Here is a 115343-nt window from a genome sequence, read left to right on the forward strand (position 1 = left end):
CCGCGCTCGGCATCTACCCTGCGGTCGAGACATGCCTCGTCCAGGCAGCGCTGCTCGGGCTCGCGCTCGCCGGCGCGGCCCGCGGCCGCCGCGCCGAAGGGGCGTGTTGACTCGTGCTCATGACGAGCCACGCCACCGTGAAGGCGGCCGTCGACGCCGTGAATCGCGGAGCCGCGGATTGCCTCTCGAAGCCGTTCGATCACGCCGAGCTCGTCGCCCTCGTCGAGCGCCACCTCGCCAATGCGCGGTCGGGGAAGGGCGCTCCCGCAGCGCCGTGACACGGTCGACGCCACAGGGCTGTCGCCACGGAGCTCGCCAGAGCTGCCGAGTCGCCAACAGGCGATGGCGGAGGCTTCCTCACGCCGACATATCATGTCATGTAGGGAACGGTCGCTCCGCGCACGCGCAGTCGAGCTGCCTTGATTCGACAGGCTGAGCAGCGCTGGCCGGCGAGGGGCCGCCAACCGTTGTCTCGAGCCCGCGCCGCGGCGGCTCGCGTCGCGACCGACGCGCTTCCATTCCGGCACGCAGCGTCCTATCGTGATTGGCTGAAGCTTCTCGGAGATCCCTTCCATGACCATGAACAGCAAGCTGGCTTTTGCGCGGTGGACCAGCGGGTGCCTCATTGCGGTGCTCGGGGTTGGATGTGCCCAGATCTTCGGCTTCGATAAGTTGTACGAGGTCGCGCACGGCAACACCGGAGGCGGTGGCGCTGGCGGCGAAGGCGGCGAAGGCGGGAACGCGGGAGGCGGCGGCGCTGGCGGCGAGGGCAGCACGACCAGCAGCACCAGCGGCACGAACGCGGGAGGCGGCGGCGCTGGCGGCGAAGGCGGCGCCGGCGGGAACGCGGGAGGCGGCGGAGAGGGGGCAGGATGCCCGGAGCCGCCGATGGGCGACCCCACCCTGGAACTGTCGATGATCGACGACATGGAAGATGACAACGACACCATCATCAAAGTGGTGGATGACATGAACCCCCGGCAAGGGGCCTGGTACGTGGCGAACGATGGCGAGGGGACGCAAACGCCCGGAGTGGGCGAGCCGTTCACGATGAGCATCCTCGAGCCGCCGCGCGGCGACAGCACATTGGCAGTGCACGTCGTGGGCGACGACCTGTTTGAGAAGTGGGGTGCCCTGTTCGGCTTCCAGTTGAACAGCGCTTCGGCGTCCAATCAGGGCCTCTACGACGCCTCCGCGTTCAGCGGCATCACCTTCTTTGCCTATGCGGATGGAGCCGCCTCGACGAAGGTGACCGTTGACGTCGCCGACGTGCAGACCTGGAGCAAGGGCGGCATCTGCACCACCGAAGGGGGCGGGTGCGACGATCACTTCACCAGGGTCGTCACGCTGAAGAATTGCTGGACTCAGTTCAAGGTGCCCTTCTCCTCCCTCGCGCAGTCCAGCTGGGGCCAGCAGTTCGAGGCGGTCGACCTGACGAAGATCTGGGCCATCCAGTTTCGCTTCTCGGCGAGCCGTGCATTCAGCGTGTGGATCGACGACGTGGCGTTCTACAAGGAGCCGGCGCCGGAGACGGAACCCGAAGCCACGACCCCGTGAGCGCCGGAGCCGCGCGCGAGCTCGCAACGAGGGTCGAGCCCGCTCAGCGTCGAGACGCAGGTGCCGACGAGGTGCAGCCCGAGCACGGCGCCGATCCCCTCGCCCGCCCATAGGCCCAGGTCGAAGAGCGGATCGAGACCGAGCTCGGTGAGCGCGAGGGCCGCCGCCGGCTCGGCCGAGCGGTGCGCGGCGAGGAGCCATGGCCGGAGCGCTGGGGCCATCCTGACGGCGCAGAGGGCCGCGGTGCACGCCGTCAGCCCGTCGACGACGACGCCCATGCGCAGCCGCGCGGCCTCCAGCGCGAAGCCGGCCATCGCGGCGATCTCCAGCCCACCGACCTTCGCCAGCACATCGAGGGGGTCCGTGGGATCGGGCACGTGAAGCGCGAGCGCGTCGGCGACGACGCCGGCCTTGCGCGCGACGCCCTCCGCATCGAGGCCGGCGCCCTGTGCCGCGAGGCTCGCCGGCTGCGCGCCCGTGAGGGCGCACAGGACGGCTGTCGCCGCGGTCGTGTTGCCGACGCCGATGTCGCCGGCGCCCGCGAGCGTGACGCCCTCCGCGGCGAGCGCGCGGGCGGTCTCGGCGCCCGCCTCCATCGCGCATGCCGCCTCGCCGCGCGTCATCGCCGGCTCGCGCCGCAGGTTGCCGGTGCCACGCCGCACCACCCGCGGCGCCAGCGGGACGACAGGCGCGCACGGCAGCGCCGAGAGATCGCCCGCCAGGCCGACGTCGACCGCGACGAGCCGCACGCCGTGGCGCGCCGCCAGCGCCGAGACCGCCGCGCCCCCGGCCATCACGTTCGCGAGCCTCGCCGCCGTCGCCGGCGAGGGGTGAGCGCTCACGCCCTCGGCGACGACGCCGTGGTCCGCGCAGAACACGGCCAGCCCCGGCGCGGGCAGCGGGAGCGGCAGCTCGCCACGCACGCCGGCCCACCACGCCGCGAGCTGCCCGAGCCGCCCCAGGCTGCCCGCCGGCAGGCCGAGCGTGGCCTGGTGCGCACGGGTGGCCTCCATGGCGGCGGCGTCGAGCGGTGAGATCGCCGTCGTGCGGAGCCATGAGCGCGGCGGCTCGCTCGCGCAGCCCGCCGCGGACGTGCTGGCGTCGTCGCGGTCTTGCCAGATGCCATGTTCGTGGACGACCTCATCGACCGCGCGCCGCTCTCGCCAGCCGCTCTCTTCCAGCATCGGTCGCCGCCGGAACGCGACGGGGTGGCCCAGGCAGAGATACGCAATCGGCTCCACGCCCGGCGGGAGGCGCAGCTCGGCGCGGAGGACGGCGGGCTCCACGATGCTGACCCAGCCGACGCCGACGCCCTCGGCGCGCGCGGCGAGCCAGAGGTTCTGCACCGCGCAGCACGCGCTCGCGCGCACCGCCTCCGGCTGGACGATGGTGCCCAGGATCGCCTCCCCGCGCGGCCTCAGGTCGACCGCGACGCACACGTTGAGCGACGCCTCGAGGATCCCCTCGAGGCGATAGGAGAGGTACTGCTCGCGTCGGCCCTCCGGAAAACGGGCAGCCTCCTCCTGACGGCAGCGAAGGAAGCTCTCGCGGATCCGCGCGCGCTGCGCCTCGTCACGCACCACGACGAAGCCCCAGGGCTGGGAGAATCCCACGCTGGGCGCCAGGTGGGCGGCCTCGAGGATTCGCCGCAGGACATCCCGGTCGAGCGCGCGCCCCGGCTCGAAATGCCGCACGTCCCGCCGCAGGGCAATGACGTCGTAGACCGCCTGCCGCGCTCCCTCGTCGAAGGCGACGACGGCCTCCGGTACCAGGTACGACGGTTCGTGTATGGCGTTCACCGCGGTCAGCTACCACAGTTGGCAGGCGATGGGCAGCCGACGGCCGCGCGCTGCAGATGGCCCCCCTCGCGCGTCTTCCTTCGAGCCAGCGAGCCGCGCCGAGGGGGCTCTGGGCGAGCGGGGACCGCCGTGCTCGGCCTCCGCGCCGATCGCGCCCATCACGAGGGCCACCCCGGTTGGACGCAGCTACCCTGCCCTCGACAGGGAAAACCCCTCGTATCCCCGAGCCGCGACCGCCTCGCACCGCTTTCTGTAGGCGCCGACGCCCCCGGCATAGGGCATGAGGACGCGCGGCTTGCCAGGGATGTTCGCCCCGACGTACCAGGAGCTGGCCAGCGGATACAGCGTGCCGCCGGCCACCTCGTTGGCGTGCGCGACCCACCCCTCCTCCGCCTCGGCGGTGGCCTCGATGCACGCGAAGCCTCGCTCTCGCAGGTACGCGATGCAGTCCGCGATCCATTCCACGTGCTGCTCGATGGAGACGATCGCATTGCTGAACACGGACGGGCTCCCAGGCCCGGTGATCGTGAACAGGTTCGGGAAACCGGCGATGGCGACGCCGAGGTACGTGCGCGGGCCGTCGGCCCACCTCGCCTTGAGCGGCTCGCCGCCCCTCCCGCGCAGCTCGATCCTGGTCAATGCGCCCGTCATGGCATCGAAGCCCGTGGCGAGCACGAGGCTGTCGAGCGCGTACTCCGCGCTCCGCGTCCGGAGCCCCGTCTTCGTGATCTCCTCGATGGGCGACGCCTTGACGTCGACCAGCGTGACGTTCTCCCGGTTGAAGGTCTCGTAATAGCCGGTGTCGACGCAGAGCCGCCGGGTGCCGAGCGGATACCCCCTCGGCGACAGCGCCTCGGCGACGGCAGGGTCGCGGACCGTCGCGCGGATCCGGGATCGGACGAACTCGGCGGCGGTCTCGTTGGCTTCCCGGGACCGCATCACGTCCGAGAACGTGGCGAGGAAGCCGGTGCCGCCCTGCTCCCAGCGAGCCTGATACGCGCGCTCCCGCTCCTCGGGCGGCACCTCCAGCGCGGACCGCGGGTCGACGTCCATGATGACCCCGGCGCGCGTCTCGCGAGCCCTCTGCCGGTGCTCCGCGTAGTTCGCCTTCATCCACGATGCGTAGGCCGCCTCCAGGGGCGCGTTGCGCGCTGGCACGCTGAAGCACGGGGTCCGCTGGAAGACGAAGAGGCGCGCCGCCTGCTCGGCAATGGCGGGGATGACCTGGACGCCGGACGAGCCCGTGCCGATGACGCCGACGCGCTTGCCGGTGAAGTCGACGCCGCCGTGCGGCCAGTGGCTTGTGTGGTATCGCTCGCCCCGGAATGCCTCGAGCCCCTCGATGTCGGGCACCTTCGCGGCGGACAGGCAGCCTGTCGCCATGATCAAGAACCCGGCGGACACGCCGGCGCCGTCGTCGGTCCGGATCACCCACCGCTCCGTCGCCTCGTCGAAGGCGGCCGCGGTCACCCGCGTCCGGAGCCGGATGTGCGCGCGGAGCTCGAACCTGTCCGCGACGTGCTCGAGATAACGCAGGATCTCCGGCTGCGTGGCGTATCGCTCGGTCCACGTCCATTCCTGCTGGAGCTCGGGAGAGAACGAATAGGAGTAGTCCATGCTCGCAATGTCGCAGCGCGCGCCGGGGTAGCGGTTCCAGTACCAGGTGCCGCCCACCCCGTCGCCCGCCTCGTAGACGCGGACCGAGAGGCCGAGCCGGCGCAGGCGGTAGAGCATGTACAGACCCGCGAACCCGGCGCCGACGACGACGGCGTCGACGCGGCCCAGAGGCGCGGGGCTGTCTCCTGAACGATTCGACTGCACGTCAGACATGATGTTCGCCTCCCTCTCCGGACATGGGTGCGCGGGAGGCCGCTCGAGGCCCCGCGCGAACGCTTCAGAGACGCGCGCCGCCCTGCGCCGGCGCCGGGCGTGGGGCGCGGTGGACGCGAAGGGCGAGCGCCATCAAGCTCAGGACCAGCACCACCCCGAGGTGCACGAGGCCGCCCCACCCCAGCGCCGACAGGAGCGCACCGGACGCGAGCGACGCCGCGCCGCTGGCGGCGAACACGCACAGATCATTGACGCCCTGCGCCCGGAAACGCTCGGGGCCGGACCGGCTGCGCGCGACCAGGGTCGTCGCGGTCACGAACACATAACACCACCCGACCCCGACCAGCGAGAGCCCGACCAGGTGCCCTTCGAGCCCTGGAGCCAGGCTGATCACGAACCCCGCCAGCAGGAAAAGCAGCCCGAGCCCCTGGAGCGCCGCGATCGACATCCGCTTCAGGAGGGCGCCGACCGAGAGCGAAGGCAGGTACATGCTCAGGAGGTGCACCTCGATCACCCAGCCCGCCTGCCGGATCGATCTCTGCTCGACGCCGCACATCTGGAGCGGCGTCGGCACCATGATCAGGCTCATCACGAGGAATGCGCCGGCGCCCATCGCCACCATGGGCCAGTACAGCGCGCGAGCCCCCGCGTCGGGCGCGGCGGAGGCCTCCGCGACCCGCGCTTCCTGCGGCCGGTACGACGCGAACGCGAGCGCCGCGACGACCTGGAGCGCCGAAAGGACGAGCAGGGCAGAGGGCAGCTCGCTGGACGTCCGTCCTTCCAGCAGGCCGAAGAGCGAGATGCCAGGGACGATGCCGAGCGCGCTGGCGAGCTGGATCATGGTCAAGAGGCGCGGCGCCCGATGGCTCTCCTGCCCTTCGAGGATCGCGAAGCGGTACTGCTGCACGAAGGCGCCGTGCAGGCCGACGCCGGAGACCGCCGCGCAGAACAGCGGGAGATCGGAGCGGTCCACCGCGCGCGCCGCGAGCGCGAGGCAGCCGGCGGACAGGAGCGCCGCGGCGATGAAGCAGGGCTTGCGCCCGAAGCGGCGCATCAGCTGGCTGGCCGGCCAGGTGCCCAGGGCCGAGGACAGCACGAGCACGGCCACCGGGAGCGTCGCGAGCCGCATGTCCCGCGCGAGCCGCTCACCCACCACGCTGCCGACGAACTGGACCGACACCACGGAAGCGATCCCCAGGACCTGGCAAAGCAGCAGGACCAGCGTGTTGACGGACGCGGCGGGCGCGGGCGCAGCGACAACGGCCTGACGGCTCAACGGACGCGCTCCACGGAAGGCAGGGCGGCCCCGTTCCCCGCGTCGAGCGCTGCGATCGCCTCGAGGGAGAGGCCCAGGCGCTCGTGGAGGAAGCGCACCATCGTCCAGTGAGGCAGCGCGCCCTCGTCGAAGGGGCCGAACTCGTCGCGGTAGAGCGGCAGCCAGCGCAGCGCCTCCTCGATCGCCTGCTCCCGGCTGACCTGCCCCTCCTGATAGTCCTCGTAGGGCAGGCTGCGGTGATGGATGAAGAAGCGCCCCGGGAGGCGCTCCTCGCAGAGCTCGCGGTACTCCCGCGTCTGCAAGATCAGGTAATGCCAGACCTCGTCGATCGCCTGCTCCACCGGCAGGAACAGCCCGGCCAGCGGCTCCGGATAGCGCGATATCAGGTAGAGGTACCGCAGGCATTCGAGCACCTGACGCTCGACATAAGCGGGCTCCTCGCCGGTGGTCCGCACGAAATGGCGCACCACGCCGGCGAAGAACGCGCCGTCGAGCCGCGCCTTCAGCGCGGCGGCCGTCACCCTGGGTCGTTCCGTCGTCACGAGCCACCTCGCTCCGCGGCCTCGCCGCCCTGCACCAGCCATGCGTACTTCCCGGACTTGCCGATCGCGAGTTGGGCGCGGTGCTCGACGACGCAGTCGAGGCCGGCGCCCTCCCAGATCCGCTCTCGCAGCGCGCGCGCCGCGGCCGGGCCGACGGGCGCGCCGTCGAAGGTGGTATAGAGCAATCGGCCCCGCCGCCGTCCCTCCGCGTGGAGCTGATAGACGAAGACGGACGGCGCGGAGACGGCGATCCAGTCATCGAGATCGGCCTGCGAGATCGGTCCCCTCTCCTGGGCCCAGAGGAGCTCCCGCTCGCGCCCGCAGAACCGGCGGATCCGGAGCGGATCGGGGGAGCCGTCGACCGTCTCGGCGCAGTCGCCCGAGCGATAGCGGATGAGCGGCATGCAGGGGTTGCGCACGCTCGAGACGATGAGGCTGTAGATCGCGCTGCCCTCCTCGACAGGGATCAGCTCCAGGTGCATCTGGTCGAGGTAAGGCCAGTAGCGGCCGTGACGATCGCTGTAATACAGATATCCGAGCTCGGTGCTGCCGAACAGGTCGACGATCGGGCACTCGACGTGCTCCGCCAGGAACCGCCGCACGTTCCTCGGCGTGAGCTCGTAGGCGTGAACGATGCTCGCCGGCCTCGGAAAGCGCTCCCACGCTCCGATGTCCATGGCCTTCTTCACCAGGTGAGCGAGGTGGTAGCCATCGCAGTCGAGGTGGTAAAGACGTCGCGGATGCGCCTCTCGGACGGCGCTCATCTCGTCGAGCATGCGCTCGACATCGCCGCGATCCCAGAGCGCCGGGTCGAGCCGCAGGTTGATATAGAGCGTCCGCTCGTCGAGCCGGCGCTCCTCGAGGCTGGGGAGCGCCGGCGCCTCGGCGCCGCGCCGCCTCGCGGCGAGCCGCGCCACGTGCTCGGTCGCCAGCACCGTGGTGATCGAGACGCGCTGGCAGCCCTCATGCCAGGTGACCGCGATGTCGGGGTGCTCGCTCCACAGGCGGTAGTACGACTTCAGAAGGAAGAAAGGCGGGCGGATGATCTGCATCCGCGCGTGGTTGGTCCCGGTCGAGAGCACGAGCTCCGCCTCGCCGACCTTCAGCGCCTCGGCGAGCCTCGGGGTCATCCAGTTGTCCGGAAAGCCTCTTGCGATCTCCGGCTTGTCCAGGATCGGGAAAGAGCCCCTCTCGATCGACTGTCGGTAGATAGGGATGTCCCTGACCTGATCGATCATCGCCGCGAGCGTCGGTCCGTGGGCGTCCATCGGTCGACTCCAGGAAAAAGGTTGAACAGCCATCGAGAAGCGCAGCCCCCATCGGTCCGGGCGCGCGCGAGCGAGGCAGAAGACCACGGCAAGATGAACATGGTCCCGCCGCCTCGCTCGCGGCCCCGGCGGCTCCGTCAGCTGATGCAGCCGGCCTTCTTCGAGATACAGCCTTCCTTCCGCGAGATGCAGCCGGCCTTCTTCGAGATGCAGCCCGCCTTCCGCGAGATGCAGCCGGCCTTCTTCGAGATACAGCCTTCCTTCCGCGAGATGCAGCCGGCGTCGAGGGTCGGCCCACCGGACGTGTTGGCCGCGATCCACTGCTTCCAGAGACGATCCTGGGCGATCTTCCGAATCAGGTGTTCCATTCGAACCTCCGATGATGTGATGGTGGACGATGCAACCACGGCGCACACGTCCACGACCCGCGCAGGGCGGCGGTCGTGTGCTCGACGGTCCGGCAGACACCATTTGTGGGCAGCCCGACCGTCTGGCTGACTATACGGTTCAACCCAAAGGGGTCAAGGCGGGCAATCCGTGGGTGGATCGCGCCGCCCGGCCATCCGCCGAGTCGGCCGCTCCAGGACCAATGGAACTATCTTGGCGCGCGGCCATTCCGACGATCACCGTTCGCCGGTTCCACCGGGGGGATCCAGCGCGATACGCTCCTTGCTCCCCCTTTCGAAAGCGAGCGAGAGAATGACCCGAGAGCTCCGTTCCCTCATCACAGGATCCAGCAGCGGCTTCGGCCGCGCGACCGCCGTCACCCTCGCCCGCGCGGGACACCGCGTCTTCGCCGGGATGCGCGCGATCACGTCGAAGAACGCGGGGCCGGCGTCCGAGCTCGCGGAGCTCGCCGCGCGCGAGGGGCTCGCGCTCCGCGTGATCGAGCTCGACGTGACGAGCGACGCCTCGGTCGACGCGGGCGTGGCGCGCGTGCTCGACGAGGCGGGCGGCGTCGACGTCGCGATCAACAACGCGGGCGTCCTGTCGCAGGGGCCGATCGAGGCGTTCACCGTGGCGCAGGCCGAGGCGACGTTCCAGGTGAACTACCTCGGCGCCGTGCGCGTCAACCGCGCCGTGCTGCCCGCGATGCGGCGGCAGAAGAGCGGCCTCCTCGTCCACGTGAGCAGCGCCGTCGGGCGGGTCGCGACGCCGCTCTTCGGCCATTACAGCGCGAGCAAGTTCGCGCTGGAGGCGATGGCCGAGTGCACAAGTTACGAGCTCGCGCCGCTCGGGATCGACGTCGCCATCGTGGAGCCGGGCGCGTTCCCGACGACCGGCGTGATGACCAACGCGATGCAGGCCGACGAGGCCCGAGCGGCGGAGTATGGCGCCCTGTTCGCGCTCGCCGCGGAGCTGTGGAAGCCGGTGATCGAGACGATGAAGCGCCAGGGTCCGCCAGACCCGCAGCAGGTCGCGGACGCGATCCTGAAGCTCACGGAGCTGCCGGCCGGGGAGCGGCCGCTGCGCACCGTGCTCGACCCGCTGGGCAACGGCGCCGCGGAGGAGATCAACCGCAGGACCGAGGACGTGCAGCGGGCGTACATCGAGTGGATGGGCCTCGGCGGCGTGCTCAGGCGAGCCGGCGGATAGCGCGCAGCAGCCGGGATCCGCGGGGCGCGGAGATCTCCGCGCCTTCTTGGGACACAAACCATCTCCGCGCTCCCGTCACAGCGCGATTGTCAAGACCGAACCGGGCTGCCAGCCTGGCTCGCGCGCCTGTGCACCAGCAGCTGAAATGAAGCACCGTGTCCATCCGTCGCTGCGTCGCGCAACGCGCGTCATTCGTCAACGGTGCTCCGCAGACTCCGCTGCGAACGGGCGCTCCTGCGGGTGTGGCCGAGTGGCGCAGGATGAAGTGATTTTCGTCTAGGGGTGCGAAGGGCGGCCGGGCTACCCTGGAGACGGGTCGTCGGCCTTTCTGCCCGAGCGCAGCCGCTCGTGTTCGTCCTGGTCCTGCCCGAGCGCAGCCGCTCGTGTTCGTCGAGGTGTGTCGTGAGGTTGAGAACGTCTTATCTGGCTTTGGCCGTGGGATTGCTGCACATAGTCGCCGCCTGTGGAGGGGGCGCGCCCTCCACCACGGGCGATCCTGGCGTAGGCGGCGCGGGGAGCGTGACCTCCAGCGGCTCCGGCGACGGCGGCGGTGGCAGTGACTTCGGCTCGGGCGTCGCCTCCGGCGGCGGCGGAAGCGGCGGCGGGCCCGATCCCTGCGCCGTCGACGACCCGCCCCCCGAGTGCCTCTTGCCCCAGGAGCCCGCCTGCGGCGACGGCGAGATCAACCAGGCCAGCGAGGCGTGCGACGACGGCAACAGCCTGCCCGGCGATTGCTGTTCCGGTCTGTGCGAGATCGAGCCTTACTGTGCATGTCCGACGCCCGGCGAGCCGTGCGTGCTGACCATCGCCTGCGGCGATGGCGTGGTCGATCCGGGCGAGTTCTGCGACGACGGCAACACCGCAGACGGCGACGGCTGCAGCGCAGACTGCATCTTCGTCGATCCCTCGTACGTCTGTCCGAGGCCGGGCGAGGCGTGCACGCTGCTCTACGACTGCGGCGATGGCCGCGTGAACGGCTCCGAGGAGTGCGACGACCGCAACGAGACGTCCGGTGACGGCTGCGCCGCGGACTGCAAGCGGGAGGCGGGCTTCGTGTGCCCGAAGCCCGGGCAGCCGTGCGAGCGCCTGCCGGTCTGCGGCAACGGGGTCAAGGAGGCCGGCGAGCTCTGCGACGACGGCAACGCCGCGAGCGGCGACGGCTGTTCGAGCCTCTGCCGACAGGAGTCCTTCTACGTCTGCACGACGCCGGGACAGCCCTGCGAGCTCCTGATCCGGTGCGGCGACGGCGCGGTGGATCCGGGCGAGCTCTGCGACGACGGCAACGCCCAGGGCGGCGACGGCTGCAGCGCCGACTGCAAGACGCTGGACCCGCTTTACGCGTGCTCCGAGCCGGGGAAGCCCTGCATCCTCCTCTATCGCTGCGGCGACGGGCGCGTGAACAACGGCGAGCAGTGCGAGGACGGCGACGACCCGCCCGCCTCCGGCGACGGCTGCAGCGCGACCTGCATGCGCGAGCCCGGCTTCGTGTGCTCGCGGCCCGGGCAGCCGTGCGAGCTCCTGCCGGTCTGCGGCAACGGCGCCCTGGAGAGCGGCGAGCAGTGCGACGACGGCAACACCGCGAGCGGCGACGGCTGCTCGAGCCTGTGCCGGCAGGAGTCCTTCTACACCTGCCCGACGCCGGGGCGGCCCTGCACCCTCCTCTACTGGTGCGGCGACGGCGCGATCAACCCGGGCGAGGTCTGCGACGACGGCAATACGGTGGGCGGCGACGGCTGCAGCGCCGACTGCAGCGCGGTGGACCCGATCTACACATGCCCCAGGCCGGGTCAGCCCTGCACCCGCCTCTACTGGTGCGGTGACGGCCGCGTGAACGAGGGCGAGCAGTGCGAGGACGGGAACACCCGGAGCGGCGACGGCTGCAGCGCGAGCTGCATGCGCGAGGAGGGGTATCAGTGCAGCCGCCCCGGCCAGCCGTGCACCCGGCCGCCGGCCTGCGGCAACGGCCTCAAGGAGACCGGCGAGCAGTGCGATGACGGCAACACCGCGGGCGGCGACGGCTGCTCGAGCCTGTGCCGGCAGGAGTCCTTCTACAGCTGCCCGACCCCGGGCCAGCCCTGCGAGTTCTTGATCCGGTGCGGCGACGGCGTGCTCAGCCCGGGCGAGGTCTGCGACGACGGCAACGCCGTGGGCGGCGACGGCTGCAGCGCCGACTGCAGCGGGGTGGACCCGATCTACACGTGCACCACGCCGGGTCAGCCCTGCACCATCAACTACTGGTGCGGCGACGGCCGCGTGAACGACGGCGAGCAGTGCGAGGACGGCGACTCCCCGCCTGCGTCCGGCGACGGCTGCAGCGCGGACTGCATGCGCGAGCCGGGGTATCAGTGCAGCCGGCCGGGCCAGCCGTGCACGCGGCTGCCGGCCTGCGGCAACGGCCTCAAGGAGACCGGCGAGCAGTGCGATGACGGCAACACCGCGGGCGGCGACGGCTGCTCGAGCCTGTGCCGGCAGGAGTCCTTCTACAGCTGCCCGACCCCGGGCCAGCCCTGCGTGCTCCTGTTCCGGTGCGGCGATGGCGCCGTGAACCCCGGCGAGATCTGCGACGACGGCAACACCGCGGGCGGCGACGGCTGCAGCGCGGATTGCAAGACGGTGGACCCGGCGTACGTGTGCCCCGAGCCGGGCAGGGCCTGCGTCCTCGTCTACCAGTGCGGCGATGGGCGGGTGAACAACGGCGAGGAGTGCGACGACGGCGACTCCGCGTCGGGCGACGGCTGCACGGCGGATTGCCGGCTCGAGGAGGGCTGGATCTGCAAGCCCGGCCAGCCCTGCACCGTGAGGACCTATTGCGGCGACGGCGCGGTGCAGCTCGGCGAGCAGTGCGACGACGGCGGCGGGGAAAACCCTGTCGGCGGCGACGGCTGCACCGCTCAGTGCAAGATCGAGGTCGGCTGGACGTGCCCGCCGGGCGGCGGGCGCTGCACCCCGCCGCCGCCGCCCGTGTGCGGCGACGGCAAGATCGGCGGCACCGAGGTGTGCGACGACGGGAAGCAGCCCCCGGCGAGCGGCGACGGCTGCAGCGCCGACTGCCAGACGATCGAGGACGGGTGGGATTGCTCGCGCGTCGGGTTCCCCTGCAAGACCGTCTGCGGAGACGGGTTCAAGAACGGCGCCGAGCAGTGCGACGACGGCAATCCCTTCTCGGACGACGGCTGCGACGAGACCTGCCGGATCGAGCCGGGAAGCGTCTGCGACAACGGAGAGCCCCAGGACTGCACGGGCTTCTCCGTCTGCGGCAACGCCATCCGCGAGGGCGCCGAGCCCTGCGACGACGGCAACGGCAACTGGCGCGACGGCTGCACGCCGGACTGCAAGGGCGAGCCGGACTGCAGCGGCGGCGCGTGCATCTCGAAGTGCGGCGACGGCATGCTCCTGCCCGGCGACGCCACCGAGGCGTGCGACGACGGCAACACCGTGAGCGGCGACGGATGCTCCGCGACGTGCACGATCGAGCCGGGCTACACCTGCGCCGTTCAGCCCAGCGAGATGCGGCTGCCGATGGTCATCCGCGACTTCATCGGCTGGTATCCGGAGGGCAACACCAGCAGCTCGAACAACACCCAATGCGACGCCAACCTGACGGACGGCCTCATCGGGCACTTCGATTTCGAGATCACGGGCAACGGGCAGACCGACTACACCGTCCAGACGACGCTCGACAGCGCGGGCAAGCCCGTGAATGCGTACGGCGCCGGCCCCTTCCTGCCGACCGCGAACACCGGCTGGACCACGGGGCAATCCAACTTCCAGTGGTGGTACCGGGACAACCCGACGTACAACAGGACGCTCGTCACCACCATCGAGCTGCTCCCAAACGCCGGCAGGTACGTGTACCAGCGGAACCCGTTCTGGCCGGTGGACCGCACCCCGCCGGGCGGCGATCCCGTGCTCAACAACCTGGTCTCCGCCGGGCTGGAGCGGGCGCAGAACGACGGGCACAACTTCTACTTCACGAGCGAGGTCCGGTACTGGTTCCAGTTCACGCCAAACGGCGCCGCGGCCGACCCGGTGCTCACCTTCTTCGGTGACGACGACGTCTGGGTGTTCATCAAGAACACGCTGACCGCGGACATCGGCGGCATCCACGGGCAGCTCCAGGAGAGCGTGACCATCCTCGATAATGGCGACGCACGCGTGACCCCGTGCGGCACCGCTGCCGGCTGCACGAACCGGGGCACCACGTACGAGGTCGACCTGAACCTCGAGCCGGGCAAGGTCTACGAGATCGCGGTGTTCCAGGCCGAGCGCCACGTCACCGGGTCGAACTACCAGCTCACGCTGTCGGGCTTCAGCGCCGGCACGTCGGTGTGCACGCCGCAGTGCGGGGTCGACCCGCCGGTCGTGACGCCGGGCGAGGAGTGCGACGACGGCAGCGAGAACGGGACGGGCTACGGCCAGTGCAACAACTGCCAGCTCGGTCCGTACTGCGGCGACGGCCAGAGGAACGGCATGGAGACCTGCGACAACGGGGTCAACAACAGCACGTACGCCAACGCCTCGAACGCCTGCGCGCCGGGGTGCGTGGCCCCGCCCCGGTGCGGCGACGGCGCGGTCAACGCGCCGTACGAGGCGTGCGATCTCGGCTCCGGCAACACGGCGAACGGCTACGGCGGCTGCACGCGCGAGTGCCAGATCGGGCCGTTCTGCGGCGACGGCAGGAGGAACGGCGCCGAGGGGTGCGATGACGGCGTCAACGACGGCTTCTACGGCACCTGCAACCCGAACTGCACGCCGGCGGCGATGTGCGGCGACAACCGCGTCGACGCCGACTGGGGCGAGGAGTGCGACAGCACGACCGACGCGAACTGCGTGAGCTGCCAGCGCGGCGAGCACTGCGGCGACGGGGCCACGCAGCGGGACCTCGGCGAGGAGTGCGACGACGGCGTCAACGACGGCGGGTACGGCCAGTGCGGGCTCTCGTGCCTCTACGGGCCGCGCTGCGGCGACGGCATCGTCCAGCCCGAGGAAGAGCGCTGCGACCTCGGCAGCGGGCAGAACACCGGCGGGTACGGCGGGTGCACCGCGACCTGCAACTACGGTCCGTACTGCGGCGACGGCATCAGGAACGGCGCCGAGGGGTGCGACGACGGCGTGAACGACGGCGCTTACGGCACCTGCAACGCGAACTGCACGGCGGCCCCGAGGTGCGGCGACAACCGCGTCGACGCCGATTGGGGCGAGGAGTGCGACAACGCGGCCGACCCGAACTGCCTGAACTGCCAGCTCCCCCCGCAGTGCGGCAACGGGATCACGCAGCCGGCCCTCGGCGAGGAGTGCGATGACGGCGTCAACGACGGCGGCTACGGCCAGTGCGGCCTCGCGTGCCTCTACGGGCCGCGCTGCGGCGACGGCATCGTCCAGCCCGAGGAGGAGCGCTGCGACCTCGGCAGCGCGCAGAACACCGGCGGGTACGGCGGGTGCACCGCCTCCTGCAACTACGGTCCGTACTGCGGCGACGGCATCAGGAACGGCGCCGAGGGGTGCGACGACGGCGTGAACGACGGCGCGTACGGCACCTGCAACCCGAGCTGCACGCCGGCGCCGAGGTGCGGTGACAACCGCGTCGACACCGAGTGGGGCGAGGAGTGCGACAACGCGGCTGACCCGAACTGCGTGAGCTGCCGGCTCCCCGCGCAGTGCGGCAACGGGATCACGCAGCCGGCCCTCGGCGAGGAGTGCGACGACGGCGTCAACGACGGCGGGTACGGCCAGTGCGGCCCCGCGTGCCTCTACGGGCCGCGCTGCGGCGACGGCATCGTCCAGCCCACCGAGGAGGACTGCGATCTCGGCAGCGGGCAGAACACCGGCGGGTACGGCGGGTGCACCGCGACCTGCGACTACGGGCCGTACTGCGGCGACGGCATCAGGAACGGCGCCGAGGCGTGCGACGACGGCGTGAACGACGGCACCTACGGCACCTGCGCGCCGGCTTGCACGCCGGCGCCGAGGTGCGGCGACAACCGCGTCGACGCGGACTGGGGCGAGGAGTGCGACAGCGCGACCGACCCGAACTGCGTGAGCTGCCGGCTCGGCGCGCACTGCGGCGACGGGGTGATCCAGCCGCAGTTCGGCGAGGAGTGCGACGACGGGATCAACGACGGCGAGTACGGCAAGTGCGGGCCCTCGTGCATCTTCGGGCCGCGCTGCGGTGACGGCATCGTCCAGCCCGCGGAGGAGGACTGCGATCTCGGCGAGGGCGAGAACAGCGGCGAATACAACGGGTGCGATGTCCTCTGCCAGTACGGGCCGTACTGCGGCGACGGCCGCGTCAACGGCGCCGAGACCTGCGACGACGGCGTGAACGACGGCTTCTACGGGAGCTGCATGCCCGACTGCAGCCCGGCGGCGAAGTGCGGTGACCGCCGCGTCGACGAGGAGTGGGGCGAGCAGTGCGATCCCCCGAACGAGGCCGCGGGCTGCAGCAACAACTGCCGCGTCGGCGGGCAGTGCGGCGACGGCGTGGTCCAGCCCGGCGAGCAGTGCGACGACGGCAAGAACGACGGCGGCTACGGCCAGTGCGGCCCGCGCTGCCAGCTCGGCCCGCGCTGCGGCGACGGCATCCGCAACGGCCCGGAGCAGTGCGACGACGGCGACGGCAACAACACCGGCGGCTACGGCAAGTGCGCGCCGGGCTGCGTCTACGGCCCGTACTGCGGCGACGGCAAGGTGCAGAGCGTCTACGAGGCGTGCGACGACGGCAACCGCACGGGCGGCGACGGCTGCAGCCTGACCTGCCAGTTCGACGGGTTCCCCAACTGATCGAGCGAAGGCGGGCGCGCGGGGCGAAGGCGTCGTTCGACGCCTCCCCCGCGGGCCCGCAACCCCGGCGCCGCACGGCGCGTCGCTCGGGTCGACCTCCTCCCAGATACCGCCGCTAGCTCGCGATGGCCGCCCTCGGCGGCCCGAGGCTCTGCGGTGCTTTCACCAGAACCGGCCGACGAGCCCCGCCCCGCCGAGCCCAGGCCCGAGGATCGGCGCGGCCGAGAGCTCGAGCAACGGGCCGCCCGTGCGCGCGGGCGCGGGGTCCGTGCGCGCGGGCAGCGGCGGCGGGTTCGGCGTGTCGAACGCGTAGAAAACGAAGCCGCCGAGGGCGAACGCCGCGGCCGTGCCGAACAGGCCGACGGTCGCGTTCGCGAGCTCGTCGCGCGTGTCGAGGTGAACCCGGTAGTCGCCCAGCTCCTTTTCCGAGATCCCCTGCTCCGCGCGCTTCTCGGCGATCTCGCGCGCCTGGTCCTCTTCCTCGAGGCCCGAGGCCAGCGTCAGCACGCCGACGCCGGCGGACAGGATCCCCACCGCGACGAGGCCATAGGACATCTTCCGCTGGAAGGAGCTCGTGAGGCCCACCTCGATGACGAGGCGCTCGCCGCGGCGAAGCGACAGCTCGCGAGAGAACGGCCCGTGGCCGTTCTTCGTGGCGACGAAGAACCGCTTGCCCGGGGCGACCTGGAGGAGCGGCAGCGGCGTCGTGCCGACGAAGCGCCCGTCCAGCGTGACCTGCGCGCCGACGGGGGCCTTCACCTGGAGGAGCGCCGGCCGCTCGCGCAGCTCCCGGTCGATCCCGAGGATGTCCCCCTCGATCGCGACCACCTCGCGCAGCTCGTCGATGTGGCCGTCGGCCGTGATCTTGATCCGGTGCTTGCCCGGCTGCACCTCGGCCATCAGCGGCACGTCGGCCAGCGCGCCGCCGTCGATGGATACGCGAGCCCCCGCTGTCGGCGAGGTGACGTTGATGCGGGTCCGCGGCCTGACGTCGGGCGGCGCCGCCTCGGGCGCGGCGGGCGACGACGGAGCGCTCGCCTCGAGGCGCGCGGCGATCACCCCGAGCTCGCTCAGGGCCTCGGTCGCGTCCGCGCGGCGCCCGCCCTGCGGGACCTGCTCCAGATAGCGCCGGTAGTTCGCGACGGCGGCCCGCAGCGCCTCGGGGCTCTGCTCGACCACGTACAGGCGCCGGTAGGCCTGGGCCAGCGAGAACAGGAGGGCAGGGCGCGGCGCCTTCCTGTACGCCGCCTCGAACGACTGCACTGCATCGCGGTACCGTGTCGCGGCGTAGGCCTGGGCGCCGGCGTTGTAGAGCGCCTTCGCCTGCTCGATGTCCTCCTCCGCCGAGGCCGCGCTCGGCGCGAGCGCGGTCGCCGCGAAGGCCATGAGCACGACGCACAGCGAGGTCTTCATCGGCGGTTCGGGACTCCTTCGTGGACGCGGAGCGCGCCGTCGCTGAGCACCGCGAGATCGTCGACCCCATCGCCGAGGACGTCGCACGTCGCGATCGCGGAGCCGCCGGGGATGCCGTCCAGCTTGCGGAGCTGGTGCTGGCCGAGATCATGGCAGCCCGCCGCGCCGTCGCCGCACACGTCGAGCGCGTAGGCCGCGCTGCGCGTGAGCACGACGAGCGACCTTCCCATCCCGTCGTCGACGCGGGCGAAGTCGGCGCTGGTGACCTCGCTCGCCAGGTCCTCGAGGCTGGGGTCGGGTACCTCGAGCTCGATCGGCGCGTCGAGCGCACCCTCGCCCGTGTTCCAGAAGACGGCGAGCCGGCTCGCCGTGATCGTTCGCGTCCCTGGCGCCAGCTCGTACGCGACGCCCACGACGTCCGCGTGGCCGTCGCCGTCCATGTCGCCGGCGCGGAGCCCCCCGTACAGCGTGTGAGGCGCGGGCGAGAAGGCCGCCTCCGGCGCCTCGAAGGCGCCGCTCGCGCCGCGGCGCGCGAGGGTGACCGCGCCGGCCAGGGCCGGCGTCCCCGGCTCCGCTGCCGCGTCCTCCGCCGCGACCTCGATCGGCAGCGAGAGGACGAGCTCATCGGTTCCATCGCCGTCGAGATCGACGGCGACCCCATCCAGCGCCCACGCGGGCTCCCGGGAGGGAACGAGCTCCGCGGGGAGCGAGACGCGGTGCTTGGCCTCGTCGACCATGGCAATGGCGCCCGAGTCGACCGCCGGCAAGAGCCAGAGCTCGGCCGAGCCCCGGGAGGAGCCAGGGCTCGGAGGAGCGATCGTCAGCGAGGCGACCTCCGCCCGATCGCCCCCGAAGCGGCCGGCGATGCTCCTCACGGCGCGCAGCTCGCCTGCCTGCCGCACGTCGCCCGAGCGGACGAGCGGCAACGGCGGCAGCAGCGACCTCGAGCTGCTGCCCTCGATGAGGCTGAACGCGACGTCGCCGCCGTGCGAGAAGAGCACGCTGATGTCGTCCACCGCGTCGTCCGGCTCGGGGAGCCGCACCGCCGCGATGTCGAGGAGCCCCTCGAAGGCGCCGAGCCGCACCGGCGGCTCCGGCGCCTTCATGTACCGGCCGAAGCAGACGGCCAGCATCGGGTGCTCCGCGCTCGACAGCGAGCTCCCGGCGCTCTCGGAGAACGAGAGGTCCGGCAGGAGATCGCCGTCGAAGTCGCCCACGACGAAGCTCGAGACGTTGCCCAGCGTCGGGATCTTGAGCTCGTTGAGCTTGAAATCGGAGGCCTGCGCGCCGGGGACGCCGTTGAAGAACGTCAGATCCGTCGCGTCGGCGGAGCCGACGACGACGTCGGGCGCGCCGTTGCCGGTCAGGTCTGCGATCACCGCGCTGGTCCAGCGCCGGCCGTTCGCCGGCGCGAGCCGGTCGAACTCGACCTGGTAGGGAGGAGACGGCCGGGGCTTTCCGAGCCTCACGGCGTCGGGGTCCACGATGTCGATCACCCCGTCGCCGTTGAGATCGCCGATCGCGACGGGGGCCCCGAAGCCGGGCAAGCGCCCGGAGCTCATGTCGCCCGCCGGGTACGAGAGATCGCCGTACGGCGCCATGCCGCCGAACGCGCCGCCGCCTGCGCCCTCCGCGACGTCGAGCTCGTAGCAAGGCGCGTCCGCGGGCAAGCGGGGGTCAGGCTGCGCGCACGTGGCGCCCACGAGCAGATCGAGGACGCCGTCGCCGCTCACGTCCCGGAGGAACGCCGCGCCCGCGATCCGCGCGCCCGCCGGGAGCTCCACCGCGGTGTGCGCGCCGTCGTCCGGCGAGTAGATGTGCACGGCCGAGTCGTCCGCGAGGGCGACGACCACCTCGTGGAGCGGGCCGCCGCCGAGCTCCGCGCTCGCGAGCGGACCGGCGACGTCGCGCAGCCCGCGCTGCCGATCGATGAACGACAGCCGGCCGCTCTCCGCCCCCTGCACGACGGCGATGACATCCTCCGGCGCCGCCCCACGCGTGTCGGTCCCGACGACCAGGGCGACCCACGTCTGTCCGTCCTCGCGCGTGCTGCCGACGGGCAGGAGCCGCGCGCCGCGGAGGGTCGTCGTCTCGGACGCCGCGCCGAGCAGCGAGCCCAGGCGAAACACCGACGCGAGCACGGGGACCGGCGCGAACGTGCGGCCCGGCTCGCCGCTCAGGATCGCCACGCCAGGCCCCACGCTGAGCGCGATGTCCGTCGTCTCGTCGTCGGTGAGGCGCGCGAGCGCGGGCGTGTCCCCTGCCGAGGGGATCGACACCTGGGTCCCCACCGTGCTGTTCGCATCGAAATAGAGCGCCTCGAGGCTCGTCGAGCCGACGCCCACGAGGTCGCCGCGGCCGTCGCCGTCGAGATCACCCGTGATCAGCCGCTGCGCGCCGAGCGGCAGCGCGGCGCCGAGCGGCTTGAAATTGCCCGTGGAGACGCGGCACACGCCGTCGACCCCGCAGCCCCACCCGCTCGGGCACATGAGGTCCACGTCGTTGCACACGAAGCGGCACTCGTTCTCGCTTCCGCGCGGGTTGCACCAGGTCGTCGAGGTCGCGCCCTGCGCATCCTGCGTCTTCACCTCGCAGGGCTCGCGCGCCTCGAAGCAGTCGCAGTCCTCGTTGCGCGACGGCTCGATGACGCCGTTGCCGCACACGCCCGGGGAGATCTCGCCGAGCTCCACGCACCCGGCGGAGCCGGCGGCCGCGACGAGCAGCGCCGCGGCCCCCCCGATCGCGCGCACGTATCGCCTGAAGCCGGGCCGCGCGCGCATGCTCACTGGAACGGGTTTTCCAGGTCGCCCTTCCTGACGGCGCCCCTCGCGGTCGGCGCCGCCCTCTTCAACGACACGGCGATCGCGCCGTCCGCTTCGGCCGGGACCTCCTGCGCCTGCTCCTGGTACCCGGGCGCCTTGAAGGTGAGCGTCACGGCGCGCCCGCGCGGCAGGCGCAGCGGCCCCGGCGCCTTGCCGACGAGCTTGCCCTCGCTCCACACCTCGAGCTCCTTCGGCGTCGCCTGGATCCGGAGCTCGACGTCGGGCGGCGCCGCGTCGGCGCTCGCCGCGGCTGCGGCGGTCGCCTCCAGCGGCGGAGACGGCGCGTCCGACTCCGGCGTGGCAGCGGCGACGGCGGAAGCCGGCAGGACCGGCGCGACCAGCGCGGCCTCCGTCCTCGGCATCGCCGCGGCCGACGCGGGCGCGCGCGGGGCGTCGGCCCCCGGCTCGCTGTGCCCGAGGTGCAGCGTGAGCGCCGCGGCCGCGCCGACGCCGAGGACGGCGACCGCCGTGAGCGCCGCCCTCCGCCGCGACGCCGTCGCCGGCGTGCTCTCCAGGTTGCTCGGCAGCGATCCCTGCAGCAACGTCTCGTTCCCGTGCAGCCCCGAGCTCGCTTCCGCGGCGGGGCCGCGCTGCGTCGGCGCGAGCCCAGCGTCCAGCGCCTCCACGGCGGCGCCGCGCGCGCGGCGCCGCGCGGCGGCCTCGCCGGCGCCTCGCCCGACGGCGGCGTCGCTCGCCCGCAGAAGGCCACCGGGCAGCTCGTACCCCGCGCCGCGCGCGGCCTCCACGAGCGCCGCTGTCGCCTCGAGCAGCGACGCCGGGCGGCTCGCGGGCTCCTTCTCGAGCATCCGCAGGAGCGGCGCGTCGAGCGCCGGCGAGAGGTGCGTCGCCACGGTCGACACAGGGGGCGCCGCCTCCGACGTGTGCTTGATCAGGAGGTCGAACGCGTTCTCGCCGTCGAACGGCGGCGCGCCGGCGAGCAGCTCGTGCGCGAGGATCCCGAACGAGTAGATGTCCGTCCGGTGATCGACGTTCTTGCCGCGGCACTGCTCGGGGGACATGTAGAGCGGCGTCCCGATCAGGTGCCCCGTCCGCGTCTTGTGCACGGCGCTCGAGGACTCGCCGAGCAGCTTGGCGATGCCGAAGTCGAGCAGCTTCGGGAAGATCGCGCCGTCCTCGTCGAAGACCAGGAACACGTTCTCGGGCTTGAGGTCGCGGTGCGCGATGCCCGCCGCGTGCGCTGCGTCGAGCGCGCGGGCGATCTTGACGAGGATGGGCAGCGCCTCGGCGGGCGGGAGGCGCCCGCGCTTGCGGCGGTAGGCGTCGAGGGTCATCCCCTCGAGCAGCTCCATCACGTAGTAGTGCCGGCCGTCCTCGAGGGCGCCGAACGAGAAGATGTCGATGATGTTGCGGTGCCTGATCTGGTTCACGGCCCGCGCCTCCGCGACGAAGCGGGAGACGAGCTGCGGGTTCGCGGAGCACTGGCGGCTCAGGACCTTGATGGCCGCCGCCTTGCCGATGACGGGGTGGATCGCGCGGTAGACCGTGCCGAAGCCCCCTGCCCCGATCTTGGCCTCGACGCGGTACTCGCCGACCGGCGTTCCCGGCGCGAGCTCCGGATCGGCGCCAGGCGGCGCGGGCTCCGCCGCGAGCGTCTCGGCGTTCGTCGCGCAGGCAGCAACGCCGTCCGCATGCTCGGTTCGGCACGTAGGGCATGTCGACATGAGGAAACCACGGAGAGCGTACACGGGGAGCCTGGCGCAGCCCAGAGCCCCCGAGCGTCGCAAACCGGCGAGCGCTCTGTGCTCCGGCCTCCGGCGGGCGGGCGCAGCGTGAAGCGTCCCTTCGGCGCCGAGCCGTGCGTCGCCGCGTCGAGGCCCGTCCTCGCCGCCCCGCGCGGCGCGAGGCGCGCGCCGGAGGTTTGACCACCTCGCTGCGCCGAGCAGGAGAGCCTCTGGCATTGTCTCACATGGGGTGTTGCCCTACAGGGCCCCGCGAGCCATGCATGCCGTGCGGCGCGCTCGATGGAGGCACGGGCCCTCGTGCTGCTGAAGCTCGCGCTGGTGGGCGCGTCGGTGCTGCTCTCCTCGCTGGCGGCGCGCCGCTTCGGCCACGCGGTGGGCGGCACGCTCGCCGGGCTGCCGATGATCGTGGGACCGATCATGGGCTTCGTGCTCCTGCAGGAGACGCCCGCCCACGCGGGCGCGATCGCGCTCGCGACGCTGGTGTGCCTCCCGGCCACGATCGTTCATGTGCTCACCTTCGCCTGGTGTGCGCGGTGGGGGCGGCGCTGGGGTGTGGCGCTGCTCGCGGCCAACGCGGCCTTCCTGTCGGTGGGGGCGGCGCTGCTCGCGCTGCGGTTGCCCCCGCCGCTGGCGTACGCCGCGGCGCTTTTGTCGCCTGCCATGGGCGCGCTCGCCTTGCCGCGCCTGCGCGAGCCGCCCGCGGCGGTGACCATTCCGCGCGTAGAGCTCGCCTGCCGGGTGGTCACGGCGATGGCCATGGCCTGGTGCATCGTGCGCAGCGCTGGCGCCGCGCCGGCGGGCTTCAGCGGCCTGCTGCTCGCGATCCCGATCACCGGCAACGTCCTGCCGTGCTTCACCCTGCCCCGGCACGGCGCGGTCGCCACGGTGGCCCTTCTCGCGGGCTTCGTGCGCGGCCTGCTCGGCTTCGCCTCGTTCTTCGCGGCGCTCTACGTGGGGCTCGCGTGGTTGTCCCCGGCGGCCGCCTATGTCCTCGCGTGGCTGTGCGCGCTGCTCGCGGCGCTCTGGCTGCGCGGGCTCACTTGGCGCCCTTGGTGTCATGGCGAGTCGCTTCCCGGCCCGACGTCCCGCGGTGGTGCCAGGCGCCGTCATGTGCCCTGAGGATGCGAGTGAACAGCGCATCTTCGTCTCCGTGGACAAGAACCCATCGCGCGCAATGGGCCATGTACAAACGACAGCAGAGCCGGTATGCGACAAGTGAGCGTCCAGGAATCACCCCGCCGAGCCCATCGCCGCGGGGGCTGGGCGCTGCGACGAGAGGGCCTTGCATGGTCGACGAGACGGTATTCAAGGGCGGCGTGAACACCGTGCGCCGGCGCGGCGACAGGGTGCACCGGCCCGCGACGTCGGCGGCGCCTGCCATCCACCGGTTGCTGCGGCACCTTCGGGCGGCGGGCTTCGACGCGGCGCCGGAGCCGCTCGGATACGACGACGAGGGGAACGAGGTCCTGTCGTACCTCGATGGCGACGTACACAACCCGCTCCCGGCCGAGCTGCGCACTCCCGAGCTCCTGACGTCCGCCGCCAGCCTGCTGCGACGCTTCCACGACGCGAGCGCGACGTTCGTCCCGGGGCCGGACGATCGGTGGCAGCTCCCGCCCCGCTCGCCGGCCGAGGTGATCTGTCACGGCGACCTCGCGCCCTACAACTGTGTCGCCCGCGGCGGCCGGATCGTCGGTTTCATCGATTTCGATACCGCTCATCCAGGCCCGCGCCTCTGGGACGTGGGGTACGCGGTCTACCGTTTCGCGCCGCTACACGCGCCGAGCAACCCCGACAGCGCCGGCAGCCCCGAGGACCAGGCGCGGCACGCGGCTCGGTTCTGCCGCGCCTATGGGCTCGCGCCAGGGCCCCTGTTGCTCGACGCTGTGGCCGACCGGCTCGCGGCGCTGCTCGCCTCCATGCGCGCGCGGGCCGCGGCCGGCGACGTCGCATCCCAGGCGCACATCGCGGCCGGACACCCCGCGCTGTACGAAGAGGACATCCGTTACCTGCAGGCGCAGCGCGATCGGCTCCTGCGGGCATTCACCCCGTGAGGGGCCGACGCTGCGGGAGCTCGAGGCGCTCGGGGAGATGGCGAAGACCGGAGGGAAGTTCGTGGTCGGGCTCAAGCCCGAGGGGATGCTCGGCGACAGCGGCGAGCGGAAGTCCTAGCCACCGTCGACCCTCGACGGGCCCGCGAGCGACCCGAGAGCGCGGCGGGCCACCGCCCGCACGGCGGCGTCCGGATCGCGCTCGGCGAGCCACACGAAGCGCTCCTCCGTCCGCGCGATCTCGCTCCCCTTCGCGTCCGGGCGCATCGCGACGAGCGCCCGGATCGCGGCGCGCCGCACGCCGCCCTGCTCGTGCCGGAGCAGCTTCGTCAGGGGACGCACCGCCTCGCGCGCGGCGCTCGAGGCCGCCCGCGAGAGCCCGCGCGCGGCCGCCTCGACCACGGGCGCGTACGGATGCTCGAGCGCCACGAGCAGCGCCGCGCGGTGGTGAAGCGCGCTCTCCGGATGTCGCGCGAGGAGCTCCGCCGCGCTCAGGGCGATCCTGCGGGACGCCGGCGCGAGGAGCTCCGCCACGACGTCGGCCGGCACGCTCCTCCCCGCCTCCGGGCCCAGCCGGCGCAGCGCATCGAGCACGCTGACCCGGGCGAGGATCTGCTCGTGACGCACCGACGAGGCCGAGCAGCACATGGGCGAGCACCGCTCCCCGAGCGGCTCACGCAGCGTCTCGACGAGCACCGGCACCGCGACGGCGGCGCGACGGCCCATCCTCCCGAGCGTGCGCGCCACGTGTCCGCGCAGGTGCGCGACGTCCAGACGCGCATAGAGCTTCTCGTCGTACCCCTCGGCAGCACGTCGCAGATCGAGAACCCGCACCAGAAGATCGGCCGAGAGCTCGGCGGGCACCGGACCGCGGCGGAGCGGCATGAGCGCTCTGGCCGACGCCTGCCAGAGCGCGCGACGCTGCGGCTCCCGCAGGAGCGCCTCGAGGACATCCACCGGTCGCCGGCGATCGGCCGTGCTCACCTCCTGACCTCTCGCAACGCCTGCTCGAATCCCATCCCGCGAAGACCTTCGCCGGGACCGGCCCTCTTCCCGCGAAACACGAGCCCGGTCGCCAGGGACGGTATCTTAACACACGCGGCGGAGCTCACGTTCTGGACGGCCAACAGGCCTGCGCATATCGCACCTTCCGCTCCTCAGCCCGTCGACCACACCACGTTGTCATCCAGGCTCAGCCCGCTCGCCGGCGGTCGATCCGATGTGCGACGACGCCAATTTCGCTCGACGAAACCGCGCTCGATCGGCGTAGCGTGGCTGTATGACCCAAAGGCGCGATCATGCCCTCTCCTGCACGACGCTCTTGCTCATCGCGTGTGGACTGGCCGGCTGCGGCAAGGCCTCCACGCCGCCCGCGGCCGCCCCCGAGCCGCTCGCACCTCTCACGTTCCGGCGATCGGCGGACGACATCATCCTCGCGGCGAAGCTGCCGCCCGAGACCGCGCCCCGCGCATCGCTCGAGATCCACCGCCTCGACGCGTACGCCGCGTGCAACGCGGCGCAGGTGCGCCTCTCCGCCAGCGTGAGCGCGCGCGCGGACGCGGGGCCGAGCGCGCTCACGCTGTCGAGCCTCGTCATCGGCGGCCTGGGGCTCGCGGGCGGCATCGCCACCACCGCGCTCGCCGCGGGCATCGAGGCCCCGCCGATCCCGGCGGGCACGCCGTCGGTCCCGGACGCGGAGCCGCCGGACGTGGAGGGCAAGACGGGCGTGATCGTCGCGGGCGTCGTCACGGGCGTCGTCGTCGTGGGGGCGGTCGTCGGGACGCTCCTGCTCGTCGGCGGCGACGACGACGACGAGGATCGCAAGCACAAGCTCGATCTCGGCGCCGGCGGCGCGGGGGGCCTCCGCGACGCCATCCGCGCCTTCGAGGCCGCGTGCCCGGACGAGCCGCCCGAGGACGCCCTCGCCGCGTGCATCGACAGGGCGCGCGCCCTCCGCAAGACCTGCGCAGCCCGGTGAGGCGGGCTCCGCCGGCGGCTCAGCGCGCGAGCACGTCGAGGAAGCGCTCCTCGTGGAACCCGACCGAGATCCGCGTGTTCGTGCCCTCCCTGGCGCGCGCCCCCCATTCGCCCTTCTCGCGGTAGATCTCGACCTCGACGAAGTCGCAGACGCGCTCGTCGAGCGCGCAGGCGGCCGCCACGAGATCGTGCATCGCCTTGCCCACGCCCTTGTCTGCCAGGTACCGATCGAGCGCGTCGATCATCCCCGTCAGGCCGCTCCGCGGCGATCGCCCGGAGAGCCGGCGGTTCAGCGCCTCGCGCATGGCCTCGGTATAGACGACCCCGTGACATACGTTCTTCGAGACGAACCTGCGCTCTCCGATCTGCGGTGAGGCGAGCAGCGCGAGCGTCTCCCGGGGCGCGCCGCCGGGGTTATAGCTCGGGCAGGTGAGGCGCCCGCGGAACTTCTCGAGCGGCTCGGCGACCAGGTTGTCGCCCGCGAAGCCGCCTTGCTGGACCCAGCGAGCGAGCCGGAGCCCGGGGACATCCTTGAACGCCTTGCCGATGTTCTTCGGCGCGGCCCCGACGAGCACCGTAGCGTCCGGCTCGCGGAGCAGCTCGGCGAGCAGCGCGGCGCCGCCCGCGACCTCGCCGACCGGGTGCTCCACGATGCCGGGGCCGTAGCACGCCTGGTGGAAGCCGGAGACCCGCGCCTTCTTGCCCTCGCTCGTCGCCCACCACGCGGGGCCGTGCAGCGCGCCGATCGGGACCTCCGCCCGCCCGCAGCGATCCAGCCCCCAGCGGACCAGCCGGCACTGATCCTCGGAGCCGGGCGTGACGAGCACGCCGCGCAGCTCGACGTCGGGGTGATCGGCGAGCCAGAGCAGCGTCATGAAATCATCCGGGTCCGCGGTCTCCATCTCGAAGATCATGCGCTTCACGCCGCACCTCCATGCCATCGCGCCGCAGAGCAAAATTGAATAGACTCGATCCGAGCGGGCAGCCGGAGAGACGGCCGGCCGCCCGCCGGAGCCAGCGCTCGACCCGCGCAGCCGCGCGCGGTCAGGCCGCACGACCCCGAGGAGCGAATGAAGCGCATACACCTGTTCGAGATAGAGGATTTCAGCTGGTTTCCCGGGTGGCTACGGGCCTGCATGACACGCCTGCTCGTGATCATGCACGGGGCGCTGGGCACGCGCGAGGCGCTGGTCGAGCTGATCGCCAGAGCATTGAAGGAGTCGAACACATCGAACATCGTCGACCTCTGCTCCGGGAGCGGCGGGCCGATGATCGACGTCGTGCGGACCCTGCGCGAGAAGCCCGGGTTCGAGGGCATCCAACTGACGCTCACGGACCTGTACCCGAGTATGGAAGCGGCGGAGCTCATCAACAACCAGGAAGGGAGCCATGTATCCTACCGGACAACCCCGGTGGACGCCACAAAGATCGGCGGCGACATAGCTGGCCTCAAAGGCCTCAGAACAATGGTCAGCAGCTTTCATCACATGAGGCCGGACGACGCGAGGAAGATACTGGAGTCGGCCCAGAGGAGCAGGCAGCCCATCTGTATATTCGAGATCAGCGACAACAGTCATCCGCTGTTCCTCGGGTGGCTCGCCCTCCCGATCAACTTCGTGATGTGCCTCCTCATCACGCCCCTGGCGAGGCCCATGACCGTGCGGCAGCTCGTCTTCACCTATATCGTGCCGATCATCCCGCTGTGCTTCGCATGGGACGGGGCGGTCTCGAACGCGAGGACCTACACGCTCGATGACCTCGATGAGCTGTTGAGCGGGCTCCGGGCCGAAGATTACAGATGGGAGAAGGGAGTGATCGGCGGGAGAGCGAAGAAGCTCTATCTGCTCGGCATTCCTACCCGCGACGCCGGCGCCGGCGACGGCGCCGGCGGCTGAGCCGCTCCGACGCGGACGAACCGATACGTACCGGTCGTACAGATCGCCGGAGTTCGCGCGGCGAGCGTCGCCCGAGGCGGTATGTCCCCCTCGTGCGTTCCGACGATTGGAGTAAGGCCATGCCTTCGTGCGCGTCGCGGATTGCACCCTACTATTCGCGTGCGGTCATCGATCTACCTTGTCATGCGCAATCCCGGTATGCCTGTCCGGTTGCGGAGGGGAATACGATGGCTGACGCAAACGGAGCACTGAGCTCGCTGGATGACTTTATCGCACACTCCACGGAGATGCTGTTCGTCGCCGGAGGCGACGGCGCGCTGCTGCGATGGAGCGACGCGCTGGGCCAGACGATCGGGCCCGCGCTCGCGCAAGGAACCCCGTTGACCGAGCTCTTCCACCCGGAGGACCGCAGCGCGCTCACCACAAGGTGGGAGCAAGTGCGCGAGAGCACGGCCCCCATTCACGTCCACGGCCGCGTCATGAGCGCGGAGCGCAGCTACAAACCGCTCGCCTGCGTCGTGCGCGGCGCGCGCTCGGATGGGCTGGTCTACGGCTCGTTCCGTGACGCGCCGGTCGGCGACGGCGCGCTCGACGAGCTGACCGAGCTGAGGGCGCGGGACAGGATGCTCCGCGCCTTGATCAACGCTCTTCCGATAGCGATGTGGGCCGTCGATACCGACGGAACGTATCTCTACCATGAAGGCAAGGGGCTGGAGGCCGTCGGCCATCAACCTGGACAGCTCGTCGGGACGAACATCTTCGAGCTTTACGGCGACGCCAGGGGCGCCGTCAGGCGCGCGCTGGCCGGTGACCCGGTGCACGGGCTGGCCGAGGCGCACGGCTGTGTATGGGAGAGCTGGATGGTCCCCCTCGCGGAGGAAGAGGGGCACGTCAGCACCGTCGTCGGGTTCTCGCTCGACGTGACGGAGGGGCAGCGCGCGCAGCAGTCCCTCCAGACGAAGCTCGACGTGATCGAGGCGCAGCAGCGGGTCATCCGGGAGCTCGCGGCGCCGATCATCGAGGTATGGGACGGCGTGCTGGCGCTGCCCATGATCGGCGTCGTCGACAGCGCGAGGACGGCCGACGCGATGGAGAGCTTGCTCGAGGCGATCTCGAGCCGCGGGGCGCGCTTCGCGGTCCTGGACCTCACCGGCGTGCAGATGGTGGACACGAAGGTCGCCGATCACCTGATCAAGCTCGTGCGGGCCATCCAGCTGCTCGGCGCCGAGGGGATCATCTGCGGCATCCGCCCGACCGTGGCGCAGACGATGGTGGCGCTGGGGCTCGACCTCAGCGCCATCGTGACCAAGGCCAACCTGCGGGCCGGCCTGATGCACTGCATGCGGCGTTTGACCGCCCGCCCGGCGCCGCCCACCCGCGACGTCGCCTGACACGACAGCGGAGGAGGAGGCACCCGGGAGCAGCGCCAGCGCTGGCGCTGCTCCCTGGGCGCCCGAGCTCAGAACAGCTGGACGTCGTCGATCTCGATGCGCAGCGGCTGTCCCACGGGCGTGCGCCAGTTCAGGTTCATGACGCTCCACGGCTCGAACGGCACCAGCGTGCCCCACCCCTGCTGGATCAGATCCCACCAGCGCAGCTCCACGGTGACCCACTCCGGTCCGACCCAGAGGTCGATACCGTGGCTGTCGTAGCAAGCCGAGCAGAGCCCGCCCTCAGGCGTCGTAAGGAGCGTGCCGACGTCGAAGCGAACCTGCGTGCCCTGGCCACGGATGTGGAAGCGGATGCCCTGGAACGGCGACACATCGACGGGCCACATCTCGAAGGACAGCGCCACGCCAGCGCCCGACGCGGTCGGCACCCCCGGGGAGAACGCCGCGAGCGCCGTCGCGCTGAAAGGCCCCGGAGCGGGTAACAGGGCGACCGGCGGGACGGTCCCGTCGTCGTACGTCACCCACGACCCCGTGAACGGCGGGGCGCTGCCCGCGTACGGCGGGGAGAAGTGGAAATCGCCGTCCTCGAAGTCCTCGATGACGAGGCCTGGCATCGCGCAGACGGGCAACCACCCGCAGTCCGGATCGGAGCAATCCGTGAGGCCGTCCGCATCGTCATCGGAGCCGTTGCTGCAGGCCCAATCGGTGTCCTCGCGCCACGGCATGCAGTACGGCTGCGACTGGCAGTCCGCATCGGAGCAATCCACGAGACCGTCCCCGTCGTCGTCGGCGCCGTTGCTGCACGTCCAGTCGGTGTCCTCGCGCACCGGCATGCAGTACGGCATCCACAGGCACTCCGGATCGGCGCAATCCGCGAGGCCGTCCCCGTCGTCATCGACGCCGTTGCTGCACGCCCAATCGGTGTCCTCGCGCCACGGCGAGCAGAACGGATACAACTGGCATTCCGGATCGGCGCAATCCGCGAGGCCGTCCATGTCGTCATCGGCGCCGTTGCTGCAGGCCCAATCGGTGTCCTCTCGCACCGGCGCGCAGAAGGGATACCACTGGCAGTCCGGATCGGAGCAATCCGCGAGGCCGTCCATGTCGTCGTCGTAGCCGTTGCTGCACTCCCAATCGGTGTCTTCGCCCACCGGCCCGCAGAACGGCATCCACTGGCAGTCCGGATCGGAGCAATCAGGGCGGCCGTCCCCATCGTCGTCGTAACCGTTGCTGCACGCGACATCGGTGTCCTCGCGCAGCGGCGTCGTGTCGTCGACCCCGATGATGATGTCGAGCCTCCCGTGTCCGACCGAAATGATGTCGCCGTCGGCCCGGAACTGGAACGCCACGGTCGACGTCGCACCTTCGCCGATGTAGACCCACGTCGGATTCGCCGACGTGAGGGACGCCGAGACGGGCTGGTAACCGCCGCCGGTCCACCGCTCGAGGACCCAGCCCGGCTGGAGCATCACGTCATAGTGGCCGACCGGCAGCACCTCGGTGAGCGCCGGCGTGTCGCCGCCTCCGTAGATGGTCCGCGCCGTCGGGCCGTAGATATCGAACCACGCTTGGGACAGGCGGTACGTCGCGCCCGAGGAGCTGTTCCCGACGAGGGCCAGGCTGAGCGAGCCGACCTCGGACTCCTGCGCGGCGTCATCCGGCGCCTCCGCCGTGCAGCCGACCGGGATCGCAGCAATGGCCAGGACCGAACATACGAAGAGTTGTCGCAAGTGTCTCATAATGACTCTCGTATCAGAGCCGGTCGCGCGTGAAAAGCTGGATTCGTGGGGGGCGCCATGACATCGCGCGTCCGTCGGCCATGCGGTCAATGACCGTCGGTCATTGAGCATCGGCCGTCGGTCATCGGCCAGTCATCGGCCAGTCATCGGCCGGCCAATGGCCGGCCATTGGCCGTCGGTCATCGGCCGTCAGTCATCGCCGGCCATGCGCCCATGCGCCCATGCCTTCGTTGCGCCGCCACGTCCCATCATTCATCGAATCCTCCGGTCCTCCCATCGCCGCGTTTCATCGCCTTATCGCCGTCGCCGGCTATCGCCTCCTCTCGCATTCCGTCCCCTCTGTCGGCTCGCGTCGCACGCATCGTCGCCCCGGTCCCGGTCCGCGCTCGCGGCGTGACCAGCGCGCCCGCCGGCGGGCGCGCCGGGCGCGCTCCGCTCGGGTCAGATGCTCGGCGCCGGCGCGTCGACGGCCTCGGCGGCCTTCGCGTGCCGCGCTTGCTCCCGGAAGTAGCCCTCCCGCTCCTCGGCGAAGGCGCGCGCCACGCTCGGGCGTCCGTGGAGGCGCGCATGGTACGCGGCGAGCACCGGCCAGGACTTCAGGTCGATCGGCGTGACAACGGACCAGTTGAGCACCGCGAAGAGGTACGCGTCGGCGACCGAGAAGCGATCGAGCAGGAACTCCCGCCCTTCGAGCCGATCGGCCACCCAGCCGAGGCGGTGCGCTGCCCCGGCCAGCGCATGGGCCTTGACCTCGGCCGAGGCCGTCTTGTCCAGGAGCGGCATGTAGACCGCCTTGTGGAGCTCGCTCCCGATGAAGCCGAGCCACTGCTGGAGGCGCGCCCGGCCGAGCGGATCCCGCGGCGCGAGCTCCGCCTTCGGGAACCGATCCGCCACGAGCTGAAGGATCGCCGCGTTCTCGGCGAGGATCTCGCCTCCTTCGATCTCGAGCGCGGGGACGAACCCGAGCGGGTGGATCGCACGGTAGTCGGCGCCCCCCTCGGTCCGCTTCGTTTTGAGATCGACCTCCACATACGAGGCCTCCGCGCCGGCCTCGTAGAAGGCGATGCGCGTGGCGAGAGAACATGCGAGCGGAGCGAAATAGAGCTTCATGAAAACCTCCTGACGGCGCCCAACGTGCGCCTCGCGGGGCTGTGCGTCCAACGCATCGTCGTGATAGGTTCTATGCGTGTCACGCATACCGTCTCCCCCTGCGCCTCCCGCGATCGGACCGCGGCCTCGGCTCGAGATCCGCGATCTGGAGCTCGTCCTCTCGCTGGCGGCCGCCGGGAGCACGGCCGGCGCCGCCTCGGCGATGCACATCACGCAGTCCGCCGTGAGCCGGGCGCTCGCCCAGGCGGAGGACCGCGCCGGCGCGCGCCTCTTCGAGCGCACCGCGCGCGGGGTCGCGCCGACCGCCGCGGGCGAGCGGCTCATCGCGGGGGCCGGGCTCGTCCTCGCGCAGCTCCGGGAGCTCGAGCGAGAGGTCGCGGCGCCGGTCGCCGCGACGACGCGCGTCCGCCTCGTGTGCGAGTGCTACACGGCGTACCGCTGGCTGCCCTCCGCGATGACGAGCCTCCGGCGAAGGCTGCCCCGCCTCGAGATCGTGCTCGCGGTCGAGCACACCCACGATCCGGTCGCCGCGCTCGTCCGGGGGGACATCGACGTCGCGCTGCTCACCACGTCGTCCCTGCCGACCGACCGCGAGGCGGGCTGCGCGCTCGTGGAGCGGCCCCTCTTCTCGGACGAGGTCGTCTTCGTGATCTCGACGTCGCACCCGCTCGCCGGGCGGGCGTCGCTCACGCGAGACCACCTCCGCGAGGGCCCGCTGATCACGCCGAACGCGACGCCGGCCGAGGCGCGCTGGTTCATGAGCGCCGTCTTCGGGCGGCAGCGGCCCAAGATCGAGCTCCTGCGCTTCCCGCTCACGGAGGCCGTGGTCGACGCGGCGCGCGCCGGGATGGGGATCGCGACCCTCTCGGAATGGGTGGCGGAAGCCTATCTCGGCAGCGGCGACCTTCTGGTCAAGCGGCTCTCGTCCGGCCCGCTCCGCCGGCCCTGGCGGATCGCGTTCCGGCGCGCGTCGGCCGACGCCGCGGAGCGGCTGATCGCCGCCCTCGAGAGCTCGGCGCCGCGGCTCTACACGCGCGCCGGGTGACCCTCAGTCGAGGCCGGTGGCCTCCGGCGCGCCCAGCATCAGGTTCAGGTTCTGCACCGCCGCGCCGGAGGCGCCTTTGCCGAGGTTGTCGAGGCGCGCCACGACCAGGATCTGGTCCGGCTTGCCGAACACGAACACGTCGAGCCGGTTCGTGTCGTTGCACTCCACCGCGCCGAGGTAGCCGTCCTCCAGCGCGCCCTGGCCGCCGAGCGGCATCACCCGGATGAACGACTCGCCGGCGTAAAAGGACGTGTAGAGCTCGTGGACCGCGGCGGGCGTCGCCGGCCGAGCCAGAGCGTCCGCGAACAGGGGCACCGAGACGAGCATGCCCTTGTAGAAGTCACCCACGACCGGCTGGAACAGCGGCGCCCTGTCGAGGCCCGCGATGGCGCGCATCTCCGGCAGGTGCTTGTGCTGCAGGGTGAGCCCGTACGGGCGCGGGCCGCGGAGCTGCTCGCGGCGCGCCCCGTCGGCCTGCTCGTAGGCCTGGATCATCTTGCGCCCGCCGCCGCTGTAGCCGGTGAGCGAGTGCGCGATCACGCGGGCGTCCCTGGGCAGGAGCCCCTGGTCGACGAGCGGCACCACGAGCGCGAGGAACCCGGTCGCGTGGCACCCGGGGACGGCGACGCGCCGCGCGCCGCGGACGGCCTCGCGCTGGCCGGGGCGGAGCTCCGGGAAGCCGTACACCCACCCGTCGGCCGTGCGGTGCGCGGTGCTCGGATCGATGACGCGCGTCCTCGGGTTCTCGATCCATCCGATGGATTCGCGGGCGGCGTCGTCGGGCAGGCACGTGATGAGCACATCCGCCTCGTTGATCAGCGCGCGGCGCGCCGCCGGGTCCTTGCGGCGCTCGGGGTCGATCTCGAGCAGCTGGAGGTCGCGGCGGCCCTGCAGCCGCTCGCGGATCTGGAGCCCCGTCGTACCTTCCTGTCCGTCGATGAACACCCGATGCATGGTGGCCGTTTCCATACGCCGAGCGCGCCCTCGGGACCAGCGCTTCGCGTGAGCTCATCGACGCCTCCTCGACGCCGTCGCACACCCGCCGTCGTCGCACGGCCCGCGAGGGCGCTCCCCCCGCGCCCTGGCGGCGATCGTCTGGATCAGCCCCACCGTCCAGCACATCGGGCACCCGCGCAGCGCCACGAGCGCGACCGGCAGCAGCGCGACCGGCGCCCAGAGGGACACCCGCGCGAGGAACGCCGCGGCCACGAGGGCCCCGAGGCCGATCGCCCCGCGCGCGAGGTGCGCCGCGAGGCTCTTGCTCGCGAACACGCCGCTACCCTCCCTCTCCTCGGCCCTGCCGCGCGCGAGGCGCGGCGGGCGCGCCATCGCGCCGGAGGACCTCCGCCCTCACCAGCTGCCGCGCCCGGTGCAGCCGGCTCTTCATGGCCGCCTCGCCCAGCCCCAGCGTCCGGCACACCTCCTCGCCCGTCAGGCCCTCGACGTCGCGCAGCACGAGCACCTCCCGGTACGGCCGCTCCAGCGCGGCGATCGCCTCGTGCACGGCGCGCACGAGGCGCCAGCGCTCGAGCGCCGCCTGGGGGTCGAGCTCGCCCGCCGGCACCGCGTCGGCGTCGTCCACGCGCTCCCCGAGCCGCAGCCGCTCCCGCGCGAACGGGCGCAGCATGCGCGCGCACGTGTTCCGGACGACCGTCATCAGCCAGGAGAGGACGCCCGGATCCCGCGCCACCTCGGGGCGGCGCGAGAGCTTCGTGAAGGCCTCCTGGACCGCGTCGTCCGCGTCGTAGGCGTCGCGGCACACGCGCAGCCCGAAGCGGTACACGCGGTCGTGGTAGGCGCGGACGAGCAGCTCCAGCGCGCCGTCGTCGCCGCGCGCCGCCGCCGTGAGGACCGGATCGTGGGACATCGCCGCCTCCATCCAGCGCCTCAGCCCGGCGGGCGCGGGCAGGTGGACCTGCCGAGCAGAGCGTACCCGAGGCATGTGCCCGAGAGCGCCGTGAACATCACGTACACGCCCGCCAGACCGAACGCCGAGAGGCGCGCGGCGAGCGGCAGCGGCGCCGCCCAGGCGCAGGTCAACAGGCCGAGCGCGCCGAGAACACGCAACAGCCGATCCTGCGTACCCACATTCCGTTTCATGAGCTCCTCCGTCCTTCACCCGGAGAAGCCCCGGCGCGGGGCGTAGGATTCAGGAAATCGTCACCGGCCCGGGACCGCCTCGCCCGCCGCGCGGCCGGCGACGTCGCCTGGTCCGACGGCGCGGGGCTCGGGGCGAAGGTCCTCCACGGTGCTCGCCCAACTCTGGCCCGCGCTCCCCGTCGCGTCGTCCAGCGTGCGCACCACCTCGTGAGCGAGCGCCTCACCGAGCAGCCGGTAGGCCTCGAACTGGGCTTCATCGAAGAACTGATCCGCGGTCGTCTGGTGTGGAAACTCGGGGTGAGACTCCGCATAACGCTGGACGTCGAGCGGCAGTCCGGGCAAGAGGCCGGCCTTGACGTAGACCACCGTGACCTCCCTGGTCGCCTCGGTCTTCGCGCCCGGATCCGGCTTGAACTTCCCCACCAGGATCGGCGTGCTCGGGGTGCGTTGCTCCCAGGTACCTCGCGGATCCTGCGGGCGAACGCGCTCGAGGTCCTCGCGCTTCAGCTCGAAGTTCAGCCCACGGTCCACGCGCAGGATCCGCGCCGCCTTCGCGAGCTCGTCGCACGTCCACTCGGGATCGGCGCCGGCGTCGATGCACAGGATGAGCTCACACTCTCGCTCGACGAGCGTGGTCAGCCCCAGGTTGTCGTGGTGACCGCCATCGGAGACGAAGACCAGCGTGTCGCTCTCCTTGTTCCGCGCGAAGATCTCTTTGACATGATAGGCGCTCCAGAAGTGCGCCCACCTCCGGAAGAGCACGAGCTGCTTGCCGGCGCGCCTCGCGAAGCGCGGGTTCCGGACCCAGACCCCGAGACCGCAGTTGAGCATGGTCGACGACCTTCATCGGGTCCCGCTGGACAGGCACGTGGACGAGCCCGTCGATCGACCGAGCGAACTCGATCGGCGCGAAGATCAGCCACTGAAGCATGCTCGCCCATGTCGACGTGACGCCCTTCACGACATCGTAGAGATCCGTGAACCTGAGCGCGAACACCTGTCCGCTGATGGCGACCCCGATGACCGCGAGGAGCTGCTCGCGCTTCAGGCGACTCAGCACGACAGCCAGCGCGACGGCCAGGGCAGCGCACAGCACGAGGAGGGTGAGCAGGGGATCGGCCCGCAGCGCGAGCAGGGAGCCCCACGTGAGCACCACGAGCAGCGCCGCGCGAGCGGCGAGCCAGGTCCCCGCCTCGTGGACGGACGGCCACGAGAAGAGGATCCCGAGGTACATGACGAGCAGGGCGGCGAGGAGGACACCCCCCATCAACGCCAGGACGAACACGAGGAGGTCGAGCACGGGGAGATGTTTCGCGATCGCGTCAGGCAACGTGTCTGGCTCGACAGAGGCCGTGGTGAAGAAGAGAGATCGCGCTCCGTCGACGTGGCAGACGACCGCGGTCACGCCGTGCTCGACCACGCGCGCGAGGAACGCCTTCGGCGACCTCGCGCTCGAGTGGTGGAGGAACACGATCGCCGCGAACCCGGCGGTCAGGAGCGACAGCGCGTTGGCGATCGCGCCGACGAAGATCATGAGGAGGGGCTGGAGCGTGTTGGCGGTGAGGCCGATTCCTCCGGGAATGAGGTAGTCGCCTCGCAGGCGGATCCTGTCGAGGAGGCGGTTCCATGAGGCGGCCTCCAGCGGGTCGAAGCGGCGCTCACGCTCCGCGCCCCCCTCCGGGTGAGGGCCGGACGTCCGAGCCGTGAGCGCGCCCCCCGCCCAGCCGCCGCCGGACACGGAGCTCATGTAATCGACGTATTTGAGGATCACCTCACCGCTCTTCGTCGGGACCGTGGCGAGCCCTTTCAGGAAACCGAGGCAGATGGTCGCCGAGCGGATGCCTCCGCCGGAGAGCGATAACCCGATGAGGTGCGCGCCGCGCGGATCGCCGTCGCCCGCGGCCTCGTGCTTCAGGTTCGCCGCGCGGCGCCGCGCCTGGATCCACTCGGCCTCGAGCGCGCGAAGCCGACCGATGTCGGGGTACACGGCCTCGTCCCTCGAAGGCCTCTCGGCGGACTCCCACGACTGCAGGATCGTCAGCAGCGTGCCGAGGATCAGCATCAGGAAGACGATGAACGAGCAACCCGCCTTGTACAGCAGGTCGGTGTGCTCGTCCCCGTGGACCGCGTACCACAGCGCTACCCCCCATACCGTGAGAAACGTGCTCACCATCAGACCGACGGCGATCAAGAGCCCGCCGCGCCTCATGGGCTTCAGCCGGCTCGAGCCCGCTGCCGGGGGTCGATCCTGCGGCGGGCGCCGGAAGAAGACCCACAGGACCAACGCCTGAGGCGCCATGGACAGCAAGAAGACCAAGGTGATCGGGACCGCGTGCGCCGCGGCGCTGGCGAGCGCGCCGCGCTGCTCGATGACCGGAGTGACGAGCTTCGGCGGCACCCTGAACAGCACCGCCGCGACGATCACGCAGTAGGGCACCAGGAACCGCCGAACGTGCGGATGCAGCTCGCCAAGGAAGCGCCTTACCCATGGCTACGGGCTGCGCTGCCCGTGGCGCGGCCCCTGCCGATCCGGCGCGTCACCGACGCGGGTGCTCCCTTGCTGCCGCGCGCGCCCTTCGTCCCGCGGCGTGGGCTTGGTCATCGGGTGCTCGTTCGGTTGGGACATCGTTCCCCGCACGGGTTCCAGGCGCCGCACGCCTGCCGTGGCGCCGCGGATTCCGCGGCGCTGGCGGCAGGCGTCTCGCGCGACCTCAGAGAGCGGACGACGTATCGTACGGAAAATCGGGGAGCGATGGGGGCGTTCAGACGCGCGCCCCCCGCGCGCCGCGCCGGCGGGCGCTTCCCGTCAGCCCGGACGGTTTCGCATGAAGTCCGCCACCTCGGCGAAGCGCTGGTCGAGGAAGGCGCGGAGCGGCGCGGGCACGTCGACATCGGCCATGGCCGCCCGCATGCAGCGCATCCAGGCGTCGCGCATCGCCACATCGACCGGGACGCGCGCGTGGCGCATCCGCAGCCGCGGGTGGCCGTGCGCGGCGATGTAGTCCTGCGGCCCGCCCAGCCAGCCGATCAGGAAGAGCGCGAATCGGTCGCGGCTCTCACGGGCGACCTGACCGCCCTCGTCGCAGACGTGGAGGCGCGCGAGCGCCGGCTCGTCGCGGCCCATGAGGTCGTAGAAGCGCTCGACGAGCCGGCGCACCGCCGGCTCGCCGCCCAGCAGATCGAAAGGGGTCTCGGACGGCTCGGCCATGGGCGATGCCCTCTACCGGATTTGCGCCGGCGCTGCACGCCGCTGGCTCAAGCCGCCGCGGAGCTGCCGCAGGCCGCGCCGAACCAGTTGGCGAGCGCGCGCCGCAGCCGGCGATGGGCGGAGGCCTCGGGCTCACCTGCCGCGGCCGCCCAGGCCACGTAGCCGTCGGGGCGAATCAGCAGCGCCTCCGCGGGGCGCGGCAGCGCAGCGCAGCGCGCGCTCACGACGCCACGCGATCGCCCCAGGGCGCAGCCACACCGCCGAACGCGGCGCCGCCGGTCAGGTCGAGCAGCACGCCCCTGGCCCCGTGCATGAGCTGCGCGACGCGCGTCTCCCCCTCCTGCGTGGTCAGCGGGACGTCCGGCGCCCAGCGCCCGAGCAGCGGATGCTGCTCGCCGGGCTCGGTCGACATCTCGTAACGGACGTCGACCGCGTCCAGCATCTCGACGACGTACCGCAGGCTCTGCTCGTGCTTGAGCAGCTCGCCGAGCAGCTCGCGCAGCGCCGCGACGCGCTCGTCCCGCATCATCAGCGCGCCCTGCGCCCGGGTGTGCATGATCACGCGCTTGCCCTCGGGGTGCCGCTCCGCGTGGTAGGTGTCGAGGAGCCCCGGCGGCGCCCAGCCGTGGACCTCCGCGGCCAGCTTCCAGCCGAGGTTGACCGCGTCCTGCAATCCGGTGGTGAGGCCTGGCCCGCCGGCGGGGAGATGGATGTGCGCCGCGTCGCCGACGAGCAGCACGCGACCGGCGCGGTACATCTCCGCCTGGCGGCTGGCGTCGGTGAACCGAGACAACCACCGCACCTCGCGGACGGGCAGATCCTCGCCGAGCGCCGCGCGAACGCTGGCCTGCAGCTCGTCGAGCGTCATCGGCGCGTCGCGGTCGAAGTCCGGCGGATACGGCTCCGACGTGACCACGCGAAACACGCCCGCTCCCAGGGGAACGAGGGCGATCCCGCCGAGCCCGAACCGAACGCGGCGACCGCCGGAGAGGACGAGGTGCCCGTCCTCCGTCGCGCCCTCGGCCAGCGTGACGTCGGCGAGGCGCAGGAGCCGAGAGGGCGGGAGTCCGGGAAAGCCGATCCCGGACAGCTTGCGCACGGCGCTGCGGCCGCCGTCACACCCCACAACGAAGCGCGCCCGAAGCGGGTAGTCGCCGTCCGGGCCTCGGACGGTGACCGTCGCGCCCTCCCCGTCCTGATCCAGCCCGATGAGCTCGTGACCTCGACGGACCTCCGTCGTCAGCTCGCGCGCACGCTCTTCCAGCAGCGCCTCGATGCGCGCCTGATGGATGCTCAGGAAGCGCCTGGAGACGCGCGCGTGGTCGCCGCCGAGGGCCAGCGGTATCCCGCCGAAGTGCACGAAGCGCGTCATTTCTGCGGCGCTCTGCTCCGCGCGGAAGCGCTCGAGGAGGCCCCTGTGATCGAGGATCTCCACGGCGCGCCCGCCGAGGCCGAGCGCCTTGGAGAGCCCGGTGGGCTCGGACAATCGCTCCAGCACGACGGGGCGCACGCCGGCCAGCCGCAGCTCGCAGGCCAGCATCAACCCGGTCGGACCGCCGCCCACGATGACGACATCGACGTTCATACGCGTTCTCCTTGTCGAGCAACGATCGATTGACAACGATGGTTCAGCGACGACCTGTGGGCGGCGACGGACGAACGAGGCTCACGTCACGTGGTCTCTCCGGTGCCCGCTTGGCCGCCCCATCCAGGCGTGGTCACGCCGTCCAGCACGAGGCTCACGGTCTGCTCGCCGAGGCGCGCGGCGAGCTCGAGATCACACGAGAGGCGCGCCCGGAAGTCCGAGAAGCGCGGCCCGAAGATGCCGATCCCGGCCAGCGCGCCCACGACGGTGCAATACAGGAGCTCGAACTCGCAGTCGCGCCGGAACACCCCGCTGGCTTGACCTCGCTCGTAGAGATCGCGCAGCTGCGACGGCAGCATCGCGAGCGTCGCGGGCGGCGCGGCCTGCCAGCCGCTCATCGCCTCGTGCATCGCGAGCGGCATGCACAGGGGGCGCGAGAGGAGCAGCCGGAAGAACATCGTGAACGCGTGCCAGAGACCCTCGCGCGGCTCGAGCGCCGCCGACGCCTCGAGCGCCGGCCGCCACCCCTCCATGAGGCCGGACCACTGGTCCTCGAGGACCGCGCGGTAGAGGCCCTCCTTGCTCCCGAAGTGATGGTAAATCATGCGCTCGTTGACCCCGGCGCGCCCCACGATGGCGTGCACGCGGGCCCCGTCAGGCCCATGCCGCGCGAACTCCTCGGCGGCGGCGTCGAGGAGCGCCCGCCGCGTCTCTTTTTTCCCGTCTCCCGGCATCAGGTAAATGTTTATTTACTCATGAACGAGCGGCGGTCAAGGGCGCGCACTGGCCGCGTCCCCCTCGCGTGGTGAAAACAGGGCGCCCGGCGCGAGCTCTCGCACCTCGGGCGTCGGCGGTCGACCCGCGCTGGGTTCATGCCTCCCGGGCGGCTGGGTCCTCTTCCGCTGTGGCCCGATGTGGGCGCAACCGGCCGCCCTTCAGAGCGGCGCGCCTGACGCGGAGCTCGGCGCCGCGGCCAAGGCGCGATTGGGCCGCGGGCGGTGCCGGACGTTACCGACTCTAATCGCAAGAGAAAGCCGGCGATTCCTTGTGCCTTTTGCTGTAGGCTCCGCCTCAGGTCAGGTCTGGCCCCTGGCCAATGTGCTTGTTGGCATGAACCAGAAAACGACGTTCTTCCCTGCGTTGGTGCTCGCGGCGGGCGCGCTCACGGTGAACGTGACCGGCTGCGAGCTCATCGTCGCCGTCGATCGCAGCCAGATCTCCGACACGGGCGGTGCTGGCGGCGCCGGCGGAGCCGGTGGCTCCGGCGGCGGCACGACGACGAGCAGCAGCGCCAGCTCGTCGTCAGACACCGGCGGCTCGGATGGCACCGGCGGCATGGGCGGCTCCGGCGGCTCCGGCGGCGCGGGCGGCACCGGCGGCTCAATGACGTGCGCCGGCGGCGCGACACCGTGCGACACGATCGGCGACTGCCCGACCCCGGCCACGGAGTGCGTGAAGGCCACGTGCGAAGCACGGTGCTGCGGCACGACCAGCGTGCCCGACGGCACCGCCACGATGGCGGGCCAGGAGGCGGGTGACTGCAAGCAGCAGGTCTGCGATGGCGACGGTGGCACGACGTCGATCCGCGACGACACCGACAAGCCGGCCGACGACGAATGCAACGTCGGCACGTGCCCGGGCGGCTCTCCGGGCAGCGCACCGAAGACCGCTGGCACGAGCTGCACCACCGGCGGCAAGGTCTGCGACGGCAACGGCGCCTGCGTCGGCTGCCTCGCGGACACCCACTGCACCGCGCCCCAGGTCTGCGATCCGATGGGCACGCACACGTGCGTGGACGTGTCTTGCACCGACGGCGCGCTGAACGGCGGCGAGACCGACGTCGACTGCGGCGGCATCGACGCCGGCTCCGGCTGCGCGCCCTGCGCCGACGACCTGGAGTGCGCGCTCGATTCGGACTGCGCGAGCGGCTACTGCAACACGGCCGGCCTGTGCGCGACGCCCAGCTGCATGGACACCGACAAGAACGGCAACGAGACCGACGTCGACTGCGGCGGCGCGTCCTTCCAGGGCGCTCCGGCCTGCAACAGGTGCGGTGTCGGGAAGACGTGTGGCGTCGCGGACGACTGCACCACGGGCTTCTGCAGCGGCGGCACCTGCACGGCCAAGCCGGACGGCGCGCCCTGCGTGACCAACGCCGAGTGCTCCAGCGCGCGCTGCGTTGACGGCGTCTGTTGCAACACGGCGTGCACCGGCGCCTGCCAGGCGTGCTCCGCGGCCAAGAAACTCCGCGGCGTCGACGGCGCCTGCGGCTACATCGCGGCCGGCGGCGATCCGGACGACGAGTGCCCGGACACGGGCGCGGCGTCGTGCGGGACCAACGGGTTCTGCGACGGTGCGGGCGCCTGCCAGCGCTACGCAGCGGGCACGGAGGTGCCGTCCGGGCAGACGCCGGGCGATTGCCAGAGGCGCGTGTGCAACGGCGCCGGCAGCCCCACGACGGACGATGACGTCACCGATCTCCCGGTGTCAGCGACCGTCTGCTTGACGGACCCCGCGTGCACGGGCACGCCGGCCACGCCGAACTTCTCGATGGCGCCGGCGGGCACCGACTGCACCGCAGACGGCCTGCCTGGCAAGACGGTGTGCGGCAGCGGGCTCGCGGCTGGCACGTGCGTCGAGTGCAACGACGACTCGAGCTGCACCTCGCCGGCCACGTGCAACACGACGACGCACGCCTGCGAGTGATTGCGACAGCGTGGAGAGCGCCCGGGGCAACCTGGGCGCCCTCTTCGTTCTGTCGGCGTGCTCGGGTTGCAGCAGATCTCGAGTCGAGGCGAGAACGCTCGCAAAGACGGGTCGGCCGTCGCGGGCCGACTCCGTACTATGCGCGCGACAACCGCACCTCGATCTCCCGCTCCACGTAGGACCACTCCTCCGTCTCGCGCAGCCTGCCCACGAGCTCGTCGAAGGCGCCGGCGTCGCCCTCGGCGAACTCGAACCAGGTCAGGAAGTCGAACGGGCCGCCGAGATCCCGGCTGTGGTAGAGCCGCCTCGCCACGGCCGGCAGGTACTCCAGCCCGATCTTGATATGGCGCGATCTCGCCTCGAAGATGGCCCGCCGCTCGTCCTGCGCGAGCGCCCACCACGCCTTCGATTTCCTGAGCGGGATCAGCGCCGCCTGCGTGCTCGACGCCCGGCCCAGGTCCTCCTGGACGGCGACGAGGCGCTTTCTCTCCTCGAGCTCGACGTAGCGCTCGTTGCTCCTCACGCCGTTCAGGACCCAGGCCGCTCCCGGCGGCGCGACGAAGCTGCTCCCCTCGACGCGCTGCAGCCGCGGCGCCGCGGGCATCTCCTCGCCTCGCACCAGGACCGTCCTCTCGACCCGCCACTCCCCGGCGGAACCTGCAACGAAACTGACCCGAACCGGATTTCCTTCCATGGATGGCTCCGAGGCGACTGCAACGCCGGACGAATCCCACCGACCCCCGACGTCGGGGCGGCCCTACCACACGCCCTCTGGTCACGAGAGTGCCCGGGAAGGCGGCTGCGCTCGGGCTCGCCGCGCCGGCCGAGCCCGACACGCAACACGGTTGATGATGTGCGGACAGCGGTTTCGCCGTGGTTTCCGCGCGATGATTTTCCGTCGCCCGCGTCAGCTCAGGACAAGATAGGAGTCGCCGAACTCGTGACAGAGATACCCTGCCTCCTCCGCATAGGAGTTCGCGCGGTGGAGCAGCGAGGCAGGCGCGAAGGCCTCGAGGAGCCGGAAGTGGCTCTCTGTCGGATCGTGCACGCCGGTCAAGAGCCCGTCGACCACCCTCGGCCGGAAGCCGGGGTGGAGCACCAGATCGGTGACGCCCGGGCCTGCCTGGAGCTCACCCCCGTGCTGGGCAGCGCAGCCCTCGAGCGCGCGCGTCACCGTCGTGCCGACCGCGATGACGCGGCGACCGCGCGCCTTGGCCTCGCGCACCGCCGCCACCGTCTCTTCCGGGATGTCGAAGCGCTCCGGCAAGGGCAGCAGGGCGTCGAGGGCCGGCTCGCCCGTCGACGAGATCCCGGCGGCGTGCGTGAGCGAGGCGACGCGCACGCCGCGGCGGATCAGCTCGAGCAGCAGCCCCCAGACGAGCGGCCGGCCGGCCGAGGGGAGCTCGGCGCAGAGAGGCCGGCTCGCGTAGCGCGTCTGCGTGTGCCAGATCGCGAGCGGGGCCGCGACGTAGGCATACTGGATCGGGCGCCCCCGCCGGTAGAGCGCCGACCAGAGCGGCGCGCCCCGCTCGCGAAAGGCGATCTCGACGAGGCGCGGCGAGGCAGGGGACACGCGCTCGACCGTGGCCGACAGGTCCTCTCCGAACGTCACCGCGTCCCCCGGGCCGAGGGCGGGCGGCGCCGGGCGCTCCTCGGTGCGCGTGCGAAAGGAGCCGGCGCCGAACAGCAGGGCCGAGTAGCGCCCCTCGGACAGCTCGCCGATGAGGCGCACCTCGACCGCCGCGCCGCGCTCGGTCGCGCCGTGGAGCGACGCCGGCAGCGTGGCGCCGTCGTTGACGACCAGGAGATCGCCCGGCTCGAGGAGCGCGGGCAGATCCGCGATGCGCGCGTCGCGCAGGCGCCCCGCTCGCGGGTCCACGTGGAGGAGCCGCTCCTCGAGCGGGTTCTCGCGGGGCCATGTGGCGGGGCTCATGGCGCCTCCTGCAGGCGCGCGGCCTCGAGGCGCGCGCCGCTCGGCACCTCGCCGGCGCGGCCGACGAGCGCGACGATGCGCCTCGCCACGTCGGCTGGATCGGCCAGCGTGCTCGGGTCGGCGTCGGGGATGGCCTCCGCGTGCATCCGGGTGTTCATCTCGCCCGGATCCACCGCGTAGAACGCGACGCCCGTCCCCTCGAGCTCGGCGGCCCAGGTGCGGCTCAGGTGATCGAGCGCCGCCTTCGAGGCGCCGTAAGCGCCCCACCGCGGATAGGCGTTCACCGCCGCGTCCGAGCTGATGTGGACGACGACCCCGCGCCGCCGCAGCGCCATCGCGCCGGCGACCACCTTCGTCAGGCGGAACGGGCCGACCACGTTGACCTCGAGCACGCGCCCGAGATCCTCGCACTCCGTGTCGAGCAGGATCGGCAGCGGCGTCTTGCCGAGCGTGCTCGCGTTGTGGATGAGCAGGTCGATCGGCCCGATCAGCGCCGCCGCCGCGCCTGCGATCGCGTGCGTCTGGCCCTTGTCCCCGATGTCCGCCGCGAGCGCGTGCGCCTCCCCGCCCTGCGCGGCGATCTCGGCCGCGACGGCCTCGAGCGGCCCGCGCTCGCGCGCCACGAGGACCACCTTCGCGCCCTGCCGGGCGAGCTCCCTGGCGAGCGCGGCGCCGAGCCCGCGGCTCGCCCCGGTGACCAGCGCCGCCCGCGGCGCGAACCGCTCGCCCCGCGCGGCGCGGGGGAGCGACGGGTGGGAGCTCGCTTCGGCCTGGATCAGCGCCTCGCTTCCGGTCGATTCGTCGTTCATGGTGCCTTCCTCCTCGACACCAGCCTAATCCGCGCGGGTTCTCGCGTTGGAGCGGGCTCCAATATCCTGGAAGAGTGCTACTCTCCGGGCATGGACCAGGACGCGGAGCTCGCGGGGCGGCTAGCGAAGAACATCAAGCAGCTGCGCGAGGCGCGCGGGCTGACGCAGCAGCAGCTGGCCAAGCTCGCCGGCGTGCCGCGGGCGACCTGGGCGCACCTCGAGTCCGGCGCGGCGAACCCGACGCTCGGCGTGCTGCACCGGGCCGCCGCCGCGCTCCAGGTCTCCATCGAGGAGATGCTCTCCGCGCCCCGCGCCACGTGCCAGCTCTACGCGCGGGACACGCTCCCCACGCGCTCTCCCGGGCAGGCGCTCGTCCGCAAGCTCCTGCCGGACCCGATCCCGGGCATGGAGATGGATCGCATCGCGATCCCCCCGGGCGGGCGGATGACGGGCGTCCCGCACACCCCCGGCACCCGCGAGTACCTGACGTGCGAGTCGGGGGAGCTCCAGCTCGTGGTCAGCGGAGAGCGGTTCACGCTCGGCTCCGGCGACGTCGCCGTGTTCCGCGGCGATCAGCGCCACTCGTACAACAACCCCGGCAAGCAGCCGGCGGTCGGCTACTCGGTCGTGGTCCTCGCGCGCGTGCTCTGAAGGGGCAGCGGCGCGCATCCCACGGCGCCGCGGCGCCTACCGCTCGCCGGGCGTCATCCACTTGTGCTCGGCGCGCGGGTACCATGCGGCGAGCAGCTCCAGCAGGGCCGCCGCATCGTCGGCCACCTGCAGCACGGCGCGGTGGGCCGGCTTCATGAACTGCTCGGCCACGACGTGATCCAGAAACGTGATCAGCGGGCGGTAATACCCCGCCACATTGAGCAGCCCGACCGGCTTCTCCTGAGAGCCGAGCTGCGTCCATGTCCACACCTCGAACAGCTCCTCCAGCGTCCCGACGCCCCCCGGCAGGGCGATGAAGGCGTCCGCGAGGGCGGCCATCTCCGCCTTGCGCTGGTGCATCGTCTCGACCACGCGGAGCTCGGTCAGCCCGCGGTGCTCGATCTCCCGCTGGTTGAGGAAGTGCGGGATGACGCCGATCACCTCACCGCCGCGCGCGAGCACCGCGTCGGCGACCGCGCCCATGAGCCCGACGCGGCCCCCCCCGTACACGAGCCCGATCCCTCTCGCCGCGAGGAGCTCACCGAGCCGCACGGCCGCCTCGCGGTAGGCCGGCGACGCGCCGGGGTTCGACCCGCAGTAAACGCAGATCCTGGAGAGCGTTCTCATGGGCCCGAGCCTACGCCGGCAGGCGAGCTCGTCCAAGCGGGAGCGGTGGGCCGGCGCGCCGTGGAGGGTAGCCTTCCCCCCGGCGGCGCGCCCTGGCACCCCCGCGCCGCGGCCTGGCACCCCCGCATGGCGGCGGCGCCGTGGCCGGCGGGTCACTCCTTGTCGAGCTTGCCGACGAGGCTCAGCGTGAAGAAGGCGCCCATGTACTTGAAGTGCGGGCGCACCTGCATGTCGACCTTGTACCAGCCGGCGTTCCCCGGCACCTCGGTCACGATGATCCTCGCCTTGCGGAGCGGCCTGCGCCCGCGGGTCGCCGCGGAGACCACGTCCTGATCGGCGACGTACTGGCCGATCCAGTCGTTGAGCTCCTTCTCGAGATCGCCGCGCTCCTTCCACGTACCGATCTGCTCGCGCTGCAGCACCTTCAGGTAGTGCGCGATGCGGCACATGATGAACATGTACGGCAGCTGCGTGCCGAGCCGGTAGTTCATCTCGGCCGCCCTGCCCTCGTCGCTCTGCCCGAAGAACTTCGCCTTCTGGGCGGAGTTGGCCGAGAAGAAGCAGGCGTTGTCCGAGTCCTTGCGGAACGTGAGCCCGATGAAGCCCTCCTCGGAGAGCTCGAACTCGCGCCGCTCGGTGAGCATGATCTCGGTCGGCACCTTCGTCTGGATCTCGCCCATCGCCTCGTACTGGTGAAGCGGCAGGTTCTCCACGGAGCCGCCCGCCTGGGGGCCGATGATGTTCGGACACCAGCGGTACTTGGCGAAGCTGTCGGCGAGCCGGGTGGCGAAGGCGTACGTCGCGTTGCCCCAGCAGTACGCGTCGTGCTTGCCGACCACGTCCTCCTCGTAGTTGAACGCCTTCACCGGGACGGTGTTCGCGCCGAAGGGCAGGCGGAGCAGGAAGCGCGGCATCACGAGCCCGACGTAGCGCGCGTCCTCGGTCTCGCGGAACGCGTTCCACTTCGTGTACTGCGGCCCCTCGAAGAGCGCCTTGAGGTCCTTCAGGTTGGGCAGCCCCTGGAAGTCCTTCAGGCCGAAGAACTGCGGCCCGGCCGCCGCGATGAAGGGCGCGTGCGACATCGTCGCGACCGCGGCGCACTTCTGGAGGAGCGCGATGTCCTGGGGGCCCGGGCCGAACTCGTAGTTCGCGATGATCGCGCCGACCGGCTTGCCGCCGAACTGCCCGAACTCGGCCGAGTAGACGATCTTGTAGAGGCCGCTCTTCGGCACCTCGGGGGCGTCCTCGAAATCGGCGAGGAGGTCCTCCTTGGAGCAGTTGAGCATCTCGACCTTGACGTTCTCGCGGAAGTCACACCGGTCGATGACGAACTTGAGGCCGCGCCACGCGGACTCGAGCTTCTGGAAGCTCGGGTCGTGGAGGATCTCGTCGATCTGCCGCGACAGCTTGACGTCGATCTCCGCGATCAGCGCGTCGACGAAGGCCTTGTCGACCTTCTCGCCCTCGCGCCGCGGGGCGACGAGCTCCGAGATGAAGGCCTGCACGCCCCGCTTGGCGATCTCGTACCCCTCGTCGCCGGGCGTCATCTTCGTCTCGGCGAGGATCTCGTCGAGCAGCGACCCCCCCTCGAGGGTCTGGACGCCCGCGCTCCCCGCGGCCTGTGTCTCCGTCGCCATCGCTCACTCCCCTTCCTTGTCGAGCCCGAGCTCGCTCACGATCTTGTTGCGCTGAGCCGGGTCGCTCAGGATCTGCTGAATCTTGTTGCGGAACGCCTTCTCGTTTCCGAGCGGGCCCTTGAGGGCCGTCAGCGCGGCGCGCAGGTCGAGCAGCTTCTTGAGCTCCGGCACCTGGTTCGCGATCGCCTCGGGCTCCATGTCGCTCAGCCGGCGGAACTTGAGGTTGACCGTGAGCTCGCTGTTCTCCTGCTCGGACAGGACGTCCTTCACGTTGAAGGTGAGCGCGAGCTTCTGCTCGCTCATGACCTTCTGGAAGTTGTCCTTGTCCACGTTGATGGGCTTGCGGTCCTCGAGGGGCCGCGGATCCGGCCGCTGCGTGTAGTCGCCGAGCATCAGGAGCTTCAGCGGCAGCTCGACGTCCTCCTTCGCGTTCCCGGTGGCCGGCTTGTACGTGATGTTCACGCGCTCTTTCGGCGCGACCGATCCCTCTTTCGATCCGCTCATCGTAGGCTCCTTTCCCCGTCAGCAGCGGGCGGAGCGCCCGCAGGCCGAACGAGCATAGAACAAAACCCCCGCCCCTCGGGCAAGCTTCTCGGCGCGACGTGCATCCCCGTCTTTGCCACGCTGCCCACCCTGGCCACCCTGGCCATCCGCTTACTCCCCCAGCGACATCTTCAAGGCGAGCGCCGCGTCGAGCTGGCAGACGCGCTCGAAGCAGAGCGTCTCCTTCGCCTTGGCCTCGGGGGTCGCCTCGTAGCCCTGGTTCAGGACCCGGTAGCACGTGTGGAGCGCGGCGTAGAGCTCCGCGCAGAGATCCGGCTGCCAGGTGGTGAGTCGGTGGTGGTCGACGAGGTGCTCCAGCGCCTCGAGCTGCGCCCGCGCCACGAGGAACTGGGACAGCTCGATGTTGATCTGGGCCATCGCGAGCCTCACGCGGAAGCGGTCCAGCGCCGTCGGAGCCGCGGCGGCGGCCTTCTCGAGGAGCGCCATCGCGTCGATGGGCTGCTGGTTCGCGACGAGCCCTCGGGCCTCGGAGAGCGGCTTGTCGAGGTAGCTCCGCGGCCTCGCCGGCGCTGCGGCGCCGCTCGCACCCGAGCCGCCGAGCGCGGCCGCGACCTCGGACGAGAGCCAGGCCTGCGTCTCGCCGTCGGCGAACGGCGTGCCGTCGCTGAATTTGAGGGTCGGCAGGAGCGGCGCGCGGAGCAGCAGGGCGCCCACCTCGACGAGCACCGCCCGCTTGGCGTCGGCGTAGTCGTCGCCGAGCTGATCGAGCGCGTTCGCGACGTACCTGTGCGGATCGAGCCAGAGAGGGTAGCTCTGCGCGTACTCGTCGGCGACCTGCAGCAGATCGGCGAACGCCCCCTGGGTCGTGAGCGCCGGGAGCGTCTGCAGCACGTGCTCGGGCGGCGGCGGGATCGCCGTGCTGCCCGTCGGAGACGACGCGCCCGGATCGTCGAGGAGGTCGACCCAGAGCCCGACCCGGAGGATGCGGTACGCGGACGCCCGCTTCGGATCCGCCGCCCGCAGCGCGTCGCCCGCGCGCGCCATCAGGGGCGAGCACTTGCCGAGGGCGGCGAGCGCGGAGTCTTCGTCGACGATCGCCTCGAGGCTGAGCGCCGGATCGCCCGCGGCGGCGACGGGCGCGGGCGCGGGCGGCGGCGCGGCGGCCGCTGCCGTGGCCGCCGGCGGCGCCTCGGTCTTCGGCGGCTCGACCCGCGGAGGAGGAGGCGGCGGGGGCGGCGGCGGAGGAGGCGGGGGCGGCGCCTCCGCGGGCAGGCTCGCGACGAGGCTGCGCATCGCGTTCCTGAGCGGGCCGAGCCCTCCGTACGCGTCGCCGAGCTTGTCGGCGAGGTCGACGTCCAGGGCGCGGCTCACCTGGTCGATGGCGTTCACCAGGTCGCGGTCCGCGGCGGTGACGGTGATGCCGGTGAGCGTCCCTGCCGCGAGGTCTCCGAACCAGGCGCACAGGTTGCCGCGCGCCTTGGGCCGCTTGATCGCGGGATACATGGTGTCCCAGAACGCGTTGTTCAGCTCTTGCACGAGCACGAGCCCGTCGAGCAGACCGGGCAGCTTGTCGATCTGCGACTTCGCCGCCGCGTAGTAGAGCGCGACGCGGAAGTCCTTGGACTTCTCGCTCAGGAGCTCATCGGCGACGCTCGCGATGCGCCCCCAGTCGACCTTGCCGCCCGCGAGCGACTGCAGCTTGTCGACCTCGTTCTTGAGGCCCTCGAACGCCTCGTCGTAGGTGACGTCGGCGCCGACGCCGCCGTTGATGGGCGCGTACAGCGCCTCGATCCGCTCTTTGGATTGTTGGATGGCGTCTTCAGCGGCCATGGGGCGCGCAGGATATCAAGGCGTCCTGGGTGTGGACGGCGAATCAGACGACGACTGCACGACGACCGCACGACGGCTGCACGGCGACTTCGGCGGTGAGCCGGGCGGCGCACCGGAGCGGCCGCGCGCGGGGTGGAGCGGGTGCCTTCGGCTCGGGCATCGGCTCAGCCGAGGGCTTCCAGGAAGCTGTCGAGCGACAGGTCGGTCCGGGCGACGAGCGCGTCGAGCTCTGGTCCGAGCGCATGTCGGGAAACGTGCTCCTCGACGCGAGGGGGTCCGCAGAGGTCGGCGATGTGCTCGGCCTGGGTGGTGGGCGCGATCATCTCGCGGAACGAGCCCACGTGGGGGGTACCGAGGTGGAGGAGCAGGGTGTGCTGTGGTGTCCAGAACGCGTTCATCACCGTGCGTCCCCATTTCGAAAGGCGGCGGGTCATGTCCATCCACACGGCGGCGGCGTAGGCGTCTCCTGCGCCGAGCGGCAGCCTGAGGGCGAGCCCTGTCCTCGGGAGCTCCTGACCGCGGAATGGGATCACCGAGTCGAGGATGTTCTGCAGCACCCAGAAGCGGCTCGCGTCGGTGCCGAAGCCAGCGTCCCAGAGCGCCTTCATCGGCTGGGTCTTCAGCCATGCGCGGTAGGCGGCGTGCGCCGCGTCGGGGTCGTCGAGCGACGGCGGCGTGATCTGGGAGACGCGGTGGAGGAAGGCGTCGACGGGCAGGGTCCTGCCGTTCGTCGCGGCGTCGTGGGCGGCGGCGAGGAGGGGGAACAGGGTGATGGGGAGCGACGGCCCGGCGGAGACGAGTTGATCGTAATCGTAGGACCCGAACACCACCATCGGGTAGAGCCGCCCGGCGTTATCGCCGCTGGCGGCCCAGGCGCCCACGAGCCCGCGGGTGGGCGGCTCGTCGCCTTTCGGTTCGCCGTGGAAGACGAAGAGGCCCAGGGCCGTCTGGTAGTGCGCATCGAAATGGGCGCCCATGGCGCGCCGGGCGAAATCGATGGACGCGCCCAGCCAGCGGTCGAAGGCCGCGAGCTCTTCTCCACCTGCGTTCAGCCGGATGAAATCGCCCGTGGCGGGCAGCTTGCCGAAGCAGCCGATCTGCGGCGGAGCGGCAGGGCCCTTCTTGCGGCGCCAGAACATGACTGCTGGGAGTGAACCACGAACCGCTCACCGAGCGCTACCACCTTCCCGGTTGCGCCAGGAACGTGCGAGCGCCCCCCGAACGACGTCATCAAGGTTCCTCGCCCCCCTCTCTCCCCCCCTTTCACAAAGAGCCAGCGGGGGAGGGGGTGTCGTGCGGGGGGCCGGCGGGGTAGGGCCCCGCGAACCCGAGCGCCGGCCCGCACCGGAGCCGGTCGCGCACGGTCTCGGCCCCCCCGTTCACACGGCAACAGCCCCCCAAAAGGCGCGAGTTCGCGGGAGGGGCCCCCGCCGGCCCCCCGCACGACGCCCCCTCCCCCGCTGGCTCCGTTGCTGCTGCCTACCTCACCCTTTGCCGAAGCGATCGCCGATGCTGGCAGGGCAGTTGGTCGCCCGGAAGAAGCTCGTCGGGAACGGGTGGTTCCCCCGGGTCGGCCTGATCTCCATGGTCACGGTCACCGGCGGCGCCGTCATCTGCCAGGTCACCGTGAACAGCTCGTCGTTGTCCTTCTGGGCGGTGGTCGTCCCGGCCTCGAAGAGCCGGAAGATCCCCCACGGCCCTTCGCGCACGAGCTCCTCGTCGAGCCCCCCCGCGCCGCGCACCTGGATCCTCGCCCCCTTCGCGCCTTCGCCCGGCCAGTTGAAGGTGTGCCAGAACTCTTTCTCGTTGCGATAGAGCCTCTTCTGGCCGTCGACCTCGAAGACCACCTCGCTCACGATCGGGCTGACCGTCTTCATGTTGATGTGGAAGACGACCTTCGGATCCGCCCCGCCGCTGCTCCCGAAGAGCGCGTCGGAGATCTCGTTCGAGCGCCTCAGGCAGTTGTACAGGTTCGCGCTGAACGGCGTGAACGGCTTCGCCGCCTGCGGCTGCCCCGACAGGTGCGCCTTCGGGAAGAACTCGTGCCCGACCTGGTAGTGGAAGCCCTTGAGGTACGTCTCGTAAAAGCCCCAGAGCACCCCGTCCTTCGGCTTGAAGAAGGCCATCGCGTCCTCGAGCGACGCGTCGCGCGACGACGCGAGGTTGAACGGGTAGCGGTCCTTGATCTTGTCGCGGTAGTGCGGCCAGACCTCGACCTCCCAGATCCCGCTCGCCGCGCCGCCTGCGCGCCGCACGACGGCCTTGTACGCCTGCCGGAGGGGGTTCATGAGGAGCGGCTCCATCAGCCGCTGCCCGTTCTGGTCCATCGAGAGAAGCAGCCCCTGGGTCTCCTTCACCGCGTCCTGGAACGCCTCCGTGGCCTTCGAGGTGTCCGCGTCCGGCGGCCCGTCCTCGACGACGCTCATCTCCCCTGCCAGCCGCTCGAGGTGGCCCACGTACTGGCCGAGCTTGGGCGGGGGCGGCGGGGGCTGCCCTTCACCTGCCGGCGGCTGGGGCACCCCGAAGCTGGCCATCGACTCGAACTTGTCAGGCACCGGATCGTAGTGCTCGCGCTGGTTCCCCGTGAGCATCGAGTCGATCCGCACGCCCGTCCGCTGGTCGACCTTCTGCGCGATCATGTCCTTGGCCCTGTCGAGCAGGCCGCCGTCCGCCGTCAACAGGCTCGGCTTCTCGTCCTTCCCGAACTGCGTCTCGTCCGAGAGCCGCTGGAGCAGCCGCCGGTAGGGCCAGTCGGGCGTGGAGAGCACCCTGAACTCGTGGATCGCGTCCCGGTTCGTCCTCGGGACGTCGACCTGGATGTCGCGGAAGAACGCCTCCCACTGCGCGATGTACGCGTTGTCGTAGTCCTGCCGGACGCGGTCGAGCTCCTTCTGGATCTGGTCGCCCTGCCGCTTCTCGTCGCTCGACAGGGGGAGCACCCAGAGCTCGCGCTCGAGCTTCTTCCTCCCCTCCTTCAGCGACTCGAGCACCTGCGCGTGCCCCTTGGCCGTGTAGGGCCCCTGCACCTCGAACCACGTCCCGCCCCGGTTCTTCTGCGCGCTGTGGACGACGGTCAGCACCTCGGGCCGATCCGCGAACATCTCGTTGAGCGACACCGGCGGGTACTTCAGGTTCTCCGGCGTGTTCGGCCCCGACTCGTCGTACTTCTGATCGATCAGGCTCGTTACAAACTGATCGTAGTAGCGCTTCGTCGGGTCGACCCGCAGCAGGTCGGCGCGCGCCCGGGCGATGAGCGGCTCGTTCAGCTCCTCGGCCTCGAGCTTCTTCCGCCGCACGAGGTCGATGTAGTACGCGACGTGCGGCGTGAGCCGCTCCTTGAGCTCGCTCTCGGGCAGATCGGTGAACGGCTTCAGGGTGTCGGCCCAGACCTGGACGAGCCGCCCGGTCTGCCACCGCGCCGCCTGCTCATCCATGTGGCCCTGGTACTCCTTGCCGAGAAGGAGGTAGCTCCGCAGGGCGTTGTAGCCGTCCAGGAACTCCCCCTCGCGCACCTTCTCGAGCTTCGCCTCGAGCTGCGCCTTCGCAGGGCTGACGAAGCCCTGCTTCAAGCTCATGATGTACTGGCCCATCGTCGGCGGGAACAGCTTGTCCCCCTGGAACATGAACCAGCCGTACTCGATCGGCGTGTTCTCGACGTAACCGTCGAGCCGCCCCACGTGCTCCTGCAGCCGATCGAGCTTGTCGATGTTCGCGCGCACGTTCGGCGGCGTGCCGCTCCGCCCGGACCAGTCCACGAACGCGATCTCGTCCGAGATGCGCCGGGTCTCGGCGACGAGCCCCTTGTTGTTGAAGTACGAGATCACCGCCGGCAGGAGGAACAGGAGCGCCACGAGCGCCGCGGCCGCGGCCACCAGGATCCGCTGCATCCGCCGCCGCCGGAGCTCCGCCTCGGAGCGCGCGGCGAGGTCCTGATCCGGGAAGACGACGTTGGTGAAGACGTCGTGCAGGAAGAAGCTCTTCGACTCCTTCGGGACCGTCGCGTCCTCCTCGCCCTCGCCGAGCCCCGCGCGGAGCCCGAACGCGCGCCCCATCGCCCCGACCACGCGGTCGAGCGGTCGCCCCTCCTGGACGCCGCTCGTGAAGTAGAACCCGCGCAGGATCGGCGTGGGCGCCGCGCCCGCCTTGGGCGCGAACGCCGCCGCGATGAAGTCCGACAGGTTGCGCTTCACGGCCGCGAACTCGAGCGGGAACTGGTAGCTCTTCTCCTTCACCTCGCGGTTGCGCTCGCCGATGAGCCGCTTCGTGAGGCGCGCGTGGAGCTTCTCGACGAGCACGTCGAACTCGCGATCGAAGATCTTCCCGGGCTCGTCCTTGTTCTCGTCGAGCCGCACGGTGGCGCCCCACGCCTGGGCGCGCTCGCTCTTCTTCAGGTCGCCGAAGTACTCGGTGAAGCCCGCCACCAGGTCGCTCTTCGTGAAGAGCACGTAGACCGGCAGGACCATGTGCAGCGTCTGCTGCATCTCGTCGATGCGCGCGCGGATCTTCTTGCCGGTTTGATCGATCTGCTCGTCGCTCGCGTCGAGCAGATCGCTCAGGCTCACCGCGACGATGACGCCGTTCAGCGGCTTGTGCTCGCGGTGCTGCAGCAGGGTCTCGAGGAACGCCATCCACTCGTCGTGGTCGTCGCTCTCGGTCGTGTACCGGCCGGCGGTGTCGAGGAGGATCGCCTCGTTCGTGAACCACCACTCGCAGTTCCTGGTGCCGCCGACGCCGCGCACGCCGGTGCGCTCGGGGTCGATGTACGGGAACACGAGCCCGGAGTGCCGGAGGGCGGTGGTCTTGCCTGCCCCGGGCGGGCCGACCATCACGTACCAGGGGAGGACGTAGAGCGCGTCGGCGCCCCGCTTGCCCCCGCCGAGCTTCGATGCCTTGAGCGCGGCGATGCCCTCCTGCATCTGCCGGTTGAGCTCCTGGATCTCCGCGCGCCGCTCCGGCTTCGCGTTGATCACCTGCTCCTGCGCCTGCTGCGCGATCGCCTTCTCGAGCGCCCGCGCGGCGCGCGCCGCGCGGATGCGCCGATAGACCGCCAGCCCGACGAGCAGGGCGAGGACGACCGCCGTCGCCACGAGCGGGATCTCGATCGGGAACGCCTCGGCCCCCTCCCCTGCCGCCGGGCGCAGCATGAACCACACTCCCCACACGGCGGTGAGGAACAGGGCGCTCAGGATCCACAGCCACATCGGAAGTCTCCCTCGGGAACAGCAGAGGACGGCGGAGTCGCCTAGGTCCCCGTGCTGATCAGCTTCTTGATCTGGTCGGCCACGCCCTCCGCGTCCGAGGCCACGACGAGCCGGAGCACGATGACCACGAGGACGGCCAGCACGAGCAGCCCGAGCGCGATGGCCAGGTAGGGCAGCTCGCGGCGCACCGCGTTCGCCCCGCCGTCCTTGCGCTCCGCGTTCGGCGCGAGGGCCTCACCGCCGCCCTCGGCGACAGCGACGTGGTTGCCCACGCCCTCGATGACGGCGCCGAGGCCCTCCTGCTGGCGCAGACGATATTTCCCCTGGAAGCCGAGGGCCAAGCAGAGGAAGTAGATTTGCGCGACGTGGTTCCTTCCGCGCTGGCCGTAGAGGTTGTCGAGGTTCGTGAAGAACCCGTCGCCGGCCGTGTTCAGCTGGAAGAACTGGAACTGCAGCGGGTTCTGGAGCCACTGCGTCCTCCCCGGCCAGTTCGAGTTGAAGATCACCTCGTCGGCGAAGGCCGCGAGCGCGAACTTCGCGTCGATCATGTCCTGCTCGGGGATGCGCGCCTCCCGGCCGTTCTGCATCATCGTGTCGAACAGGCCGAGGACGCGCCGCTGGAGGATGTCGGGCGCCGGGAGGTCGCGCGAGTTCCTGAGCTGCAGGATCAGCGAGAGCACGTCGGAGCACACAAAGTACATCGTCTGCGAGAGGCTCATGGGCTCCTCACCCGGAAGGGGCGGCCTGACACGTTCACTTTCCTGCCGGGACGGCGATCAGCCGGAGATCGACCTTTTGCGGTTCGATCGGCTGGTAGATAGCGATCGTGCCAGAGCCGAGGATATCGTTCCAGTAATCGCCGTTCTGGTTGACGCGGAGGTAGACGAGCCCCGGCTTGACCGGGATGGCGCCCGGCGGCCGGTACTCGATGGCGACGTTCACGCCGGGCGTCGCGGAGTGCAGGATGTGGCCGATCTGCGTCCACGAGCCGATCTTGAGCAGGCGCGGGAGCCGCTCGCGCAGCGTGCCCTCGTCCGTGCCCTTCGCCTCGAGGAACATCTCGTGGCTCCGGGGCAGCTTCGGGTCCTCGAACCTGCCGAGGTACATGCCGTCCTCGCGCTTCTCGAGCGGCACGATGACGAACTGCTCCGTGACAACCTCGTTGATGAGCTTCCAGGCCCGGTCGAACATCGGGTCGAGGACGCCATCGAGCTCGAGGTAGTTGAACTTGGGGATCGTCGTCGGATCGCTGTCGGTGGCCGCAAAGGTGCAGAGCTCTCCGATGAGCGAGCCGAGGACGACATAACACTGCTCCGGGTGCGCGCCGCCGTGGTCGACGAGGTGCGACACGATCGGGATGTACGAGTTCAGGGTGTGGAGCAGCCAGAACTTGGTGAGGTCGGAGGCCTGGAAGTCGACCGACGCCGCGTTGCGCATGCGCCGCCCCTCGACGAGCGACTTCTGCTTGCCGACGAGCGCCGAGAGCACGCGGCGGAGGCCGGACATGATGTGGTCCGACGTGTTGATGCGAAGGACCGACGGGATGAAGCTCTTCCGCAGGGCGATCGCGCCGGAGCTGTCGCGGACGAGCTGCGCGATGCGCACGGTCTGGTACGCGTCGCGCGGCTCGGTCCCGAAGAGGAGCCGCAGGTTGGTGCGGGCCCAGGTGACCGACTGCTCGTTGCGGCCGGAGTTCACGTCCGGGACCGTCGTCTGGGCGGCCACGAACCGCTGGGCGGGGCCCGCCTTCGCCGGGTCCAGGCTGATGTTCGCGGCGGTCTCGCGCAGGTTCGGGATGCCGAGGAAGACGTCGAGCGTCTTCAACGCGGCCGGGAAGGCGCCCTCGAGCGGCCGCGCCTCGACCTGATCTTCGCCGCGATCGCCGATGAAGAACGGCGTGCCGTCGGGGAAGACGCCGTGGCATTTGACCACCTTGAACTGCCCGGCGGAGAGCGCGCGCTCATCGAACTGGGCGGACGTGATGCCCCAGTCGTAGCCCACGACGGCATGGAGGCGCGCATGGAGCAGCGTCTCGTGGTAGGCGTCCGTTTGCTGCAGGTGCTGAGGGGTCATGAAGAGCCCCTCGGTCCAGACCGGCTTGCGCGGGTGAATCATGTCGCCCGTCCAGTCTTACCAGATGTGCCGTGCGCGGCGTCGCGAAAGCGGGTCAGGCGCGGGGAGCGCCGACGCTGCGCTGCGCGCATCGGGCCGCTCGTCGTCGCCGAGGGCGGCGCGGTCACGTCGCGTGGACTGCCGCTGGGAGGACGACCTGCGCGCGCCACGGCGATCACTTCCCCGGGCGAGCGGGCGCCTCTGGCGCGGCCACCTTCTTCGGCAGGCTGAGCCGGCGAACTGCGCTCGCGTTGGGGAACATCGACTCGTCGAACTCGACCCCGTTGTCGATCTTGGTCGAGTCGATGAAGAACGCGACCCGCGGATCGGCCACGGGCGGACCTGCGTCGGACTCGCGGCCGCCGCACTGCGCCTCTCCGGGCGGGAGCGGGAACTCGTAGAAGGTCTTCCAGCTGTTGCCCTTCGGGCTGTGGAACAGGGCGGCGCCGACGAGGTGGCTCGCGTCGGGCAGGCGCTCGAACTTCACCTCGACGAGGTCGTTCGGGAAGACCTCGACCTCGTCGACCTTGGCGAGGTCGTCCTCGAGCGTCTCCTTGTCCTTGAGGAGGATCTGGTCGTATGTCGCGTTCTCCATGCGCGCGCTGCTCTTCAGCTGGTAGAGCCGCACGACCACGGGCCGCGGGTTCCCGTTCTCGTTGGGGTTGATGTTGTCGGACGCGTAGATCGAGAGCGTCACGATCTGGACGTCGCACGGCTCGGGGGCCGCGGGCGGCGGCGCGGCGGACGTGCAGCCCGAGAGCGCGGCGGGCAGCGCGGCGCCGAGGAAGGCGGCGAGGGTCGCCGCGGCGATGGCCGCCGCGACCTTCGCCCGGGCCGCCCCGCGGAGGAGCGACGCCGGCCGACGTCGAGGCCCCGGCTGGCGCGCCGAGCCCTCCCCTGCGGGGGAGGGCGAACGGGGCTCCCCGATCCACATCGAACGCTGTAGGAGCTTGGCGAACGGGACCATGCTCCGCCCAATTTATGCGGAGTCTCGTGGCCAGTACAACTTTCGGTGTGCGAGCGGCGTCGATCGGTCCGATTGAGTCCGTTTCAGTCCGAGAACGCGATCGTGAAGTTCTTTTCGGCGTCGACCCCGATCTGGAGCCGCTTGGGGAGCGGCCCCTCCGCCATCTTCTCGAGGACGGCGACCGAGAGCAGCGGCAGGAGCGACGCCCGGAGGATATGGTCGATGTTGCGCGCCCCCGTGTCGACCTCGGTGCAGCGCGCCGCGATCGTCTCGACGAGCGCGTCCGAGTACGACGCCTCGATCCGCTGGCTCTTGCGCAGGCGGTCGACGAGCGCGTCGAGCTTGAGCCGCGTGATCTCGCCGAGCGCGTCGGGCGAGATCGGCAGGTACGGCACCGTCGTCATGCGCGCGAGCAGCGCCGGCTTGAAGTGCGCGGAGAGCGTCGGCTTGATCGACTCGACGATCTCCTTGATGAACTCGCCGTCCGCGTCGAGGCGGCGCGACGGGTCTTCTTCCCGCGCGGCGACCGTCATGTTCGTGATCTTGTCGGTCGCGAGGTTGCTCGTCAGGATGATGACCGTGTTCTTGAAGTCGACGAGCCGCCCCTCGCCGTCGCTCAGCATGCCCTTGTCGAACACCTGGTAGAACAGGTTCATCACGTCGGGGTCGGCCTTCTCGACCTCGTCGAGGAGCACCACCGTGTAGGGCCGCTGGCGCACGGCCTCGGTGAGCATGCCGCCCTCGCCGTAGCCGACGTAGCCGGGGGGCGAGCCGATGAGCCGGGAGACGGTGTGCTTCTCCTGGAACTCGGACATGTTGATGACCGTCATCATCCGCTCGCCGCCGAACATGAGGTCGGCGATCCCGAGCGCGGTCTCCGTCTTGCCGACGCCGCTGGGCCCCACGAGCAGGAACACGCCCTGGGGCGTGCTCAGCGGCTTCAGGCCCGCGCGCGCGCTCCGGAGCTCCTTCGAGATGCTCACGATGCCGTGCGTCTGCCCCTTGATCCGCCGGGTCAGCCGGTCCTCCATCTCGAGGAGCGCCTTCACGTCGTCCTGGACCATCTTGCCGACGGGGATGCCCGTCCACGCCGCGACCACGCTCGCGACCATGGCCTCGTCGACGTCCGGCCGGATCAGCGGCACCTCGCCCTGGCTCTGCTTGAGCTCGTCGAGGGCCTTCACCACGTCGCGGCGCGCGGCGTCCCGCTCCTCGTTCGTCTTGGCCTCGTCCATCTTCTTGCGGGCGTCGATGACCCGCTGCGTGCCGGCCGTCTCCTTCGCGTAGTCGGCGCGCACCGACTCGAGCTCGGCCTTCGCCTTGGCGAGCTTGTCCTTGAGCTCCGCGACCCGCTCTTGATCGATGTGGACTCCCTTGTCCCGATCCCGCTCGAGCGCCTTGAGCTCGGTCTCGGTGTTCACGATGAGGATCTCGGCGTCCTCGACCGCGGCGGGGCGCTGCTGCAGCGCGACCTTCACCCGGGCCGCGCAGGTGTCGAGCAGGTCGACCGCCTTGTCCGGCAGCTGCCTGCCGGTCAAGTAGCGCGCCGACAGCCGCACGGCCGCGGTCACCGCCTCATCCTGGATGATGACGTTGTGGGCCGCCTCGAACTTCGGCCGGAGCCCCCGGAGCATGACGACGGCCGCCGGCTCGCTCGGCTCGTCGACCTTCACCGGCTGGAAGCGCCGCTCCAGCGCCGCGTCCTTCTCGAAATATTTCTTGTACTCGCTCCACGTCGTGGCCGCGATCGTCCGGAGCTCGCCGCGGGCGAGCGCCGGCTTGAGCAGGTTGGCCGCGTCGCCGCCGCCTTGCTGGCCGCCCGCGCCGATGAGCGTGTGCGCCTCGTCGATGAAGAGGATGATCGGCTTCGACGACCCCTTCACCTCGGCGATCACCTGCTTCATCCGGTTCTCGAACTCGCCCTTCACGCCGGCCCCTGCCTGGAGCAGCCCCATGTCGAGCCCGAGGATGTCGACGCCCTGCAGGAGCGGCGGCACCTTCGGGTTCTCCGGCGTGCTCTCGACGATGAGCAGCGCGAGCCCCTCGACGAGGGCCGTCTTCCCGACGCCCGCGTCGCCGACGATGATCGGGTTGTTCTTGCGCCGCCGCGCGAGGATATCGATGACCTGCCGGATCTCCCGCTCGCGACCGAAGATCGGATCGATCTGCCCCGCGCGCGCCTTCCCCGTGTAGTCGACGCAGAACTTCGCCAGCGCCGAATCGGCCCCGGCGCTCGCCATCCCGGCCGGCAGCTTCCCGGCCGCGCCTGCGCCCGCCGCCGCCGCGGCGGCCTCCGCCTCCTCCTTGGAGCCGGAGACGATCTTGGGGAGGTTGTTCTTGAGATCATCTTTCGAGATGGCCTCGAGATACGCGCCGATGCTGCTCACCGAGTACCGGGTCGGCTGCTGGACGAGGCGCTGGAAGAGCACGCCGCTCCGGACCCGCTGGTAGCCGTACTCCATGGATCCGACGAGATAGGCGTCCTGCATCCACTCGAGCATCGTCGGCGAGAGCACGGGCCTCCCGGCGTTGCCCTTCCTCAGCTCTTCCAGGCTGCGCTGGAGCGCGGCGCGGAGGTGCGACGGGTCGAGATCATAGTGGGATACGAGAAACGCGATGTCGGAGTTCGCGTCGTCGAGCAGCGCGAGGAGCAGGTGCTCGAGCGTGACCTCGTAGTGGCGCGCGTTGACACACTGGCCAATCGCCGCCTCGAGGGCAGAGGTGCAGTTCTTGGTGAGTCGCTTGACGATGGCTTTGGTGTCGACGAGCTGCATGCGCGGCATGCTAGCCGAGGCGCGCCCTCGTCCGAAAGCGCCTCGTCAGCCTCGCCCCTTGCGCTTCTTCTCCGCGGCCTCCGGGGCGCGGCCCTCGGCCCCGCTCGCCTCTCCGCGCTCCCGCGCGGCCGGCTTGGCCCCCCCGCGGGTCGCGTCGCCTCGCGGCGCCGGCGCGGCGTCGTGGGCGCTGTCGTCCTTGTCCTGCGCGGCGAGCGGCTCGCCGGCCGCGACGCGGTCCACCATGTCGGGCCGTATCCGCAGCTTGAGCAGGGCGCCAACGCGGAGCTTTTGGTCCGGCTCAATACGGTTATCGCGCGCGACGTCCTCGACGTCTATGACGAACTGCCGCGCCACGCCGATCAGCGTATCGCCGGGCGCGACGCGGTAGAGCATCACCTCGCGCGCGGACCGCGACTGCCCGCGCGCGGCGCGCGTCCGCAGCGGGGCGCGCGAGACGTCGACAGCGTCGTCGTCGGGCGAGCCCTCCGCGCCATCGTCGAGCGAGGACGTGGCCACGGGATCGCGCATCGAGCGCCGCTTGCCGAGCGCAGGCCGGTCGTCGTCGTCCACGTCCGTCTCCGCCGTCCGCTTCCGCGCGGGCTTCGGGAGCAGCGAGAGCAGGCTCTCGTCGTCCCGGCTCCCCCTCCGCGGCGCGAAGTCGCGTCCGCCGAGCAGATCGACCGGATCGAGGATCGACGCGTCGTCCGTGGAGAGCAGCTCCGTGGAGAGCATCGCGGGCAGGGCGGCCTGCGCTCGAGCGAGCGTGTCCGGCGGGAGCATCACGAGGAAGTCTCCCCGTCCGGGCGGCACGCGGTCCCCCAGGATGTCGGGGTTCAGCTTCCGCAGCGTCGAGGTCCCGACGCCGGCGGCCTTCGCCAGCGTCTTGAGCGGCGTCCCCGGGGACACCGCGATCTCGGCGGCGTCGATCGGCCGGCTCACCGCGACCTCATCGAACCCGAACCGCTCCAGGTTGTTCGCCACGATCGCCGCCGCGCCGATCTTCGGCACGTACGCGGCCGTCTCCGAGGGGATCGCCTCCTGGCGCGCCAGCTCGTTGAAGTCGGACGTCCCGTAGCGATCGATGCGGTCGAGCAGCTGCTCGTAGCCCATGTTGTAGGCCGCGAGCGCGAGGTCCCAGCTGCCGAAGCGCAGGTAGAGATCGCGCAGGTGGTGAGCCGCCGCCTGCGTGGCGAGGCGCGGGTTCTTCCGCTGGTCGAGGTGCCGCGTCTGCTGGAGCCCGTAGACCGCGCCGGTGGCGGGCATGAACTGCCAGAGCCCGACGGCGCCCGCCGGCGATTTCGCCCGCGGATCGAAGCCGCTCTCGATCATGGACACCCAGATGAGATCCTCCGGAAGCCGTCGTTCCCTGAGCTCGGCCTGGATCATCTCCTGGTAGCGCCCGCTCCGCTTCAGCCACGTCTCGAACATCTGCCGCCCGCGGTCGGTGCGCGTGAAGAAGCGGACGTACTTCAGGGTGCGGCGCGACACGGCGAGCCGGAGGTCGGGCAGCTGCAGCTTCGAGAGCGCCTCGGCGCCGGCCGAGTCGAGGTCGTCCACGTCGTCGGCGTAGCTGCCTTCGGCCGAGAACGCGCGCGGCGGCCGCGAGAAGCTCGGCCGATCGAGCTCGCACGCGGCGCCCTCCCGCGCGTCGCGCCCCGCCGCCTCGCGCAGCCGCCACAGCTCCCGCGACTCGCCCCCCGGCGGCGCTGCCGGGCCGTCGAGCCCGCGCGCCGGCGCCGCGTACGGCGGCGCCGCGGCGAGCGCCCCGACCGGCGCCGTGGCCCGCGCTGCCCCCAGCTGGTAGGTCGATACCGCCGACTGGACCGACGTGATCGCCGACTGGGGCGCCGCCATCCCGACCCCGTAGCCAAACGCCAGGGCCGAGACCAGGGGAGGGATCTTGTGGACGAGGCTCATTGGTGTGTGGTTCAAGGTCGCACCATGTAGGCAAACCGGTCAACAAACCGGCCGGCCCGGGCGAGCCGGGCTTGGCGCGCTGCTGGGCGGGCCGGCCTCGGCGCCCTCTCGGGCTTCGGCGTGGCCTCTGGGTGGGCTGCACGCAGACTGGCGGGCCGCATGGTGCGGATGGACGTCAGGCACTCCCGTCCGGCGGAGCGGGTCTGCTAGTCTGCCCCCATGCCGGCGGCGCTCTCGGCCCGCGTGTCCGACACCCAGGCCAACCAAAGCTTCGACGTTTCGTTCGAGCGCTTCCCTGTCCGGATCGGCAGGAATCAGCTGAACGACCTTCACATCGACCGGCCCTACATCTCCCAGTTCCATGCGGCGGTGGACGTCCGCGATCGCCGGATCTTCGTGCGCGACCTCGGCTCCACCAACGGGACGATGTTCGCGGGGCACCGGCTGGCGCGCGATACCTCGGTGGACGTGACCGGCCAGCCGGAGATCACGATCGGCCCGATCCAGATCCGGCTCGCGATCATCGAGGCGCCGCTGAAGTCCGAGAGCCCGAACGACGGCACGCTGCTCGGCACGGGCGGAGACAACCTGTCCGCGCTGATCAGCCCGCAGAAGCGCGCCGCTCCCGGCGGCGAAGACCCCTACCTGCGTCAGGTGGTCCCGTACCTGGAGGCGTACCGGACCGCGTGGGCCGCGGTCTACCGGATGATCTGGGATCACCTCGCGCGCCTCCCGCCCGATGCGCGCCAGAGCTACTTGCGCCGGCTTGGCGAGGAGCACCCGAGCGTGCTCGCGGAGCGGGACTTTCAGAAGATCTCTCAGTACTACGGCGTGGACTACCGCACGCTCGGCGAGCTGGCCCCCGCGAACGCGGCGTTCGCAGCGCTCTCCGAGCTGGCGGGCGCCCTCGCCCCCGGCGCGAAGCCCCCGGACGACGTCGCGGGCATCGTCAACTTCGCGCGGCGGCTCCGCGACACGATGGAGGTCTTCCTGAAGTGCTTCGTGAGCTTGCGCGACGGCTATCAGGAGTTCGAGGCCGAGGTGCTGGCGCGCGATCGCTCCGCCGAGACGGACAAGGTCGCGAACGCGCAGGACGCGAAGGAGCTCGGCACGGTCCTGCTCACGCCGGTCGGGGGCCCGGACGCCGCGCGGCACCTCCACGAGATCTTCGTGGATGTCATGAGCCACCAGATCGCGCTCCTGAACGGCGTGATGGGGGGCGTGAGGTCGCTGCTCGTGAAGCTCTCCCCGAAGACGCTCGAGGAGAAGCTCGAGCGCGCGGGCAAGAAAGGCGGGCTGTTCTCGAACAAGTACGAGGAGCTCTGGAAGCTCTACGAGCGCCGCCACGGCGACTATTCGGGGGAGGACAAGGAGACTTTTCGGGAAATATTTGGCGAGCAGTTCTCTCGGGCGTACGCTGCGACCGCCGCAGAGGACTATGGGTCGTCCGGCGAGTCGGGAGGCCGGAGCATCGTCCGCTTCCCCGGCTCTGGGAATCCGAACAAACGCTAGCGCCCCAAAACGGCGGGGCTTCGCGCGGCGAGCCGCGCCTTGGGCTCGCCGATCTTCGCCGGAGGCGCGGCCGAACGCGAGGCGCCGTTCATGCGAATCAGGGAGAAAGTCGTAGCAGCAGGTTGTCTGGCCGTCGCCGCGTGCCTCCTCGCCCCGCGCGAGGCGGCCGCGCAGACGACGGTCCAACGCGATAAGAACTGGGCCACGGTCTCGGACGTGAGCCTCGTGCTGGGAAGCTCCGTCGTTTTCCTGATGCCGCGTGTCTATTACAGCGATCCCGAGGCCACGGTCGGCTGGAAGGGGCGCTGGCATTTCTCGGTCATGGCGCCCGCCATGACGATGACAGCGCTGACGCTGCTCGTGGACCTGCCGATCAAGAACGCGCTCGAGTCGACGCGCCCGGGCTGCTCGATCGACGAGACGAACGCGGCGGTGTCCGACTCGGGCTGCGAGTCGTTCGGCGGCCCGTCGACGCACGCGTTCGCCTCCTGGGGCGCGACAGGCGCGGGCACGGGCATCTTCGTGGTCGACACGTTCCGCTACTCGTCTGGCCGCTTCAACGCCGGCGCCTTCATCGGCAATGTGGCCTTCCCCCTCACCGCCTCGGTCGTCACCACCATCGCCCGCGGCGTCGCCCCCGGCGACACGCGGCCGCACGAGAACGCCGGTCAGATCGCGATCGGCGGCGTCACCGGCTTCCTGAGCGGCCTCGCTGTCGGCACCGCCTACGCGATGCTCCAGCGCCCGAACTGCGGCTACGGCAACGCGCTGTTCTGCTGGTAGCCGCCTCTCCGGTACGTCTCCCTCCCCTCTCCGGCAGGCCTCCCTCCTCCCCTCGCCAGCAAGCCTCCCTCCGCTCGCTGGCGAGCCTCCCTCCGCTCGCTGACCCGGCCAGGGGTCGTGGAGGGAGCGCGGGGGGCAGGCCGAGGTTCGAGCGGATCACGCGCGCCTCGTCCGCGCCATGCGCGGGGAGACGCGCGTCCTGCGGGTCCGGCGGCCCCCGCCTGCCCCCCGCGCTCCCCCTCCCCCCGGCCTCGGCTGCTGTTCTAGTCCTGTCCGACGACGCGCTCCCAGAGCGGATCGTTCGACGAGAAGAGCGTATCCCGGTCCACCCGGAGGAATCGCTGGAACTCGACGCGGCGGAGCTCGCGGTCGCTGTCGCGGTTGCCGTCGTCGTGCTTCACGATCTTCACCCGCACCTGCTCGAGCAGCTGAATGCCGTTCGGCTTGTAGGAGACGTCGGTGCGCAGCACGTAGCGGGCGTAGAGCCCGCGCTCGGTGACGGAGGGCACCACCGCCGTCCGCTCCAGGTCGACGGAAGCCGCCTCGATCAGCCGCCCCCTTCGCGCAAGGTAGAAGTGCGCTCGTTGTCGGCAGTCGTCGGGATCAGGGCAGTCCTTCGTCTCGGCCACGACGAGGTTGTCGTTGCCGAGGCGCACCGGGGACAGCTTGGTCCCCTTCGCGGGCGCGCGGAAGCTGCCGACCCCGTAGACGTCAGCGCGATCGCCGGCCGCTCGCACGAGCGCGACGAGGCCGCCCTCGTCGCCGTTCTCGAACCTGAGGACGCGCACCCACACGGCGCGAAGCCCCTCCGGCCCGGAGCGGATCTCGACCTCGTCGGGGTCGATCTTGCGCGGCCAGCCGGACTTGGAGATGCCGCCGCGCAGGGTCTCGTTGGCGAACACGTAGTGGCCGGTACAGTCGACGTCGGTCGGCCCGATCCCGCGTTCCTCGCTGTAGCCGGGAATGACGACGCTCAGCCACTGGTCTGGGTCGAGGGTGCGGACGGCCGCCTTGCCGCCCGCCCCGCGCTTCGCAGGCGGCAGCTGGGTCGTGCACACTGGGATCGGATTCTGCTTGCGTGTCTGGAGCTCGCCGTGTGGCTGCTCTGGGTACGATCCGCAGCCCGAGAGGGCGGCGGCGAGCCCCAGGCCGACGACGGAGCCGAAGCGAACGATGCTCACGCGCTCTTCGTATCATGCAAGGCGTCGCCAAGGCGAGTTCGCGACCTAACGCCCTGGCCGGCCAACGGCCCTGGCCGGCCAACGGCCCTGGCCGGCCAACGGCCATGGCCGGCCAACGGCCATGGCCGGCCAACGGCCGTGGCCGGCCAGCTCGCCTCGTTCTCCGTGTCGGCGGTCGCGCGCATGCCAGATCACGCCGCCGCCCCGCGCGTCGTCACGTTCCCCACACGCCCGCAACGCGATGGACACGCCCGCGTCCTCTTATGGAAGCGCTGGCTTCGCGACGGAATATTGCGCGCCCTCAGGAACCAAACGCGAACCAAACCCCAACGAAAAGCGAACCGAATGCCAAGAAACCCGCACCGCTCCCGGACACAAAAGTCTTGACGCTCCCAAAGAGGGAGTTACCTTCTGGACTCCCTGAGACGAACAGGGGTAGAGATACGATAAGAGTCTTATCTCTGCGTCTCTGAACTCCTAGTCCCGACGGAGCGCACCGTCTGCCAGCGCGCAATGGGGCGTAGACTGAGCCCAGGCGGCGAGTTCTTGAAGGAAGAGGCATTTGATCATGGCGTTGCAAGCTCACCTCGTTTTGAAGGGCGTTACCCAGGGCCCGATCGATGGCTCGGTCACCCAGAAGGGTCGCGAGAAGTCGATCGCTGTCATCTCGGTGCAGCATCAGGTCGTGAGCCCGCGTGACCCGGCGACCGGGCTGCCCAGCGGCAAGCGCCAGCACAAGCCCTTCGTGATCACGAAGGAGCTCGACAAGGCAACCCCCCTTCTTTACAACGCCTTGGTCAACAACGAGAGCATCTCGGAGTGGACGCTCAAGTTCTACACGCCGGGCACCGCGGCGTCGAAGAACGTCGGCAAGGAGCAGAACCACTACACGGTCAAGCTCACGAACGCGACGGTCGCGAGCATCGACTTCCACATGGACAACACGCGCGGCGGGGACGGCGCCAAGGATCGCCCGGAGTACGAGCGGGTCTCCTTCACGTACCAGAAGATCGAGTGGTCGTTCGATGACGGCGACGGCGCGCGTCAGGCGGACGATGACTGGGAGACGCCGCAGGGGTAGTACCTAGCTGCTGAGGTCTCGTCGCACCGGGCGACCTTCGGGTCGCCCGGTTGCGTTTGTCGTCCTGACGTTGGGGCATCAGAGCGGGGCCTCAAAATCAGGCATGGCCATCACGCGCAGCAAGCTCAGAATGTTGGCATGCCCCTCAGCGCCTACCTCAGACTCGTCGGCGAAAGACAAGGGGAAATCAGGGGCTCCGTCACCCAGAAGGGGCGAGAAGGTAGCATCCTCGTCACCGAGGTGTTCCACTCGCTGGTGGGGCCGCGCGACCCGGTCACCGGGCGCCCGACGGGCAAGCGGATGCACAAGCCCTTCATCGTCACGAAGGACCTCGATCGGTCCACGCCGCTCCTCCTCAGCATCCTCAGCCACAACGAGAGCATCCCCCGCTGGGAGCTCCAGTTCTACAGGTCGATCGCGATCGGCGTCGAGAGGCCTGTCTTCACGGTCCAGCTCACGAACGCGAACATCTCGAGCATCCAGTTCCACATGCTCAACGTGAGGAACCCGGGGCAATCGCGCCTGCCCGAGCAGGAGGAGGTCGCGTTCACGTACCAGAAGGTCGTCTGGACCTGGAACGACGGGGGCGTCTCCGCGGAAGACGACTGGCTCACCCCGCGCTGAGCGGGCGGGCTTCCGCTCGAGGCGCGAGCTGAGCTACGATCCCGCCGTGGCCGGCGCCTCCCTCCTCACCCGAATCGCGCACGCGGCCGACCCGCACTCGACGGAGCGGCACACCTACCGGGATCACGACCTCGAGTCGGCCATCCTGACGCACCTCGGGCACATGCTGAACACCCGCCAGGGGAGCTCGCTGACCTGCCCGGACTACGGCCTCATGGAGGTCTCGGAGGTCCTGCATGAGTTCCCCGAGGCGATCGGCCTGGTGCAGCGCTCGCTCAAGAACTGCATCCAGACCTACGAGCCGCGGCTGAAGAACGTGCAGGTCCGGCACCTGCGCACCGACACGATCCAGTCGATGGTCCTCGAGTTCGAGATCACCGCGCAGATCCACTTTCCCGATGGCCGGCGGCAGGCGCTCCGGCTCGGCGCTGCAGTGGACCAGAGCGGCAACGTCCGGATGACGTAGCCCCCGCCCGGCGGCCTGGCTCACGGCGGTTGACAGCCTTCGGCCCCGGCGGTCGACTGGCGGTGGCGAGAGGATGTTCAACAAGTACTACCAGGACGAGCTCACCTACCTGAGGGATCTGGGGCGCGAGTTCGCCGCCGCCTACCCCGGGATCGCGCCCATGCTCGCGGAGAAAGGCGGGGACCCCGACGTCGAGCGCCTGCTCGAGGGCGTCGCGTTCCTGACCGGCAAGATCCGCCAGAAGCTCGACGACGAGCTCCCCGAGGTGATCCACTCGGTCGCGTCGCTGCTCTTTCCGCACTACCTCCGCCAGATACCGGCGACCTCGATCATCGAGTTCACGCCGCTCCCGAACGTGGTGCGCGAGAAGCTCGTCGTCGCTCGGCACGCGGAGGTCGGGTCGGTGCCGGTCGACGGCGTCTCGTGCCGGTTCCGCACGACCCAGGACGTCGAGCTCGTCCCGCTCGCGGTGGAGGACGTGCGCGTCGACACGGGCGCGCAGCTCGCGCAGACGCTCCGCATCGAGCTCCGCCTGACCGGCGGCGCCGCGCTGTCGGGCCTGTCGCTCTCCTCGCTGCGCTTCTACATCCACGGCGAGCGCAGGCTGCAGGACGACCTCCGCCTCTGGGTCGGGGCGCACGTCGACACCGTCGCGCTCGCCGCGGTGGACGCCGCGGGGCGCGACACGACGATCGCGTCGCTCCCGGCGCGCGCCGTGCGGCTCACCGGCTTCTCCGATGAAGAGTCGCTGATCCCGTACCCGAAGACGGTCTACCCGGGGTTCCGGCTCCTGCAGGAGTTCTTCACGCTCCCGCAGAAGTTCGCGTTCTTCGAGGTGACCGGCCTCCAGGCGCTCTCGGCGGAGCGGATCTCCGACCGGTTCGCGATCCTGCTGCAGTTCAGGGACGGGCTCCCGCCCGGGACGCGGATCGGCAAGGAGAACATCCGGCTGTTCTGCTCGCCGGTCGTGAACCTGTTCGAGCACACGAGCGATCCGATCAAGCCCGAGGCCACGAAGCACGAGTACCTCTGCCGCCCGGCGGGCGCGGCGCCCGCGGCCTTCGAGATCCACAGCATCGACAAGGTCGTCGGCATCGCCCGGCGCACGAGCCAGCGCGTCGAGATCCCCTCGTTCTTCAGCTTCCAGCACGAGCTCGATCCCGAGGCCGCCGCGCGGACGATCTTCTACCAGGCGCACCTCCGCCCGGCCGCCATCGGCGACGGCATCGACATGTACCTCTCGTTCGGCTCCCCGCAGGACGCGGGGGCCCTCCCCGAGTTCGACGTGATCAGCATCGAGGCGACGAGCACGAACCGCCGCCTGCCGGCGCAGCTGAAGCTCGGCGACCTCAGGGTGCCGACGGCGACGTCACCCGCCGTGGCGAGCTTCACCAACCTCACCGGCGTCACAGCGCCGCTCCCGCCGCCGCTCGGGCGCGAGCTGCAGTGGCGCGTGCTGGCCCACATGGCGATGAGCTACCGCTCGATCACCGAGCTCGAGGTGCTCCGGGCGACGGTCGATCTCTACAATTTCCAGGCGATCGTCGATCGTCAGGCGGCGCGCGCGAACCAGCTCCGCCTGGCCGCGATCAAGGCGATCCGGGTGCGGCCGACGGATCGGCTGTACCGAGGGGCGCCGGTGCGCGGCGTCGCGGTCGACATCGAGCTCGACGAGGGCGGGTTCGTCGGCGAGGGGGAGATGTACCTGTTCGCGAGCATCCTGAACGAGATGCTCGGGTCCTACGTCTCGCTGAACTCGTTCACGCAGCTGACGGTCACCGGCACGAATACACGCGTGGTGCACAAATGGGACCCGAAGAGCGGCAGCCTGACGCTGATCTGAAGCCGGCTGCGCCGAGAGGCGCCGCGAGCGCCGACCCCGTCGCGCTGGAGACGCTCCGGCGCTTCGCGGATACCGCGCCACGCTTCTCGTACTACCGCCTCATCTACCTGCTCGAGCGGCTCTTCCCTGCCGCGCCGCCGGTGGGCCAGCTCGGGCCGGTGCAGGACGAGCGCATCCGGCTGCGCGGCGACCCCTCGCTCATCTTCGCCTCGAGCGACGTGAGCGAGCTCGCGCCGATCAAGGCCGCTGACGGCGTGGAGCGCGCCCGCGTCTCGACCACGTTCCTCGCCCTGTACGGCTCGGTGTCGCCGCTGCCGGCGTACTTCATCGAGCAGATCGCGCAGGCCGACTACCAGGGCGGCCCGCAGCCGATCCGCGAGCTCCTCGACGTCTTCCACCACCGGCTCCTGTCGCTGCTCTACCGCGCGTGGACGAAGTACCGCCTGCCCGTCACGTACCGCAAGCAGGGCGCCGATCCCTTCTCGCGCCGGATGCTCTGCGCGGTCGGCGTCGACGGCTTCCGCGGCTACGAGACGCCGCTCGATCGCTTCTTCTTCCTCCGCTACGCGTCGGTCCTCGCCTCGAAGTCGCGCTCGGCGAGGAACCTGGAGACGGTGCTGTCCGAGATGCTCGGCAACATCGACGTGAAGATCGAGCAGTTCGTCGGTCACTGGACGAAGATCGAGAAGCCGTTCAGGAACAAGCTCGGCGTGATGAACCATCAGCTGGGCGAGAGCCTGACCCTGGGGCGCTACGTGTTCGACGGCTCCGGCCGCTACAAGGTCGTGCTCGGCCCGGTGGGCTACGACGAGTACCTCTCCTTCTTGCCCGGGGGTCGACGGCAAGATCTGGTCCGCGGCGTCATCGAGACGTTCACGCCGGGCATCCACGACGTGATGCTCGAGATCCACGTGGACACAGAGGAGGCGCCGCGGTTCCAGCTCGGCTCGCCGCGCGCCGCGACGCTCAAGCGCACCGCGTGGATCGGCGGCTCTGCGGCGGAGCGGCTCGTGATCACGATCCCCCTCGACGACAAGCACCTCGCGGGCGGCGACGACGAGGACGACGACGATCGCGGCGAGCCCCCGCCGATGTGACCCAGGCCGCGGGCCGCCGGGAGGCGCGGCGGCGCTCGCGCCGTGGACTCGCCCTGCGCTCAGTAAACGGTGAGGCTCTGCAGCGCGGCCGAGATCTCGTCGGCGTTCGCGTCGACGTTCTCGTGGTGCACGATCTGCACGAGCAGGATGCGGCGGGGGCTCCGGAGCAGGATCTCGTGGGCGAAGGCATCCGAGATCGGCTTCGACGGGATCTTCGCCTTGACGAGGTAGCTGCGCCCCTGCGTGTTCGCCGTGGCCACGGGCGCGCGGCCGGAGAGGATCTCCGCGCCCTGCTCCTCGAGATCCGCCTCGTAGCGCTTGAGCACGTCGGGCCACGGATCCTCGGGGCTGTCGATGCGCTCGTAGATCGAGAACAGGAACTGCCGCGGGGACTGGTACGTGATGAAGCGGCGCTCGGGGGTGTAGTCGGCGCCGCCGACGTTCCAGTCCATCGGGCGGCTCATGCGGACGTCGCCGTTCATGAGGCCCACGCCGATCCTGCGCGGCACCCGGTCCGTCGCCGGCGCGTCGAGCGGCGGGAAGTACACCTCGAAGCTCGAGTCCTTGCTCAGGGAGCCGGCCGCGCCGTGGAGGTAGAAGACGTCATCCTGCTTGGGGGCGGTCGGGGAGCCGCCGCAGCCGGCGAGCAGCGCGATCGCGGCCACGGCGGCGCAGGCCACGCCCGCGCGCCCCGCTCCGGCGGCGAGCGGACGGCGGGCGCGGAAGGCGGGGACGTGCGCGAGCATCGGCATTCCGAGGTGCCTCATCGGGGGAACTCTAGGCCAGCGAGGGCACGCCAGCCAAATGTTCGCCGAGGAGTTTGCCCTCGGGGTGCCCGGCATTGAATGATTGCCCGGCCCGGGCAGCGCTGCGCCCGCCGATCGAGGCGGTACCCCGTGCCGCGAGAGAGACATGTCCAACGAAAGCAAACCGAGTCGCAAGGGCGAGCCCGCCGGAGCACCGGCGGCGAGCGCGCCGAGCCCCCCCTCCACCAGCACGAGCCAGGGCCACGAGCGTCCGGCGCCTGGCCGCCGCGCGCCCCGACGCCCCGCGCTCGCGGCAGCCTTCGCGCTTGCGCTGGGGGCCCCGGCGTGCAGCGGCATCGACGCCGGCGTGGAGTACCCGGACGATCTGCCCGCGATCGATCGGTACCTCTTGACCCCCGAGAACGGCCCCGAGGCGCCGCTCGCGCTGGGCGAGTTCAAGATCGGCCCCGAGACGTGCAGCGGCGTCGACACGCACCCGGTCACACAGAAGCTCTCGCCCGAGGATCTCAGCCGCTTCCTCGCGGCGCAGGGCGCCGGGAGCATCACCCCGAAGCTGGCGAGGTCGAACCTGTACTGGTTCGACTTCCCCGCGCGCGACAAGTCGTTCGTCCGGCTGCGCCTTGCGGTGCTCGAGGACTCCAAGCACGCGACGCAGGATCTCCACGACGCGGTGCTGCAGCACGGGCCGGGCTGGTGGGGCGTCCGTCGCTCGAACCTCGCCGTGCTCGCGCCGAAGGCGAACCTGAGGGAGGCGATGGCGTTCGCCATCAAGTACAAGCTCGTCTGCTGGGGGGTCTTCACGTACGCGGCCAACGACGACGCGTACGTCGTCCCCGGTCCTTACGCCGAGCTGTGAGGGGAGCTGGCGGCGCGCGCGGCGGAGGCGCACGCCGCCGGCGCGCCGCCGACAGACCTCTGCGAAGCTGGCCCACGCTCGGGGAGAACGCGTAGACTGCGCCCATGCGCCGTTACGTCTTGCTCGCCGCCGCCGTCGCTCCGATCCTCGCCGTGACCGCAGCCGTCTCCGTGCCCGGCTGCAGCGAGGAGTTCGAGAACATCTGCGCGTTCCTCAACGATCCCGACAGCTGCTACCACGCGTTCCAATCTGAAACCGCGGCTGGGTGCTGGACGCCGGGCGCAGGAAACGGACCAAGCGGCGCCTTTGCGAGCCGCGACAAGCTTGATGTCTGCTTCCTCGATGAAGGTGGCCAGATCGTCTTCGATCCCCCTCTCGATATCGCAGCATTCCCCCCGAAGACAATGGCCTTCAAGCGCCTCGATCGGACGGCAGCGGAGTGCGGCTCTGTCACGTTCTCAGGAGAGTTCAGCTACTCCGTGACCGTCCAAGTGCCCTGCACCGCGGACGAGATAGATGGTGGCGTGGCGGAGTGCGCGGACGCCGGCACCGATAGCACTATCAAGATCGGCAAGACGATAACCCTCGCGACTCCGGAGGGCAGGAGCACCCTCGACGTGAGCTGCACGGACGGGTCATCGCACCACTTCAATCGTGTCGACATCCAGGAGTGCGCGACGGAAGGACAAGACCAGCTGCAGCCTCGGGCCGTGCTCGAGGCGAGCGCGGGCAACCAGCCCCCGCCTGATGCCGACCCCACGATGACAGGCGATTACGTTGGCTCCGTCAAGCTCAACATTCACTATCCACAGAGCAGCTCGATAGTGGAGTTCGAGAAGGGAAAAACGCGGGTGGAGCAACCGCCTGTCGTGATCGAGTACTTCAACTGCCGTATCCCAGCTCCGGCGCCGCTCTGCTTCGACGGCGAGAAGGACGGCTTGGAGACCGACATCGATTGCGGGGGCACGCTCTGCACGAAGCGGTGTGAGGAAAGCCAGTCCTGTGCTCTGGACAGCGACTGCGCGACCGGCACGTGCAGAACCGACAGCAGCGGCTTCCTCAAATGCCAGGCAGCTGCCAGCAGCAGCGCAAGCGCCGCCGCCGGAGGCGGAGGAGGCGCTGGCGGCTCGGGCGGCGCTGGCGGCCAGTAGCCTCGCTCTCCGCTCAGGCGACCAGCACCTTCACCACGAACGTCGTGCTCCCGAGGCGCAGCCGGTCGTTGTCGCGCAGCTGCCGGCGCTCGCCCTGTCCGAGGCGCTGCTCGTTGACGAAGGTGCCGTTGCGCGAGCCGTCGTCCTCGATGAAGACCTGACCCGTCGTCGGATCCGCGTGGATCGACGCGTGCCGTGAGGAGGCGCTCGCATCCGCGAGCCCGATCTCCGTCGCGGCGTCCGCCCCGGCGCGCCCCACCTGCGTCCGGCCGCTGTATATCGGCCAGAAGCTGCCTCCAGGATCGTTCTGGAACGTCACGATGAAGCCGACGAGGACACGCGCAGGCTGCGCCGACACCTGCGGCACCGCGCCCGAGACCGCCCCCTGGACGATCGGCGGCGCGACGATCGCTGGCGCCCTGGCCTGAGCGGCCATCGGCACCCCGCCCTGCATCATCATCGGCGGCGGCGCGACTGCGCCTCCCTGCACCATCGGCGGCGGCGCGACCACGCCCCCCTGCACCATCGGCGGCGGCGCGACCGCCCCCCCCTGCACCATCGGCGGCGCGACCAGCCCCGGCGCCCCCGTCGGCACGACCATCGGCGGGGGCGCAACCATCTGCGGAGGCGCGCCGAAGACCGGCGCCGGCGCCACGGGCGGCTGCCCCATCGCCCCACCCATTGACGCGCCAGGCACCATGCCTGGCCCCGGTGCCCCGAGCGCCGGCTGGACCGGCGGGACGCCCGGCGCGTTCATCGGAGGAGACGCCGGCTGCGACGTGAGCCCCGCAGAAGGTGCCGCTCGGGCCCAGGGTGAGACCGGGAAGGGAGCTTCCCCGCCCGTCGAGAAGGGGACGCTTCCGCCCGGCGATGCCGGCACCGAGAGCCCGCCTCCCCCGACCCCGTAGGCCTGAGGAGGAGGCGGATAGGCGCCCTGCGCGCCCCCCGCCGCGTAGCCTGGCGACGCCGCGCCGCCATAACCCGAGACGGCTGGCTGCCCTGGATAGCCCGGCGGGCCAGGCGGAGCATAGGCGCCAGCCCCCGCCTGCACCGGCGGAGGCGCGACCGGAACGGAGGCTCCAGGCGCTGCGCCCGCCACGCTCGTACCGCACATCGAGCAGGCAGCGTCGGTCTCCTTGAGCATCCACGCGCAGTTCGGACACGGCCTCATGCGATCTCGAGGCTACCGATTCGCTTGACATCCGTCGAGGCGAAAGCCGCCCGCAGGCGCGCGCACGCCGCGCAGCTCGGCGCGCGCTGCGCGGGCGACGCGATGCCGCTTCCACGCGCTGCAACGCGAGCGCGCCAAGCTCGCCGAGAGGCGGAGGCGTCCGTCGCTGCCGCGCGGGCGCCTTCACGAAAAAAGCACGAAAAAAGGCGCCGCGCGTTCAAGCCGCGCGGCGCCTCGGAGACAGGTCGCTCAGCGATCGCTGGCGACGGCCGTCATCAGTTGCTGGCGATCGAGCTCTTCTCCGACTTCTCGATCTCCTTCTTCTCGCCGTCCTTCGACTCCTCGGTCGCGGGCGCGGGCTCGGGCAGCCGCTCGAGCGCGGCCTCCAGGACCTGCTCCATCCGGCTGACGAAGAAGAACTGCAGCTCGTCCACGACCTCCTTCGGGACCTCCTCGAGATCCGCTCGGTTGCGCTCGGGGACGATGATGCGCTTGATGCCGGCGCGGTGCGCCGCCAGCACCTTCTCCTTCAGGCCGCCGATCGGGAGCACGCGACCGCGCAGCGTGATCTCGCCCGTCATCGCGACGTCGTGGCGGACCTTGATCCCGGTGAGGAGCGAGACGAGCGCCGTGAACATCGTCACGCCCGCGCTCGGCCCGTCCTTGGGCATCGCGCCGGCGGGGATGTGGATGTGCAGATCGCTCTTCTCGAGGAAGTCCTTCGCGATGCTGAACCTCGCCGCGTTGCTGCGCACGAACGACAGCGCCGCCTGCGCCGACTCCTTCATCACGTCGCCGAGCTGGCCGGTCAGCTGGAGCTTGCCCGTGCCGTACATCCGCGTCGCCTCGATGAAGAGGATCTCGCCGCCGACGCTCGTCCACGCGAGGCCCGTCGCGACGCCGCTCTCGGCGGTGCGCTCCGCGACCTCGCTCGTGTACTTCGCCGGGCCGAGGAACTCATGCAGGTCGTCCTCGTTGTCGACGCGCCGCTTCTGCGTGTCGCCCTCGGCGACCTTCACCGCCACGCCGCGGATGACGCCCGCGATCTGCCGCTCGAGCGACCGGACGCCGGCCTCGCGCGTGTAGTGATCGATGATCTCCTCCAGCGCCTTGTCCGTGACCTCCAGCTGCTCGGTCGTGAGCCCGTGCTCTGACAGCTGCTTCGGGAGCAGGTGCTGCCGCGCGATCGCGAGCTTCTCCTTCCGCGTGTAGCCGGGGATCTCGAGGATCTCCATGCGGTCGCGGAGGGGCGGCGGGATCGGATCCGCCACGTTCGCGGTCGCGACGAACATCACGTGCGACAGGTCGTACGGGATCTCCAGGTAGTGATCCGCGAACGTGTTGTTCTGCTCCGGATCGAGCACCTCGAGCAGCGCCGCCGACGGATCGCCGCGGAAGTCGTGCCCGATCTTGTCGACCTCATCCATCATGAAGACCGGGTTGATCGTCCCCGACTTCTTCATGCCCTGGATGATCTGGCCAGGGAGCGCGCCGACGTAGGTGCGCCGGTGTCCGCGGATCGCCGCCTCGTCGTGCACGCCGCCGAGCGAGACCCGGTGGAACTTGCGGCCGAGGGCGCGCGCGATGCTCCGGCCGAGCGACGTCTTGCCGACGCCGGGAGGCCCGAGCAGGCAGAGGATCGGGCCCTTCTTGTCCTGCTTCAGCTTCCGGACCGCCAGGTACTCGAGGATGCGCTTCTTGACCTTCTCCAGGCCGTAGTGGTCCTCGTCGAGCACCTTGCGGACGCTGCCGATGTCGAGGTTGTCCTGCGTCGACTGCGTCCAGGGCACGTCGAGGATCCAGTCGAGGTACGTCCGCACCACGGTGTACTCGGCCGACCCGACCTGCATCGTGCGCAGCCGCTTCAGCTGCTTCTTCGCGACGGTCTCCGCCTCGGTCGGCAGGTTCGCCTTCGCGATGCGATCCTCGAGCCCGTCGAGATCGCCCTGATCGCCGTCGTCCTCGCCCAGCTCCTCCTTGATGGCCTTGAGCTGCTGGCGCAGCACATACTCGCGCTGGTTCTTGCCCATCTCCTCCTTGATCTGGGAGTTGATGCGCTCGCGCATCTTCAGGATCTCGAGCTGCCGCGTGAGCAGCCGCAGCACCTTGCGGATGCGCTCCTTCACGTCGATCGTCTCGATGAGCTGCGCCTTCTCCTCGACCGGAGCGTCGAGGTTCGCCGCGACGAGATCGGCGAGCGCGCCGGGCGCCTGGATGGAGTCGATGAGCGAGCCCGCTTCGCGCGGGAGCTCCGGCATCAGCTGGATGACCTGCTTCGCGATGTCGCGCAGGCTCATCGCCAGCGCCTCCGCCTCGACGTCCTCCGTCGCCGGCTCGTCCATGCGGCGGATCTTGGCGCGCAGGTACGGCGTGTGGGCCGTGACGCTATCGAGCCTGATCCGCGTGAGGCCCTGCAAGATCAACGAGTAGTTGCCCGAGCTGTGCTTCAGCGCCTTCAGCACGCGCGCGGCGCAGCCCATCGGGTACAGGTCCTCCGCCCCGGGATCGTCGGTCGACGGATCGCGCTGGGCGAAGATCGCGATGACCGGGCCGGGGAGGTTGTCGACATCCTCCACCAGCGCGACCGACTTCTCGCGGCCGACATCGAAGGGCGCGACGGCGCCCGGGAACAGCACCGCATTGCGGATCGGCAGAACCGGCAGCTCGTCGCCGAAGACGACCTCTTCCTCGGAGCGCGGCGGCATCGGCGGGTTCTTTTTCTCGGACATGGCGATCTCCTCTAGGCACCCGACCGGGGGAGGTAAACCCCTTCATCAACACGCAGCCGGGCCGCGCGGCCACCGCGCGCCCCGGTCATCTTGGCTTGCATCCAGACGGATGCGGATGGTGCAACGCGGAGCCCTGCTGGCAGCTCTTGGTGGAAGACAGCCCGCGAGGCTACGGGAACTCACCATAGACACGGCGCATGCCGCGTGCCACAGCCCTGGCCATTTTTTTGAATGAGGATACGCTGCCGGTGGTCAGCTCCGACTCCGACCTGCAGCGCTCGCTCGTCACGCTCGTCACCACCTGGCGCGCGCGGCGCGGCGCAGGATCCTCGGCGGCCGGGTCAACGCGGCGCGCGGAGGAGGCGCGCCTCGGCCTTGCCGCGCGCCGCGGCGAGGCCGAGGCTGCGCCCGGCACGGAGCGACACCCTGGCCCTCGCTGAACGATGATCGATCCCCTGCTCGGCCTCGGTGCGCTCGCGATCGCGATGCTCGGCCTGCCGGCGGCGCCGTCGCTCGATCCAGGGCCCAGCCCGGCGTGCCCGGCGGACATGCGGCTCGTCACCGGCACGCACCGCGACGAGGTGCAGCACGTCTGCGTGGAGCCGGTCAAGAGCGGCAAGGCGACCCACTGCTTCGCGTACTGGGAGGACATCACGGCCGAGGAGGGGCCGTCGACCGAGATCTCCGTGTGCATGGACCAGTTCGAGGCGCCGAACCAGCGGGGGGCGAAGCCGCTCGTCATGCAGTCGTTCGAGACGGCGACCGCGTGGTGCGCCGCGCGCGGCAAGCGGGTGTGCGCCGAGCAGGAGTGGGAGCTCGCGTGCGAGGGCCCCGAGCGGCGTCCCCTCGCCTACGGCTGGCGCGTGGACAAGGCGGTCTGCAACAGCGGCAAGGCCTGGCGGCCGGTCGACGAGCGGAAGCTCGGCGCCTCCGGCGAGGCGGCGCAGCGCGAGGTCGAGCGGCTCTGGCAGGGCGCGCCGAGCGGCTCCCATCCCGGGTGCGCCTCGACCTTCGGCGTCTTCGACATGATGGGCAACGTCGAGGAGTGGGTCGCCTCGCGCCGCGGCCGCCGGTGGCCAGGCGCGCTCATGGGCGGCTTCTGGGCCAAGCCGTGGACGGGCTGCCGCGGGACGAACGACGCGCACGATCCGAAGTTCGTGTTCTACGAGACCGGCTTCCGCTGCTGCGCCGATCCGCGCTCAGCGCTCCCTTTGCGCGGCGCGGCGGCGCCCGTGGCGGACGAAGAGCGCGGCGGGCGCCGAGCGCCCGGGCCCTGAGGCCGAGCCTCCACGGCGGCGCTCGCCGCGAGCGAAGAAGGCGGCACGACGGGCGCAGGTCCTGCTAGAAGCCAGGGCGTGCGCGCCCTGTTCTTCGGTACCCCCGCCATCGCCGTGCCGTCGCTCGAGGCGCTCGCGTCGATCGCGGACGTCGTCGGCGTCGTCTGTCAGCCGGATCGGCCGGCCGGCCGCGGGCTCGAGCTGAAGGCGCCGCCGGTGAAGGTGAAGGCGCTGGAGCTCGGCGTGCCCGTGGTGCAGCCCGAGAAGGTCCGCACGCCCGAGTTCGCCGCGTGGGTCGCGGGCGCCGGAGCGGACGTCGCGCTGGTGATCGCCTACGGGCGCATCCTGCCGAAGGCGGTGCTCGAGGCGCCGCGGCGCGGCTGCATGAACCTGCACGCGTCGATCCTGCCGCGCTACCGCGGCGCCGCGCCGATCACCTGGGCGATCGTCGGGGGCGAGGCCGAGACGGGCATCTCGCTGATGCAGATGGACGAGGGCATGGACACGGGGCCCGTCTACGCGGTGCGCCGGACGGCGATCGGCCCGGACACGACCGCCGACGAGCTCGCGATCGATCTCGGGGCGCTCGCCGCGCGCGTCGTGCGCGAGGACCTCCGCCGCGCGGTGGACGGCGAGCTCGCGCCGACGCCGCAGGACCACGAGGCGGCGACGCACGCGGCGCTCCTGAAGAAGGAAGACGGGCGCATCCGGTGGGAGCGGAGCGCCCGGCAGATCCACGACCACATCCGGGGGATGACCTCGTGGCCAGGCGCCTTCACGACGATCGACGGCAAGACGCTGAAGGTGCTGGCCGCGCATGTCGAGAGCGAGGCCGACCAGGCCGGCGCGCCGCCGGGGACCGTGGTGATGGCCGGCCGCAGCGTCGTGATCGTCGCCTGCGGCGCGGGCGCGATCCAGATCGTGCGAGCACAGGCCGAGGGGCGGAAGCCGCTCGCGGCGGCGGACCTCGTCGCCGGGCGGACGCTCCAGACGGGGATGGTGCTCGGTCGTTGAGCGCCCCGGGCGCCGTTCACGGCGCCCCGTCGATGAGCGCGGCCCGCGTCACGGCGCCCGGTCGTTGAGCGCCGCCCGCGTCACGGCCCGGCCGGGTGCCAGATCGTCTTCAGCTCGACGAACCGCTCGATCCAGCGGGGGGACGTCGCCGCCCTGTCGTCGAACCACTCCGCTTCGCCGAGCGATCGGGCGCGCACCCGCTTGACGCTGGCCGCGGCCGCCTCCTCGAGGCGCTTCGTCAGCGCCGCGTCCACGCCGTGCAGATCGAGCGCGGCGACGTCCATGTGCGCGGCGAGGTGCGGCAGCACCTCCGCGAGCTGGCCGGTGAGGACGTTGACGACGCCGCCCGGGAGATCGCTCGTGGCGAGCGCCTCGCCGAAGACGAGCGCCGTGCGCGGATCCGCCTCGCTCGCGAGCACGACGCAGGTGTTGCCGGCGGTGATCACCGGCAGGAGAGCGCCCGCGAGGCCGAGCAGCGCCGGCCGCGGCGGCGCCGCGATGACGACGACCCCCATCGGCTCGGGCACCGTGAAGGTGAAGTGCGGGCCGGACACGGGGTTCAGGCTCGCGAAGAGGCTCTGGTACTTGTCGGCCCAGCCCGCATAAGCGACCGCGCGATCGATCGCCGCCAGGACCTCGCGCTCGGCGGCGCCTGCGCCCTGCCCGCCGCGCTCGAGCGAGGCCGCGAGCTCCGCGCGCCGCGCCTCGAGCATCTCGGCGAGGCGGTAGAGGATCTGCCCGCGGTTGTACGCGGCGCGCGCGGACCAGCCGCCGAGCGCGCCGGCCGCCGCGAGCACGGCGTCGCGCCCGTCCTTGCGCGAGGCGCGCGGGATGTTCTCGACCGCCCCCGCGCCTCCGTGATCGCGCACCTGCGTGTACCTCCCGGACTCCGAGCGCACGAACGCGCCGCCAACGAACATCTTGTACGCCTTGCGCACGCCGACCCGCGCGCGCGCCTCGCCCGGAGGAGCGTCGAGCGCAGCCGCGCCGGCGCAATCCCCGATCGACGTGCACCCCTCGTCGCCGCCGCTGTCCTGGTCGCCGAGCGCCATCAGTCCACCTCGAGGTAGGCGAGCAGCCCCTGGCGCCCGCCCTCGCGGCCGAAGCCGCTCTCCTTGTAGCCGCCGAACGGCGCGCTGGGATCGAACTTGTTGAAGGTGTTCGCCCAGACGACGCCGGCGCGGAGTCGCTGCGCGACCCAGAAGCTCTTCGAGCCCTTGCCGGTCCAGACGCCCGCCGACAGCCCGTACATCGTGTTGTTCGCCTTCTCGATCGCCTCCTCGGGCGTGCGGAAGGTCAAGATCGAGAGCACCGGGCCGAAGATCTCCTCGCGCGCGATCCGGTGCGACTGCGCGACGCCCGTGAAGAGCGTCGGCGCGAACCAGTAGCCCCGCTGCGGGAGCGCGCAGCTCACCGAGAAGCGCGCGGCCCCCTCGCGCTCCCCCGCCGCCACGAGCTCCTCGATCTTCGCGAGCTGCGCCCGCGAGTTGATGGCGCCCACGTCCGTGTTCTTGTCGAGCGGATCGCCGACGCGCAGCGTCCCCATGCGCTCGCGCAGCTTGAAGAGGAGCGCGTCGTGGACGCTCTCCTCGACCAGGAGGCGCGAGCCCGCGCAGCAGACGTGGCCCTGGTTGAAGAAGATGCCGCCGATGATCCCCTCGACGGCCTGATCGAGCGGCGCGTCCTCGAACACGATGTTCGCGGCCTTGCCGCCGAGCTCGAGGGTGAGCCGCTTCCCGGTGCCGGCGAGCGCGCGCTGGATGCGCTTGCCGACCTCGGTCGACCCGGTGAACGCGACCTTGTCGACCCCAGGGTGGCCGACGACCGCGGCGCCGGTCGCGCCGGCGCCCGTGACCACGTTGACGACGCCGGGCGGGAGATCGGCCTCCTCGATGATCTTCGCGAGGAGCAGCGCGGTGAGCGGCGTCGTCTCGGCGGGCTTGAGGACGCACGTGTTGCCCGCCGCGAGCGCCGGGGCGAGCTTCCACGCCGCCATGAGCAGCGGGAAGTTCCACGGGATCACCTGGCCCGCGACGCCGAGCGGCCGGGGGTCGCGCCCCGGGAAGGCGTGCTCGAGCTTGTCCGCCCAGCCCGCGTGGTAGAAGAAGTGCGCGGCCGCGAGCGGGAGATCGACGTCGCGGGACTCCTTGATGGGCTTGCCCCCGTCGAGCGACTCGGCGACGGCGAGCTCGCGCGCCTTCTCCTGGAGGGCCCGGGCGACGCGGTAGAGGTACTTGCCGCGATCGAGCGGGCGCATGCGCGACCAGTGCTTCTCGTACGCGGCCCGCGCCGCCTGCACGGCGAGATCGACGTCCTGCTCCGAGGCCTCGGCGAACTCGCAGAGCTTCTCCTCGGTCGACGGGCTGATGCTGTCGAGGTAGCGGCCCGAGGCCGGAGCGCGCCACGCGCCGCCGATGAAGAGCTCGTACCGCGGCGCGATCTTCACGTGGTCGCGCCCCTCGGGCGCCGGCGCGTAGCGCCAGGCATCGCCGAACACGACGGCCGCGTCGCGCGCCGCGGTCGCGTCCCGGGGCGAGCCCCCGTCGCCGCCAGCCGCGGCGGTGCTGTTGTCGCTCATGCGGCGCACTTTACGCCCGCGGCCGCGCGTTGAACACCGACGCGGGCCCGCCCTCGCGGCGCGGTCAGTCCTTGCTGAAATGGTCCCCGCTCTGGTAGGCGCCCGTCCGCTCCTTCTCGAGCTGCATGAGCACGTCGTTGAGGAGCGTCGACGCGCCGAAGCGGAACAGGTCGCTCGTGAGCCAGGCGTCGCCGAGGGTCTCCTTGACCAGCACGAGGTAGTGGAGCGCCTGCTTCGCGGTGCGGATCCCGCCGGCCGGCTTCATCCCGACGCGCCGCCCGGTCGCCTGCGCGTGATCGCGGATCGCCTCCAGCATCACCAGCGTCACCGGAGGCGTCGCCGCCGGCGTGATCTTCCCGGTCGAGGTCTTGATGAAGTCGGCGCCCGCGAGCATCGCGATGCGGCTCGCCTTGCGGACGCGATCGTAGGTCCCGAGCTCGCCCGTCTCCAGGATCACCTTGAGGTGCGCGTGCCCGCACGCCTCCTTGGTCGCGGCGATCTCGTCGTACACCGCGCGGTACTCGCCGGAGAGCATCGCGCCGCGGTCGATCACCATGTCGATCTCGTCGGCGCCGAGCTCGACCGCCTGGCGGACGTCGGCGAGCTTGACGGCGAGCGTGGAGAGGCCGCTCGGGAAGGCGGTCGCCACACTGGCCACCTTGACCGCCGAGCCCGAGACCGCTCGCTTCGCCACGGAGACGAGCTTGGGATAGACGCACACCGCCGCACAGGAAGGGATGTCCACGCGCTCGTGGGGTCGAAGCGCCTTCTGACAGAGCTGCTCAACTTTTCCCGGGGAGTCTTTCCCCTCGAGGGTGGTGAGGTCCATCATCGAGATGGCGAGCTTGAGGCCGGCGACCTTGGCGGGGCCTTTGATGCTCCTTTTGCCGAGCCCGGCGGCTCGCTCTTCGACCATGACCTTATCCACGGTGGGCGAAGAGAAATCGGGGTAGGTGACCTCCCTGCCCTGGCGCACCACGCCGGGCGCGGCGCCGCTGTCGTTTCCGAAGATCGCCATCGGCCTCGTCTCCTGGCGCGGGAACGTACCAGAAGCGTCGGATCGATCCTACCGAGTGCGTGCTAACGTGGCGCTCTGATGAAGAGACGCTTCCCGATTGCCGTCGTTTTTGTCGTACTTGCTGTCGTCTTTGCCTTTGCCTCGCTGCTCGGGTGTGGCGCGGCCGAGCGACCCGATGGTGGACAAGGGCTGATCCCGGTCGGCGCGACGGCGCCCGACGTGTTCGCCGCGGATCAGCACGGCGCGATCCAGCGGCTGTCCGATCAGCGGGGTCGGGCCGTGGTCGTGTACTTCTATCCGAAGGACGGGACGCCTGGCTGCACCGAGGAGGCGTGCGCGTTCCGCGACGCGTGGGACCGGTTCAAGCAGGCCAACGTGCAGGTCTTCGGCGTGTCTTCCGACACCCGCGAGTCGCACGAGAAGTTCGCGACCGAGAACAAGCTGCCGTTCCCGATCCTGGTCGACACCGATCACGCGTGGGCCACGGCGTTCGGCGTGCCGATGCGGCTCGGTGCGACGGCGCGCGTGACGTTCCTCGTCGATCCGGACGGCAAGATCGCGAAGGTCTATCCGGACGTGGATCCCGGGGTGCACGCGGACGAGGTGCTGAAGGACGCCGCGCAGCTCACGGGCGCCGCGCTCCCGGTCGCGCCAGCGGCGTCGGGCAGCGCAGCGCCGGCCGGAGCGGACACCGCGGCGCCTGCCGCCACCGGGGCGGCGCCCGCGGCGGCGCCTGCGGGAGCGGCGGAGCCGGCCACGGCCGCTCCGGTGGCGACGGGGACGATGCTGCCCCCGGCGGCCCCCGCGGCGCCCCCGGCGAAAGGTCCGCCGGCGAGGCGGTGACGCGCGCGCACGCGGCGCAGGAGCGCCGGCGGGTCGCGCGCTGACCGCGCGGGCCGCGCGGAGGGCTGACGGGAGATCTGCAGACGGGAGCGCGCGTGGTGCGTAGGTCGTCGGAATTTTTGAACACCAACGGGTTGGATCTCTGCGTCCATCGCTTCCGCGACGACCACCCGCAGCCGACGGGCCTCACGCTGCTGCTGCTCCACGGCTTCCTCGACGCCGGGAGCACGTGGGACCTCGTGGCCGAGCCGCTCGCGCGGGCGGGGCACGATGTCGTCGCGCCGGACCTGCGCGGGTTCGGCCGGAGCGCCCGCGTCGGCGCGGGCAGCTACTACTACTTCCCCGACTACATCGCCGACGTCGCGGCGCTCGTGGACGCGCTCGCGCCGGCGCGCCTCGGCGTGGTGGGCCACTCGATGGGCGGCGCGGTCGCCGTGTACTACGCGGGCGCGTGCCCCGGCCGCGTCGAGCGCCTGGCGCTGCTCGAAGGCGTGGGGCCGCCGGCGAGCGGCCCCGAGGTCGCCGTCGTGCGCGTCGAGGCGTGGCTGCGCCAGATGGCGGAGCTCGATCGCGCGCCGCGGAAGCTCTCGTCGATGCAGGACGCGATCGCGCGGCTCGTGGCGAACCACCCGCGCGTGCCGCGCGACGTGCTGGCGACGCGCGCGCCGCTGCTCACGCGGGAAGAGCCGGACGGCGGGCTCGCGTGGGCGTACGATCCGATGCACCGGACGACCTCGCCGCTGCTGTTCCAGGTGGAGGCGTTCATGACGTTCCTTGAGCGCATCGCGTGCCCGACGCTGCTCGTGAGCGGCGGGCCGACGGGGTGGCACCCGGGGGACGAAGCGGAGCGGGTGGCGAGACTCAAGCGCGCGGAGCACGTCGAGCTGCCGGAGGCCGGGCACATGATGCACTGGTCGGCGGCGGCGGAGCTAGCGGAGCGGCTGGGCGAGTTCTTCGCGGCGGGAGGCGGCGCCGGGGATGCGGCGGGGCAGGGAATCAGGGAGGCAGCCGAGGCAGCCGAAGCCGCGGCAGCAGCGAGCGAAACCGGGTCGCTCGAGGACGGAAATAAAAGAGCTTGACTCGGCAGGGCGAGTGGGTAATCTGCGCGCCTCCTCGACGAGAGGCATGCCACCTTAGCTCAGTGGTAGAGCAACGGTTTCGTAAACCGTAGGTCTCGGGTTCAAGTCCCGAAGGTGGCTCAACGTGAATGCCAGCGTGTTCGCTGCCCTGTGGGCGAGCAGGAGGCCGCTGGCCCTGGGTGGTCTGAGCAACGCGACGAGCTCTGTGGCTGGGGAGCTCGTGAAGCCGAGATCTACGGTTCACGAAACCGTAGCTCTACCGGCCGGCGTTCCAGATAGCGCGCCTCTGCGGGGCGCGCTGGTGCAGTCGCTTCTTGTCGCTCGATGTCGAGCGCCCCCTGCGGACGTCGCCTTCCGGCGGTGGAGAACTTCGCCGCCGCTCCAAGGCGGAGGCTCCCACGAGCTCGTCCAGAGAGCGACGGCGAGCTCCGTCAGGGCGCAGCGCAGACGGAGCTCGTGACGAAGCGCGCAGGGAGACTGCTGGCCGCAAAGGCCGTGGGCCACGAGGCTGGAACTTTACGACCGTCGTCGAGTCCTTTTCGAGGCGTCGCAGGTCTATCGCCTCGACGGTTCGCCACCTTGCCTTCGGGCCTGCTCTGATCGCGAACAGCTCGCCGCCTGATCGCGATCCGCCTCTAGCCCGCTCCCAGACGAGCATTTCCGTGGATTTCGCCCCCGATCGAGCCGGCACGACGGGTGCTGAAGAGCCCGGCTGGGTGCGACGGGCTCGTGCCTGTGCCGGAGCGATGGGTGCTCTGCATTCAGGGCAGGCTCGGGGCGCACCCAGGACGGGATGAACCATGTCGAGGAACTGGGATCAGACGCTCAAGGAGTGGGCCGAGACGATCGACGCCACCGACGAGGAGCGGGGTAGCCGCGCCTGCGAGGCCATCAAGAAGGCGATTCGCAGCGCGTCGAACCTGAAGCACAAGACGATCGATGTCTCCGTCACCGGCTCCTACCGGAACAACACCAACACGCGCACCGACAGCGACATCGACGTAGCCGTCGTGCTGCACGACGTTGCCTTCCACGCATTTCCCGCCGACGGCTCGGTGACGCAGAAAATGCTCGGGATCCAGGGTTCGGACTACTCTTTCGACTCCTTCCGCAACGACGTCGAGGCGGCGCTCCGGGCCGAGTTCGGCGCCAGCAGCGTCGCCGCCGGAAACAAGGCTTTCGACGTCCGCGCTTCCGGCGCTCGGCTCGACGCCGACGTGGCGGTGTTCCTGAAACACCGCCGCTATACCGGCAGGAAGACTGCAGTTGGAGAGTGGGAATACTTCGATGGCGTCGAGCTGCGCCCGCGCAACGCGCCCACACTGCGCATCATCAACTGGCCGGACCAGCACTACAAGCGCGGCGTCGCAAAGAACGACGCGACCAACAGGCGGTTCAAGCGCTTGGTCCGCATCTTCAAGCACCTGCGCGCCGACATGGCAGCGCAGGGAGATGCCGGGCAAAAGAGCGCCGCCGGACAGGTGAGCTCGTTCGTCCTCGAGTGCCTCGTCCACAACGTACCGGACACGCACTTCAACCAGGAGGATGGTGGTTATATGAAGGACACGAAGGCCGTCCTGAGCTGGCTGCTGCGCGCCACCCAGCCCGGCTCCGAGAGCTCTTCGCTGACCGAGGTGAGCGGGATGCAGCCGCTCTTCCACGGGCCGGCGCGGCGGACGCCAGAGCAGGCCTATGCGTTCCTGAAGGCGGCATGGCCGCGGGTTCGTGGCACGGAGCCGCTCCCCCGATGAACCGCGCGTCGCTCACGATCCTCGTGCTCCTCGGTGCCGCCATCTGGGCGCTCTCCCTGAGCGGGCATGGCTGGGTCCTGCCGCTGTCGTTCTTCACCCCCCTGTCGGCCGTGGTGTCGGCGATGTCCGTCATGATTCTGCTCTGGGACGTGTGGCTGTGGCGGCTCGGCCTGCTGCATCCCTGGCCGGTGAGCAGGCCCGTTCTGCGGGGCACCTGGCGAGGCGAGCTCACGCCCGCGAAGGGCGAGGCGCGCACCATCTTCCTCGTCCTCGACCAGGCGTTCTCCAGGATCGAGACCCGGACCTTCACCGCCGAGTCCCGCTCCGCGAGCATCGCCGCGCGTCTCGACAAGGTGGACGGCGAGTTCCTGCTCGCGGCCATCTACCGCAACGATCCTGACCTGCTCCTCCATGAGCGCAGCCGTATTCACCGCGGGGCCGTGTGTCTCTGGGTCCACGGGCCCAACCCCACGGAGCTCAGCGGCTGGTACTGGACCGACCGGGACACGAAGGGACAGCTCCGCTTCGAGCGCGTCTCCCGGCAGCTCTCGAGCGACTTCGCGAGCGCCACCGCCCTCGCCGCGCCCTCGGCGTAGGTTCAGGCCAGCCCCAGCAGCCTGCGCAGCTTGCCCCGCGATACGCCGAGCCGGCGCGCCGCCTCCGACTGGTTGTCCCTGCACTCCGCGAGCACCTGCTCCGCCGCCTCCCGGGTCAGCGCCACCCGGGCGGCGAGCGGGCCGAGCACCCGCTCGACCGCGTGCTGCGTGAGCGGCGCCGAAGGGCCGATCATCGCCGCGAGGCGATCCACGTCACGCACGTTCGCCGGCCACCTCTCCAGCATGAGCCGCTCGACCGCCTCCACCTCGGTCTCCCGCGGATCGAAGGGCGCGCCCCGCCGCTCGCGCAACGCCTGGAGCACGGCAAAGACGTCCTCTGGCCGCTCCCGCAGCGGCAGGAGATCGATCCGAACGAGGAACCGCGCCAGGAGGTCGCGACGGAACGCGCCCCGCTCCACCATCGCCTCGAGAGCCCGGTTCGTGGCGGCGATGAGCGCCACCTCGACCCGGGCCGGACGGTCCTCGCCCACCGGGAGGATCTCGCGGTTCTCGAGCAGGCGCAGGATCTTCGGCTGCACCTCGAGCGGCAGCTCGCCGATCTCGTCGAGGAACACGGCGCCCCCCTGGTGCGCCCGGAGCACGCCGCGGCTATCGCCCACAGCGCCGGAGTAGGCGCCCCTCTTCCAGCCGAAGAGCTGGCCTTCAAAGACGCTTGCGGGGATCCCCGCGACGTTGACGGCCGCGAACGGCTTGCCCCGGCGCCCGAGGGCCTCGACGACGGCCTCGGCGAGGAGCTCTTTGCCCGTGCCGGTCTCGCCCTGGAGGAGCACGTTGACCTCGCGACGCGCGGCCAGCGCGAGGAGCTCCGCGCGCACCGCGGTGAGCCCCCACGGGCCCACGAGGCGACCGAGCGGCGGCGCTGGCGACAGGGTGCCGGTGAAGGCCTCGCGGTAGACCAGAAGCGTTTTGCCGAGGCGCACGACGTCGCCGTCATCGAGGCCCATCCGCTGCCGTGCGCGGAGCGGAACGCCATTGAGGAACGTGCCGTTGCGCGAGCCGACGTCCTCGACCTGAAGGCGACCTCCCGTCCGGGAGAAGCTGAGGTGCCGGCCCGACACCTCGGCGTCAGGGAGGCCTGCGGACACGAGCCAGGCGCGGCCGACGACCTCGCCGGACGCGGGGATAGGCAGGGCCACGGCCCCGGGGAAGGCCGCGAGGAGAACGGGGTGACCGCACTCCCCGTCGCCCGCCGACGGGGGCCGGTGCTCCTCGGTCGTGGGCTGGGAACGGCTGTCGGCGCGCATGGCTCAGGGCCCCTCGCTCGTCCTGGGATCGAGGTAGACGGCGAGCTTGATAGCGCTTCTGTCGGGATCGCCGATGTACACGTAGAGCCCCCCGCACAGCGCCGAGACGAGCACAGGCGGGCTCCTCACGCGCCCCGGCAGGTACGCGCCGTCGTCGATGGAGAACTGGATCCTCATGTCCTCGACGTCCTCGGTGGTCACGGCGAGGCGATTGACCTCGTCACCGTTCCGCGACCCGATCTCGAAGAACGGCGCACACACGGGCGGATCGCCGATGCGCATGCACACTTTGGAGTAAGGGCGGGACCTGGTCATGTCCTGAGTGTCGGGACCGAACACGCTCGACAAGCGCAACCACCACAGCGCGGCTCTGGGCAGCGGCGGAGCCGCGCCGGTGCACCGGGGGCAGCGGAGCTTCGTCGGCCCCTTGCATACCATGTGCGACGGGCAACACGCCTCGATCTCCGGGGTGGTAGCGGCTGGCACCTGCGGTGGCTCCGGCACGGTCGACGCGTCAGACGGCGGCGAGAGGGGCAGAATGCTCCCAGCCATCGGCTCCTCTCGCGAGGCGACGAGGGAGACGAGGAGCTCGATACCGCCGCCCGCGATCCATGCCGTCGCGACGCCGATCACCGAGATCACGAGAGCGAGCGTCGCCAGCCTCCACCCGGCTCGCCGTCCAGCCGGCGATGAGCCATGCGCAGGCGGGGCCGGCGGCGGGGAGAGGTTCTGCGGCTGCGTATTGATCACGCTCGCAATCGGCGGCGGCGTCATCTTCGCCGGTTGCGTCGCGGGCACGGGCGCAGCCCGCGGCGGCGTCATCTTCGCCGGTTGCGTGATGGCCACGGCCGGGACCGGCGGCGACGTCATCGGTGTCGTCGCCACCTGGTGCGGCAACGTCGGCGCGGACAGCAGCGGTGATAGCGTCCCTGCTGCCGCGGGTACGCCGGCTGCCTCCGTGTTGGCGGTCGCAGCGCCCGTCCGCAGGATTTCCAACAGCGCCGCCCCGTTCGCCGGCCGCTGGAGCGGCGACAGCGCGAGACTGGCCTCCACCGCTGCGCCCCATGGCCCGGCGGGCCCCCGCGGCGGCCACACGATGCGCCCCGCCTGCGCGGCTTTGTAAGCGCGTGCGAAGTCGACCAGGGTCGCGCTCGACGCAAGGCCGGTGGGGTGACTGTGGAACAGGACCTCCCACGCCATGACGCCGAACGCGAACAGATCGCGCGAGGGTCCCTCGGCTCGCCCCCACGTCGCCGGGTCGACGAGCTCCGGCGCCATGTAGGGGATCGTGCCCACCACCGCCCCCAACGACGTCAACGGCCGCGGATTGCCCGCCGATGCCGCGATGCCGAAGTCGAGCAGCTTGACTGCGCCAGGTCGCCGCGGGTCGGACCAGAAGCTGTCCGCGAGCAGCACGTTGTCCGGCTTCAGATCGCGGTGCACGAGCCCCGCGCCGTGCACATAGGCGAGCGCCGAGGCGACCTGCTCGAGCGCGGCGAGCGCGCGTTCGCCGTCCAGCTGCCCGTCGCTCGCCGCCACGGCCAGCGACCGGCCCCGCACGAAGTCCATCACCAGGCCCACGAGCCCAGCGTGCAGATCCTCGAAGAAGCCGTGGCAGGCGACGAGCGCCGGGTGCTTCGCCGACGCGAGGATCTTGGCCTCGCGCCGGGCGCGATCGAAGCTCTGCCGCCCGGCTTCCTCGAGGCGAACGAGCTTCAGCGCCCGGACCACGCCGCCTTCGCGCGGGTCGATGACCTTCCACACCGCGCCCTGACCGCCCTCGCCGAGGGGCATCACCAGCGTGTAGTGATCGACCCGATCACCTGCGCGGAGCCCCATGCAGCCCCCTCACCCGCGCGCGGGCTGCGTTGCCTGCAGCTCGCCCCACGCCACGAGGATGACGGCCCCCTCCGCTGGCCTGCGCTCCTCCCCCTCCAGCGCGGTGAACAGCGCGCCTGCGAGAGCCACGGGACCGCTGTCGCTGATCTTGGCCATCGTGGATCGGCGGATCGCTGGCATGGTACGGCCTTATACCCCCACGAGCGCAACCACGAGAACGGCAAGGAGCGCCACGAGACCGACCACGAGCGCCACGACCAGCCCCCACCTCGTCCTGGAAAGCGCCGCACATGTCGCCCTGACGCTGGCGCCAGCCTTCGCCTGCTCCCAGGGCTCCGTCCTCGCCAACCGCTCTCCCGCCGCCGCCCCCGCCATGACGGCGGCCGCCCCTTCCAACTTCTCCGTGCTCACCGGCGAGCCCGCACCCGGCCCAGCCGCAGCCGCTCCGTCCCACTTCTCCGTGCTCACGAGCGCACCCGTCCCCGTCGTGCGCGCCGCTGCTCCCGGCGCAATCTGCGCCTCAACTTCGGTCCGCGCTGCCCCACCCTCCACCGGCAGCGCCGGCGAAGGTGCCGTCCCCGCGGCAGCTTCGCTCCCGGTCCCAGGCGCCTTCCCCGCGCTCGCCGCACCCAGCCCCCACGCCGGCTCCACCCTGAACCGCTGCGCCATCGCCAGCCTGCTGCGCGCCTCCGCGCCCGGCGCCGCGCTCCACGGCATCACGCCCTGCCCCGGCAGCGCCGCAGCCAGCTGCACCGCGCTCGCCGCCCTCTCCTCCCGAGGCGTCCCCGCGCGCTCACGGATCGCCCGCTCCCTTGCCGCATCCGCCGCCTCGCTCAGGAGCTGCCGCGCGCCCGCGTCGTCCACGGCCCTCTCGGCCGTCACCGCGGTCCGCGCGACCTCGCGCAGCGCCGCCGCGAGCTCCGCCGCTTGCGCAAACCGCGCTTCGGGCCGCTTGGCGAGGCACCTGGCCACCGCAGTCCAGAGCGCCTCCGGACAGCCCGGGAGCACCTCCGGCAGGGGCGTCGCTTCCAGGTGCACGTGCGCCGCCTGGATCTCCGTCTCCCCGATGCCCGACGCCTCGTCGAGCACCGCGTACGGGTGCGCCCCCGCCAGCATCTCGTACACGACCACGCCGAGCGCATACAGATCCGCGCGCGCATCCACGGCGCCCCCGGCGACCTGCTCCGGGGCCATGTAGCGCGACGTCCCGACCGCCCTCCCTTGCCCGGTCAGCCCGAGGCCCACGTCCCGCGCGTCCTTCGCCACGCCGAAGTCGACGAGCCGCGCTCGCACGCCGTCGCTCACCAGGATGTTCTCGGGCTTCACGTCGCGGTGCACGAGGTCGGCCTCGTGCGCCGTCGAGAGCGCGTCCGCGATCTGGATCGCGTAGTGGAGCGCGCGCACCGGATCGAGCCGCGCGCCGCCTGCGATGATCTCCCGCAGCGGCACGCCCGAGGCGCGCTCCATCACCATGAAGAGCCGCCCGTCCGCGGCCCTGCCGGCGTCGTACAGCCGCACGATGTTCGGGTGCGCGACCCGCGCGGCGAGCTTCGTCTCCCGGAGGAAACGCTCGGCATAACGCGCCTCCCCCGCGAGGGAGCGGTGGATGATCTTGATCGCCACCGGCCGCTCCAGCGCCGTGTCGTGGGCGGCCCAGACCTCGCCCATCCCGCCGCGTCCGAGGAGGCGGTCGATCAGGAAGCGCCCCTGGAACGGCGCCCCGGGGCTCAGCGGCTCATCGACGCTCGTCACCTCGCGACACCCTACCTCGCAGCAGCTGACGATAGCGAAAGAGCGCCCCGGCCCGCCTCGCTTCTCTGCCCTTGTTGACCCTCCCCGGGAAAGGTAGCGTCGGGTGTCCATCGCGCGAAGCGCGCCGAGCGCATGCAGCGCCAGCGGGCAGCGCGCCCCCCCGGAGCCCGATGTCGAACCCCCGCCCCGACCCCGATGACGGCGATCCGACCCTCGAGGCCCGCGTCTCCCATGCCGTCGCGCCGTACGCCGATCTCCTGCCCGCCGAGGATCTCGAGGCGCTGCGCGCGCTGACCGCGCGCTTCCTCGCGACGCATCCCGTGGCGGCCCCGCTCGTCGACCGGCTCCGCCCGCGCACGCCCCCCGCCGCGAGCGGCGAGGTCGATCGGCGCGAGCCCGCGGCGCTGGCCGAGGCCGCGCAGCGGCTCGCCGCGAAGGCGGGCGCTGCGAAGGGCCGAGGGCAGGGCGGCGCCCGATGAGCCTCGGCGACCGGCCGCGGAGGCCCCTCCGCCCCGACCAGCAGGCGCTCGTCGCGGAGGCCGTACCGCTCGTCGAGAAGCTCTGCGGCCACTTCCTCCGGCGGACGCGCGCGCACTACGTGGCCGACGATCTCCGCTCCGCCGCGGTCCAGGCGCTCCACGAAGCCGCGCTCGGCTACGATCCCGCCCGCGGCGTCCCCTTCCAGGTCTACGCATGGCGGCGCGTCGACGGCGCGCTGTCGGACGCGCTGCAGCAGGAGTCGAAGCACTGGCGCGCCGCCCGCGAGGACGGCTACGACGCCGCCGAGGCGGTGCAGGACACGAGCGACGTGCTCGCCGACGGCGACGCCGAGACGACCGCGCAGGCCGACGGGATGGCCGACCAGGTCGCGGCCGCCGCGGTGCTCGGCCTCGTCGGCCGCGCGCTGACAGCGCAGGGCGAGGAGGGCGAGCGGCTCCGCGCCACGTACGACCGCGCCATCCGCGCGGTGGAGGCCGCCCTGTCGCGGCTCCCGGACGAGGAGCGGCGCGTCCTCGTGCTCCGCCACGTCGAGGAGCGGACCTGGCAGGCGATCGGCGCGGCGCTCGGCTGCTCGGATCGGACCGCGAAGCGGCGCAGCGCGGAGGCCCAGAAGCGGTTCGCCGGCGCGCTGCGAGCGGACCGGGAGCGCGCGCAGGGCGGCGCCGCCGCGCCGGATCGGGTGGGGCTGGCTGGCGCGACCTCGGGGTAGACCGCCAGGCGGAGCGTCTCCCCGCTGCCGCTATTCTTGCGGTCGAGCATACCGAGAGCTCGCAGGAGACCCCTGGCACAGCGGCACGACGCGCGCCTTCACCTCCTCGAGAAACGCGCGCAGCCCAGAGGCGACGCCCCGCTCCCGCAACCGCTCGAGCGGCGCCTCGGTCAAGCAGCGCGCCTCGCGCTCGCGATCGTCGCCCGTGAGCCGGCGGAGCACCCTCTTCGGGTTCCGCTTCGCCTGCTCGTCTTTCGCGTCGAGCTGGTGCGCCTCGTCGCAGGGGGAGAAGCCGAGCTCGCGTCGAAGCTCGCCGAGGCGAGCGCGCTCTTGGTCCGACTCGGGCTCGAACCCCGCGAGCACCCAGGCCTCGCGCATCGGATCGGGGCAGCCGAGGACGATTTGAAACGACGCCCACCGCGAGGTCTCGGTCCGGGCTTGAGCAAGCCCTGTCCGGCGGATCTCCCCCTGATCATCCATATCCCAGACGATGAAGACCGCTTCCAGGCGGGTCGACGGATCCCGCTTCCCTACCTCGCGCGCGATCGCGAACGCGTTCCTCGCGGTCTGGGCACCCACCGCCCCTGGCTTTCCGTCGAAATGCCCCGGCATGAAGCGCACGTTGCCGAGGTCTCGCCTGTACGCCTCGAGCTTGTGGATGTCGAAGAACTCCTTGCCGTACCCGTCGCTCGCCCATTCACGGATGGACTCCGGGTGCGAACGCAGGAGGTCGCTCACCCAGTCGGGCCCCTCGTCGTGAAGCACGCGGTCCACGAGAGCGCTCGCTGTCAGGAAGTCGGCGTGGGCCTCACAGAAGACCAGGAGCTTCACGGCGTGCTCTCGGCGAGCACCCAGTCTCGCTCTGGATCCATGCTCCAGAGCTGTCCCGCCGAGAGCGTGCCTTTCACGTCCTTCGCCTGCGGGTGCTCGGACAGGCGCTTGAGGGCCACGGTGCCGTCGTCGCGGAGCGCGAAGGCGTAGATCTCGGAGGGGTCGAGCTCGTCGAGGATGTAGGGCGAGTGCGTCGTGGCGACGATCTGGAGATCGTTGAACTCCTCGAGCAGGCGTCTGACCAGCCGCACCAGCTCCATCTGCGCCTGCGGGTGGAGCGACTCGGCGAAGTCATCCAGGAGCAGGACGTTCGGGCGGTTCGGGCCGTGGAGCACGGTCAGGAGCGCCAGTGTGATGAGGGTCCCCTCGCTCGCCGCGTGCGCGGGGACGGAAGGGGCGCCACGAAAATCGAAGTACACCTTGCTCCCGACGACGATCTCGGCCTTGTGAGGCAGCTCTGGATTCGGGCGTCCGACCCTGGCCTGCCGGATGCGGACCCGCTCCACGTTCGGAATGATTCGGCGAAGTGACTCTTCGATACGATCGAACGCTTCGTCGTAGCCGAGCTTGATCGCGGCGAGCGCAACAGCGGTGTTGGTCCCGTCATAGTCGACGTTGGGCGCGAGATCATCGCTGTACGCTGCGGCGGCGATGCGCTCCGCATTGAGCTTGTAGAGGGTCGCGGGTGCGACGACTTCGTCCAGCCGCGCCACCTGACCGCGGAGGGGGCGGTGGCCTTCAGCGGTGAACTGCCGCGCATCGCCGCTCCGTTTCCAGTCGACGAGCACCGACGCTCCCGAGAGCACGGTCCGGAAGTGCCAGGCCCCGTCCTCCCGTCTGCCCCGTGAAGTCAGCTCGATCGCCCCCCCTCTGGCCCCCCGGCGCAGCAGATCCCCGGGCGACCAGTCACCCATCAACACGTTCTGGGGCGCGTAACCGACGAGGCGGCTCTGAAGCGCGAGCGCCTCGAGCACGCTCGTCTTCCCGGACCCGTTCGGACCGACCAGCACAGTGAGCCGGCCGAGCGCGACGGTGCTGTCCCGATGGCCCTTGAATTCCTGGAGTCGAACGGACGTGATCATGCGGAGATTCCTGCAGTTCGAGCTTCGCCTGGCCGGAGAGCAGCGGCATCCGGGGCTGCCCGCCGCGTCAGGCGCCACGGGCAAGCGGAAAGGTACGCCCGTAGCACCAGCCGGTGAAGCCTGTCCTGTGAAGGCCTGGGCGTCCTTCGGCGGTTCGGCGGAAGCCCGGGGGCGCTTCGCCGCCGCGCTGCACGCGGACCGGGAGCGTGCAGCGCGGCGCCTCGGCACCAGCTCAGCCAGGGCTCTCCGTCACGAGCTCCGGGACGACAGGCGTTGCCCCCGGCTCCTCCCCGCTGCCGCTCCCACCACCGCCGCCGCCATCGCCGTGCCCGTTCCCCTCGCCTCCCTTCGGCGACTCCTTCCTCGTCCGGCCCGAGTTGGGCCTGCCCACCGCGAACAGCGACGGGAACCGCTCCTGGATGCGCGAGCTCTTCCGCCACAGCCACAGCGCTGCCGCCCGCACCTCCTCGTAGCGCAGGCAGAGCAGCGTCCAGACCCGCACGTACCGGTCGAAGGCCTGCCGGGCCCTCGGCGTCATCGCCGCCGAGAGCTTCTGGATCATCGCCCCGGCCAGCTCCCGCGCGCGCGCCGCGTCGTCAGCCCGGTAGTGCTTCGGGTCCGCCTTCACGACGTCGGCGCGCAGCTCGTAGATCCGCGCGTAGCCGAGCAGATCGTTCGCGAGGTCGCGGTGCCCGGTGCCCGGCCGCAGCCGGTCGAGCTCCGGCTTGATCGCAGCGTCGTCCGCGAGCTGGTACTCGCACAGCGCCTGCATGCGCGCCTCGACCTCCAGCGCCTCGGTGACCAGCGCGACCGGCAGCCGCGCCTCCGTCTCGAGCGCGCCGGCTGCGCGGGCCTCCGCGAGCGCGTGCAGCGCGGCGAAACACGCGAGCTCCAGCTCGTCGACGTGCGTGACATCGAACTCCTCCCGGGGCAGCCGCGCGAAGCGCGCGCGCACGTCGGGCGAGGACACGAACCCGACGACGCCGAGGGCCGCATACGTGGCCGCCTCAACATCCATCCTCACGGTGGTGAGCTCGGCCTCGGCGAGGCGGTCGAGCTCCGGGGCGAGCGCCTCGAGCGCCTTCTTGCCAGCCGCAGGGTAATAGATGGGCGGGTCATACGACGGCTCCCGTGAGGCGGTGGTCAGGGAGCGCTTCTTCGACTTGGTCACAGCAGGCATGTCTCTCCTCCTGGGGTCTCCCGTGAAAGGGAGGCTCTGTTGGTCGCGGTCGACCCGAGCCAGCGCCTCGCCGCGCACGCAGCGCGAGCGGACGATGGACCAGGGCCAACCGGACGGAGCGCGTCGCGCGAAGGGGAATCGCCGCGCGGCGTCCTTCTGCCCCGTCGAAGAGATCAATCGGGAGCGCGACCCCGAGCGGGTCACGAAAATCGACGAGGGTCGGTCGATTTCTTTGCGGCGCTGTCGGGCATGGGCCCTGCTTGTGTGCAGATCCGTCGAGACGAGAACGATGGCGGCAGGGCTCTCGACAGCCTCCGCCCAGAGTTTCGGCTCTCCCCGGAGCCTCTCGACAGCCTCCGCCCAGAGCTTCAGCTCTCCCCGGAGCCTCTCGACAGCCTCCGCCCAGAGCTTTAACTCTCCCCGGAGCCTCTCGACAGCCTCGGGAAGGCTACCGTGGAGGTCGCTGCCGGAGGCAATCCGCTCGACGGAGCGAAGATCGTTGAAGAAATCGAGCAGCTGTTCGCTCGTGTGGAACGTCTCGCTCTTCGACCCGAACACCGGCGGCAGATCCCCTCCGCCGGGCCAGGTGTGCCCGCCCCCTCGACCGCGCAGTGCTCGACCTCGACCTCGTCAGCGCAGATCGATCACGCCGTGCACGAGGTATCGCCAGGCGCATGGGTACGGAGCGAGACATCGGAGCAGCCGTCGAGGTCGCGCCAGATGGCGAGGCTCTGGACCGGTCGCGGCCGCCGCTCGCCGAGTGAATCCAGATCTCTTCAGCCGGGCTCGGCTCGCTGGTACCGCCCGGCCCGCCTGCCACAGCGCGCTCCGCTGCCGTCCCCAGGGGCTGCGGCCATCCGCAGCCGACAAGGACGGCGGCAGCGAGCATCAGGAAGACGCTTTCATGCACTCGATGGGATTCATCACCCAGCCCCGAATGAGAGCGGGACGAGACGCGCGGAGGGCTCCGAACACACGCTGTTGGCGAAGCCAGCGCGGTACTCCTGCGGGGCGGGTCCGGATCGCCGGGCGCGCCGCTGGCGAGCCGTGGACTGTGGACGGGTCAGGGGCTCTTGAAGAGCGCGACCGCAGGGAGAGCGTCGCCCATCGTGCCGGGATCGTGCCCGCGGGGTAGCGCATCGCCTAGGCCGAGCTGGCCGGAGCCGTTTTGCCCCCAGCACTTGACGCGGCCGTCGGTCAGCAGCGCGCAGGTATGAGACACGCCAGCGGTGATGGCCTCCACCGTCGCTCCCTCGCCGAGGTCGACCGGAGGTAGCGCGTCGCCCATCTCGCCTGGGGCGCCACCGCGGCTCCTCATGTCACCCAGGCCGAGTTGGCCGAACTCGTTGCCCCCCCAGCATTTGACGCGGCCGCTGGCGAGCAGCGCGCAGGTGTGATCCCGGCCCGCGGCCAGCGCTGTAACGGCCTCGCCCACGTCCACCTCGTTGAGGTTGTCGCCCATGTGGTCTGTAGCGGTGCCGCGATGGATCGTGTCACCTATACCAAGCTGGCCATAGGCGTTATATCCCCAGCACTTGACGCCACCGCCGACAAGCAGCGCGCAGACATGGAAGGGACCGGCTGAAAGCGACAAGATCGGCTTACTCCCCAGATCAACAACAGGAAGGCTTTCAACCATCTCATTCTCCGATGCGCCACGGGGCGCTGTATCACCGAGCCCGAGCACACCGAAGAGGTTAGCCCCCCAACATTTGACGGCGCCGCCATTGAGCCGCACACAGCTGTGTTTTTCTCCTAATGCGAACGAGAGGGCCACGTTGCCACCGCCCAGGTTCACGGAGTAGCCGTAGGCCGTCCTCCGATCTTCTGTATCGCCGAGCCCGAGTTGCCCAAAAAAGTTAGATCCCCAGCATCGAGTCACATAGCCATTCACAAGAGCACACGTGTGGTCAGATCCCGCGGCCATCGCAGTCGCTACTCCGCCCAGATTCACCACCTCAAGGTGATCGCCCATCTGGTTCGCCTCAGCGCCGCGCGATGGGACCGAACCGAGGCCGAGCTGGCCATCGCTATTGCGTCCCCAGCACTTTACGGCGCCGTTGGTCAGCCGTGCGCAGGAATGCGAGCAGCCTAAGGCGAGCGATTCGACTCTTGCGTCCGTGCCGAGATCCGTCACGGGCAATGCGTTGCCCATCTGATCAGGCAGCTCGCCACGGTTCACGTCATCGCCAAGGCCGAGTTGGCCATCACTATTGCGTCCCCAGCACTTAATTGTTCCGGTATTCAAGATCGCACATGCATGGTATTGACCTGCAGCGATCTTGACAACTCTCTCCTTGACGCAGCTCTCCGCGCATCCGTCCCCATCGATGGTACCGCCGTCGTCACACTCCTCTCCCGTGGATACCCATCCGTCGCCGCACACGCAATTTTCGCCATCCTCGTTCGTGGCGCCGTCGCAATCCTCGTCGCCACTGCCGCTGTCGCATACCTCCGTCTGCGGCGTAACCTGTCCTTCGCAGCTGCCCAACGGATTACCCTGCTCATCACACCGCTGGAGTCCCGCGTGGCATAGCCCGACGCCCGCCGTCCAGGCAGGACCCATGTAGCAAGGCACCAACTCGCTCAGGGTATGCGTGGGCGTCGTCCCGTCGCACGCATCGATCGTGCAAATATCCCGGTCGTCAGGAGTATCCGCAGGCAGCGGCACCTGCTTGGCGGAGCCGGCGCCATCGCACACGAGCTGCGCGCAGTCGCCAGCGGTCTGCTCGGGCAGCGGTTTGCCCTCGGCGGCATCCTCGAAGACGCAGACGCCCTCCTGGCACGTCGCGGTGCGGCACGCCGGCTCGTCGGCCTTGCACTCGGCGACGGTTAGACAACCACCATCGGCCGGAAGGCGGATGCCAGCCACTTGATTGCAGCTCGCCACCGCGACGAATGCCACGGTCGCGCCCGCCATCCCTCTTCGCGTCGCTCCCATCACCACCCCCCCTGAACCGCCACACCGCCCGGAAGCAGCGCTATCTCGGCGCGCCACGGGACCGCCCTCGTTCGTGCGCGCTCATCGCGCTGCGCGTGCGATGGTGCCGTCAAGAACAGCGCCACACCTCCCGCTGTCAGCAACCCGCCCGCGACCAGCGCCGCCGTCGACCCGTTTCCAAGACCCACCGCCTGCCGGCGCAGCTCGCGCCCTGCCGGGTCGCAACGCTCCGGTGAGCTGCAATGGCTGTCGTTGCTCTCCTGGTTTCTCGCGATCGCCAGCCCTCCGAGCACCGCCCCCGCGGCGAGCCCTGCGCCACCGAGCCCCATCGCGACGATCGCCGCCGGGCGCTGCCACGGCCGCACGGGGGCGGACTCAGCGTTCGACATCGATTCGAGCGGCGAAACGCGCACGGCGACCCGGTCCCCGTCCGCCGCGATCTCGATCTGCTGCTTCCTCGTCTTGTATCCTCTCCCGCTGACGACGATCTCGTGCCGGCCGACGTCGAGCGGAAGCGGCACGGACCACTGCGCGTCGCGGACAGACAACCCATCGCGCGTGATCGTCAGCCCGGGGATGGACCGCACGGACGCGGGGACGTCGATCGTCAGCGTCGCCAGCTTCGGCTTGAGCGCGGCTGCCTTGATGGCGGCCTTCATCTGGCGGTCAAGGTCCCCGACCTTGGTCGCCTCCCCCTCGACCAGCACATACTGGGACCAGGCGCTCGCGAGCTTGCCCCAGCCTTCGTAACATGCGCCGAGCGTGAGCTTCGCGCCGAGCGCGTCGGGCGCGAGGCGAACCACCTCTTCGAGCCGGGGACATGCGCTCTCATAACGCATCGCATCCATCTCGTCGTTCGCCTGATCGTAGAGCGCCTGGACGGCGGGTGAGCTCTGTGGAGCGACCGGCTGCGCTCGCACCTTGACTGGCGCGAGCAGGCACAGAGAAAGGACAAACGCGCGCGGCCATCGCGCGCGGCACGCAGGGCTGATCATGAGCTGCTCCCTCGAGTTGGGTCAGTTCAAAGGCTCGCGCTGCCGCGGCAGCGGGTCGCTCGCCGTTCCCGGGGCTTGAGGCGTCTCCAGGGTGGGAATGGTGGGTCTGCCTGGGACTGGCGCAGGATTCGCCGGCTTCGGCCTCGGACGGCTCGCGGAGGTGCCTCCCTGGCGCCTGTTCAAGGTGGGTGCCGCAGCGGACGATGCCGTCGCGGCCGTCGCCGGCGGCGGGGAGGATGACGACGGCACTGCGCGGTCATCGGCTGGTGAGGACACGACCTCGGCGACCCCCGAATCCAACGCCGGCTCGCCGGCCGGTGGAGCATCCGGACGCCTCGTCGAGGCGCCGGCGGCTGGCGCCTCGACGCCGTCCGGCGCGGCGCGCAGAGCGAGCCATGAAACACAGACCGCAAGCGCGCCCACGCCCAACGCCGCGCCCGCGAGCGCATGCGGCCGGTGCCTGGCCGCCGGCCGGCCCTGCAAGCCTGTATGGCCCCAGGCGGAGCCCGTTCCGACGAGCGCTGGCGGCGCGCTCGTTGGCACGGTCCGCGGCGGGTTCGCCGGATTGGGAGTCGGTGGTGGGCTCGCCGGCACGGCGGCAGGCGGCGGGCTCGCCGGCGGCGCGAGCGCGGGCTGCGATGCGACGTCCGGCCGCACGACAAGGCCTCTCCGCGCCTCGCCGAGGAGCGCAACCAGCGCGGATGAGAGCTCCTCGATGCGCTGGTATCGACGCTCTGGGTGCTTCTGGAGACAGCGCGCGATGATGGCGTCGAGCTCCGCGGGCAAGCCTGGGCGAAGCTGGCTCGGCGGGGCGGCAACCTCCTGGAGCACGTGGCCGACCAGCTCGGGCAACGTATCCGCCCGGAAGGGCAACGTGCCCGTGACCAGCTCGTACAGAGACACCCCCATCGCCCAGATGTCGCTCCGCGCGTCGACCTCCTTCGTGCGCACCATCTGCTCGGGGGACATGTAGAACGGCGAGCCGAGCAGCGCGCCTGTCGCCGTGAGCTCCATGTTGTCCGAGGCGGTCTGCTTCGAGATGCCGAAATCCAGGACCTTCACGCACGGTGAGCCATCGGGCCGCTGGGTGAGGAACAGGTTGGCCGGCTTGATGTCGCGGTGGACGATGCCGAGCGCGTGCGCCTCGGCGAGCGCCGTCGAGGCCTGGAGCACATACGTCGCGGCCTCCTCGACAGGCAGCGGGCCGCGCGCCTGCACGATCTGCTTCAGATCCGAGCCGGAGAGGAGCTCGAGCACCATGAACAGCTCGCCGGTCGGCAGCCGCCCGATATCGTGGACACGCACCGCGTGCTCGCCCCTGACGCGAACCGCCGCGCGCGCCTCACGGAGGAATCGCTCCTCCGCGTGCGCGTCTCGAAGCGTCTGGGGCAGCAGGAGCTTGATCGCGCGGAGCTCGTCGAGATCGACGTGGCGTGCCGCCACGACGACCCCCATTCCCCCCTTCCCGAGGACGCCCTCCACACGGTATTTGCCGAGCAGCAGGGCCCCCGGGCAAATCAGCGCTTCCATGACGCTCAAACGCGCTCCCCCCCTCGGGGCTGCGGGCGAGGAATACGCCGCAGCACGTCGCGATGGCGCTACGCTACCAGGGCAATGGTAGTTGTCCAGTCATGCCCCCGATTCTCAAATCGAGTATTCCGAGAACGAATGACCGTATCCGTCTTCTCCAGAAACGCTCGACTCCAGCGCCGGCCTGGACGAAGCAGCGCCACAGCCGGCCTGGGCGAGAGGGCTCATGGCCTGTGGGTGCCGGCGCCAGCACTCTCGTCCTTCACCAGGCGCGCCTCCCTGCCGGGGTGCAACCCCTTCTACGCGGCGGCCGGGCAGCCGCGTAGAAGGGGTTGCACGAGGTGCCGCGCGAGCTCTATCAGAGGCCCGCGGAAGCGGCGGCCCCTTGCCGCCCCAGGCAGCCGCCGCCCTACAGGGTCAGCACCAGCTTGCCCACGGTGCTGCCCGACTCGATCGCCCGGTGCGCCTCGCCCGCTCTCTCCAGCGGGAACGTCTTCACCGGCGGCGCCGAGAGGCGCCCCTCCTCCACCCAGCCGATGAGCCGCTCCATGGCCTCGCGCAGGATCTCCGTCCTGTGGAAGAGATACGAGAGGTTGAAGGCCAGCACGCTCTTGTTGTCGTTGCAGAGATCGAGCGGGTTGAAGCGCGGCATCCGGAGGAAGTCGACAGCGAGCTTCGGGTAGCTCGGGCGGCCGCCCTGCCGCGGAAGCATCGTGTGGAAGCCGTACACGACGAGCTTGCCGGCCGAGGCGACGTGCCGGTAGCTCTGCCGCAGCGTCTCGACCCCGTTCGCGTCGAGGACCACGTCGTAGCCCTCGGGCGCGAGCCGCTCCGCCGCCGCCCAGAGCGGCTCGCTGCTCTTGTCGATCACCGCGTCAGCGCCGAGGCGCCTCGCGGTCTCGACCTTGTGCGCCGCGCCCACCACGCCGACCACCCGGCAACCGGCGATCTTGCCGAGCTGCACCAGGGCGCTGCCCACGCCGCCGGCGGCGGAGTGCACAAGAAGGGCCATGCCTGGACGCAACCGCACGAGCTCGAAAAGCGCGTAGTACGCCGTCATGAACACCGCCGGGAAGCCGGCCGCCTCCTCCGGCGTGAGCCGCGCCGGCAGCGGGAAGACCTGGTGGCGCGGGACCGCGACGCGCGAGGCGTAACCGCCGAAGCGCGTTACGCCGAAGACGGGCGCTCCCGGCGCGAGATCATCGGAGACGCCTTCGCCGAGCCCGGCGACGGTGCCGGCAAACTCGAAGCCAGGCGTGATCGGCCAGCCGACGTATTTTTTCGCCGACTCGTAGAGGCCCATGCGGACGACGCAGTCGGCGTAGTTGACGCCAGCCGCCCGCACGTCGACGAGCACCTCGCCGCGCCCAGGGCTCGGATCGGGGTGTTCCTCGACGCGGAGCTTGTCGTGGCTGCCGGGCTCGTGGACGACGATCTTGCGCATGGACACCTGCTTGGCTGACGTGGTCTCACCACGGATCGGACACCTCGGAGACGGCGACGGCGGTTGTACACCGATCGGGGCGGGAAAGACCTGCAAAGCGGCCCGCTCCTGCCTGACGGGTTCGGCGCCAGCCGCGGCGGCGCGCCGCGGCTGGTACGCGGAGTCGCGGGGGAAAAAGAGAGCCGCGCTGCACCTGTTGCGCCGTTCTGGCGGATCGGAGATCCTCTTGCCGGATGGGGCATCCTGCAGTCGACAACAAGACGCCGTTTGCCCTCGAGCCCCTCTTCGTGGCCGACGAGGAGGGCCGCCCCCTCCTCGTCGCGCTGGTGCAGGCGACCTTCGACCTGCACCCGGTACGCGGCGTCGAGCGCGCCGAGCAGCAGCTTCCGCCGAGCCTCGCCGGGGAGCTGTGGGGGGCCGACGCCGCGACGTCGAGCTACAAGATCGAGCCGGCGTTCGCCTTCTTCAAGCCCGCGACGGACGTGGTCTTGATCGGCCATGCGCAGGCGCCGCGCCATGCCGTTCCGGAGCTCCAGGTCGTGTTCCGCGTCGGTCCGGTCGGGAAGGCGGTGCGGGTCCTCGGTGATCGGGCGTGGGTCCGTGGCGCGGGAGGCCTCGTCCCATCGCGACCGCGGCCGTTCGATCGAGTCCCGCTCAACTACGAGCACGCCTTCGGTGGCTGGGACCGGAGCCACCCTGATCCGGCAAAGCATGCGATCGAGCCGAGGAACCCCGTGGGAATCGGCTTCCGGGCGCCGAACGCGGCCGTCGAGGAGGGCCTCCGCTTGCCGAACATCGAGGATCCGAGCGATCCCCTGCAGCATTACGGGCAGGTTGTCGCGCCGGCGGGCCTCGGGTTCGTCTCGCCGGACTGGCAGCCCCGGGCCACGCTCGCCGGGACCTACGATGAGGCGTGGACCAAGGAACGGATGCCGCTCCTGCCGAAGGATTTCGACCGGCGGTTCTTCAACGCGGCCTCCAAGGGGCTCGTCATACCGGGATACCTGAGGGGCGACGAGCCGGTGCTCGTGGAGAACGCGTCCCCGTTCGGGCGGCTCTCGTTCCGGCTGCCCGGGCTCAGCGCCCCGAGGTGCCGGGTGGGGCTCGTGCGGCAGGAAGACGCGCAGGTGGAGCTGCGGTTGGATACGGTGGTCGTGGACACCGACGCCGATCGCGTGACGATGCTGTACCGCGGGCACGTCGCGCTGCGGGATGGGCCGCACGACGTGCGCACGATCGCGATCGAGGAAGATCTGGGCGCTGTCAGGAGACAGGTCCCCTCGGGGTGGTCCCGGGAGGGAGTTCGACCGTAGTGAACGCTGGCATCTCGAGGAGACGGCGATGGGCGTGACGGTAGGCGTGAACATGATGTCGGTGGTCCACGCGAAGAGCAGCGGGATCACGATCGCATTCCCGGACGTCTGCAAGACCCCGGCGCCACCCGCGCCGCCTCTGCCGATCCCCTACCCGAACATCGCCAAGAGCGGCGACACGGCCAAGGGCACGAAGAAGGTGAAGTGCGACGGGGAGTCGGTCTGCGTCAAGGACTCGAACTTCAGCACGAGCACCGGGGACGAGGCCGGCTCGCTCGGCGGGATCGTGTCGAGCAAGACCAAGGGGAAGGCGGAGTTCGTCAACTTCTCGTTCGACGTGAAGTTCGAGGGGAAGAACGTGGCGCGGGCGTTCGACCTGATGCTTCACAACGACAAGAACACGCCGCCGTTCCCGGTGATGCAGGGGCCGGTGGTGGTCATCGTGCCGCCAGGTCAGGCGCCGAAGCGCGAGTGCGTCACGTGTGAAGAGGAGATCTGAGGCAGGCTCCACGCGCCGGCCGGTATTTCGCTAGAACGATGGGCGCAGGCGAGCAGAGCGCTGGGTTACCGCCCGTGGGCTAGGGGTCGGAGGCTAGATGGTGGACAGAGGTTCCCTCGCGGTCACGCAGCTGGGGATGGTCTCCAGCCTGGGACTGGACGTGCTTGGCTCGTGCGCTGCCGCACGCGCGGGGCTGGTGCGCCCCGCGGAGCTCGATCAGTTCATCCTCGACCCGGACACGTCGGAGCCTGTGGCGCTGGTCGGTCACCCGGTGGGTGATTATACGCTCGGGTTCAGCGAGCTCGGTCTATGGACGCGCCTTGGCTCGCTGGCGCTTCGCAACCTGCTCACGCGCTGTGAGGGGCGTATCCCGACACTCTCGAGAACCGCAGTCTTGATCAATGCTCCAAGCGGGTACTACCTGCGGTGTGCCCAGGAGACGCGCGCGCGCCGATCGCACGCGCGCTCGGATGCGGACGATGCGGACGTCGGCCCCTCCTACGAGGAGCTCTTACCTTTGTACGAAGCCGAGCTCGTCCCAAAGATCTTGAGCGCCCTCGATCTGCGCGAACGCCCGGCGGTGCAGCGGGTGACCTTCGAGGACGAGACAGGCGCGATTTCGGTCCTGAGCACCGCGCGACACCTGCTTGACTCGGGGCAGGCAAAGCAATGCATCGTCGGTGGCATCGACTCGTTGATTGACACGCATTGGCTCGTCGCGTGCGACGATCTGGGTGTACTCAAGACCGCGCAGAGACCAGTCGGCTTCATGCCGGGCGAAGGCGCCGCGTTCCTCCTCCTCGAAACGGAAGAGTACGCACGTCGGCGAGGCGCTCCGGTGCTTGCTACGATCGTCGGTCTGGCGAGCCGAGAGGAGCCTGCCCATCGGTTCGCCCAGCGACCGCCGTCTGGAATCGCGCTGGCGGGCGCGATCGACGACTCCATGCAGCAGGCAGGAGTGCCGTGCAATACGTTCTTCTGCGACCTGAACGGCGACCCTGCACGCTCCTCTGATTGGGGCTGCGCCCTGGCGCGGCTATCTCGAGATGTGCAACCACGGACGGACGTACCGTTGGCAGCCTCGTTCGGAGCCACGCGGTCAGCCTACGGGTTCATGGCCGCCTGCGCGGGGGTTTTCATGCTAGCGCAAGATCGCAAACGCCCCGAGTCCGTGCTGATCTGGACATCGTCGGACAGCGGTCGCAGGGGGAGCTTCCTGATGAGACGGCCTGCCGGAGGTGGGAAAACGACATGAGCAACGACAAGCACAATCCTTCTGGGGAGCACAAGGGTGTATTTGAGAAGTCAAGCTCGGTCGAGTACCGCCAGACATGCACGAACTGTGACAAGAAGAGCGAGAGCTACCATGGAAACCGCTGGGATGCCCACCACATCCTGCCCGGCGTGGTCTTCTCCAGCGCGCAGAGCGATGATCCAAACGGGTTCATCATCGAGTGCCTGAACGCGACTGAGTACGACATCAATGCGGCGTATTCGCTTGCGGGCATGCCGAAGCTCACAGCGTTCATCCTATATTTCCAGCGCGATCGTACGATGCCCAAATTTGACGCATCCAAGGAGAAGACGGTCACCATGCAGCGCTGGGGCAAGGTCAGGAAGTACAAGAGCCAGAAGGACATACCGATAGCGTTCCCAGGAGACATCCCGGTCCATAACCCAGTCAACTGGGGCCATACGCAGTACAACGACGATGTCGACGAGCATCTAACCAGCGAGATCTGGAACGCACTCCGAAAGAAGAAGAAGAAGAAGAAGGCGCACTTTAAGCCTGAAGATTTGAAGGACAAATTGACATCAGCCAAGGACAAATTCTGGAAGAAGCTCCTGAAGCGCGGGAAAGGTCCCGGGTTTGGTGATCACAAGGGAATCGAAGCGAATCTTCGTCACCGGTACGATCGTGGGGCGGAGAAGGGATGGTGGCAGCCGCTGTGCATGGCCAAGGTCGATATGCCGACCTCGCCCAGCCTGCTCTAGTCGTCACGCCTAGCTGCCCCGAAGGAGAGACAAGTGAAATACGTACGGCTAAAGCCCCATGCAAGCGGGAGCGCCGCCCGGTTTCGCCACATCAAGAACTTCGAAGACAGCTTCGAACTGCTCGAGGGCGTGCCGCTCACCGGGTCTTTCCCGCCGGACGCCGAGTACCGGATGAATGACGAGTACCCGGATCGCATTGCGCTGGTCGATGTGCTTCATAACCTTGATCGGCAGCTCATCGTACACGATCGGCTGAGAGCATGGCTCGACACCCAAGGCGTGTCGCGAGTGGAGTACTTGCCTGTCAACGTGGTCAACCACAAGGGGCGCAAGTCTCGCGAGAAATACTTCATCGCCAATATGCTCTACCACGCCGATTGCATCGATCAGCAGCAAACGACATTCAAGTGGAATTCGCTGGATGAAGAGCAGATGTCTGACGTGGAGGACGTGACGATCGATGAGGAGAGGATCGAGCCAGGTTCGCAGCTGTTCCGACTGAAGCACCTGCCCGGGCCTATCATTGCAGCGCGCAGCCTGGCGGAGCAGATGCTAGAGGCGGGATTCCGCGGGTTCTCCATCGAGGAGATCTCCGACTACGAAAGCTGAAATCACGCCCACCGGTCTGGAGAGCTGAACGACGATGGAGACCCTCGCCGCTGCGAGCGATGAGCTCGTGACAATGCTCAATTTCCATATCGATGGCACGCTTCAGTCCAGCGACGCCGAGCAGCAGGCCGTCAACGCAGACGCCGTCTGTACTCATTATCAGGCAGTTGGCATTTGCGAGCTACTGCTTGACGCGGAGGTCGACGCGTTCTTTCATCACCTCATCCGCAGCGCGCAAACCAGGCGGTGGCTCCTGGAGCGGAACCAACGGCAACCGGGCTATCCTGTTCGCATTGTAAAGGCGAGCAACGCACGAGGGCTGCACGCGGCGCTCGCGGCGCGTGCATGGCCGCTGGCGCGCGACATCGCGGCGCTCGCGGTGACGGAGTGGTTACCCGAGGTCGAATACGAGGACGACTTCTGCGCCGCGCACTTCCTTCACCGCTACCTGCTCGGCGTCAACCGAGCCGAGTTGCTTACCATCCTCGCTCGGTTCGAGGAGGCGCTCGAGGGAGGCACATCGCCGTCGCTCGACCTCTGCCAAGGGCTGCTCTCGCGCGACAGGGGCGCGAGCGAGGCTGCGTTCGAGGCGCTCATCGAGCAACGAAAAGACAAGATCCGAGCGATGAAGCGCACGTCGGTTTATGCGGCCGATGCGCTCTTTCGTCCGCTCTCGACAATCTTTGTTGAGGGCCTGTCATGGCTGAGCTTGCTTGAGGCTGCCGGGGTCGAGATGAAAGAGGAGTACGTCTATTGCCCCAGCCTTGCGCGGAGATCGACATACAGTCCATTCGAGGTGACGACATTCCCAGCCGTGCCGCTCTGAGCGTCAGGCGACCGGCGTTCACGCGCACTGATGACTTGATGACGTCACTGCCCACCACATGGGCGCCCTCACCTCAGCCACGCCCCGCCGCGCCCGCTGCAGCGCCAGCTCAACCGCCGCCGCCGCCCGCGCCGGCTGGCTCCCCCTCTGCAGCACCTCCTCGATCCACGCCACCGCCGCCGGCCTTCCCAGCAGGTACCGCGTCCCCCGCTTCAGCTCCTTCCCTCGACTCCCCCACCACGTCGCGATCTTCTCCCTGTCCGGCCAAGGCAAGCTCTCGTCCGGATCCATCGCCACGTCCTCATCCTCCGGATCATCGCTCGGCCCGCTCCGAAACCCCGCCGGCCGCGCCCCCCGCAGCTTCGCCTCCTCGAGATCCACCCCGGTGATCATCGTGAACGCCCCGCCCGCCGCCCGCGCGAGCTCCGGCGTCCCCATGCACTCGATGATCCACGGCATCAGCGCTGGATCCCCGAGCGCCGCCGCCCCCGCGAGCGCCACGCGCGCCCCCCGCATCGTCCCGGCGATCGCGCGCAGCCACGTGGACGCCACGCCCGGATCCATCTTCCGCATCGCCATCGCACACGCCCGCTCGGCGAACGGCCCTCCACGATCCGCGATGGTCCCGAGCACCCTCAGCGCCGCCGCATCGCCGAGCAACGCCGCCGACCACGCCGCCGCGAACCGGCACGCCTCGTCCTCGTTGCCCAGCGCTCCGCGCACCTCGTCCAGCAGGTCCCCCCGCCCGAGCTCCCCGACGGCGCGCAGCGCCCGCGCCTTCAGGCGCGGGTCGCTCGACATCACCGCGTACCCCAAGGGCGCCCCCGGGTCCTGCCGGTGAACCGCGCACCCCGCGATCCCGATGCGGTGCAGCTCCGGCCCGACCCGGTGCGAGAGCAGCCCCGGCAGGATCCCCCGCACTTTATCGAAGCTCACCCACCCCAGCGCCGACACGATCGCCCGCGACAGCGCCGGCACGCCCCCGCCCACGTCGAGCACCCCGGCGATGCCCCTCAGATCCCGCCGCTCCACCGCGAGCACCATGGGCGCAAACAAGCTCCCCGGCTCCTCCTCGTCGATGGCGCCCTTGCAGATCTCCCACCCCGCATCACCCGCCAGCCGCAGCCCGTCGACATGCGCCTCCAGCCGCTCGTCCAGCTCACCGAGGCTCTGCAAATCGTAGAGCGGATCCACCACCGCGGCGTCCCGGTACGACCACAGGAACGCCGCCTCCTGGGCGTGCTGCTCGAAGATCTCGGCCTCGATCGTCGAGATCAATTGATCTGCACCGATCCGCCCTGGATCCGGTTCACGCCGGAGGACCGGGTCAGCAGATAAGCCCCACGAATCAAGATCTTCCCAGCGCGCGTCAGCGTGATGCTGGCCTTCCCGCACTGGAGCACGATCTCCTTCTCCGCGGTGAACACCAGCCGCTCACCGTCCGCGGTCGCCGTCGCCCCGTCGCGCACCGCCGCGCTCGCGCTCTCCCCCGCCACGTGCATCCGCCCCATCACCACCGGCCTGTCGCGCCGCCCGCCCTCGAACAGGAGCGCCACCTCCCGCCCCTCGTCCTCCGGCCCGAGCGCCGTCATCGCCCGCGCAGGAATCCCCCCGCGCGCCCCCTCTCCCAGGACAGCCGCCTCGACGAGCGGCTCGCCGCTCTGCGCGAACCCCACGATCCGCCCCACCACGACGCCCTCGATCGGCCCGGCCTTCTCCGCCTCGGCCCGGACGCGCTCCTCGTGCGCCGCGACCACCAGCTCGAGGAGACCCTCCGCGCCCTCGATCGCTCCCGCTTCTCCCCCGCCCTCATCCGCCAGCTCCCCGCCGGCGGCAGCAGCCTCCCCTTCCCCCTCCTCGATCAGGATCGCCTCGCCGCTCGGCTCCGCCGCCGGTGCCCGCCCGTCGTCTCTCATCACCCAGCTCCTCCGCTCCCCCTCATCCCCGAAGCGCCCGCGAGCCCCCGCTCCGCCTCAGTTCACCCCCACGTTGCTCCCCTTGATCTTCACGTTCCCGGACGCCTCGACGTTCACCGCCCCCTCGCTCTTCACGTCGAGCTTCTTCCCCTCGACCCGGATCGGCCCGTCGCCCTTCACCGTGATCTTCTTTCCCTGCACCGTCACATTCCCGTTCTTCTCGACCGTGATCGTGGCGTCCCCGCACTGGATCGAGAGCTTCTCCCCGATGATCATCGTCTTCTTCTCCTTCACCTCCTCCTTTGCGCTCTTCCCGATCGTCACCGTCATGTCCTTGCCCACCGTCACGGTGTAGCCCTCGTCCACGCTCGTCGACTTGCCCTTGGAGACGCTCTCCGAGCTCGAACCGCCCACCGTCTCGCTCTTGTTCTTGCCGATCGACGCGCTCTGGCTCTTGCCCACGTCGATCGACTGGCTCCCGGCGACCGACTCGGTGTGATCCCCCTCCACGCTGACCGAGCGGTTGCCCCCGACCGAGAGGGTCTCGTCCTCGCCGATGCTCTCCGTGTGGCTCTTCGCGACGTCGATGCTCTTGTTGCCGCCGATCTGCTCGCTCTGGTCGTTCCCCACCACCTTGCTCCGGTCGTGGTCCACCTCGAGCGCCTCGTCGTTCCCGATCCACTGCTTCTTGTCGTGCTCGATCGCGATGTTCCAGTCCTTCTGACCGTGCAGGAAGATCTCCTCCGAGCCCTTCTTGTCCTCGAACCGGAGCTCGTTGGACCCCCCGCCGCCCTTCGAGCTGTTCGACTTGAGGGTGCTCTTCGTCTTCTCCGCAGGGAGCGCGTACGGCGGCACGTTGGTGCCATGATAGACGCTCCCCACCACGAGCGGCCGGTCCGGATCGCCCTCCAGGAAGTCGACAACCACCTCGTGGCCGATCCGCGGCAGGAACACCGCGCCCCACGCAGAGCCCGCCCAGATCTGGCTCACGCGGATCCAGCACGAGCTCTGGGCGTCCTTCTTGCCCTCGCGATCCCAGTGGAACTGGACCTTGATGCGGCTGTGCTCGTCCGTATAGACCTCCTCGCCAGCAGGGCCGACCACGATCGCGGTCTGAATCCCCTTGATCGTCGGCCAAGGCGTCACCGACTGCGGACGGAAGGGGACGTCGGACGGCACGACCTGGAACTGGTTCCGGTAGGCCGCGGCGTCGCCCTCGGGGACAGCGTCCACCGTGGGCTCGTGGCCCTCATGGCGCACGGACACCAGCAGATACTCCCGGTTGAAATCGTCGCGCGCGTGCTCCGCGAGCGTGAAGGTCTGGCCAGGAACGAAGCGCGGGCAGACACTCTCGCCGCTGCCGGTCTTGCGTGAGGTCTGGATCTGCTCGAGCCGGATCTTGGCGATGCTCGATCCCGCGCCGGGCGCGTCGTAGTCCCCAGGATAGTCGTAGACCTCGAGATCGTCGTCCGCCTCGGCCTGGGCGTTGCTCTCGAGCGACAGGCTGGGCTTCTTGAAGTTGTAGTCGCGCAGCGTCACCTTCCCGGAGCGCACCCGCTCGGCATAACGGAAGCGGGAGACGTGCTCGCTCTGGTGGAGCGCGCCGAGCGGCGGCCGGAACACGACGGTGCTCTCCCCCGCGATCGGCCCGTGCCCCGACGCACCGTCAGAGAACACGAGCACGTGGCCGCCCTCGTCGTGCTCGAAGTAATAACAGATGCCCTCCTCCTCGAGCAGGCGCGACACGAAGGCGAAGTCGCTCTCCCGGTACTGCACGCAGTACTCCCGCGGGCGATAGGCGCCGCTCAGCACGAAGCGATAGCCCTTGCTCGAGATCCCGGCCGCGCGCAGGACCTTCTCGATGATCTCCGGGGTGGAGAGCGCCTGGAAGATTCGGCTGTTCCTGCGGTGCTTGAGGCGGGAGACATCGGGCACGATCGTGGCGTGATAGGCCGTGACCCGCTTGCCCTCCTCACCTTGCTCGAAGCTCGCGACGACACCGTGAATGTGCCGCGGCAGCTCGCCGACCTGCCAGGTGAGCAGCGCCGTCTTGCCCACGACGTCCGCGAACGCGATGTCCCTGTCCGCGCAAGCGACGAGCACATCGAAATGGAAGAGCTCGGAGATGCCCTCGCGCCCCTCGAACCGCGTCACACGGAGCTCGTGCCCCAGTCCGTCGACCTGAAACGAGTGCATGGACTCTCCCCTGTTCAGAGCGCGTGCGCGGACAGACCGCGGGCAGCATTCAACCGGAGTCATCCTACATGCTGCGACCGCTCGACCGCAATGGACGGCTGAGCTCGATGCCTGTGAGGCGCGTCGGGACAGCCGAACGCGGCGTCGG

93 protein-coding genes, 1 tRNA gene and 1 pseudogene (1 of these 95 only partly in view) are annotated in these 115343 nt (G+C 70.6%); 38 read left to right on the forward strand and 57 right to left on the reverse strand.

Going from position 1 to position 115343, the window contains the following annotated elements; genetic code table 11:
- The 3 genes from WME82_RS27000 to WME82_RS27010 all read left to right on the forward strand — a co-directional run.
- On the forward strand, window positions 1–110 hold the 3' portion of the coding sequence (locus WME82_RS27000; protein WP_438037648.1) for a c-type cytochrome. 1816 nt of this gene lie to the left of the window's left edge; 110 of the gene's 1926 nt are visible here — the last part of the coding sequence; its start codon lies beyond the left edge, outside the window; the stop codon is at window positions 108–110.
- A 9-nt stretch (window positions 111–119) separates the two neighbouring features.
- On the forward strand, window positions 120–278 hold the full coding sequence (locus WME82_RS27005; protein ID WP_438037649.1) for a hypothetical protein: 159 nt from the start codon (window positions 120–122) through the stop codon (window positions 276–278).
- 295 nt (window positions 279–573) lie between these two features.
- Window positions 574–1557, forward strand: coding sequence for a hypothetical protein (locus WME82_RS27010; RefSeq protein ID WP_438037650.1), 984 nt, complete (start codon window positions 574–576; stop codon window positions 1555–1557).
- Here WME82_RS27010 and cobT read toward each other — a convergent pair.
- The 6 genes from cobT to WME82_RS27040 all read right to left on the reverse strand — a co-directional run bounded on the left by cobT (window position 1509) and on the right by WME82_RS27040 (window position 8640).
- The gene (gene cobT / locus WME82_RS27015; protein WP_438037651.1) at window positions 1509–3356 is read right to left on the reverse strand and encodes a nicotinate-nucleotide--dimethylbenzimidazole phosphoribosyltransferase; all 1848 of its coding nucleotides are present in this window, start codon (window positions 3354–3356) and stop codon (window positions 1509–1511) included. The genes WME82_RS27010 and cobT overlap by 49 nt on opposite strands.
- 186 nt (window positions 3357–3542) lie before the next feature.
- On the reverse strand, window positions 3543–5186 hold the full coding sequence (locus WME82_RS27020) for a flavin-containing monooxygenase (RefSeq protein WP_438037652.1): 1644 nt from the start codon (window positions 5184–5186) through the stop codon (window positions 3543–3545).
- A gap of 64 nt (window positions 5187–5250) precedes the next feature.
- Window positions 5251–6462: an MFS transporter gene (locus WME82_RS27025; protein WP_438037653.1), complete on the reverse strand. Its 1212-nt coding sequence runs from the start codon at window positions 6460–6462 to the stop codon at window positions 5251–5253.
- Window positions 6459–7004 carry a glycine-rich domain-containing protein gene (locus tag WME82_RS27030; RefSeq protein ID WP_437849917.1) on the reverse strand — a complete coding sequence of 182 codons (546 nt, stop codon included), beginning with the start codon at window positions 7002–7004 and terminating at the stop codon, window positions 6459–6461. The genes WME82_RS27025 and WME82_RS27030 overlap by 4 nt, the downstream gene beginning before the upstream one ends.
- On the reverse strand, window positions 7001–8272 hold the full coding sequence (locus WME82_RS27035) for a hypothetical protein (protein WP_437739370.1): 1272 nt from the start codon (window positions 8270–8272) through the stop codon (window positions 7001–7003). The genes WME82_RS27030 and WME82_RS27035 overlap by 4 nt, the downstream gene beginning before the upstream one ends.
- 137 nt (window positions 8273–8409) lie before the next feature.
- The gene (locus WME82_RS27040; protein ID WP_438037654.1) at window positions 8410–8640 is read right to left on the reverse strand and encodes a hypothetical protein; all 231 of its coding nucleotides are present in this window, start codon (window positions 8638–8640) and stop codon (window positions 8410–8412) included.
- Between the two features lie 331 nt (window positions 8641–8971).
- Here WME82_RS27040 and WME82_RS27045 point away from each other — a divergent pair, with 331 nt between their 5' ends.
- Window positions 8972–9868, forward strand: coding sequence for an SDR family oxidoreductase (locus WME82_RS27045; protein WP_438037655.1), 897 nt, complete (start codon window positions 8972–8974; stop codon window positions 9866–9868).
- Between the two features lie 402 nt (window positions 9869–10270).
- Complete coding sequence (locus WME82_RS27050; protein ID WP_438037656.1) at window positions 10271–16648, forward strand: DUF4215 domain-containing protein; 6378 nt, start codon at window positions 10271–10273, stop codon at window positions 16646–16648.
- Between the two features lie 162 nt (window positions 16649–16810).
- Here the strand turns inward: WME82_RS27050 and WME82_RS27055 are convergent, their stop codons facing one another.
- Genes WME82_RS27055 through WME82_RS27065 form a run of 3 tightly spaced genes read right to left on the reverse strand, consistent with a single transcriptional unit; the run spans window position 16811 to window position 22565 of the window.
- A complete protein-coding gene (locus tag WME82_RS27055) occupies window positions 16811–18061 on the reverse strand; it encodes a PEGA domain-containing protein (protein ID WP_438037657.1) in 1251 nt (416 codons plus the stop codon).
- Window positions 18058–20811: an FG-GAP repeat domain-containing protein gene (locus WME82_RS27060; protein ID WP_438037658.1), complete on the reverse strand. Its 2754-nt coding sequence runs from the start codon at window positions 20809–20811 to the stop codon at window positions 18058–18060. The genes WME82_RS27055 and WME82_RS27060 overlap by 4 nt, the downstream gene beginning before the upstream one ends.
- Window positions 20812–20843: 32 nt before the next feature.
- Window positions 20844–22565, reverse strand: coding sequence for a serine/threonine-protein kinase (locus tag WME82_RS27065; RefSeq protein WP_438037659.1), 1722 nt, complete (start codon window positions 22563–22565; stop codon window positions 20844–20846).
- 300 nt (window positions 22566–22865) lie between these two features.
- Between WME82_RS27065 and WME82_RS27070 the strand changes: the two genes are divergently transcribed.
- Window positions 22866–23705 carry a hypothetical protein gene (locus tag WME82_RS27070; RefSeq protein ID WP_438037660.1) on the forward strand — a complete coding sequence of 280 codons (840 nt, stop codon included), beginning with the start codon at window positions 22866–22868 and terminating at the stop codon, window positions 23703–23705.
- A 167-nt stretch (window positions 23706–23872) separates the two neighbouring features.
- Window positions 23873–24640, forward strand: coding sequence for a phosphotransferase (locus WME82_RS27075; RefSeq protein ID WP_438037661.1), 768 nt, complete (start codon window positions 23873–23875; stop codon window positions 24638–24640).
- A gap of 114 nt (window positions 24641–24754) precedes the next feature.
- On the opposite strand, the gene WME82_RS27080 is transcribed toward WME82_RS27075, so the two are convergent.
- Complete coding sequence (locus WME82_RS27080) at window positions 24755–25621, reverse strand: hypothetical protein (protein ID WP_438037662.1); 867 nt, start codon at window positions 25619–25621, stop codon at window positions 24755–24757.
- 295 nt (window positions 25622–25916) lie between these two features.
- On the opposite strand from WME82_RS27080, the gene WME82_RS27085 reads away from it, so the two are divergent.
- Entirely contained in the window at window positions 25917–26615 is a 699-nt protein-coding gene (locus tag WME82_RS27085) for a transcriptional regulator (protein WP_437849945.1), read from the forward strand.
- Window positions 26616–26634: 19 nt separating this feature from the next.
- On the opposite strand, the gene WME82_RS27090 is transcribed toward WME82_RS27085, so the two are convergent.
- A complete protein-coding gene (locus tag WME82_RS27090) occupies window positions 26635–27537 on the reverse strand; it encodes a nucleoside hydrolase (protein WP_438037663.1) in 903 nt (300 codons plus the stop codon).
- Between the two features lie 147 nt (window positions 27538–27684).
- Here WME82_RS27090 and WME82_RS27095 point away from each other — a divergent pair, with 147 nt between their 5' ends.
- Both WME82_RS27095 and WME82_RS27100 read left to right on the forward strand, forming a co-directional pair.
- Entirely contained in the window at window positions 27685–28509 is an 825-nt protein-coding gene (locus WME82_RS27095; protein WP_438037664.1) for a hypothetical protein, read from the forward strand.
- A gap of 227 nt (window positions 28510–28736) precedes the next feature.
- Window positions 28737–29900 carry a PAS domain-containing protein gene (locus WME82_RS27100; RefSeq protein WP_438037665.1) on the forward strand — a complete coding sequence of 388 codons (1164 nt, stop codon included), beginning with the start codon at window positions 28737–28739 and terminating at the stop codon, window positions 29898–29900.
- A gap of 68 nt (window positions 29901–29968) precedes the next feature.
- Here the strand turns inward: WME82_RS27100 and WME82_RS27105 are convergent, their stop codons facing one another.
- Both WME82_RS27105 and WME82_RS27110 read right to left on the reverse strand, forming a co-directional pair.
- On the reverse strand, window positions 29969–31630 hold the full coding sequence (locus tag WME82_RS27105; RefSeq protein ID WP_438037666.1) for a hypothetical protein: 1662 nt from the start codon (window positions 31628–31630) through the stop codon (window positions 29969–29971).
- A gap of 450 nt (window positions 31631–32080) precedes the next feature.
- Window positions 32081–32749, reverse strand: coding sequence for a glutathione binding-like protein (locus WME82_RS27110; RefSeq protein WP_438037667.1), 669 nt, complete (start codon window positions 32747–32749; stop codon window positions 32081–32083).
- A gap of 76 nt (window positions 32750–32825) precedes the next feature.
- Between WME82_RS27110 and WME82_RS27115 the strand changes: the two genes are divergently transcribed.
- Window positions 32826–33794, forward strand: a complete 969-nt coding sequence (locus WME82_RS27115; protein ID WP_438037668.1) for a LysR family transcriptional regulator — start codon at window positions 32826–32828, stop codon at window positions 33792–33794.
- A 3-nt stretch (window positions 33795–33797) separates the two neighbouring features.
- Here WME82_RS27115 and argC read toward each other — a convergent pair whose 3' ends face one another.
- The 9 genes and pseudogenes from argC to WME82_RS27160 form a co-directional block, all read right to left on the reverse strand.
- Window positions 33798–34748, reverse strand: coding sequence for an N-acetyl-gamma-glutamyl-phosphate reductase (gene argC, locus WME82_RS27120; RefSeq protein WP_438037669.1), 951 nt, complete (start codon window positions 34746–34748; stop codon window positions 33798–33800).
- Window positions 34749–34802: 54 nt separating this feature from the next.
- Entirely contained in the window at window positions 34803–35066 is a 264-nt protein-coding gene (locus WME82_RS27125) for a hypothetical protein (RefSeq protein WP_437541376.1), read from the reverse strand.
- A gap of 4 nt (window positions 35067–35070) precedes the next feature.
- Window positions 35071–35661, reverse strand: coding sequence for an RNA polymerase sigma factor (locus tag WME82_RS27130; RefSeq protein WP_437739393.1), 591 nt, complete (start codon window positions 35659–35661; stop codon window positions 35071–35073).
- Between the two features lie 20 nt (window positions 35662–35681).
- On the reverse strand, window positions 35682–35894 hold the full coding sequence (locus tag WME82_RS27135) for a YgaP family membrane protein (protein ID WP_437849958.1): 213 nt from the start codon (window positions 35892–35894) through the stop codon (window positions 35682–35684).
- Between the two features lie 610 nt (window positions 35895–36504).
- Window positions 36505–38331, reverse strand: coding sequence for a hypothetical protein (locus WME82_RS27140; protein ID WP_438037670.1), 1827 nt, complete (start codon window positions 38329–38331; stop codon window positions 36505–36507).
- 369 nt (window positions 38332–38700) lie between these two features.
- A complete protein-coding gene (locus tag WME82_RS27145) occupies window positions 38701–39102 on the reverse strand; it encodes a group II truncated hemoglobin (RefSeq protein ID WP_437739397.1) in 402 nt (133 codons plus the stop codon).
- Between the two features lie 47 nt (window positions 39103–39149).
- A complete protein-coding gene (locus tag WME82_RS27150) occupies window positions 39150–39473 on the reverse strand; it encodes a hypothetical protein (RefSeq protein ID WP_438044937.1) in 324 nt (107 codons plus the stop codon).
- Window positions 39389–40687, reverse strand: a pseudogene (locus WME82_RS27155) (FAD-dependent monooxygenase); the annotation flags it as partial. The pseudogene WME82_RS27155 and the gene WME82_RS27150, both read right to left, overlap by 85 nt.
- Window positions 40688–40773: 86 nt before the next feature.
- Window positions 40774–41421, reverse strand: coding sequence for a TetR/AcrR family transcriptional regulator (locus WME82_RS27160; RefSeq protein ID WP_438037671.1), 648 nt, complete (start codon window positions 41419–41421; stop codon window positions 40774–40776).
- 376 nt (window positions 41422–41797) lie between these two features.
- On the opposite strand from WME82_RS27160, the gene WME82_RS27165 reads away from it, so the two are divergent.
- Complete coding sequence (locus tag WME82_RS27165; protein ID WP_438037672.1) at window positions 41798–43393, forward strand: hypothetical protein; 1596 nt, start codon at window positions 41798–41800, stop codon at window positions 43391–43393.
- 136 nt (window positions 43394–43529) lie between these two features.
- On the opposite strand, the gene WME82_RS27170 is transcribed toward WME82_RS27165, so the two are convergent.
- The 3 genes from WME82_RS27170 to WME82_RS27180 form a co-directional block, all read right to left on the reverse strand.
- A complete protein-coding gene (locus WME82_RS27170; RefSeq protein ID WP_438037673.1) occupies window positions 43530–44087 on the reverse strand; it encodes a chlorite dismutase family protein in 558 nt (185 codons plus the stop codon).
- A gap of 213 nt (window positions 44088–44300) precedes the next feature.
- Entirely contained in the window at window positions 44301–45326 is a 1026-nt protein-coding gene (locus tag WME82_RS27175; RefSeq protein WP_438037674.1) for an S-adenosylmethionine:tRNA ribosyltransferase-isomerase, read from the reverse strand.
- A complete protein-coding gene (locus WME82_RS27180; RefSeq protein WP_438037675.1) occupies window positions 45323–46135 on the reverse strand; it encodes an SDR family NAD(P)-dependent oxidoreductase in 813 nt (270 codons plus the stop codon). The genes WME82_RS27175 and WME82_RS27180 overlap by 4 nt, the downstream gene beginning before the upstream one ends.
- Before the next feature lie 90 nt (window positions 46136–46225).
- On the opposite strand from WME82_RS27180, the gene WME82_RS27185 reads away from it, so the two are divergent.
- A complete protein-coding gene (locus WME82_RS27185) occupies window positions 46226–46786 on the forward strand; it encodes a helix-turn-helix domain-containing protein (RefSeq protein WP_437739404.1) in 561 nt (186 codons plus the stop codon).
- A gap of 36 nt (window positions 46787–46822) precedes the next feature.
- Here WME82_RS27185 and WME82_RS27190 read toward each other — a convergent pair whose 3' ends face one another.
- The 11 genes from WME82_RS27190 to WME82_RS27240 form a co-directional block, all read right to left on the reverse strand.
- Window positions 46823–47413: a TIGR00730 family Rossman fold protein gene (locus WME82_RS27190; RefSeq protein ID WP_437739405.1), complete on the reverse strand. Its 591-nt coding sequence runs from the start codon at window positions 47411–47413 to the stop codon at window positions 46823–46825.
- Between the two features lie 152 nt (window positions 47414–47565).
- Window positions 47566–49050, reverse strand: coding sequence for a type VI secretion system contractile sheath large subunit (gene tssC / locus WME82_RS27195; protein WP_437739406.1), 1485 nt, complete (start codon window positions 49048–49050; stop codon window positions 47566–47568).
- Window positions 49051–49053: 3 nt separating this feature from the next.
- On the reverse strand, window positions 49054–49554 hold the full coding sequence (gene tssB, locus WME82_RS27200) for a type VI secretion system contractile sheath small subunit (RefSeq protein WP_272093886.1): 501 nt from the start codon (window positions 49552–49554) through the stop codon (window positions 49054–49056).
- A 150-nt stretch (window positions 49555–49704) separates the two neighbouring features.
- Complete coding sequence (tssA, locus tag WME82_RS27205; protein WP_438037676.1) at window positions 49705–51384, reverse strand: type VI secretion system protein TssA; 1680 nt, start codon at window positions 51382–51384, stop codon at window positions 49705–49707.
- A gap of 164 nt (window positions 51385–51548) precedes the next feature.
- Window positions 51549–52523, reverse strand: a complete 975-nt coding sequence (gene tagF, locus WME82_RS27210; RefSeq protein ID WP_437739408.1) for a type VI secretion system-associated protein TagF — start codon at window positions 52521–52523, stop codon at window positions 51549–51551.
- Window positions 52524–52868: 345 nt separating this feature from the next.
- Window positions 52869–56585: a type VI secretion system membrane subunit TssM gene (gene tssM, locus WME82_RS27215; protein WP_438037677.1), complete on the reverse strand. Its 3717-nt coding sequence runs from the start codon at window positions 56583–56585 to the stop codon at window positions 52869–52871.
- 41 nt (window positions 56586–56626) lie between these two features.
- Window positions 56627–57304: a DotU family type IV/VI secretion system protein gene (locus WME82_RS27220; protein WP_437274698.1), complete on the reverse strand. Its 678-nt coding sequence runs from the start codon at window positions 57302–57304 to the stop codon at window positions 56627–56629.
- Between the two features lie 34 nt (window positions 57305–57338).
- Window positions 57339–58700, reverse strand: coding sequence for a type VI secretion system baseplate subunit TssK (gene tssK, locus WME82_RS27225; protein ID WP_437739410.1), 1362 nt, complete (start codon window positions 58698–58700; stop codon window positions 57339–57341).
- Between the two features lie 172 nt (window positions 58701–58872).
- Window positions 58873–59664 (reverse strand): type VI secretion system lipoprotein TssJ, encoded by a 792-nt coding sequence (tssJ, locus tag WME82_RS27230; protein ID WP_438037678.1) that lies wholly within the window; start codon window positions 59662–59664, stop codon window positions 58873–58875.
- Window positions 59665–59747: 83 nt separating this feature from the next.
- On the reverse strand, window positions 59748–62447 hold the full coding sequence (gene tssH, locus WME82_RS27235; RefSeq protein WP_438037679.1) for a type VI secretion system ATPase TssH: 2700 nt from the start codon (window positions 62445–62447) through the stop codon (window positions 59748–59750).
- 36 nt (window positions 62448–62483) lie between these two features.
- Window positions 62484–64370, reverse strand: a complete 1887-nt coding sequence (locus WME82_RS27240; protein WP_438037680.1) for a transglycosylase SLT domain-containing protein — start codon at window positions 64368–64370, stop codon at window positions 62484–62486.
- 204 nt (window positions 64371–64574) lie between these two features.
- Between WME82_RS27240 and WME82_RS27245 the strand changes: the two genes are divergently transcribed.
- Together WME82_RS27245 and WME82_RS27250 are read left to right on the forward strand one after the other, a co-directional pair.
- Window positions 64575–65867 carry a type VI secretion system-associated FHA domain protein gene (locus tag WME82_RS27245; protein WP_437541428.1) on the forward strand — a complete coding sequence of 431 codons (1293 nt, stop codon included), beginning with the start codon at window positions 64575–64577 and terminating at the stop codon, window positions 65865–65867.
- A 90-nt stretch (window positions 65868–65957) separates the two neighbouring features.
- On the forward strand, window positions 65958–66650 hold the full coding sequence (locus tag WME82_RS27250; RefSeq protein WP_437541430.1) for a hypothetical protein: 693 nt from the start codon (window positions 65958–65960) through the stop codon (window positions 66648–66650).
- A 263-nt stretch (window positions 66651–66913) separates the two neighbouring features.
- On the opposite strand, the gene WME82_RS27255 is transcribed toward WME82_RS27250, so the two are convergent.
- Window positions 66914–67831 carry a hypothetical protein gene (locus tag WME82_RS27255; RefSeq protein WP_438037681.1) on the reverse strand — a complete coding sequence of 306 codons (918 nt, stop codon included), beginning with the start codon at window positions 67829–67831 and terminating at the stop codon, window positions 66914–66916.
- 568 nt (window positions 67832–68399) lie between these two features.
- On the opposite strand from WME82_RS27255, the gene WME82_RS27260 reads away from it, so the two are divergent.
- The 5 genes from WME82_RS27260 (at window position 68400) to tssG (ending at window position 72942) form a co-directional block, all read left to right on the forward strand.
- Complete coding sequence (locus tag WME82_RS27260) at window positions 68400–68912, forward strand: Hcp family type VI secretion system effector (RefSeq protein ID WP_437292882.1); 513 nt, start codon at window positions 68400–68402, stop codon at window positions 68910–68912.
- Between the two features lie 138 nt (window positions 68913–69050).
- Complete coding sequence (tssD, locus tag WME82_RS27265; protein ID WP_437739416.1) at window positions 69051–69536, forward strand: type VI secretion system tube protein TssD; 486 nt, start codon at window positions 69051–69053, stop codon at window positions 69534–69536.
- Between the two features lie 46 nt (window positions 69537–69582).
- Window positions 69583–70002, forward strand: coding sequence for a type VI secretion system baseplate subunit TssE (tssE, locus tag WME82_RS27270; protein ID WP_437739417.1), 420 nt, complete (start codon window positions 69583–69585; stop codon window positions 70000–70002).
- Between the two features lie 73 nt (window positions 70003–70075).
- Window positions 70076–71845 (forward strand): type VI secretion system baseplate subunit TssF, encoded by a 1770-nt coding sequence (tssF, locus tag WME82_RS27275; RefSeq protein ID WP_437541438.1) that lies wholly within the window; start codon window positions 70076–70078, stop codon window positions 71843–71845.
- Window positions 71809–72942 (forward strand): type VI secretion system baseplate subunit TssG, encoded by a 1134-nt coding sequence (gene tssG / locus WME82_RS27280; protein WP_438037682.1) that lies wholly within the window; start codon window positions 71809–71811, stop codon window positions 72940–72942. The genes tssF and tssG overlap by 37 nt, the downstream gene beginning before the upstream one ends.
- A 59-nt stretch (window positions 72943–73001) precedes the next feature.
- Here tssG and WME82_RS27285 read toward each other — a convergent pair whose 3' ends face one another.
- A complete protein-coding gene (locus WME82_RS27285) occupies window positions 73002–73709 on the reverse strand; it encodes a hypothetical protein (RefSeq protein ID WP_437292887.1) in 708 nt (235 codons plus the stop codon).
- A gap of 145 nt (window positions 73710–73854) precedes the next feature.
- Between WME82_RS27285 and WME82_RS27290 the strand changes: the two genes are divergently transcribed.
- Window positions 73855–74565, forward strand: coding sequence for a hypothetical protein (locus WME82_RS27290; RefSeq protein ID WP_437739419.1), 711 nt, complete (start codon window positions 73855–73857; stop codon window positions 74563–74565).
- 119 nt (window positions 74566–74684) lie between these two features.
- Window positions 74685–75716, forward strand: coding sequence for a hypothetical protein (locus tag WME82_RS27295; protein WP_438037683.1), 1032 nt, complete (start codon window positions 74685–74687; stop codon window positions 75714–75716).
- Window positions 75717–75729: 13 nt separating this feature from the next.
- Here WME82_RS27295 and WME82_RS27300 read toward each other — a convergent pair whose 3' ends face one another.
- Together WME82_RS27300 and lon are read right to left on the reverse strand one after the other, a co-directional pair.
- Complete coding sequence (locus tag WME82_RS27300) at window positions 75730–76887, reverse strand: FHA domain-containing protein (RefSeq protein ID WP_437849982.1); 1158 nt, start codon at window positions 76885–76887, stop codon at window positions 75730–75732.
- A gap of 275 nt (window positions 76888–77162) precedes the next feature.
- Window positions 77163–79616 carry an endopeptidase La gene (gene lon, locus WME82_RS27305; RefSeq protein WP_437739422.1) on the reverse strand — a complete coding sequence of 818 codons (2454 nt, stop codon included), beginning with the start codon at window positions 79614–79616 and terminating at the stop codon, window positions 77163–77165.
- Between the two features lie 248 nt (window positions 79617–79864).
- Between lon and WME82_RS27310 the strand changes: the two genes are divergently transcribed.
- From WME82_RS27310 to fmt, 3 genes are all read left to right on the forward strand, one after another.
- Window positions 79865–80056 carry a hypothetical protein gene (locus WME82_RS27310; protein ID WP_438037684.1) on the forward strand — a complete coding sequence of 64 codons (192 nt, stop codon included), beginning with the start codon at window positions 79865–79867 and terminating at the stop codon, window positions 80054–80056.
- Between the two features lie 3 nt (window positions 80057–80059).
- Window positions 80060–80893 (forward strand): formylglycine-generating enzyme family protein, encoded by an 834-nt coding sequence (locus tag WME82_RS27315; protein WP_438037685.1) that lies wholly within the window; start codon window positions 80060–80062, stop codon window positions 80891–80893.
- 78 nt (window positions 80894–80971) lie between these two features.
- Window positions 80972–81907: a methionyl-tRNA formyltransferase gene (gene fmt, locus WME82_RS27320; RefSeq protein ID WP_437739424.1), complete on the forward strand. Its 936-nt coding sequence runs from the start codon at window positions 80972–80974 to the stop codon at window positions 81905–81907.
- Window positions 81908–81987: 80 nt separating this feature from the next.
- Here the strand turns inward: fmt and WME82_RS27325 are convergent, their stop codons facing one another.
- From WME82_RS27325 to deoC, 3 genes are all read right to left on the reverse strand, one after another.
- Window positions 81988–82827: an aldehyde dehydrogenase family protein gene (locus WME82_RS27325; RefSeq protein WP_438044938.1), complete on the reverse strand. Its 840-nt coding sequence runs from the start codon at window positions 82825–82827 to the stop codon at window positions 81988–81990.
- Window positions 82828–82958: 131 nt separating this feature from the next.
- Window positions 82959–84485: an aldehyde dehydrogenase family protein gene (locus WME82_RS27330; RefSeq protein WP_438037686.1), complete on the reverse strand. Its 1527-nt coding sequence runs from the start codon at window positions 84483–84485 to the stop codon at window positions 82959–82961.
- A gap of 64 nt (window positions 84486–84549) precedes the next feature.
- Complete coding sequence (gene deoC, locus WME82_RS27335) at window positions 84550–85503, reverse strand: deoxyribose-phosphate aldolase (protein WP_438037687.1); 954 nt, start codon at window positions 85501–85503, stop codon at window positions 84550–84552.
- Window positions 85504–85581: 78 nt separating this feature from the next.
- Here deoC and WME82_RS27340 point away from each other — a divergent pair, with 78 nt between their 5' ends.
- The 5 genes from WME82_RS27340 to WME82_RS27360 all read left to right on the forward strand — a co-directional run bounded on the left by WME82_RS27340 (window position 85582) and on the right by WME82_RS27360 (window position 89772).
- Complete coding sequence (locus WME82_RS27340; protein ID WP_437739427.1) at window positions 85582–86346, forward strand: peroxiredoxin; 765 nt, start codon at window positions 85582–85584, stop codon at window positions 86344–86346.
- A gap of 119 nt (window positions 86347–86465) precedes the next feature.
- Entirely contained in the window at window positions 86466–87425 is a 960-nt protein-coding gene (locus WME82_RS27345) for an alpha/beta fold hydrolase (RefSeq protein WP_438037688.1), read from the forward strand.
- 48 nt (window positions 87426–87473) lie between these two features.
- A tRNA-Thr gene (locus tag WME82_RS27350) sits at window positions 87474–87545 on the forward strand.
- Window positions 87546–88225: 680 nt separating this feature from the next.
- Entirely contained in the window at window positions 88226–89176 is a 951-nt protein-coding gene (locus WME82_RS27355; RefSeq protein WP_438037689.1) for a nucleotidyltransferase domain-containing protein, read from the forward strand.
- On the forward strand, window positions 89173–89772 hold the full coding sequence (locus WME82_RS27360; protein ID WP_438037690.1) for a hypothetical protein: 600 nt from the start codon (window positions 89173–89175) through the stop codon (window positions 89770–89772). The genes WME82_RS27355 and WME82_RS27360 overlap by 4 nt, the downstream gene beginning before the upstream one ends.
- Before the next feature lie 2 nt (window positions 89773–89774).
- On the opposite strand, the gene WME82_RS27365 is transcribed toward WME82_RS27360, so the two are convergent.
- The 4 genes from WME82_RS27365 to WME82_RS27380 are packed head-to-tail and all read right to left on the reverse strand — an operon-like array spanning window position 89775 to window position 94628.
- Entirely contained in the window at window positions 89775–91037 is a 1263-nt protein-coding gene (locus WME82_RS27365) for a sigma 54-interacting transcriptional regulator (RefSeq protein WP_438037691.1), read from the reverse strand.
- A gap of 3 nt (window positions 91038–91040) precedes the next feature.
- Complete coding sequence (locus WME82_RS27370) at window positions 91041–92876, reverse strand: protein kinase domain-containing protein (RefSeq protein WP_438037692.1); 1836 nt, start codon at window positions 92874–92876, stop codon at window positions 91041–91043.
- Between the two features lie 9 nt (window positions 92877–92885).
- Window positions 92886–93056, reverse strand: a complete 171-nt coding sequence (locus tag WME82_RS27375; protein WP_438037693.1) for a hypothetical protein — start codon at window positions 93054–93056, stop codon at window positions 92886–92888.
- A gap of 9 nt (window positions 93057–93065) precedes the next feature.
- Window positions 93066–94628 carry a serine/threonine-protein kinase gene (locus WME82_RS27380; RefSeq protein ID WP_438037694.1) on the reverse strand — a complete coding sequence of 521 codons (1563 nt, stop codon included), beginning with the start codon at window positions 94626–94628 and terminating at the stop codon, window positions 93066–93068.
- A gap of 170 nt (window positions 94629–94798) precedes the next feature.
- Between WME82_RS27380 and WME82_RS27385 the strand changes: the two genes are divergently transcribed.
- Both WME82_RS27385 and WME82_RS27390 read left to right on the forward strand, forming a co-directional pair.
- Window positions 94799–95107 carry a hypothetical protein gene (locus WME82_RS27385; RefSeq protein WP_438037695.1) on the forward strand — a complete coding sequence of 103 codons (309 nt, stop codon included), beginning with the start codon at window positions 94799–94801 and terminating at the stop codon, window positions 95105–95107.
- Window positions 95104–95838 (forward strand): sigma-70 family RNA polymerase sigma factor, encoded by a 735-nt coding sequence (locus WME82_RS27390; RefSeq protein WP_438037696.1) that lies wholly within the window; start codon window positions 95104–95106, stop codon window positions 95836–95838. Before WME82_RS27385 ends, WME82_RS27390 begins: the two co-directional genes overlap by 4 nt.
- A gap of 30 nt (window positions 95839–95868) precedes the next feature.
- Here the strand turns inward: WME82_RS27390 and WME82_RS27395 are convergent, their stop codons facing one another.
- The 7 genes from WME82_RS27395 to WME82_RS27425 form a co-directional block, all read right to left on the reverse strand.
- Window positions 95869–96669 (reverse strand): hypothetical protein, encoded by an 801-nt coding sequence (locus tag WME82_RS27395; protein ID WP_438037697.1) that lies wholly within the window; start codon window positions 96667–96669, stop codon window positions 95869–95871.
- Complete coding sequence (locus WME82_RS27400; RefSeq protein WP_438037698.1) at window positions 96666–97751, reverse strand: AAA family ATPase; 1086 nt, start codon at window positions 97749–97751, stop codon at window positions 96666–96668. The genes WME82_RS27395 and WME82_RS27400 overlap by 4 nt, the downstream gene beginning before the upstream one ends.
- A gap of 232 nt (window positions 97752–97983) precedes the next feature.
- Window positions 97984–98931, reverse strand: coding sequence for a hypothetical protein (locus WME82_RS27405; protein WP_438037699.1), 948 nt, complete (start codon window positions 98929–98931; stop codon window positions 97984–97986).
- A 1063-nt stretch (window positions 98932–99994) separates the two neighbouring features.
- Complete coding sequence (locus tag WME82_RS27410) at window positions 99995–101851, reverse strand: RCC1 domain-containing protein (RefSeq protein ID WP_438037700.1); 1857 nt, start codon at window positions 101849–101851, stop codon at window positions 99995–99997.
- A gap of 20 nt (window positions 101852–101871) precedes the next feature.
- Complete coding sequence (locus WME82_RS27415; RefSeq protein ID WP_438037701.1) at window positions 101872–102867, reverse strand: hypothetical protein; 996 nt, start codon at window positions 102865–102867, stop codon at window positions 101872–101874.
- Window positions 102868–102888: 21 nt separating this feature from the next.
- The gene (locus WME82_RS27420; RefSeq protein WP_438037702.1) at window positions 102889–104397 is read right to left on the reverse strand and encodes a serine/threonine-protein kinase; all 1509 of its coding nucleotides are present in this window, start codon (window positions 104395–104397) and stop codon (window positions 102889–102891) included.
- 409 nt (window positions 104398–104806) lie between these two features.
- On the reverse strand, window positions 104807–105841 hold the full coding sequence (locus WME82_RS27425) for a synaptic vesicle VAT-1 family membrane protein (RefSeq protein WP_438037703.1): 1035 nt from the start codon (window positions 105839–105841) through the stop codon (window positions 104807–104809).
- A gap of 233 nt (window positions 105842–106074) precedes the next feature.
- On the opposite strand from WME82_RS27425, the gene WME82_RS27430 reads away from it, so the two are divergent.
- The 6 genes from WME82_RS27430 to WME82_RS27455 all read left to right on the forward strand — a co-directional run bounded on the left by WME82_RS27430 (window position 106075) and on the right by WME82_RS27455 (window position 111083).
- Window positions 106075–107154, forward strand: coding sequence for a DUF2169 family type VI secretion system accessory protein (locus WME82_RS27430; protein WP_438037704.1), 1080 nt, complete (start codon window positions 106075–106077; stop codon window positions 107152–107154).
- A gap of 28 nt (window positions 107155–107182) precedes the next feature.
- The gene (locus WME82_RS27435) at window positions 107183–107653 is read left to right on the forward strand and encodes a DUF4150 domain-containing protein (RefSeq protein ID WP_438037705.1); all 471 of its coding nucleotides are present in this window, start codon (window positions 107183–107185) and stop codon (window positions 107651–107653) included.
- A 136-nt stretch (window positions 107654–107789) separates the two neighbouring features.
- On the forward strand, window positions 107790–108908 hold the full coding sequence (locus WME82_RS27440; protein ID WP_438037706.1) for a beta-ketoacyl synthase N-terminal-like domain-containing protein: 1119 nt from the start codon (window positions 107790–107792) through the stop codon (window positions 108906–108908).
- Window positions 108905–109648, forward strand: coding sequence for a hypothetical protein (locus WME82_RS27445; RefSeq protein WP_438037707.1), 744 nt, complete (start codon window positions 108905–108907; stop codon window positions 109646–109648). Before WME82_RS27440 ends, WME82_RS27445 begins: the two co-directional genes overlap by 4 nt.
- Window positions 109649–109681: 33 nt before the next feature.
- On the forward strand, window positions 109682–110257 hold the full coding sequence (locus WME82_RS27450) for an imm11 family protein (protein ID WP_438037708.1): 576 nt from the start codon (window positions 109682–109684) through the stop codon (window positions 110255–110257).
- A 34-nt stretch (window positions 110258–110291) separates the two neighbouring features.
- Window positions 110292–111083 carry a hypothetical protein gene (locus WME82_RS27455; RefSeq protein ID WP_438037709.1) on the forward strand — a complete coding sequence of 264 codons (792 nt, stop codon included), beginning with the start codon at window positions 110292–110294 and terminating at the stop codon, window positions 111081–111083.
- Between the two features lie 18 nt (window positions 111084–111101).
- On the opposite strand, the gene WME82_RS27460 is transcribed toward WME82_RS27455, so the two are convergent.
- From WME82_RS27460 to WME82_RS27470, 3 genes are all read right to left on the reverse strand, one after another.
- Entirely contained in the window at window positions 111102–112361 is a 1260-nt protein-coding gene (locus WME82_RS27460; protein WP_438037710.1) for a TIGR02270 family protein, read from the reverse strand.
- Entirely contained in the window at window positions 112358–112840 is a 483-nt protein-coding gene (locus tag WME82_RS27465) for a DUF6484 domain-containing protein (protein WP_437873897.1), read from the reverse strand. Before WME82_RS27465 ends, WME82_RS27460 begins: the two co-directional genes overlap by 4 nt.
- A 216-nt stretch (window positions 112841–113056) precedes the next feature.
- Window positions 113057–115195, reverse strand: a complete 2139-nt coding sequence (locus WME82_RS27470; protein ID WP_438037711.1) for a type VI secretion system Vgr family protein — start codon at window positions 115193–115195, stop codon at window positions 113057–113059.
- Window positions 115196–115343 lie beyond the last annotated feature (148 nt).

The organism is Sorangium sp. So ce128 (assembly GCF_051525245.1).
Taxonomy (GTDB): Bacteria; Myxococcota_A; Polyangia; order Polyangiales; family Polyangiaceae; genus Sorangium; species Sorangium cellulosum_B.

What these genes read in the sequence shown, in the direction of transcription:
- WME82_RS27005 (WP_438037649.1), top strand. Translation starts at nt 120, where the DNA reads ATGACGAGCCACGCCACCGTGAAGGCGGCCGTCGACGCCGTGAATCGC.
- WME82_RS27010 (WP_438037650.1), top strand. Translation starts at nt 574, where the DNA reads ATGACCATGAACAGCAAGCTGGCTTTTGCGCGGTGGACCAGCGGGTGC.
- WME82_RS27020 (WP_438037652.1), bottom strand. Translation starts at nt 5,186, where the DNA reads ATGTCTGACGTGCAGTCGAATCGTTCAGGAGACAGCCCCGCGCCTCTG.
- WME82_RS27035 (WP_437739370.1), bottom strand. Translation starts at nt 8,272, where the DNA reads ATGGACGCCCACGGACCGACGCTCGCGGCGATGATCGATCAGGTCAGG.
- WME82_RS27040 (WP_438037654.1), bottom strand. Translation starts at nt 8,640, where the DNA reads ATGGAACACCTGATTCGGAAGATCGCCCAGGATCGTCTCTGGAAGCAG.
- WME82_RS27045 (WP_438037655.1), top strand. Translation starts at nt 8,972, where the DNA reads ATGACCCGAGAGCTCCGTTCCCTCATCACAGGATCCAGCAGCGGCTTC.
- WME82_RS27055 (WP_438037657.1), bottom strand. Translation starts at nt 18,061, where the DNA reads ATGAAGACCTCGCTGTGCGTCGTGCTCATGGCCTTCGCGGCGACCGCG.
- WME82_RS27065 (WP_438037659.1), bottom strand. Translation starts at nt 22,565, where the DNA reads ATGTCGACATGCCCTACGTGCCGAACCGAGCATGCGGACGGCGTTGCT.
- WME82_RS27070 (WP_438037660.1), top strand. Translation starts at nt 22,866, where the DNA reads ATGGAGGCACGGGCCCTCGTGCTGCTGAAGCTCGCGCTGGTGGGCGCG.
- WME82_RS27075 (WP_438037661.1), top strand. Translation starts at nt 23,873, where the DNA reads ATGGTCGACGAGACGGTATTCAAGGGCGGCGTGAACACCGTGCGCCGG.
- WME82_RS27085 (WP_437849945.1), top strand. Translation starts at nt 25,917, where the DNA reads ATGACCCAAAGGCGCGATCATGCCCTCTCCTGCACGACGCTCTTGCTC.
- WME82_RS27095 (WP_438037664.1), top strand. Translation starts at nt 27,685, where the DNA reads ATGAAGCGCATACACCTGTTCGAGATAGAGGATTTCAGCTGGTTTCCC.
- WME82_RS27100 (WP_438037665.1), top strand. Translation starts at nt 28,737, where the DNA reads ATGGCTGACGCAAACGGAGCACTGAGCTCGCTGGATGACTTTATCGCA.
- WME82_RS27110 (WP_438037667.1), bottom strand. Translation starts at nt 32,749, where the DNA reads ATGAAGCTCTATTTCGCTCCGCTCGCATGTTCTCTCGCCACGCGCATC.
- argC (WP_438037669.1), bottom strand. Translation starts at nt 34,748, where the DNA reads ATGCATCGGGTGTTCATCGACGGACAGGAAGGTACGACGGGGCTCCAG.
- WME82_RS27130 (WP_437739393.1), bottom strand. Translation starts at nt 35,661, where the DNA reads ATGTCCCACGATCCGGTCCTCACGGCGGCGGCGCGCGGCGACGACGGC.
- WME82_RS27135 (WP_437849958.1), bottom strand. Translation starts at nt 35,894, where the DNA reads ATGAAACGGAATGTGGGTACGCAGGATCGGCTGTTGCGTGTTCTCGGC.
- WME82_RS27145 (WP_437739397.1), bottom strand. Translation starts at nt 39,102, where the DNA reads ATGGCCGAGCCGTCCGAGACCCCTTTCGATCTGCTGGGCGGCGAGCCG.
- WME82_RS27160 (WP_438037671.1), bottom strand. Translation starts at nt 41,421, where the DNA reads ATGCCGGGAGACGGGAAAAAAGAGACGCGGCGGGCGCTCCTCGACGCC.
- WME82_RS27165 (WP_438037672.1), top strand. Translation starts at nt 41,798, where the DNA reads ATGAACCAGAAAACGACGTTCTTCCCTGCGTTGGTGCTCGCGGCGGGC.
- WME82_RS27170 (WP_438037673.1), bottom strand. Translation starts at nt 44,087, where the DNA reads ATGGAAGGAAATCCGGTTCGGGTCAGTTTCGTTGCAGGTTCCGCCGGG.
- WME82_RS27175 (WP_438037674.1), bottom strand. Translation starts at nt 45,326, where the DNA reads ATGAGCCCCGCCACATGGCCCCGCGAGAACCCGCTCGAGGAGCGGCTC.
- WME82_RS27180 (WP_438037675.1), bottom strand. Translation starts at nt 46,135, where the DNA reads ATGAACGACGAATCGACCGGAAGCGAGGCGCTGATCCAGGCCGAAGCG.
- WME82_RS27185 (WP_437739404.1), top strand. Translation starts at nt 46,226, where the DNA reads ATGGACCAGGACGCGGAGCTCGCGGGGCGGCTAGCGAAGAACATCAAG.
- WME82_RS27190 (WP_437739405.1), bottom strand. Translation starts at nt 47,413, where the DNA reads ATGAGAACGCTCTCCAGGATCTGCGTTTACTGCGGGTCGAACCCCGGC.
- tssC (WP_437739406.1), bottom strand. Translation starts at nt 49,050, where the DNA reads ATGGCGACGGAGACACAGGCCGCGGGGAGCGCGGGCGTCCAGACCCTC.
- tssB (WP_272093886.1), bottom strand. Translation starts at nt 49,554, where the DNA reads ATGAGCGGATCGAAAGAGGGATCGGTCGCGCCGAAAGAGCGCGTGAAC.
- tssA (WP_438037676.1), bottom strand. Translation starts at nt 51,384, where the DNA reads ATGGCCGCTGAAGACGCCATCCAACAATCCAAAGAGCGGATCGAGGCG.
- tagF (WP_437739408.1), bottom strand. Translation starts at nt 52,523, where the DNA reads ATGTTCTGGCGCCGCAAGAAGGGCCCTGCCGCTCCGCCGCAGATCGGC.
- tssM (WP_438037677.1), bottom strand. Translation starts at nt 56,585, where the DNA reads ATGTGGCTGTGGATCCTGAGCGCCCTGTTCCTCACCGCCGTGTGGGGA.
- WME82_RS27220 (WP_437274698.1), bottom strand. Translation starts at nt 57,304, where the DNA reads ATGAGCCTCTCGCAGACGATGTACTTTGTGTGCTCCGACGTGCTCTCG.
- tssK (WP_437739410.1), bottom strand. Translation starts at nt 58,700, where the DNA reads ATGATTCACCCGCGCAAGCCGGTCTGGACCGAGGGGCTCTTCATGACC.
- tssJ (WP_438037678.1), bottom strand. Translation starts at nt 59,664, where the DNA reads ATGGTCCCGTTCGCCAAGCTCCTACAGCGTTCGATGTGGATCGGGGAG.
- tssH (WP_438037679.1), bottom strand. Translation starts at nt 62,447, where the DNA reads ATGCCGCGCATGCAGCTCGTCGACACCAAAGCCATCGTCAAGCGACTC.
- WME82_RS27245 (WP_437541428.1), top strand. Translation starts at nt 64,575, where the DNA reads ATGCCGGCGGCGCTCTCGGCCCGCGTGTCCGACACCCAGGCCAACCAA.
- WME82_RS27250 (WP_437541430.1), top strand. Translation starts at nt 65,958, where the DNA reads ATGCGAATCAGGGAGAAAGTCGTAGCAGCAGGTTGTCTGGCCGTCGCC.
- WME82_RS27260 (WP_437292882.1), top strand. Translation starts at nt 68,400, where the DNA reads ATGGCGTTGCAAGCTCACCTCGTTTTGAAGGGCGTTACCCAGGGCCCG.
- tssD (WP_437739416.1), top strand. Translation starts at nt 69,051, where the DNA reads ATGCCCCTCAGCGCCTACCTCAGACTCGTCGGCGAAAGACAAGGGGAA.
- tssF (WP_437541438.1), top strand. Translation starts at nt 70,076, where the DNA reads ATGTTCAACAAGTACTACCAGGACGAGCTCACCTACCTGAGGGATCTG.
- tssG (WP_438037682.1), top strand. Translation starts at nt 71,809, where the DNA reads ATGGGACCCGAAGAGCGGCAGCCTGACGCTGATCTGAAGCCGGCTGCG.
- WME82_RS27285 (WP_437292887.1), bottom strand. Translation starts at nt 73,709, where the DNA reads ATGAGGCACCTCGGAATGCCGATGCTCGCGCACGTCCCCGCCTTCCGC.
- WME82_RS27290 (WP_437739419.1), top strand. Translation starts at nt 73,855, where the DNA reads ATGTCCAACGAAAGCAAACCGAGTCGCAAGGGCGAGCCCGCCGGAGCA.
- WME82_RS27300 (WP_437849982.1), bottom strand. Translation starts at nt 76,887, where the DNA reads ATGAGGCCGTGTCCGAACTGCGCGTGGATGCTCAAGGAGACCGACGCT.
- lon (WP_437739422.1), bottom strand. Translation starts at nt 79,616, where the DNA reads ATGTCCGAGAAAAAGAACCCGCCGATGCCGCCGCGCTCCGAGGAAGAG.
- WME82_RS27315 (WP_438037685.1), top strand. Translation starts at nt 80,060, where the DNA reads ATGATCGATCCCCTGCTCGGCCTCGGTGCGCTCGCGATCGCGATGCTC.
- WME82_RS27325 (WP_438044938.1), bottom strand. Translation starts at nt 82,827, where the DNA reads ATGTTCGTTGGCGGCGCGTTCGTGCGCTCGGAGTCCGGGAGGTACACG.
- WME82_RS27330 (WP_438037686.1), bottom strand. Translation starts at nt 84,485, where the DNA reads ATGAGCGACAACAGCACCGCCGCGGCTGGCGGCGACGGGGGCTCGCCC.
- deoC (WP_438037687.1), bottom strand. Translation starts at nt 85,503, where the DNA reads ATGGCGATCTTCGGAAACGACAGCGGCGCCGCGCCCGGCGTGGTGCGC.
- WME82_RS27340 (WP_437739427.1), top strand. Translation starts at nt 85,582, where the DNA reads ATGAAGAGACGCTTCCCGATTGCCGTCGTTTTTGTCGTACTTGCTGTC.
- WME82_RS27355 (WP_438037689.1), top strand. Translation starts at nt 88,226, where the DNA reads ATGTCGAGGAACTGGGATCAGACGCTCAAGGAGTGGGCCGAGACGATC.
- WME82_RS27360 (WP_438037690.1), top strand. Translation starts at nt 89,173, where the DNA reads ATGAACCGCGCGTCGCTCACGATCCTCGTGCTCCTCGGTGCCGCCATC.
- WME82_RS27365 (WP_438037691.1), bottom strand. Translation starts at nt 91,037, where the DNA reads ATGCGCGCCGACAGCCGTTCCCAGCCCACGACCGAGGAGCACCGGCCC.
- WME82_RS27370 (WP_438037692.1), bottom strand. Translation starts at nt 92,876, where the DNA reads ATGGGGCTCCGCGCAGGTGATCGGGTCGATCACTACACGCTGGTGATG.
- WME82_RS27375 (WP_438037693.1), bottom strand. Translation starts at nt 93,056, where the DNA reads ATGCCAGCGATCCGCCGATCCACGATGGCCAAGATCAGCGACAGCGGT.
- WME82_RS27385 (WP_438037695.1), top strand. Translation starts at nt 94,799, where the DNA reads ATGTCGAACCCCCGCCCCGACCCCGATGACGGCGATCCGACCCTCGAG.
- WME82_RS27390 (WP_438037696.1), top strand. Translation starts at nt 95,104, where the DNA reads ATGAGCCTCGGCGACCGGCCGCGGAGGCCCCTCCGCCCCGACCAGCAG.
- WME82_RS27400 (WP_438037698.1), bottom strand. Translation starts at nt 97,751, where the DNA reads ATGATCACGTCCGTTCGACTCCAGGAATTCAAGGGCCATCGGGACAGC.
- WME82_RS27405 (WP_438037699.1), bottom strand. Translation starts at nt 98,931, where the DNA reads ATGCCTGCTGTGACCAAGTCGAAGAAGCGCTCCCTGACCACCGCCTCA.
- WME82_RS27410 (WP_438037700.1), bottom strand. Translation starts at nt 101,851, where the DNA reads ATGGCGGGCGCGACCGTGGCATTCGTCGCGGTGGCGAGCTGCAATCAA.
- WME82_RS27415 (WP_438037701.1), bottom strand. Translation starts at nt 102,867, where the DNA reads ATGATCAGCCCTGCGTGCCGCGCGCGATGGCCGCGCGCGTTTGTCCTT.
- WME82_RS27420 (WP_438037702.1), bottom strand. Translation starts at nt 104,397, where the DNA reads ATGGAAGCGCTGATTTGCCCGGGGGCCCTGCTGCTCGGCAAATACCGT.
- WME82_RS27425 (WP_438037703.1), bottom strand. Translation starts at nt 105,841, where the DNA reads ATGCGCAAGATCGTCGTCCACGAGCCCGGCAGCCACGACAAGCTCCGC.
- WME82_RS27430 (WP_438037704.1), top strand. Translation starts at nt 106,075, where the DNA reads ATGGGGCATCCTGCAGTCGACAACAAGACGCCGTTTGCCCTCGAGCCC.
- WME82_RS27435 (WP_438037705.1), top strand. Translation starts at nt 107,183, where the DNA reads ATGGGCGTGACGGTAGGCGTGAACATGATGTCGGTGGTCCACGCGAAG.
- WME82_RS27440 (WP_438037706.1), top strand. Translation starts at nt 107,790, where the DNA reads ATGGTCTCCAGCCTGGGACTGGACGTGCTTGGCTCGTGCGCTGCCGCA.
- WME82_RS27445 (WP_438037707.1), top strand. Translation starts at nt 108,905, where the DNA reads ATGAGCAACGACAAGCACAATCCTTCTGGGGAGCACAAGGGTGTATTT.
- WME82_RS27455 (WP_438037709.1), top strand. Translation starts at nt 110,292, where the DNA reads ATGGAGACCCTCGCCGCTGCGAGCGATGAGCTCGTGACAATGCTCAAT.
- WME82_RS27470 (WP_438037711.1), bottom strand. Translation starts at nt 115,195, where the DNA reads ATGCACTCGTTTCAGGTCGACGGACTGGGGCACGAGCTCCGTGTGACG.